The organism is Candidatus Desulfosporosinus nitrosoreducens (genome assembly GCF_030954495.1).
Classification (GTDB): domain Bacteria; phylum Bacillota; class Desulfitobacteriia; order Desulfitobacteriales; family Desulfitobacteriaceae; genus Desulfosporosinus; species Desulfosporosinus nitrosoreducens.
Map to the genome: position 1 here is coordinate 1 of NZ_JAVHUW010000072.1, position 111,581 is coordinate 111,581.

At 45.1% G+C, this 111,581-nt stretch carries 109 protein-coding genes, 1 tRNA gene, 2 rRNA genes and 1 pseudogene; 17 read left to right on the forward strand and 96 right to left on the reverse strand.

Annotated elements, in window-relative coordinates:
* Positions 1 to 916: 916 nt before the first annotated feature.
* From REC12_RS20370 to REC12_RS20390, 5 genes are all read right to left on the reverse strand, one after another.
* On the reverse strand, positions 917 to 2,284 hold the full coding sequence (locus tag REC12_RS20370; protein WP_308897628.1) for a PFL family protein: 1,368 nt from the start codon (positions 2,282 to 2,284) through the stop codon (positions 917 to 919).
* A 175-nt stretch (positions 2,285 to 2,459) separates the two neighbouring features.
* On the reverse strand, positions 2,460 to 2,753 hold the full coding sequence (locus REC12_RS20375; protein ID WP_308897629.1) for an ACT domain-containing protein: 294 nt from the start codon (positions 2,751 to 2,753) through the stop codon (positions 2,460 to 2,462).
* 165 nt (positions 2,754 to 2,918) lie between these two features.
* Entirely contained in the window at positions 2,919 to 3,242 is a 324-nt protein-coding gene (locus REC12_RS20380; RefSeq protein WP_308897630.1) for a HesB/IscA family protein, read from the reverse strand.
* Between the two features lie 104 nt (positions 3,243 to 3,346).
* Positions 3,347 to 3,586, reverse strand: coding sequence for a hypothetical protein (locus REC12_RS20385; RefSeq protein ID WP_308897631.1), 240 nt, complete (start codon positions 3,584 to 3,586; stop codon positions 3,347 to 3,349).
* Positions 3,587 to 3,643: 57 nt separating this feature from the next.
* Positions 3,644 to 4,240, reverse strand: a complete 597-nt coding sequence (locus tag REC12_RS20390) for an HD domain-containing protein (RefSeq protein ID WP_308897632.1) — start codon at positions 4,238 to 4,240, stop codon at positions 3,644 to 3,646.
* Positions 4,241 to 4,458: 218 nt separating this feature from the next.
* On the opposite strand from REC12_RS20390, the gene REC12_RS20395 reads away from it, so the two are divergent.
* Positions 4,459 to 5,202: a tetratricopeptide repeat protein gene (locus tag REC12_RS20395; RefSeq protein ID WP_308897633.1), complete on the forward strand. Its 744-nt coding sequence runs from the start codon at positions 4,459 to 4,461 to the stop codon at positions 5,200 to 5,202.
* Position 5,203: 1 nt separating this feature from the next.
* On the opposite strand, the gene pepF is transcribed toward REC12_RS20395, so the two are convergent.
* The 7 genes from pepF to REC12_RS20430 all read right to left on the reverse strand — a co-directional run bounded on the left by pepF (position 5,204) and on the right by REC12_RS20430 (position 13,376).
* Entirely contained in the window at positions 5,204 to 7,006 is a 1,803-nt protein-coding gene (gene pepF / locus REC12_RS20400) for an oligoendopeptidase F (RefSeq protein WP_308897634.1), read from the reverse strand.
* Positions 7,007 to 7,241: 235 nt separating this feature from the next.
* Entirely contained in the window at positions 7,242 to 7,973 is a 732-nt protein-coding gene (locus REC12_RS20405; RefSeq protein ID WP_308897635.1) for a GntR family transcriptional regulator, read from the reverse strand.
* Positions 7,974 to 7,999: 26 nt separating this feature from the next.
* Positions 8,000 to 8,926 (reverse strand): ABC transporter permease, encoded by a 927-nt coding sequence (locus tag REC12_RS20410; RefSeq protein WP_308897636.1) that lies wholly within the window; start codon positions 8,924 to 8,926, stop codon positions 8,000 to 8,002.
* Between the two features lie 2 nt (positions 8,927 to 8,928).
* On the reverse strand, positions 8,929 to 9,990 hold the full coding sequence (locus tag REC12_RS20415) for an ABC transporter permease (RefSeq protein WP_308897637.1): 1,062 nt from the start codon (positions 9,988 to 9,990) through the stop codon (positions 8,929 to 8,931).
* A gap of 2 nt (positions 9,991 to 9,992) precedes the next feature.
* On the reverse strand, positions 9,993 to 11,507 hold the full coding sequence (locus tag REC12_RS20420; RefSeq protein WP_308897638.1) for an ABC transporter ATP-binding protein: 1,515 nt from the start codon (positions 11,505 to 11,507) through the stop codon (positions 9,993 to 9,995).
* Positions 11,508 to 11,694: 187 nt separating this feature from the next.
* Complete coding sequence (locus tag REC12_RS20425) at positions 11,695 to 12,735, reverse strand: BMP family lipoprotein (RefSeq protein WP_308897639.1); 1,041 nt, start codon at positions 12,733 to 12,735, stop codon at positions 11,695 to 11,697.
* A 170-nt stretch (positions 12,736 to 12,905) separates the two neighbouring features.
* Positions 12,906 to 13,376 (reverse strand): CYTH domain-containing protein, encoded by a 471-nt coding sequence (locus tag REC12_RS20430; protein ID WP_308897640.1) that lies wholly within the window; start codon positions 13,374 to 13,376, stop codon positions 12,906 to 12,908.
* A gap of 367 nt (positions 13,377 to 13,743) precedes the next feature.
* On the opposite strand from REC12_RS20430, the gene pheA reads away from it, so the two are divergent.
* A complete protein-coding gene (gene pheA / locus REC12_RS20435) occupies positions 13,744 to 14,607 on the forward strand; it encodes a prephenate dehydratase (protein WP_308897641.1) in 864 nt (287 codons plus the stop codon).
* Positions 14,608 to 14,675: 68 nt separating this feature from the next.
* Here the strand turns inward: pheA and REC12_RS20440 are convergent, their stop codons facing one another.
* Both REC12_RS20440 and thrC read right to left on the reverse strand, forming a co-directional pair.
* Complete coding sequence (locus tag REC12_RS20440; RefSeq protein ID WP_308897642.1) at positions 14,676 to 15,320, reverse strand: alanyl-tRNA editing protein; 645 nt, start codon at positions 15,318 to 15,320, stop codon at positions 14,676 to 14,678.
* A gap of 92 nt (positions 15,321 to 15,412) precedes the next feature.
* Positions 15,413 to 16,885 carry a threonine synthase gene (thrC, locus tag REC12_RS20445; RefSeq protein ID WP_308897643.1) on the reverse strand — a complete coding sequence of 491 codons (1,473 nt, stop codon included), beginning with the start codon at positions 16,883 to 16,885 and terminating at the stop codon, positions 15,413 to 15,415.
* Between the two features lie 209 nt (positions 16,886 to 17,094).
* On the opposite strand from thrC, the gene REC12_RS20450 reads away from it, so the two are divergent.
* Positions 17,095 to 18,483 (forward strand): uridine kinase family protein, encoded by a 1,389-nt coding sequence (locus tag REC12_RS20450; protein ID WP_308897644.1) that lies wholly within the window; start codon positions 17,095 to 17,097, stop codon positions 18,481 to 18,483.
* Between the two features lie 196 nt (positions 18,484 to 18,679).
* Here the strand turns inward: REC12_RS20450 and REC12_RS20455 are convergent, their stop codons facing one another.
* The 6 genes from REC12_RS20455 to REC12_RS20480 all read right to left on the reverse strand — a co-directional run bounded on the left by REC12_RS20455 (position 18,680) and on the right by REC12_RS20480 (position 22,981).
* Positions 18,680 to 19,084, reverse strand: coding sequence for a methylglyoxal synthase (locus REC12_RS20455; protein WP_308897732.1), 405 nt, complete (start codon positions 19,082 to 19,084; stop codon positions 18,680 to 18,682).
* Between the two features lie 79 nt (positions 19,085 to 19,163).
* Positions 19,164 to 19,505 (reverse strand): GIY-YIG nuclease family protein, encoded by a 342-nt coding sequence (locus REC12_RS20460; protein WP_308897645.1) that lies wholly within the window; start codon positions 19,503 to 19,505, stop codon positions 19,164 to 19,166.
* 3 nt (positions 19,506 to 19,508) lie between these two features.
* On the reverse strand, positions 19,509 to 20,327 hold the full coding sequence (locus tag REC12_RS20465) for a menaquinone biosynthetic enzyme MqnA/MqnD family protein (RefSeq protein WP_308897646.1): 819 nt from the start codon (positions 20,325 to 20,327) through the stop codon (positions 19,509 to 19,511).
* Between the two features lie 61 nt (positions 20,328 to 20,388).
* Entirely contained in the window at positions 20,389 to 21,150 is a 762-nt protein-coding gene (locus REC12_RS20470) for a fumarylacetoacetate hydrolase family protein (protein ID WP_308897647.1), read from the reverse strand.
* Positions 21,151 to 21,250: 100 nt separating this feature from the next.
* A complete protein-coding gene (gene nth / locus REC12_RS20475; RefSeq protein WP_308897648.1) occupies positions 21,251 to 21,895 on the reverse strand; it encodes an endonuclease III in 645 nt (214 codons plus the stop codon).
* Between the two features lie 27 nt (positions 21,896 to 21,922).
* Positions 21,923 to 22,981 carry an HD-GYP domain-containing protein gene (locus REC12_RS20480; RefSeq protein ID WP_308897649.1) on the reverse strand — a complete coding sequence of 353 codons (1,059 nt, stop codon included), beginning with the start codon at positions 22,979 to 22,981 and terminating at the stop codon, positions 21,923 to 21,925.
* 128 nt (positions 22,982 to 23,109) lie between these two features.
* On the opposite strand from REC12_RS20480, the gene REC12_RS20485 reads away from it, so the two are divergent.
* The gene (locus tag REC12_RS20485; protein WP_308897650.1) at positions 23,110 to 23,862 is read left to right on the forward strand and encodes a TSUP family transporter; all 753 of its coding nucleotides are present in this window, start codon (positions 23,110 to 23,112) and stop codon (positions 23,860 to 23,862) included.
* Positions 23,863 to 24,021: 159 nt separating this feature from the next.
* On the opposite strand, the gene REC12_RS20490 is transcribed toward REC12_RS20485, so the two are convergent.
* Genes REC12_RS20490 through REC12_RS20500 form a run of 3 tightly spaced genes read right to left on the reverse strand, consistent with a single transcriptional unit; the run spans position 24,022 to position 26,616 of the window.
* Positions 24,022 to 25,140, reverse strand: coding sequence for a VanW family protein (locus REC12_RS20490; protein WP_308897651.1), 1,119 nt, complete (start codon positions 25,138 to 25,140; stop codon positions 24,022 to 24,024).
* A 15-nt stretch (positions 25,141 to 25,155) separates the two neighbouring features.
* Complete coding sequence (locus REC12_RS20495) at positions 25,156 to 25,950, reverse strand: PRC-barrel domain-containing protein (RefSeq protein ID WP_308897652.1); 795 nt, start codon at positions 25,948 to 25,950, stop codon at positions 25,156 to 25,158.
* Positions 25,951 to 25,965: 15 nt separating this feature from the next.
* The gene (locus REC12_RS20500; protein ID WP_308897653.1) at positions 25,966 to 26,616 is read right to left on the reverse strand and encodes a hypothetical protein; all 651 of its coding nucleotides are present in this window, start codon (positions 26,614 to 26,616) and stop codon (positions 25,966 to 25,968) included.
* A gap of 415 nt (positions 26,617 to 27,031) precedes the next feature.
* Here REC12_RS20500 and REC12_RS20505 point away from each other — a divergent pair, with 415 nt between their 5' ends.
* A complete protein-coding gene (locus REC12_RS20505) occupies positions 27,032 to 28,081 on the forward strand; it encodes a sensor domain-containing diguanylate cyclase (RefSeq protein WP_308897654.1) in 1,050 nt (349 codons plus the stop codon).
* Positions 28,082 to 28,312: 231 nt separating this feature from the next.
* Here REC12_RS20505 and REC12_RS20510 read toward each other — a convergent pair whose 3' ends face one another.
* The 11 genes from REC12_RS20510 to REC12_RS20560 all read right to left on the reverse strand — a co-directional run bounded on the left by REC12_RS20510 (position 28,313) and on the right by REC12_RS20560 (position 36,151).
* On the reverse strand, positions 28,313 to 28,927 hold the full coding sequence (locus tag REC12_RS20510) for an IMPACT family protein (protein WP_308897655.1): 615 nt from the start codon (positions 28,925 to 28,927) through the stop codon (positions 28,313 to 28,315).
* Positions 28,928 to 28,929: 2 nt separating this feature from the next.
* Positions 28,930 to 29,319: a thioesterase family protein gene (locus REC12_RS20515; protein ID WP_308897656.1), complete on the reverse strand. Its 390-nt coding sequence runs from the start codon at positions 29,317 to 29,319 to the stop codon at positions 28,930 to 28,932.
* A gap of 112 nt (positions 29,320 to 29,431) precedes the next feature.
* Positions 29,432 to 29,557, reverse strand: coding sequence for a hypothetical protein (locus REC12_RS20520; protein ID WP_308897657.1), 126 nt, complete (start codon positions 29,555 to 29,557; stop codon positions 29,432 to 29,434).
* 18 nt (positions 29,558 to 29,575) lie between these two features.
* Positions 29,576 to 30,007, reverse strand: coding sequence for a CBS domain-containing protein (locus tag REC12_RS20525; protein WP_308897658.1), 432 nt, complete (start codon positions 30,005 to 30,007; stop codon positions 29,576 to 29,578).
* Between the two features lie 161 nt (positions 30,008 to 30,168).
* Entirely contained in the window at positions 30,169 to 30,894 is a 726-nt protein-coding gene (locus tag REC12_RS20530) for a demethylmenaquinone methyltransferase (protein ID WP_308897659.1), read from the reverse strand.
* A gap of 163 nt (positions 30,895 to 31,057) precedes the next feature.
* Positions 31,058 to 31,681 carry a fatty acid metabolism transcriptional regulator FadR gene (fadR, locus tag REC12_RS20535; RefSeq protein ID WP_308897660.1) on the reverse strand — a complete coding sequence of 208 codons (624 nt, stop codon included), beginning with the start codon at positions 31,679 to 31,681 and terminating at the stop codon, positions 31,058 to 31,060.
* 89 nt (positions 31,682 to 31,770) lie between these two features.
* A complete protein-coding gene (locus REC12_RS20540) occupies positions 31,771 to 32,058 on the reverse strand; it encodes a FeoC-like transcriptional regulator (RefSeq protein WP_308897661.1) in 288 nt (95 codons plus the stop codon).
* A 29-nt stretch (positions 32,059 to 32,087) separates the two neighbouring features.
* Positions 32,088 to 34,178 carry a ferrous iron transport protein B gene (gene feoB / locus REC12_RS20545; RefSeq protein ID WP_308897662.1) on the reverse strand — a complete coding sequence of 697 codons (2,091 nt, stop codon included), beginning with the start codon at positions 34,176 to 34,178 and terminating at the stop codon, positions 32,088 to 32,090.
* Positions 34,179 to 34,256: 78 nt separating this feature from the next.
* The gene (locus tag REC12_RS20550) at positions 34,257 to 34,523 is read right to left on the reverse strand and encodes a FeoA family protein (protein ID WP_308897663.1); all 267 of its coding nucleotides are present in this window, start codon (positions 34,521 to 34,523) and stop codon (positions 34,257 to 34,259) included.
* A gap of 141 nt (positions 34,524 to 34,664) precedes the next feature.
* Positions 34,665 to 35,657 carry an asparaginase gene (locus REC12_RS20555; RefSeq protein WP_308897664.1) on the reverse strand — a complete coding sequence of 331 codons (993 nt, stop codon included), beginning with the start codon at positions 35,655 to 35,657 and terminating at the stop codon, positions 34,665 to 34,667.
* Between the two features lie 2 nt (positions 35,658 to 35,659).
* A complete protein-coding gene (locus REC12_RS20560; protein WP_308897665.1) occupies positions 35,660 to 36,151 on the reverse strand; it encodes an HD domain-containing protein in 492 nt (163 codons plus the stop codon).
* Between the two features lie 107 nt (positions 36,152 to 36,258).
* Between REC12_RS20560 and REC12_RS20565 the strand changes: the two genes are divergently transcribed.
* The 3 genes from REC12_RS20565 to REC12_RS20575 all read left to right on the forward strand — a co-directional run bounded on the left by REC12_RS20565 (position 36,259) and on the right by REC12_RS20575 (position 38,637).
* Positions 36,259 to 37,239: a glycosyl hydrolase family 18 protein gene (locus REC12_RS20565; RefSeq protein WP_308897666.1), complete on the forward strand. Its 981-nt coding sequence runs from the start codon at positions 36,259 to 36,261 to the stop codon at positions 37,237 to 37,239.
* A 126-nt stretch (positions 37,240 to 37,365) separates the two neighbouring features.
* A complete protein-coding gene (locus REC12_RS20570; protein WP_308897667.1) occupies positions 37,366 to 37,644 on the forward strand; it encodes a late competence development ComFB family protein in 279 nt (92 codons plus the stop codon).
* A 318-nt stretch (positions 37,645 to 37,962) separates the two neighbouring features.
* Positions 37,963 to 38,637: a Crp/Fnr family transcriptional regulator gene (locus REC12_RS20575; RefSeq protein ID WP_308897668.1), complete on the forward strand. Its 675-nt coding sequence runs from the start codon at positions 37,963 to 37,965 to the stop codon at positions 38,635 to 38,637.
* On the opposite strand, the gene REC12_RS20580 is transcribed toward REC12_RS20575, so the two are convergent.
* Positions 38,634 to 39,488 carry a hypothetical protein gene (locus tag REC12_RS20580; RefSeq protein ID WP_308897670.1) on the reverse strand — a complete coding sequence of 285 codons (855 nt, stop codon included), beginning with the start codon at positions 39,486 to 39,488 and terminating at the stop codon, positions 38,634 to 38,636. The genes REC12_RS20575 and REC12_RS20580 overlap by 4 nt on opposite strands.
* A gap of 138 nt (positions 39,489 to 39,626) precedes the next feature.
* Here REC12_RS20580 and REC12_RS20585 point away from each other — a divergent pair, with 138 nt between their 5' ends.
* Positions 39,627 to 41,876: a DEAD/DEAH box helicase gene (locus tag REC12_RS20585; RefSeq protein ID WP_308897671.1), complete on the forward strand. Its 2,250-nt coding sequence runs from the start codon at positions 39,627 to 39,629 to the stop codon at positions 41,874 to 41,876.
* Positions 41,877 to 42,023: 147 nt separating this feature from the next.
* Here REC12_RS20585 and rd read toward each other — a convergent pair whose 3' ends face one another.
* From rd to REC12_RS20605, 4 genes are all read right to left on the reverse strand, one after another.
* Positions 42,024 to 42,185 carry a rubredoxin gene (gene rd, locus REC12_RS20590; protein ID WP_308897672.1) on the reverse strand — a complete coding sequence of 54 codons (162 nt, stop codon included), beginning with the start codon at positions 42,183 to 42,185 and terminating at the stop codon, positions 42,024 to 42,026.
* Between the two features lie 88 nt (positions 42,186 to 42,273).
* Positions 42,274 to 42,723 (reverse strand): hypothetical protein, encoded by a 450-nt coding sequence (locus tag REC12_RS20595; RefSeq protein WP_308897673.1) that lies wholly within the window; start codon positions 42,721 to 42,723, stop codon positions 42,274 to 42,276.
* Positions 42,724 to 43,197: 474 nt separating this feature from the next.
* Positions 43,198 to 45,366 carry an L-lactate dehydrogenase (quinone) large subunit LdhH gene (gene ldhH / locus REC12_RS20600; protein ID WP_308897674.1) on the reverse strand — a complete coding sequence of 723 codons (2,169 nt, stop codon included), beginning with the start codon at positions 45,364 to 45,366 and terminating at the stop codon, positions 43,198 to 43,200.
* On the reverse strand, positions 45,367 to 45,945 hold the full coding sequence (locus REC12_RS20605; protein WP_308897675.1) for a LutC/YkgG family protein: 579 nt from the start codon (positions 45,943 to 45,945) through the stop codon (positions 45,367 to 45,369).
* A gap of 489 nt (positions 45,946 to 46,434) precedes the next feature.
* On the opposite strand from REC12_RS20605, the gene REC12_RS20610 reads away from it, so the two are divergent.
* Positions 46,435 to 46,510 (forward strand) — tRNA-Ala (locus tag REC12_RS20610).
* Positions 46,511 to 46,673: 163 nt separating this feature from the next.
* Complete coding sequence (locus REC12_RS20615) at positions 46,674 to 47,213, forward strand: hypothetical protein (protein ID WP_308897676.1); 540 nt, start codon at positions 46,674 to 46,676, stop codon at positions 47,211 to 47,213.
* A gap of 203 nt (positions 47,214 to 47,416) precedes the next feature.
* Here the strand turns inward: REC12_RS20615 and REC12_RS20620 are convergent, their stop codons facing one another.
* From REC12_RS20620 to REC12_RS20630, 3 genes are all read right to left on the reverse strand, one after another.
* Complete coding sequence (locus REC12_RS20620) at positions 47,417 to 47,599, reverse strand: hypothetical protein (protein ID WP_308897677.1); 183 nt, start codon at positions 47,597 to 47,599, stop codon at positions 47,417 to 47,419.
* Between the two features lie 201 nt (positions 47,600 to 47,800).
* Complete coding sequence (locus REC12_RS20625; protein ID WP_308897678.1) at positions 47,801 to 48,064, reverse strand: hypothetical protein; 264 nt, start codon at positions 48,062 to 48,064, stop codon at positions 47,801 to 47,803.
* A 139-nt stretch (positions 48,065 to 48,203) separates the two neighbouring features.
* Entirely contained in the window at positions 48,204 to 48,380 is a 177-nt protein-coding gene (locus tag REC12_RS20630; protein ID WP_308897733.1) for an aspartyl-phosphate phosphatase Spo0E family protein, read from the reverse strand.
* 339 nt (positions 48,381 to 48,719) lie between these two features.
* On the opposite strand from REC12_RS20630, the gene REC12_RS20635 reads away from it, so the two are divergent.
* The 3 genes from REC12_RS20635 (at position 48,720) to REC12_RS20645 (ending at position 50,448) form a co-directional block, all read left to right on the forward strand.
* Complete coding sequence (locus tag REC12_RS20635) at positions 48,720 to 49,241, forward strand: helix-turn-helix domain-containing protein (RefSeq protein WP_308897679.1); 522 nt, start codon at positions 48,720 to 48,722, stop codon at positions 49,239 to 49,241.
* 119 nt (positions 49,242 to 49,360) lie between these two features.
* Complete coding sequence (locus REC12_RS20640; protein WP_308897680.1) at positions 49,361 to 50,140, forward strand: tetratricopeptide repeat protein; 780 nt, start codon at positions 49,361 to 49,363, stop codon at positions 50,138 to 50,140.
* Between the two features lie 143 nt (positions 50,141 to 50,283).
* The gene (locus REC12_RS20645) at positions 50,284 to 50,448 is read left to right on the forward strand and encodes a hypothetical protein (RefSeq protein ID WP_308897681.1); all 165 of its coding nucleotides are present in this window, start codon (positions 50,284 to 50,286) and stop codon (positions 50,446 to 50,448) included.
* Positions 50,449 to 50,679: 231 nt separating this feature from the next.
* Here REC12_RS20645 and REC12_RS20650 read toward each other — a convergent pair whose 3' ends face one another.
* Positions 50,680 to 51,132 carry an N-acetyltransferase gene (locus tag REC12_RS20650; protein ID WP_308897682.1) on the reverse strand — a complete coding sequence of 151 codons (453 nt, stop codon included), beginning with the start codon at positions 51,130 to 51,132 and terminating at the stop codon, positions 50,680 to 50,682.
* Between the two features lie 277 nt (positions 51,133 to 51,409).
* Here REC12_RS20650 and REC12_RS20655 point away from each other — a divergent pair, with 277 nt between their 5' ends.
* Positions 51,410 to 52,819, forward strand: a complete 1,410-nt coding sequence (locus tag REC12_RS20655) for a two-component system sensor histidine kinase NtrB (RefSeq protein ID WP_308897683.1) — start codon at positions 51,410 to 51,412, stop codon at positions 52,817 to 52,819.
* Here REC12_RS20655 and REC12_RS20660 read toward each other — a convergent pair.
* The 7 genes from REC12_RS20660 to guaB form a co-directional block, all read right to left on the reverse strand.
* Positions 52,797 to 54,041 (reverse strand): hypothetical protein, encoded by a 1,245-nt coding sequence (locus tag REC12_RS20660; RefSeq protein ID WP_308897684.1) that lies wholly within the window; start codon positions 54,039 to 54,041, stop codon positions 52,797 to 52,799. The two genes, REC12_RS20655 and REC12_RS20660, sit on opposite strands and share 23 nt — an antisense overlap.
* 101 nt (positions 54,042 to 54,142) lie before the next feature.
* A complete protein-coding gene (locus tag REC12_RS20665; protein WP_308897685.1) occupies positions 54,143 to 55,222 on the reverse strand; it encodes a DmpA family aminopeptidase in 1,080 nt (359 codons plus the stop codon).
* A gap of 85 nt (positions 55,223 to 55,307) precedes the next feature.
* Entirely contained in the window at positions 55,308 to 56,090 is a 783-nt protein-coding gene (gene uppP, locus REC12_RS20670) for an undecaprenyl-diphosphatase UppP (RefSeq protein WP_308897686.1), read from the reverse strand.
* Between the two features lie 70 nt (positions 56,091 to 56,160).
* A complete protein-coding gene (locus tag REC12_RS20675; protein WP_308897687.1) occupies positions 56,161 to 56,742 on the reverse strand; it encodes a TetR/AcrR family transcriptional regulator in 582 nt (193 codons plus the stop codon).
* 119 nt (positions 56,743 to 56,861) lie between these two features.
* On the reverse strand, positions 56,862 to 58,013 hold the full coding sequence (locus REC12_RS20680; RefSeq protein WP_308897688.1) for a glycerate kinase family protein: 1,152 nt from the start codon (positions 58,011 to 58,013) through the stop codon (positions 56,862 to 56,864).
* An 11-nt stretch (positions 58,014 to 58,024) separates the two neighbouring features.
* On the reverse strand, positions 58,025 to 58,360 hold the full coding sequence (locus tag REC12_RS20685; protein ID WP_308897689.1) for a hypothetical protein: 336 nt from the start codon (positions 58,358 to 58,360) through the stop codon (positions 58,025 to 58,027).
* 143 nt (positions 58,361 to 58,503) lie between these two features.
* Complete coding sequence (gene guaB, locus REC12_RS20690; RefSeq protein WP_308897734.1) at positions 58,504 to 59,955, reverse strand: IMP dehydrogenase; 1,452 nt, start codon at positions 59,953 to 59,955, stop codon at positions 58,504 to 58,506.
* 250 nt (positions 59,956 to 60,205) lie between these two features.
* On the opposite strand from guaB, the gene REC12_RS20695 reads away from it, so the two are divergent.
* Positions 60,206 to 60,706 (forward strand): HD domain-containing protein, encoded by a 501-nt coding sequence (locus REC12_RS20695; RefSeq protein WP_308897690.1) that lies wholly within the window; start codon positions 60,206 to 60,208, stop codon positions 60,704 to 60,706.
* Positions 60,707 to 60,730: 24 nt separating this feature from the next.
* Here the strand turns inward: REC12_RS20695 and REC12_RS20700 are convergent, their stop codons facing one another.
* From REC12_RS20700 to pstS, 20 genes are all read right to left on the reverse strand, one after another.
* Positions 60,731 to 60,997: a translation initiation factor 2 gene (locus REC12_RS20700; RefSeq protein ID WP_308897691.1), complete on the reverse strand. Its 267-nt coding sequence runs from the start codon at positions 60,995 to 60,997 to the stop codon at positions 60,731 to 60,733.
* 81 nt (positions 60,998 to 61,078) lie between these two features.
* The gene (locus tag REC12_RS20705) at positions 61,079 to 61,921 is read right to left on the reverse strand and encodes a PHP domain-containing protein (protein WP_308897692.1); all 843 of its coding nucleotides are present in this window, start codon (positions 61,919 to 61,921) and stop codon (positions 61,079 to 61,081) included.
* A 34-nt stretch (positions 61,922 to 61,955) separates the two neighbouring features.
* Positions 61,956 to 62,906, reverse strand: coding sequence for a dipeptidase (locus REC12_RS20710; protein WP_308897693.1), 951 nt, complete (start codon positions 62,904 to 62,906; stop codon positions 61,956 to 61,958).
* A gap of 133 nt (positions 62,907 to 63,039) precedes the next feature.
* Positions 63,040 to 63,300, reverse strand: coding sequence for a stage V sporulation protein S (locus tag REC12_RS20715; RefSeq protein WP_047808313.1), 261 nt, complete (start codon positions 63,298 to 63,300; stop codon positions 63,040 to 63,042).
* A gap of 124 nt (positions 63,301 to 63,424) precedes the next feature.
* On the reverse strand, positions 63,425 to 64,207 hold the full coding sequence (locus REC12_RS20720) for a TIGR00282 family metallophosphoesterase (protein WP_308897694.1): 783 nt from the start codon (positions 64,205 to 64,207) through the stop codon (positions 63,425 to 63,427).
* 85 nt (positions 64,208 to 64,292) lie between these two features.
* Positions 64,293 to 64,802: a hypothetical protein gene (locus REC12_RS20725; RefSeq protein WP_308897695.1), complete on the reverse strand. Its 510-nt coding sequence runs from the start codon at positions 64,800 to 64,802 to the stop codon at positions 64,293 to 64,295.
* A gap of 246 nt (positions 64,803 to 65,048) precedes the next feature.
* The gene (gene rny / locus REC12_RS20730) at positions 65,049 to 66,596 is read right to left on the reverse strand and encodes a ribonuclease Y (RefSeq protein WP_308897696.1); all 1,548 of its coding nucleotides are present in this window, start codon (positions 66,594 to 66,596) and stop codon (positions 65,049 to 65,051) included.
* Between the two features lie 319 nt (positions 66,597 to 66,915).
* Positions 66,916 to 67,461, reverse strand: coding sequence for a regulatory protein RecX (locus REC12_RS20735; protein WP_308897735.1), 546 nt, complete (start codon positions 67,459 to 67,461; stop codon positions 66,916 to 66,918).
* Entirely contained in the window at positions 67,439 to 68,479 is a 1,041-nt protein-coding gene (recA, locus tag REC12_RS20740) for a recombinase RecA (RefSeq protein WP_308897697.1), read from the reverse strand. Before recA ends, REC12_RS20735 begins: the two co-directional genes overlap by 23 nt.
* 214 nt (positions 68,480 to 68,693) lie before the next feature.
* Positions 68,694 to 70,313 carry a DEAD/DEAH box helicase gene (locus REC12_RS20745; RefSeq protein ID WP_308897698.1) on the reverse strand — a complete coding sequence of 540 codons (1,620 nt, stop codon included), beginning with the start codon at positions 70,311 to 70,313 and terminating at the stop codon, positions 68,694 to 68,696.
* 7 nt (positions 70,314 to 70,320) lie between these two features.
* Positions 70,321 to 71,577 (reverse strand): competence/damage-inducible protein A, encoded by a 1,257-nt coding sequence (locus tag REC12_RS20750; protein ID WP_308897699.1) that lies wholly within the window; start codon positions 71,575 to 71,577, stop codon positions 70,321 to 70,323.
* 131 nt (positions 71,578 to 71,708) lie between these two features.
* Entirely contained in the window at positions 71,709 to 73,178 is a 1,470-nt protein-coding gene (locus tag REC12_RS20755; RefSeq protein WP_308897700.1) for an AAA family ATPase, read from the reverse strand.
* 65 nt (positions 73,179 to 73,243) lie between these two features.
* Entirely contained in the window at positions 73,244 to 73,762 is a 519-nt protein-coding gene (locus REC12_RS20760) for a hypothetical protein (RefSeq protein WP_308897701.1), read from the reverse strand.
* Positions 73,763 to 73,965: 203 nt separating this feature from the next.
* Positions 73,966 to 74,523 carry a CDP-diacylglycerol--glycerol-3-phosphate 3-phosphatidyltransferase gene (pgsA, locus tag REC12_RS20765; RefSeq protein ID WP_308897702.1) on the reverse strand — a complete coding sequence of 186 codons (558 nt, stop codon included), beginning with the start codon at positions 74,521 to 74,523 and terminating at the stop codon, positions 73,966 to 73,968.
* A complete protein-coding gene (gene rimO / locus REC12_RS20770) occupies positions 74,520 to 75,857 on the reverse strand; it encodes a 30S ribosomal protein S12 methylthiotransferase RimO (protein WP_308897703.1) in 1,338 nt (445 codons plus the stop codon). The genes pgsA and rimO overlap by 4 nt, the downstream gene beginning before the upstream one ends.
* 188 nt (positions 75,858 to 76,045) lie before the next feature.
* Positions 76,046 to 76,696 (reverse strand): phosphate signaling complex protein PhoU, encoded by a 651-nt coding sequence (gene phoU / locus REC12_RS20775; RefSeq protein WP_308897704.1) that lies wholly within the window; start codon positions 76,694 to 76,696, stop codon positions 76,046 to 76,048.
* Positions 76,697 to 76,713: 17 nt separating this feature from the next.
* Positions 76,714 to 77,466, reverse strand: coding sequence for a phosphate ABC transporter ATP-binding protein PstB (gene pstB, locus REC12_RS20780; protein ID WP_308897705.1), 753 nt, complete (start codon positions 77,464 to 77,466; stop codon positions 76,714 to 76,716).
* Positions 77,467 to 77,485: 19 nt separating this feature from the next.
* Positions 77,486 to 78,322 (reverse strand): phosphate ABC transporter permease PstA, encoded by an 837-nt coding sequence (gene pstA, locus REC12_RS20785; protein ID WP_308897706.1) that lies wholly within the window; start codon positions 78,320 to 78,322, stop codon positions 77,486 to 77,488.
* A complete protein-coding gene (pstC, locus tag REC12_RS20790) occupies positions 78,319 to 79,263 on the reverse strand; it encodes a phosphate ABC transporter permease subunit PstC (protein WP_308897707.1) in 945 nt (314 codons plus the stop codon). Before pstC ends, pstA begins: the two co-directional genes overlap by 4 nt.
* Positions 79,264 to 79,372: 109 nt before the next feature.
* Positions 79,373 to 80,479: a phosphate ABC transporter substrate-binding protein PstS gene (gene pstS, locus REC12_RS20795; protein WP_308897708.1), complete on the reverse strand. Its 1,107-nt coding sequence runs from the start codon at positions 80,477 to 80,479 to the stop codon at positions 79,373 to 79,375.
* 200 nt (positions 80,480 to 80,679) lie between these two features.
* Between pstS and REC12_RS20800 the strand changes: the two genes are divergently transcribed.
* The gene (locus REC12_RS20800; RefSeq protein WP_308897709.1) at positions 80,680 to 81,294 is read left to right on the forward strand and encodes a hypothetical protein; all 615 of its coding nucleotides are present in this window, start codon (positions 80,680 to 80,682) and stop codon (positions 81,292 to 81,294) included.
* Between the two features lie 125 nt (positions 81,295 to 81,419).
* Here REC12_RS20800 and REC12_RS20805 read toward each other — a convergent pair whose 3' ends face one another.
* The 26 genes and pseudogenes from REC12_RS20805 to REC12_RS20930 form a co-directional block, all read right to left on the reverse strand.
* A complete protein-coding gene (locus REC12_RS20805; protein ID WP_308897710.1) occupies positions 81,420 to 83,372 on the reverse strand; it encodes a YgiQ family radical SAM protein in 1,953 nt (650 codons plus the stop codon).
* Positions 83,373 to 83,450: 78 nt separating this feature from the next.
* Positions 83,451 to 83,942 carry a YajQ family cyclic di-GMP-binding protein gene (locus REC12_RS20810; protein WP_308897711.1) on the reverse strand — a complete coding sequence of 164 codons (492 nt, stop codon included), beginning with the start codon at positions 83,940 to 83,942 and terminating at the stop codon, positions 83,451 to 83,453.
* Between the two features lie 21 nt (positions 83,943 to 83,963).
* A complete protein-coding gene (locus REC12_RS20815) occupies positions 83,964 to 84,743 on the reverse strand; it encodes a helix-turn-helix domain-containing protein (RefSeq protein ID WP_308897712.1) in 780 nt (259 codons plus the stop codon).
* 19 nt (positions 84,744 to 84,762) lie between these two features.
* Positions 84,763 to 85,548 carry a DUF3388 domain-containing protein gene (locus REC12_RS20820; protein ID WP_308897737.1) on the reverse strand — a complete coding sequence of 262 codons (786 nt, stop codon included), beginning with the start codon at positions 85,546 to 85,548 and terminating at the stop codon, positions 84,763 to 84,765.
* Positions 85,484 to 86,566: a tRNA 2-selenouridine(34) synthase MnmH gene (mnmH, locus tag REC12_RS20825; protein WP_308897713.1), complete on the reverse strand. Its 1,083-nt coding sequence runs from the start codon at positions 86,564 to 86,566 to the stop codon at positions 85,484 to 85,486. The genes REC12_RS20820 and mnmH overlap by 65 nt, the downstream gene beginning before the upstream one ends.
* A gap of 65 nt (positions 86,567 to 86,631) precedes the next feature.
* A complete protein-coding gene (locus REC12_RS20830; RefSeq protein ID WP_374214235.1) occupies positions 86,632 to 88,995 on the reverse strand; it encodes an FtsK/SpoIIIE family DNA translocase in 2,364 nt (787 codons plus the stop codon).
* Positions 88,996 to 89,151: 156 nt separating this feature from the next.
* The gene (locus REC12_RS20835) at positions 89,152 to 89,838 is read right to left on the reverse strand and encodes a ClpP family protease (protein WP_308897714.1); all 687 of its coding nucleotides are present in this window, start codon (positions 89,836 to 89,838) and stop codon (positions 89,152 to 89,154) included.
* 369 nt (positions 89,839 to 90,207) lie between these two features.
* On the reverse strand, positions 90,208 to 90,876 hold the full coding sequence (locus REC12_RS20840) for a hypothetical protein (RefSeq protein ID WP_308897715.1): 669 nt from the start codon (positions 90,874 to 90,876) through the stop codon (positions 90,208 to 90,210).
* Positions 90,877 to 90,956: 80 nt separating this feature from the next.
* Positions 90,957 to 91,388, reverse strand: a complete 432-nt coding sequence (locus tag REC12_RS20845; RefSeq protein WP_308897716.1) for a GNAT family N-acetyltransferase — start codon at positions 91,386 to 91,388, stop codon at positions 90,957 to 90,959.
* A gap of 174 nt (positions 91,389 to 91,562) precedes the next feature.
* Positions 91,563 to 92,876: an MFS transporter gene (locus REC12_RS20850; RefSeq protein ID WP_308897717.1), complete on the reverse strand. Its 1,314-nt coding sequence runs from the start codon at positions 92,874 to 92,876 to the stop codon at positions 91,563 to 91,565.
* Between the two features lie 265 nt (positions 92,877 to 93,141).
* On the reverse strand, positions 93,142 to 93,939 hold the full coding sequence (locus tag REC12_RS20855; protein ID WP_308897718.1) for a methyltetrahydrofolate cobalamin methyltransferase: 798 nt from the start codon (positions 93,937 to 93,939) through the stop codon (positions 93,142 to 93,144).
* 29 nt (positions 93,940 to 93,968) lie between these two features.
* Complete coding sequence (locus tag REC12_RS20860) at positions 93,969 to 94,619, reverse strand: cobalamin B12-binding domain-containing protein (protein ID WP_308897719.1); 651 nt, start codon at positions 94,617 to 94,619, stop codon at positions 93,969 to 93,971.
* 100 nt (positions 94,620 to 94,719) lie between these two features.
* Positions 94,720 to 96,138 (reverse strand): trimethylamine methyltransferase family protein, encoded by a 1,419-nt coding sequence (locus REC12_RS20865; protein ID WP_308897720.1) that lies wholly within the window; start codon positions 96,136 to 96,138, stop codon positions 94,720 to 94,722.
* Positions 96,139 to 96,171: 33 nt separating this feature from the next.
* A complete protein-coding gene (locus REC12_RS20870) occupies positions 96,172 to 96,825 on the reverse strand; it encodes a cobalamin B12-binding domain-containing protein (protein WP_308897721.1) in 654 nt (217 codons plus the stop codon).
* Between the two features lie 34 nt (positions 96,826 to 96,859).
* Positions 96,860 to 98,359 (reverse strand): annotated as a pseudogene (gene mttB / locus REC12_RS20875) ([trimethylamine--corrinoid protein] Co-methyltransferase).
* A 275-nt stretch (positions 98,360 to 98,634) separates the two neighbouring features.
* Positions 98,635 to 100,374, reverse strand: a complete 1,740-nt coding sequence (locus REC12_RS20880; RefSeq protein WP_308897722.1) for a sigma-54 interaction domain-containing protein — start codon at positions 100,372 to 100,374, stop codon at positions 98,635 to 98,637.
* Positions 100,375 to 101,080: 706 nt separating this feature from the next.
* Positions 101,081 to 102,556 carry a [trimethylamine--corrinoid protein] Co-methyltransferase gene (gene mttB / locus REC12_RS20885; protein ID WP_308897723.1) on the reverse strand — a complete coding sequence of 492 codons (1,476 nt, stop codon included), beginning with the start codon at positions 102,554 to 102,556 and terminating at the stop codon, positions 101,081 to 101,083.
* An 18-nt stretch (positions 102,557 to 102,574) separates the two neighbouring features.
* Positions 102,575 to 104,191: an L-carnitine/gamma-butyrobetaine antiporter gene (gene caiT, locus REC12_RS20890; protein ID WP_308897724.1), complete on the reverse strand. Its 1,617-nt coding sequence runs from the start codon at positions 104,189 to 104,191 to the stop codon at positions 102,575 to 102,577.
* Between the two features lie 386 nt (positions 104,192 to 104,577).
* The gene (locus REC12_RS20895) at positions 104,578 to 106,506 is read right to left on the reverse strand and encodes a hydantoinase/oxoprolinase family protein (protein ID WP_308897725.1); all 1,929 of its coding nucleotides are present in this window, start codon (positions 106,504 to 106,506) and stop codon (positions 104,578 to 104,580) included.
* A gap of 68 nt (positions 106,507 to 106,574) precedes the next feature.
* Positions 106,575 to 107,264 (reverse strand): DUF1638 domain-containing protein, encoded by a 690-nt coding sequence (locus REC12_RS20900; protein WP_308897726.1) that lies wholly within the window; start codon positions 107,262 to 107,264, stop codon positions 106,575 to 106,577.
* Positions 107,265 to 107,822: 558 nt separating this feature from the next.
* On the reverse strand, positions 107,823 to 108,467 hold the full coding sequence (locus REC12_RS20905; RefSeq protein WP_308897727.1) for a flavodoxin family protein: 645 nt from the start codon (positions 108,465 to 108,467) through the stop codon (positions 107,823 to 107,825).
* Between the two features lie 184 nt (positions 108,468 to 108,651).
* Positions 108,652 to 109,134, reverse strand: coding sequence for a MarR family transcriptional regulator (locus tag REC12_RS20910; protein ID WP_308897728.1), 483 nt, complete (start codon positions 109,132 to 109,134; stop codon positions 108,652 to 108,654).
* A gap of 567 nt (positions 109,135 to 109,701) precedes the next feature.
* A complete protein-coding gene (locus REC12_RS20915) occupies positions 109,702 to 110,028 on the reverse strand; it encodes a hypothetical protein (protein WP_308897729.1) in 327 nt (108 codons plus the stop codon).
* A gap of 74 nt (positions 110,029 to 110,102) precedes the next feature.
* A complete protein-coding gene (locus tag REC12_RS20920) occupies positions 110,103 to 110,363 on the reverse strand; it encodes a hypothetical protein (protein WP_308897730.1) in 261 nt (86 codons plus the stop codon).
* A gap of 737 nt (positions 110,364 to 111,100) precedes the next feature.
* Positions 111,101 to 111,217: ribosomal RNA gene (rrf, locus tag REC12_RS20925) — 5S ribosomal RNA — on the reverse strand.
* Positions 111,218 to 111,332: 115 nt separating this feature from the next.
* A 23S ribosomal RNA gene (locus REC12_RS20930) occupies positions 111,333 to 111,581 on the reverse strand; the annotation flags it as partial.

Sequence of the window (111,581 nt, forward strand, 5' to 3'; positions counted from 1 at the left end):
CCTCGGGCCAGAGATTTGCCGCCGGTTTCTTTCGGATTTCACCTCACGGTGAACACCCTTACCTTAAACTATAGCTACTGCTACCTTCACTATTCGGGACTTTCACCCTAGAGATAACGCCCATGCCGGGCACACAAAACAAACGCCTCTCAAATTTGAGAGGCGTGCTTTCCATTAGACATTAGGAGCTAATAAGTCAATATTGAGGCTTAGGTCAAGTAGGTTTTCCCACTGAGCTCCCTCGGTTTCCCGTCGGGCGATTTCTCCTTTCCCCCAGCCTGGGACGTCGCCGCCACCAGAACTTGATCACCACTTAGTCCCCACTTCAATCCCTATTAGTTAACGTTCTAGAAGTTTCCTTAACACTCCTAGACAATCTAGCCTCTTTTGCAGAAAAGCATTTCCGGCAGTCTGAAAAGCATCGGCCAACACAATCCAGACCTTTTTTAGCCTTCCCAACTTTTCCACCTCAAGGCAGGCTACACTGCACTAAGTTCCTTCCTAATGCAGGTTCAACCCTAAGCCGTAGCCATTACAGCCACGCACTTAGGCCTCCACGGAAAAGGGTAACGCCCGCATGCCATTGCGGATCCCCCTCATCCTTAACTCCCAGCAGCAGCCCTCGACTGGGCGTCGAAAGCCACCACCAGGAACTTCATCGGTATGCCCTCGGCGGATTCTTAGGCCCGCCTTCGATTGCCAATTGTGCACTAGAATAACGCTCCATAGCCTAAAGGAAAATTTTCAATGAAATTTACAATGCTTATTGTACCTGATTACGCTGATTTTGTAAAAATTCCTTTGGCTATTTATACGTTAGAGTTATCGAGTATAATCATTTATAACAATTTTTTTGATCGCAAAACCTAACATTTTACATGAAAATCAAGAAATTAACATTTAAATCGAGTTTTATTTAATTGGATAAACTTGTAATCGGAGCGGGAATTCGTCCGCCACGCCGGATAAACATTTGGGAGGAAAAGGGGTGAACATCCATGACCGGAGCTCCGCCCAGCAACCCTCCAAATTCTACGCGTTCTCCCGCCTTTTTGCCAATAGCCGGGATAATTCGCACCGCAGTCGTCTTTTTATTGATCATGCCGATAGCGGCCTCATCTGCAATGATCGCCGCAATAGTTTCTGCGCTCACGTCCCCCGGTAAAGCAATCATATCCAAGCCTACGGAACACACGCAAGTCATCGCCTCAAGTTTGTCTAAAGTCAAGGCTCCGACTTCAACCGCATTAACCATCCCAGCGTCCTCTGACACCGGGATAAAAGCGCCGCTAAGCCCTCCAACGTGAGAAGAAGCCATAGCGCCACCCTTTTTAACGGCGTCATTCAGCAACGCTAAGGCGGCTGTCGTGCCATGAGTTCCACAGCGTTCCAAGCCCATATTTTCCAGGATTTCGGCCACACTGTCACCTATAGCCGGAGTTGGGGCCAAAGATAAATCAACAATCCCGAAGGGAACATTCAAAGCTTTGGAAGCCGCTCTGCCGATTAATTCCCCCATCCGAGTGATTTTAAAGGCTGTTTGTTTGATTAGATTTGACAGTTCGCCGAAATCTGCGTTTGGATATTCTTTTACAACTTTAGCCACGACGCCCGGTCCGCTTACACCAACATTAATAACACATTCAGGCTCTCCGACACCGTGAAAAGCGCCCGCCATGAAGGGATTGTCTTCCGGAGCGTTGCAAAAAACCACAAGTTTAGCCGCAGCAATGCCATCCTGGTCAGAAGTTTTAAGGGCGCTGCTAAGAATAACTTCCCCCATTTTCAGAACCGCATCCATATTGATTCCGGCTTTCGTCGTTCCAATATTAACCGATGAACAGACGAACCTTGTTTCACTTAAAGCCTGAGGAATCGCCTCAATGAGGGCCGCATCACCCGCCGTAAAGCCCTTTTGCACCAAAGCCGAAAAACCGCCTATAAAATTAATTCCCAACTCGCCGGCGGCCCGATCTAAAGCTCTGGCAACCCGGACCATGCCCTCTGACGTTAGATGAGCTGCCGCAATGGCCACCGGAGTGACGGAAACCCGTTTGTTAATGATTGGGATTCCAAATCTTGAAGACATTTGTTCTCCCACGGTGACAAGACGGCTGGCCTTCCGGACAATCTTATCATAGATTTTCTGTTCCAAACGATTAACATCTTCAGCCAGACAGTCCAGCAGGCTAATTCCCATGGTAATAGTTCGTATATCAAGATTCTCCTCATGAATCATCTTGATCGTTTGTTGAATTTCCTCACGCGCAAAAGTAATCGTCATACCGTGATTTCCCTCCACAATCGCCTTTCAGTTTTAATCCGCTGACTAATTTGCTTTAAGACTCCCGCTTCGGCAAGCGGTGAGTTAAAAGCGGCTAAGTCCCTGGCTAAGTGCGACTAAGATTCAGATGGAGTTAAAACTATACCTGAATCAAGTCTTCTTTATCTGGTATTGCCTAAATACGATGCATAAACGTAAAAATATCTTCGTGCTGAACTTTTACCTGCAAACCCCTCTTCAGGCCCTCTTGTTCAAGGGTGTTCGCCAATACGACGAGTTCCAAAGCCGCCGGCTTCATGTCCACTACCATGATCATCGTAAAAAATTCATCGAGAATCGTTTGACTAATATCCAAAATGTTGACGTTATACTCAGCAAGGCGTGTGGAAACCCAAGCAATTATTCCAATCTGATCGCGGCCTATCACTGTAATAATGGCCCGATTAGACTCTTCCCGAGGCAAAGTCATCGTTTTTCCTCCCTTAACAGACGTTTGTATTTTGGTTATGGACCTTAGACTAACATATTTGCTTTGTATACTCAAGTCTTTTCTCAGACCGCAAGAATCCAGGGAAATTACTTTTGGCGCACACATAAAAGAGAGCTCAAAAGGAGCTCTCTTAGAAATTTAGTATTAACAACTTCCTCCGCAACTTCCGCCGCAGCCACTGCCTGGATTCACAGTCCGGATTTCAAATCCTCCGCCATGCTTAGATTCGGTGAAATCAATCGTTGCGCCTTCCAAGTATGTGGAAAGTTTTTTGTCAGTGATTAAAGATACACCATAGCCCTCGTCCAAAATATCGTCTTCTGTCTTTGACTCATCCAGAGTCATGCCGAAATTCGGCCCACCTCAACCAACGCCTACTAAGTAAAGGCGAAGAAATGCATTTTCCCGGTTTTGACTTTTCAGCACTTCTTTAACTTTTTGGGCCGCGAGTTCAGTTATTTCTACCAAAAATCTCACTCCTTTTCATCTCGCTGTCTTAAATATACCATACTTTTTCTCTTTCGCAAGGGAATTTCAGCTAAATTAGTGAACACTTTCCAAAATTCTGAGAATCAGACTTCTTCACCATTGCCATTGGAGTGAAAATCCTTAAATAATTGACGAACTTCAACTTCTAAGCTAGCGGGAAGATCCTGCGACATTCTTTGCCAATGCTTTACCTCAAAGTTAATTTTCTCAACCCAGCTCTGTCCCTCCGGCCAAGCAATAAAGGTTTTCGGTTCCGGCAGAGCAAGAGTTTTTATTATATACAGAAACATACCTAACAATAAAACACGCCAAAGCCAACGCATCTTTAGTCATCCTTCCCGAATAAGCTTATATAGCTAGCTTATCCAGAAAGTGACCATTTAAATCGTTTCAGTATGCAACTCGCGCCAAAATTCTTCCATAAATTTAAACAGCGGCTCAAAAAAAGTTGAAGCTGTTTTCGTAAACAAATGCTCGTGATAACCTCGAATTTTATCCTGGTAAAAGGATTCACAGGAAGTTTCTCCAATAAGAGGCCAGCCCTGCACCCCGCCCAGCGTGAATAAGCGGCCTAAGCCAATGGCACCCACAAAGTCCAATTTATCAGCGTCATAAAGTATTTTCGCCTCGAGAGTTTCCGGTTCGTACCCAGCTTCACGGGAATGAGCGATAATCGCTTCTTTTACTTTTATAATTATTTCCTCGGAATACCCGGTTTTGCGTAAAATATTGACGGCAAGTCCTGCGCTGCTTTCAGCATGAGTTTTCTCAACAGCGCCCGAACGTCCGATATCATGCAGCAAGGCGGCCAATTCAACCACTGTAACGTCCGCACCTTCGGCTCCAGCCAGTTTGATGCACCATTCTCTTACTCTTAAAGCATGTTCCAAATCATGTGCCCGGTCTTTGCGCGCATAAAAGCCCTTGGCTATTTGTATAACCTGCTCTAAGTGGTCTTGTGTTGTTTCAGTAACCATAGGCCCACCTCCATTCAATCCGGTTCAATAAATTGACATATATTGAATTTATCTTACTCCCCAAATTCTCGCCTTGTCAAGCTCGTCCTTTTCTGGGGATTATATCAACCTCAAGGCTAGGGAATTCCTGCTGATTTTTTCTCAAAATGCTATAATGAAACATAGTCAGGGATTTTTTCGCCAAGCCTTACCGGAAGTGGTCGGAAAGGGGAGCCTTTATGCCTAAGAAACGTCAATTAAAGATCGCAGTTATAGCAAGCGCTTTTCTAATGTTCACCATAGCAGCTGCTTTATACTTCCTGACAGGAAATGCCGCACCCTTAACGACAACACTCTTAATGACGGAAACAGCCCGCAATTCAGTTCCGAAGCCCCCCTCCCTTTCCGAAAGCGCCACCTCTGCCGGCCAGGCCCAGACGGCTCCTCCGACGAATACAGTCCCAAGGCCTCTCCCGATTCATACTTCGGATTCCCGCGCTCTCGAACTCTATAAGCAGGGGCTTGAACTTTACTATCAACGCCGCTTCCCACAGGCACTTGCGCTATTTAATCAAGCCTTGACCATTGATCCCCAATGCTATGAAGCACTTAACGGCAAAGGGGCTACCCTTGCCTTTCAAGGCAGCTATGATCAAGGGCTTGCTCTTATTCAGCAAGCCCTTGAGATCAATCCTGACTATGTTTACGGGAATTTCAACCGAGGATTAGCCTATGAACTTGCCGGGCGCTGGGACGACGCCATAGCAGCTTATCAAAAAGCTTTACAATTAGACAAGCGCGACACCTGGAGTTATTACGGTATTGCCAGCATCTACGGCCGGCTTGGGAACATCGACAAAGTCCTGGAATATTTGCAGCCGGCAATAACTCTGGACCCCGATGTCAAGGAAGTTGCCCGCGAGGAAAAAGATTTTGCTCCCGTCCGGGAGAATCCCCGTTTCCAAGCTCTCATTAAGCCATGAGTCAGCTCAGGAGATTTTCCAAGCGCTCAACAAGCCCGCTGAAAACTTGCAGGGCCTCTCTGACGGGTTCAGGGGTCTCCATATCAACACCCGCCTTGCGCAACAACTCAATAGGATAATCCGAACTGCCTCCGCTCAAGAATTGCAGGTAGCGATCTACGGCCGGTTGGCCTTCTTTGAGAATTGCCCGGGCAAAGGCTATGGCCGCCGAAAAACCGGTGGCATATTTATAAACATAAAAAGAATTGTAGAAATGGGGGATACGCGCCCATTCCAAGGCTATTTCCGGATCTAAAACAATATCCTCCCCGTAATATTGGGAGTTTAAGCCGCGATAAATATCCGAAAACTGATCTGCCGTTAAAGCCCCGCCTTCTTCCACGATAGCGTGAGTTTTCTTCTCAAATTCGGCGAACATTGTTTGCCTGAAAATTGTTCCTCTGAATTGTTCCAGATAATGATTTACTAAATAGGCAAGTAATTTTGCGTCTTTGGTTTGGGCCAAGAGATGCTCCATTACGAGCGCTTCATTTAAAGTGGACGCCACTTCGGCAACGAATATTTTATAACCCGCATAAAGATGCGGCTGAGCCCGGTTGGAAAAATAGGTGTGCAGAGAATGGCCCATTTCGTGAGCGAGGGTAAACATGGAATCCAGCGTATCTTGATGATTGAGCAGAACGTAAGGATGGGACCGGTATGTCCCCCAGGAATATGCCCCGCTGGTCTTACCTTCATTTTCGTAAACATCAATCCAGTGCTTGCTGAATCCCTCCTGAAGAATTTTGAGATAATCCGACCCCAGAGGTTTTAAGCCTTCGAGGACCATTGCTTTGGCTTCGTCATAAGAGATCGCCATGGTTGTTTCCGGAACTATAGGGACATATATATCGTACATATGTAATTCGGGAAGATTCAGAGCCTTCTTGCGCAAGCGGACATAACGATACATCTGAGGAAGGAATTCATGAACTGTATCAATTAAAGAATCGTAAACTTTCAGAGGAACCCGATCGTCATCTAAAGAAGCCTCGATAGCTGAAGGATATTTGCGTGCCTGAGCAAAGAAGACATCAGATTTAATACTCGAATTAAGAGTCGCCGCCCAGGTATTGCGTTGCTTTCCATAAGTGTCATAAAGCGTCATAAAAGCGGCTTTGCGCACACTCTGTTTAGGACTTTCCATAAACTGTATGAAGTTGCCTTTAGTCAGCTCGACTAATTGCCCCGTTTCAGCTTCAATGGCCGGAAATTTCAAATCAGCATTGTTAGCCATTGTAAATATGGCACTGGGAGCCTCCGCCAACTCACCGACTCCTGCCAGCAGTTTCTCTTCGTCGGAACTGAGAATGTGTTCTTTTTTGCGCAGAATATCTTCCAGGGCTTGGTGATAAAGCTTCAAGGCTGGCGAAGAAGAACGAAACTCCGCCAGCTTTCCTTCAGGCATGGACAATAATTCCGGAACGACAAAGGCAGTGGCACTGCCTACTTTGACCGCAAGGGCACCGGCACGGTCTGTTAAGGCCTGGTAATTAGCTTTTCGGTTGTCCTCATCCCGGCGCATGCGAGCGTAAGAATAGACCTCCCCAATCCGCATACCGAGATCATCCATCCACTCTAAACAAGCAATGAGAGCGTCTGCTGAATCCCCGAGATGCCCTTCAAATTTTTTACCCTCACCCAAAAGTGTCTCTATTTGAGCGAACTCCCTTTCCCAGTGCTCATTGTCGGCGAAAATATCTTCCAAGCGCCATTTTGTTGCCTCAGGAAGTTCTTCCCTTGACTTAAGTCGTTGATGTTCCACGATCGTACCCTCCTTGTAATTCATCCATCTTTATTATATACACGCATATAAAAAATTACCATTTTTCAGCAGGTTTTAGCGTTTGGCAAAGAAGCCTGCTTGAAACTTATTTATGGTATCTTTATGCTCCCGCTTCGATAAAAGATAAAATACAAGCATCCTCACTTCACATTAATAGTGGAGGAGGATGCCTTTTTAGGGAGCGCAGAGTCACACCACAGATTTACACCAAGGCTTAACGGGAGCGCAAGAGGTGGAAAACAAAATAATCGGAACGGAAAAATAAGCGCGAATAAAAAATCGCCCGATCTGACTTGTCAAAATGAACTTCATCAAGCAAAAGCAAAGGACTTGCCGCAGATACCGATAATTTATCGGCTAATTCTTTACCGGCAACAATAGGGCGAATATCAGTAGAAGCATAGGATATTCGAATGCCCTTGGCCTCTTCCAGATAATTAAACACGGAGGATTTCATCCCTTCGGCTTCAAGATCACCGATGATCGGCGAAAACATATCCATGCAATAAACTACAGGGATGCCGTCTGCTGTGCGCACCCTGCACATACGGTGCAGATGTGTCCCTACCTCTACTCCCAACTTTTCCGCAACCCGGGCATCGGCAGAAGCCGTTTCAAACGTTACCTCACTGGTTCCCGGGGTTGAACCCAGCTCTAAAATGGCATCCGTCACCCGAAATAAAACCTCTAAGCCTGGTTTGGCTTTAGGTGAGGGTTCCCCGCGGACAAATGTCCCCAGCCCTTGCTTTTTTTCCACGACTCCATTTGACTCTAAGACGCGCAGGGCTTCACGCAGGGTATTACGGCTAACACCAAGTTCTTTCGCTAATTGTTCTTCGTTCGGCAGTCTGCTGTTAACCGAGTACTTTCCTCGTCGGATTTCATCCAAAAGTTCTAAGCGGACAAGATCGGAGAGGGATTTGCCACTCTGTTGTATACGTCCCATCGACGATAACCCCTCCTCAAGTTAATTTATTTGTTTGGATTATAGGGAATGCCATCTGCCGCTGGAGCAGTGCTTCGCCCGACTAACCCGGTCAGAGCCAGAATAGTCAGAGCATAGGGGAGCATCTGGATAATATTAGCGGAAATCCCTCCACCTTGCAGGATCATGCTCAAAGCCATAGCGAAGCCAAACAATAAAGCCGCTCCCAGAGACCCCAAGGGTGTCCATTTGCCAAAAATCATGGCTGCCAGGGCAATATACCCCCGTCCGCCGCTCATATTCACCTCAAAACTATTCAAAAGGCCAAGAGACAGATAGACCCCGCCTAAACTGGAAAGCATCCCTCCGATAATCACTCCCAAATAGCGTAAGTTTCGCACATTTAACCCCGCCGTATCCGCGGCTTGGGGATTTTCCCCTACCGCTCTGAGCCGCAGGCCCAAATTCGTATGAAAGAGAAAATAATGAGAGATTAAGACTAAGACCAGCATTAGATACACGACCACATTTTGCGCTCCAAAGACAGGTCCAAGAATAGGAATCCGGTTTATTCCGGGCAAGGTTAGATTGGGGAGGGCAGGAGTATCACGGGGAGTACCGCCGTAGCCAAAAATCGTGTTTAACAGAAAGGCAGTTAAGCCGGCGGCAAAAATGTTAATCCCCATGCCAACGATAACTTGGTCGGCACCCAAATTCACGGTAACATAGGCAAAAAGCACAGAGATCAAAGCACCCATCATTAAAGCCCCCACCAACCCTATCCAGGCACTGTTGGTATAATGGGCAAACAGCACTCCAAAAAATGCTCCTATCAGCATGATGCCTTCCATGGCAATATTGACAACCCCACTGCGCTCTGAAAAGGTTCCTCCCAGCGCGGGAAGAGCTATTGGCGTGGCCATCGCTAACGTCGCCGCCCAGAGGTCAGGTCTCATTAATGCAGCCCAAAGCATAGCTAAGCCTCCTTACCTGGCGCAAGTATTTGATCCTTACGCGAACGTTTTTGCACCATTTGCACAATATCTTTCGTGGCAACAAGAAAAATGATAATCCCGGAAATGACATCGGTTAAGTTGGCCGGCACTCCGGAAACTAATTGCATGGATTGTCCCCCGGAAGACAGGGCCGCGAAGAAAATCGAGGCCAGAATAACTCCAAAAGGATTATTGTTAGCCAAAAGGGCAACCACAATCGCCGTAAAGCCATAGCCCGAGGAGAAGCTGTCATAGAGCCGGTGCTGTACGCCCAGCATCTGTACGGCACCGGCCAAACCGGCCAGCATCCCGCTGATAAATAAGGCTAAGATAAGATATACAGGAACATTGATCCCGGCATATTTAGCAGCGCGGGGATTTGAGCCCACCGTCCGCAGACGATAGCCCAAGGTTGTTTTGTAGAGCATCCAGTAGACAACAACACAGGCAAGTAAGGCAATAAGGAGTCCCCAGGACAATTGGGTACGCTCAACAATGAGCCCTATGGTGGCTGAAGGTAAAATCACCGGAGACTGAGGCGTATAGCCTTGCTGCATCATGGGGCCGTTTTCCAGCATATAGTGGCTTAAAAAAATAGCAATATAGCTCATCATCATGGTCGTGATGACCTCATGAGCGCCGACGAAAGCCTTAGCAAGGCCGGGAATCACTCCGGCCCAAAGTCCGGCAGCCAACATAGCCATCAGAATTGAAAGCGAGATATGCACTATGAAGGGAAGCCCCTTGACAGAGTACCCTATCCAGACAGCCACCATACTGCCGATCCAGTATTGTCCCTCGGCGCCAATGTTAAACAAGCCGGACTTAAAGGCAACGGCAACCCCTAAGCCGGAAAGAATAAGGGGAATGGCGTTGGCTAAGGTATTGGAAAAATCCACCGTAGAACCAAAGGCACCGGAAAAAAGGGCTCCATAAGCCGTTATGGGGTTATGACCAGTTATGAGCATAACTCCCGCGCCAATGATCACAGCAATAAGTATCGCCGCCAAAGGGGTAATCAGACCTTCTAATGTTTTGCGCATATTCACCCCTCCTTTTCCAAATCCACACCTGTCATCAGCAGGCCCAGTTGTTCACGGGTTGCCTGCCCGCCCGGCAAAATCGCCATTAGGCGCCCATCATGAATAACCCCAATACGGTCTGACAAAGACATAATCTCATCTAATTCCAGAGAAACCAAAAGAATGCCCTTGCCGCTCGCCCGCAACTCTAAAAGTTTATTGTGTATAAACTGAATTGCCCCCACATCCAGTCCTCGCGTTGGCTGTGCCGCTATTAACAATTCAGGATTGCGCGAAACTTCACGGGCCAAAATAACTTTTTGTTGATTTCCGCCGGAAAGATTTTTGGCCAAAGCGTGAATTCCCCGCGGCCGTACGTCAAAAGCCTCGGCTAATTGCGAGGAATGTTCGGCGATAGATCTTTTTTGCAATTGACCCCATCTGGCATAAGGGGCTCTATAGAAGTCACGAAGTACAAAATTCTCCGTAAGCTCAAAATCCATCACCAGCCCATCCAACTGACGATCTTGAGGAATGTAGGCTATTCCTGCCCTAGTCCGCTGACCTACCGTTGAAGAAGTAATATCCTTGCCAAGAAACTGGATTCGTCCTCGTTTACAGGGCAGCAGGCCGGTGATCGCTTCGATTAATTCCGCTTGACCATTTCCGTCAATCCCCGCCAAACCAAAAATCTCACCGCGCTGAATTTGGAAATTAACTCCTTTAACTTTCTCATTCCGGCCGACCACAACGGAGACATCTTCGACGTTTAAAATAGACTCTCCCGGCTCTTGAGGCGGTTTGGAAACGTGGAGAACAACTTCCCGGCCTACCATCAGATTAGCGAGTTCCTGGGCAGTACTTGTCTTGGTTTGAAGAGTGTTTACTGTTTTCCCGGCTCTCATAACGGTAACCTGATCGGAAACCCGCTTTACTTCATCAAGCTTATGACTAATAAAGATGATAGGGATTCCCTGGGAGCGAAGACGTTCCATCACTAAAATCAATTCTTCAACTTCTTGAGGGGTAAGCATAGCTGTTGGCTCATCTAAAATAAGCAGTTTCGCTTGGCGATAAAAGACTTTGAGAATTTCCACACGTTGTTGAAGTCCAACCGAAAGATCCCCAACCTTGGCACTGGGATCAATATCCAGGTGATATTGTTTAGCAAGTTGGCGTACCATCTCAATGTTTTCGCGCCGGCGATAATGAATTTTGCCAGGTTCTCCGCCCAGGACGACGTTTTCAGCTACCGTCAAAGCAGGGATCAGCATAAAATGCTGATGAACCATGCCAATACCCGCTTGTATGGCTTGACGAGGGCTTGTGAAGTTGAGCTCTTGATCATAAAGCTTTATGCTGCCCGAATCCGGTTTGTAAAGTCCGTAAATAATTTTCATCAGCGTGGATTTTCCCGCCCCGTTTTCCCCTAAAATAGCATGGATCTCTCCCTCACGGACAGTAAAATTCACGTGATCATTAGCGACTACCCCCGGAAATGTTTTGGTTATATCTCTAACTTCCAAACAAGTACGCATAATCCCCTCCAGATAAAAAACCAGGCTGGCGGCAGGCCGCAGGCGCGGGCGGCAACCTGGTTTGCACTTATGCTTCAGAAAGTCTGTAACAAAGTTATACTTTCCGAGCGCTATTAGAAAGGGATTGCCTCATTAAGCTCATGAAGCAATCCACTCGTCGTAACACTCTCAAGAAACAGAATCTTGTTTAGAAACCGGCCGGCATCTTGTTCGTTACGGTTATTTTGCCAGCTTTTATTTGCGTTGCAACATCATTCACTTTGTCAACGACATCTTTAGGAACGACCTTGATCGGCGAGGCAAAACCGACACCGTTATTACTTAAATCAAAGAGCACATCTCCACTCTTGAAGCTGCCATCCATGGCGTTTTTAATAATATCATAAGTAGCGACATCCATACCTTTAAGAGCACTGGTAATCACGGTGTCCGGAGCCATGTAATTTTGATCGGCATCTACACCAATAGCGTAGATATTCTTTTCTTTGGCCGCATCGATAACTCCCGTACCGGTTCCACCCGCTACGGGGAAAACGATATCGGCGCCGCCGGCGATTTGCGAAAGGGCCGTTTGTTTGCCCAAGGCAGGATCATCAAACTTGTTAGTGTAATTTAAATTAACATGTATGTCAGGGTTCACGCTTTTTGCACCTTGGATAAATCCGGCAATGTAATCGTCAACAGGAGGAATCTTCATACCTCCAACCAATCCGACTGTGTTTTTGCCGAGAGCGTTGGGAATTCCGGGTTCTTTTTCCATTAGCCCTGCCAGCACACCTACCAGATAACCGCATTGTTCCGTTTTAAACATAGCTGAGGCCACATTAGGCCGATCGGTAACCGAGGAGTCAATAATCATAAATTTAGTATCCGGATAATCTTTAGAAACTTTTTCAACGGCATCTTGCATCAGGAAGCCGACAGCTATGACCAAATTATACTTATCTTGAGCAAAACGTGTTAAATTCGTTTCATAATCCGTCATTTGTTTGGATTCTACGACACCTTTAGTCACGCCCAGCTCGGACACAGCCTTTTCCAGCCCCTTGTTGGCCAGATAGTTGAAGCTGTGATCATTAAGTCCTCCCACATCCGTCACTAAGCCAACTTTGAATTCCTTTTTCGCGGACTCGGCTGGTTTCGGCGTTGTCGTGTTAGCGCAGCCAACAAGGGCAACCGCCAGCGTAAGTACAACAACCAGACTACTTAGGAACCTTGATTTTTTCATTCTTCATTTCCCCTCCATCTCATTACCTGGTGACACTCCGGCTCTGCAAGGTTCTGCTCTCTTTTCAGTTGTAGGACCTCGAACAGCTTACGCTCCTAAGTTTAGCAAGTATTCAGAAATGGGTCAAGAATTTATTTTTTATGTCAATAACCTTGACAGCCTGCCATTCCCTACCATTGGGAATAGGGGTTTCTGCCCAGACTGAGATTAAAAAATCGCGAATCCGAGGTAATTTCCCGTTCAGAATCAACCCAATCGGGGAAAGTCAGAGGATACCCTATCTCCGGTATTTCAACATCTACGGTTATTAAGCCTGAATTTTTCTTTTGATACTTATCAATTTCCCAGATTAACCCTCCGTAAGGGATGCGGTACCTCACTTTTTCAACCGGGGGCACGAGGGATAACCGTTCTAAAGCCGCTCGTTCCTCCGGGGTTGATTGATGATTTACCGTTTCAATTTCCATGCGGCTTCCATCACTGCGTATTTCCTTAACCGTTATCTTAATAGAATCTCCGAGAAGGCGATAGCGCACCGCTGGTTTTTCGGATAAATACCCCTGAATTATGTATTCCCCTCCCCGGAGCTCAGGCAAATCCTTTTGCCTAACCAGAAACTTGCGTTCAATTTCCAAGCCCAAGACATCATCCCCCTATGTTCCAGTAAAAAGAACTTAAGAATAGTGAAGCAGGCAGCGTACGTTCCACTGCCTGCTTCTTCACCTTGTCCACTGATCCCCTAGAAGGTTCCCCAACCTTCTAGTTTAATTTTACTAAATTCTTAGCACCGGCGCAAGTATCTTATGATAATCAGCAAGATTTTTTAGTCAAGTTTTAAAGCATGACTTGCTGGTATTAAATATCTGTATTATCATAGGAAATAATCAATTTTTAAAACCGTAAAAAAATCTTAATTCCAATACCTCTGAAACATTCCCTTGAGGTTCTGTGTCGCCCCAAGCTGAAGGCGGGACAGATCATTTTATTATAAAGGCAGGAGACAAGTTCATGACAACGATGGGATATTTAGGCCCCAAAGGAAGTTTTTCTGAAGAGGCAATCCATCTCTTTTTAGCTAGCCACCCCGAATTTAATCTTTCCCCGCCGGAGTTAATTCCTTTCCCCACACTCTCTCGTTTGCTTATCGCTTGTGAGGAAAAAGAAACAGACTGGGCATTCGTCCCTTTAGAAAATTCAGCGGAAGGACAAGTTGGCGTAACCATGGACCTGCTTGGACAAACCGAGCATCTTCTTATCAGCTCTGAGTTTATCCAGCCGATTGATCAATGCCTTTTGACCCACGAACCCATGCCCTTAGAACAGATCGAGCGGGTTTATTCGCATGAACAGGCCATTGGACAATGTCGGGATTTTCTGGAGAAATACCTGCCGCACGTTGAACAAATCCCTTGCTTAAGTACAGCGGACGCGGCCTTAAAAATCTCTTCCATTCGTGAAAACTGGGCCGCTATCGGACCTCGGCGAGCCGCCGGCCTCTATAACCTTCATCTCCTCAAAGAAGGCATTCAGGATGTAGTCCTTAACCCTACCAGATTTATTCTTGTCGGTCATCGCCTGGCCGATATGTCCGACGGAGAAGATAAAACTTCGCTGCTCATCGTTGCCAAAAACACGCCCGGATCTCTCTATTCAATACTGGGTGAATTTTCCAAACGCCACATAAACCTCAGCCGGATTGAATCTCGTCCTTCGAAGCGAAAGCTGGGGGAATATGTCTTCTTTGTTGATGTAGATGGTTACGTTTTCGCTCCTCCCATCCAGGAGGTTCTCTGGGCACTCCAACAGGAAAACATCAATGTCAAACTCTTAGGTTCGTATCCCAAAGCTTTTCCCGCTGAAAGCATATTTTAGAGAGATTTTAATGCCAAAAGCCTTCCTGCCCATAATTTTGGAGTAGGAAGGCTCCTTTAGTTTAAAGACTACACCAGCACAATCTCAATGCGCTCTCTGTTTTTTCCGATATTCTCTCTCTTTAATTTAATCTCCCCAACCTCGCCCGTAGTCCTAAGATGGGTTCCCCCGCAAGAAACCTTGCCCAAATCTTTGACTTCCCAAAATCGTCTTTCTGATTCTTTGTCACTGAATTCACTCGTGATCTTCAAATCCAAGGCAATAAGACGATTGGCTTCCTCCAGCAGGCGCGGAAAAATCCCGGAAATATTCCCCTGCCAGACGAAATCGATTCGGGCTTTGGCGTCTGTAATATTAGCTCCAATCTTTTCCGGCTTATCGAAAAGCTGATTCACAAGTTCCAGTATAATTTCCGCGGCAAAATGAAGTCTCATAATCCTATAGCGGATCTTCCAATCAATTTCTATCCTTACTTCATCATCAACGTTTAGATCAAGGGGACCTGCTAGAGAATAATAAATTTCCTTTCCTACTTTTTGAGCCGCCAATATCTTATGTCCATTGATCGTACCTTGATCTGAAGCCTGCCCGCCGGAAAAAGCATAAGCAATCGTCTTATCAAGCGTAATTATATTGCCGGAAATACTTGTAACATTTGCTGCTAATTGCGTTTGATAGGGATCTGCCCAAAAAACTTTTTCGACGCTCATCATTCCACCTCAACTTTAAGCAAGAGTATAAAAACGATGCCGCCAACTACGGCGACATCATGGTCCTAAATTGTTTTTCCCAAAGATCATAATGTTTAAGCGAATAATTTCAGTAAAGCTTCCTCAATTCCAGCCGCTGAATACAACTCTACTCTTCTGGCTTTCTTTTTGTCCAAGGATTGCAGTCCCGAAGGGATTGGCCAACCTGTTAGGCGACTTAAATCCTCCAAGGCTTGCCATTCGTCTCTGGGCTTCTCCGGAATACCCTCCAGGCCAATTAAAACACTCGGAGCAAATTTAAAGGGGCTGGCAGTAGAAGCAATTATCGTAAACCTTTGATCCCGGCTTTCGGCATAATAGTCCTCATAGACTTTCACCCCCACCGCCGTGTGGGGATCAAAAACATAGCGGTACATTTTAAAGCTACGTGCAATCGTTGCCAAAGTCTCCTCTTCATCAGCCCATCCCGCATAGACCACGTCCTGACAGTTTTGGAGAGTCAGGGGATCAACTTTAAAGCTTCCTTGATTTTTCGGATTATACCACTCTTTTATGGAGTCGGCGTTTCGTCCGCTCATTTCATACAAGAAGCGCTCAAAATTACTGGAAACAAGAATATCCATCGAAGGAGAAATCGTCTGAAAAAAGTCACGTTGGCTCTGATATTCTCCTGTGGCAAAGAAATTGGCCAAAACATTGTTTTTATTGGAAGCACAGACTATCTTAGCAATGGGTAAACCCATTCGTTTGGCATAATAGGCCGCTAGTAAATTCCCAAAATTCCCGGTGGGAACAACCACATTAACGGCGGCACCCGGATTGACCTTTCCCTGTTCCACAGCTTGTAAATAGGCCCAAAAATAATAAACAATTTGCGGCAAAAGCCGCCCCCAGTTAATAGAATTCGCCGAAGAAAAGACCAGCCTCTTTTCCCACAAGCGAGCTTTTAAGGATTCCGAAGCGAACATTTTCTTAACAGCTGCCTGACATTGATCAAAGTTGCCTTTTACCGCCATGACATGGGTATTAGCCCCTTCCGTCGTTGTCATCTGGCGCTCTTGTACATGACTGACGCCGCCGTCGGGATAAAAGACGACGATATGCATACCTTCCCTGTTTTTGAATCCCTCCAAAGCCGCTTTTCCCGTATCCCCGGAGGTTGCCACTAAGATCAGAACTTCCGCGTCAAGATCAATTTGCTTTAGGCTGACTTTCAATAAGTCGGGCAATACTTGTAAGGCCATGTCCTTAAAAGCGGAAGTCGGACCATGCCAAAGTTCAAGCACCCCAAAATTGCCGACAGAAACTAAAGGTGCCGGATTGGGGCCATCAAACGTTTTTTCGGAATAAATACTTATGATTTCATCAAGCGTGGACTCGGAAAAATCCGTCAAATAGGGCATCATTACGCGTTTGGCTACCTCACGATAGGCTAATCCTCGCAGTTCCTGCCAATCCAAGGTGGGAAACGTTGCAGGAACAAAAAGTCCTCCGCTTGGCACCATGCCTAAGGCTATCGCTTGAGAAGCGCTCTGACCAGATAAATTACCGCGTGTGCTTTCGTACATCTCATTCCCCTCCTTGACCTTAATTTTTTTATTTATTTACAATCTATTCGCAGTATATTCGCTGTAAGCGAGTAAATTCCTTCTTAATTGACAACCCTATTCCCGTGATTTATAAATTCAGAGCAATTTCCTCATTTTGGCGAAGGAAAGTTGTGCTATCGTGTTGAATATCATAATTACAATCTATCTCATGGAAAGGCGGTGCCTAGATGTCTGATTACTCAATACGCAGATATCGTCAGAGTCTAATTCTTGGTCTCATTGGTGTGGTCAAAAAACTATTTCCAAGCGAACAGCTTAAAATTACTCACTCCATACTTGACGGAGTTTATTGTGAGCTCGACGACTCCATACTTTCCTCAAGAGAAGTCGCCAAGATAGAGGAGGATTTAAAGCGTTGGGTAGACGCCGATCAAGCCATTTCTTACGAAAAAGGGCCGGATCGCTTATATCATTGCAGTTTTGACAGTCTTGAAATAAAAACGATTTATCCCCCTCTCGAACGGGCAGGCTCCTTAAAGTACTTTCAATTGATCCATTTTCCTCCCGGTTTTATCCTGCTATTTCCTAACGCCAACCATCCCGAAACACTGGCTCCCTTTGTGCCTCCGGAAAAGCTTTCCGCAACCTTTTCCGAAACCCAGCGCTGGCTGGAGAATTTGCATCTGGCCAAGGTGCAGGATGTAAATTCGATCATCTCCGCTGACGGCTCGCAAGACCTTATCTGCCTGGCCGAAGCCTTGCACGAGAAGAAAATATCCTCCATTGCCGACCGGATCTTTGAGCAGCGGTGCAATATCCGCCTTATCCTGATATCCGGCCCCTCTTCTTCGGGAAAAACGACCTTCGCCCAACGATTGTCAACCCAGCTTCGGGTCAATGGCCTGCGTCCCCTGGCCCTTTCCCTCGACAATTACTTCCTTTCCCGTGACGAAACTCCTCTTGACGCCAATGGTCAATATGATTTCGAGTCCTTAAACGCCTTAGATCTGCCCTTACTGGCAGCTCATTTGAATGCTCTCATTCGAGGGGAAAATGTCGAAACCCCAATTTATGATTTTGTCAACGGCCGGCGGTCCCCCGTTGGCAAGTCAATGCACCTGAGTTCCGACGAGATTCTGGTTATTGAAGGAATTCATGCTCTCAATCCTTGTTTAGTCCCTTCCCTTGATCGCAACCAAATGTTTAAGATCTATGTCAGCGCCTTATTTGAACTCAACATTGATAACTATAACCGAGTCCCTACCACAGAAGTGCGGCTTATCCGCCGTATCGTCAGAGACAACCAGTTTCGCGGCATTAATCCTGAACGGACACTCGGTCAATGGGAGAGTGTGCGGCGCGGAGAAAACAACAATATCTTCCCCTATCAGGAAGAAGCAGACGTCATGTTCAACTCCAGCCTTTTATACGAACTAAATGCTTTACGCCCCTATGCCGAACAGTTGCTTGGTTCCATAACTCCAGACTGTGCGTACTATAAAACGGCAACCCATCTCCTGACCTTACTTTCTTTTTTCAGTCCCTTGGACGTCTCTACGATTCCCTTTACTTCTATTCTCCGGGAATTTCTGGGGGGCAGCACCTATAATGTATAGCTTAAAGCTTAAAGTTTTAAGCTATACATACGCAATGTCAAAAAGATTTAAACTCACAGCAAGTCATCTCAACATAAAATCCGGTAAAGAAAACTCCGCCTGTACCAAGCGGAGTTTTTTAATTCAACTCTAAAATTAAGGGAACTGCCTAGGTTTAACAGTTCCGACCTTTAAGCATTTCTTTATTTCTTACAACTTAATGAGTATGCTCAACCTGGTGCCCGGCCGCTTCTAAACAAAGTTTTACATAAGCCATTAATATTTCCGCACTTTGACGGTTTGTCGCCAGGGGGACATTGTGAACATCACAAACCCGCAATAAAGCGGCAATGTCCGGTTCATGAGCTTGAGCCGTTAAAGGGTCCCGCAGGAAAATAATCATATCTAAATTCTGTGTGGCGACAAGACTGCCAATTTGCTGATCTCCTCCGATAGGGCCTGATAAAAGGGCCGTCACCGCCAATCCCACGTGCTGCCGAATCAGTTTGCCGGTTGTTCCCGTCGCCGTTAACTGGCACTGCGCCAAAAGTTCTTTATGAGTTTTGGCAAACTCTATCATTTCAGCCTTTTTTTCATCATGGGCAATTAAGGCTATTCTCAAAGTCATCAACTCCCCCTTCATAACGCGTATAGAGCACTCATTTTGCCGCTCCAAAATCCTAGCATTGATCATCCTGAAATCATTTAACTTGCTGGGTAATTTCTTGAGTTACTATTGAAATTCTAAACGTAAGCTTTCGTTTCTCGGCAATTTGCTTAATTTCCCAAGGTTCTTCAATCAAACGGATCTTTTCCCCACGCCTGCATCTCTTGATGGCATACTCTAAGCGCAAAGCATCACTCCAGGTATCCACCGCCCAGGCCTGAGCTAAGAATACGGGAAGGTGGGACGCCGTATATTTGGCTCCTTGCTTTCGAGTGCTTTCTCCGTTATGTTCCCGCATTCTCCGTTTGAGGTCTGTAGTTGCTCCTGTGTAGAGCGTATTATCACCACAACAGGCAAGATACACCCAATATTCCATAGGTCACTCCTGAGGCCAAAACTCGATAACCGGACGGCTTGGCAACAGATGCTGCTCGTAACACAAATCCAAATATTTTTGCAGTCCCGCCATTATCGTGGTATCTAAATCGTAGTGAAACTGAGCAAAATAATCCTGCCAAAACTCTAAAGATCCCCCTAGCATCCTTTGGCAGGCCATAACAATATCTCCTATGTTATTAAGTGCCTCTGATTTAGCCTCTAATAACAAATGATAAACCGTCTTAAGTTCCGCCGACTGGCGGGCAAGCAGCTTTTTAGGAAAAGCCCAAACTGCATAAGTCATAGAATGACCTGTCTGTTTTAACCATTCGGCACCAAGATCATAAATAAAGCAATCGGGCTGTTTTTGCGCCGCCTGGATGGCGGAATCAGCAATTAGGAGTGCCGCATCCGCTTTAGCGAACATAGCCTGTAAATTGGAAGTCATTGTAATATATTCCGGAACAACTCTATAAAACCGGTGAAGTAATATCTTCGTCAGGTTGACAGATGTCGCCGACATATCGGTCAAAGCCACAGTCAATCCTCCTAAATTCTCTAACGGGACTTTAGAAAACAAAAGGATAGATCCGACGCGTCCTTTGGTAGAAACGGATAAGTTCGGCAGGATCATATAATCCTGCCAATGCTCACCGTAGGAAAAAGCGCTGATTGGCGCCATATCGATCCGGCCATCGGCCAACATGGCATTATGCCCGGTGGGTTCCGCCGTGACTGACTCCAGAAGCGGATGATCTTTAGGTAAAAAGTAAAACATCGGCAGCATATTTGTATTAGGGTTATGTCCAATGCGAATCATGCGAATACCCCCATAAGATTATATCCATTCCGGATATGAATGTCTTAATTACTGACCGGGCCTACAAGGCAATAGGGTTGTGCAGCTCTCCAATAGCCGGAATTTTTACAACGACTTCATCTCCAGGCTGCATCGGTCCAACTCCTTCCGGGGTACCTGTTAACACCACATCTCCCGGATAGAGCGTCATGACCTGAGATATAAAGCTGATCAATTTAGGTATTGGCGTAATAAAGTATTTCGTATTCGAGGACTGCTTAACATCGCCATTCAGTAAAAGTTGAATGTCCAAGGCACTCGGATCAATATCTGAAACAATCCAAGGACCTATTGGGCAAAAGGTATCAAACGATTTAGCCCGGGTCCATTGACCGTCTTTTTTTTGCAAATCTCTTGCAGTGACATCATTAGCACAAGTATAGCCAAAAATAGCCTTTGTTGCTTCCTCCTCTGTCACATCTTTAACCCTTTTACCAATAACCACTGCTAATTCAGCTTCAAAATCCATACGCTGACTGATTTTAGGATGAATAATTTTCACTCCGGGTCCAATCACACTGGTTGGGGGTTTGATAAATATAACAGGGTCATCAGGTAAGGAATGACCCAATTCTTCGATGTGCAATGCATAATTTAAACCGACACAGACTACTTTGCTTGGCTCAACCGGAGCTAATAAACGAACTTCTTTAAGGTCTAAAAGGTTATCAGTCAGTTGACGGTTAGGGTCTAAAAAAGTTCTATCCAGCAGTTGAATTTTTTCTCCAGTTACTACGCCAAAACCAACTTCGTCTTTGCGATTCATAAAACGTACAAATTTCATGCATATCGACCCTTTCTATTTTCTGATGGACTTGCCTATCCTATTCTCCTCTGACGTAAATTTCCTTCTCGCGGGAATCAGGCACTGCCCGTAATAACGGTTATGGTTCGGCAATATCCTCCTGAAACATCTTGCAAACGGCTGCGACAGGACACTCTGCACAATTTGGCTTTCGGGCGGCACAGATTCTCCTGCCCAAAAAGATCAAAAGGTGATGAAGCGTCGACCAACGCTCGCGCGGAAAAGCCTCCATTAACTCTTGTTCAACCTTTTCCGGAGTGTTCCCTGCGGCTAATCCCAAACGGTGAGCCACTCGAAAAACATGGGTATCAACCGCTAAAGCCGGAATGCCAAAGGCATTGCTCACGACCACATTCGCTGTTTTACGCCCTACACCGGGAAGTCTCCTTAGCAATTCTATATCTTCCGGAACCTTTCCCCCATATTCGTCACTAAGAATTTGAGAAGCGGCCAGGATATTTTTTGCTTTATTATGATAAAGTCCCAGCGAATGGATTTTGTTTTCCAGTTCTTTTAACCCCAGGGCTATAATGCCCTCAGGCGTATTCGCCTCGGAAAATAAGACGGCGGTGACCTGGTTTACCCTCTCATCAGTGCATTGGGCAGATAACATGGTTGCAATTAAAAGTTCAAAAGGAGTTTGAAACTCCAGCTCACAGTGAGCTCCCGGGAACTCTTTCTGCAAAGCTTCAAAGATAAACTCTGAATTCGAAATATTGGTCATTCTCTCCTCGATTCCTCCATCGTCGTATTAAGAGATAACTTCCTCAATAAATATGGTTCGTTTTTCCACCATATCATATTCTTTAGCGGTGTTCAAACCGAATTCCGATTCATCAAAGACTCGAACAACCGGCCGGACAGGCATGCTCAAATTCTGATCGACAACAACCCCGATTTCACCCGTGTTTAATTTCACCGTAACTCCGGTTGGATAAGCGGCAATGTTCCTGAGAAAAAGGCGCACCATTTCCAAAGGATAGAGGCTCCCGGCCAGTCCCATGAGAATCTCACAGGCCTCATGCGGCATTACACGTTTCACACCACTATGGTCTGAAGTGAACTTGTCATAGAGATCGACTATCCCCACGATTTGGGCCAAAGGATGAATCTCTCCTTCTTTGAGACGCCTTGGATACCCTGTGCCGTTCATGTGCTCATGATGCTGAAAAGCAATATGGGCGATAACTAAATTAAGGTCCTTGCGTTTCCTGAGGTCGTCAAAGCCGAGAGTGGTATGCGTTTTAAGCAATTCTACTTCTTCGGGAGTTAAATTATCCACCTCATTGATGAGCTTCGGATCTAGCTGGACTTTGCCGATATCATGCAATAGCGCTCCAATTGCCAAGGATTCAAGTTTCTCCTGCTCTAAAAACATGGCCTTGCCCAGAACCGTAGCAAGCACACATACATTCACGGAATGGGCAAACATTTGGTTGTCCAAACTGCGCATATCCATCATATTCACAAGAATATCTTTTTTGAATAGTATCTCTTGAACAATATTGTTGATTACCCTTTTTAATTCGAAGCCATTAAGATCCTTGCCTAAACGAACGGCCCGAGTGCTTTTTTCCAAGATCTCCATCGCTTCACGCCGATGTTCTTCAGAAATAACATCTTCAACCACGACATCATTAAAGCGCTCATCTTCGATATAGACAATGGAAATTCCCATGTCCCTTAATTTGGCAATATACAAAGAAGTCAGCTTAACCCCTTTACCTAAGAGAACTCTTCCTGAGCTTGAATAAATGGTCTTTCCCAAAATATCACCAATTGTTAATGTCTTGACACTTATTTGCCGCACTTAGATATTGGCTCCTTTCTCTAAACCTGCTGAATTACTTTGAGTTACGGAAATATGATGACGAATTTGAGCCCTGGGGGTATACTTGAAGAGGCGTACGTTTAAATTGGCATAAGCGAGGTATCGGTATGTGGCTTAATCTTTTCATTATCTGTATTCTGGGCTTTTTAGCTGCGGCTATCGACGCAATTGCCGGAGGCGGCGGTCTCATAAGTCTTCCCGCCCTGCTAATGATTGGGGTTCCTCCTCATCTGGCCCTGGGAACCAACAAATTTGCGGCTTCCATGGCTTCCTTAAACAGTTCCATTACCTTTGCGCGTTCCGGTAAAGTCCATACCTCCTTAGTTAAGTGGCAAATACCGTTTACTTTTATTGGGGCAGCACTTGGAGTTTGGGCTGTACTCAGTGTCAGTTCCGAGTTCCTGAATAAAGCGGTTTTAGTTTTGATTTTAATCGTTGGAATTTATACTTTGCTTCACAAAAATCTAGGCATGGAAAATAAATTTCAAGGATTACATCCCTTTAATCTAGGCGTGGGTTGTTTTTTCGCTTTGGCCTTGGGATTCTACGACGGCTTCTTCGGGCCGGGGACAGGCTCTTTCTTAATATTCTCTTTTATTGCCTTTTTCGGTTTCGATTTCGTCACTGCTTCGGCAAATTCCAAAGTGTTAAACTTCGGCAGTAATTTTGTTTCACTTTTATTATTTGCCTGGAACGGCAAAATTCTTTTTTCATACGGAATTCCCATGGCTCTTTTCATGATTTTCGGTTCTCTGGTCGGTACAAGACTCGCCATACGCCGGGGTGCCGTCCTTGTAAAGCCTATTTTTATCACAATGTCTCTCTTGGTGGCTGTTAAACTAATTTATCAGTATGTGTAAGAAGCAAATTAAAGTAATCTAGTGCTTTTAGTATATACTATATTCTCTGACCGGAAAATAGAGCGCTCCCTAGTCTAAGGCCTTGGTACCTTTTTGACTAGGGAGCCTCGCTAAGATCCCAAAATATTTGTTCCGCCTATCAATCTTAACCTAGGAAAGCTACTTTAGATCTGTGTCTGAATCGCTGGGGCGTATTGGATAACCATCCGGTTCCGCAAGGACAGGGTGGGAAGCATCAGCCACCCCGAACAGACGGATTCTCAACGAATTATCAACTGCGCGCGCACTGATTAGCAGATAACCGCCTGTATCGTTTTGGAAACGAAAATCCAGCAGCCCATAAGCGACGGTGGCATCTTGCCCCTTTAATACATAAGATACAGGCAAAGAGTGACTATGCTTCTCCTCCACTTTCAATTTTGCCTGGCGTACAGCTTGAAATAATGTGCTGGAATCCTGACAGACACCTCCGCCATCTCCTTTAACCACTTCTTGATCCACAAAAATATAGGCAGGCAGGTATCCTACGGCTTCCGTCCGTTCTCCCACAACATTGTTAAATGAAAAAATCTCACCGGGTGCAATCAGATGATTATCCAAGGCATTGGCCGCTAAACGCACATTTTTAGTTCGGGGAGCATCTTCTGGGTTAAAATAAGTGGTATAATCCCCCAAGACATCCTTAACCTCAGCAATCTTTATTGGATCAGGCTGAACCGGGATTGCCCGAACCACCGCTTCAACTTGTTTGTGTAAATGTTCGCCAGCAATTTTCTGCCAAGTTGCTTCAATATCTAAATTCAGGCCTCTTTCTCCGGCTGTCTTGTCCAAGTGACGATTGGCATAGGAAATAGTGGCCGGAAGCATTGGTTTATTAATCTGTGTACTTATTGTCTTTAATTGACTAACTATGTCTTCTTGATCTAAATCCAGGTTCGGCTTCAAAACCGGTTTACGAGTTAAACTTTGCAAAACATCCACAAGCCAAACCCCTGAAGTGTGAGGGAAGATTGAGTCTAGCCAGCTGTCGATTTTAGTATAAGATCGATCTAATTTCAGGGGAAAAACCTTCCCTTGATAGATGACAGCATCCGGTATCTCCTCTTTTAATTTAGAGGCAACTTCGGCTCGACTTAAACCGGAAAAGTCCTGACCCCAAATTGTTAAACCTGACGGCGCCCGATCATGTGTGCTTCCATAGGCCACAACGCTTCCCAGGCTTAAGGTTACACAGAATTGAACCAGTAGCGCAGTCAGAATGAACCCAGCCTTTTTCATCTGTTTTTTAGTTCCTTAATTTTTCTGTAAGTGGGAGGTAATTTCCATCAAAGTGCTTCTCGTCTTAATAAAGGCTATCATTCCCGGTGTTATTTGTTCACCTGCCCTCAAAACATCTCCATTGTCCAGGATGATATCTTTCTCAACCCCTTTGCCGATAAAATATTGCAATTGACGTTGTTCAAAAAGATTAAATCCTGCTTCTACCTCAGTTTCTTGGGAAACAGGCTCTTCTTCAGGCTCTGAATCGGGTTCAGGTTCGGATTCAAGTTCAGATTCAAAGGCTGCGGTTTGAGAAAGGTCCGAGTCCACACTTTCCGGCTGCCTGGTCTCCTCCCTGACCAGTGCAGGAGAGCCTTCCACAATCAGCAATTCTTTGCCTAAAGTAATTACTTGCTCAGCTTCAATTTCTTGCCCCGCCCCATCAGCTTCAAAAATACACTTGGCAATTCGGCCTGTTTCTTCATCAATCAGAATTTCCGTAACTTCTCCAATCAGCTGTCCCTTTTTAGTCAATACTTTAGTCCCTATAACACGGGTGCTTAAATTCAACAGCTTCTGGGCTTCAACATTTTGGGCAACATCTTGAATCACTCCGGGATGAGGAATAGTAATGGCAAATTCGCCCAAACCTAAAATATCCGCAAAAGCAATGATCTTGGCGCCAAAATAATCCGTGGGCTGATCAACAATCACAAAGTCTAACGTTTTCCCTTGTGGGTTAAGAACAAAATCCTTCACGACACCTATTTGTGTACCATCTGAGATACTAATAATTCTTAACCCAATAATTTCTTTTGATGGTTTCATTTATAAACCAGCCCCCTATTTAAAATATTTATCGAGATCTTCTTTACTTAACCAGACCTCAAATTGACGTTGTAAATCGGCGCTAAACTGTGAAAAATAGTTATGGGCATAAACCATAATTTGAGGAAGTAAACGATCAGATTCACCAATATTTTTGCCCAGCCAATGACAATCTAAAATTAAATAAAAGGCCGTATCGGGTTCAGGCTCCAAAGCTAAAGCCTGCAGGAAATAAGCGGCGGCCTGGGCAAAATTCTCGGCATACTTTTCTTTAAAGCCTAACTCCAAAAGTTCATCTATGGATAACAATTCGCGAGAACCCTCCAAAATACACGGTTCCTCTTCCTCATTGTCAACCGCCACGTCCTCTGCATCAATCCCATCTAATATTTTAACAGTCTCTAAAACTTCCGTAGACTCTAAATCGACAATTTCCTTTGCGACGGCGCCATCTTTGTCCTCCGGATTTATTGGGTTCACCTTAATTTGTTCAATTATTTCCTGGTTATTCCTTGTTTCCGCATTGTTGTTTGTTTGGGAATACTTTTTAGGTCGCAGCTTAACTTTTATGATACTCGGCCAGAAAGCACCCACGAAGATCAGAACAGCCGTGGAAACAAACCACCAGCTTATCCGCCCGGATTGAAGGGCTCGAGGAAACACCATCACATCCCCACACAGAATAATGCCTATAAAAAAGGCACTCCGCTTGCTTAGGCCCCAAATGTTAGCTCGCCGGATCATAAACGAAATAAATGGAATACTTCCCAAAAAAACGACAAGTTCATATGTCAGAATATGGGACCTCCCTTCATCTCATCCAGTACATTCTCCATTTTAAGATTCGACAGAAGTTTACTTTCTCCTTCTTCTAAGGCTATAGTTTGCTAGGCAAACCTCAAGATGAAGACAAGCGGCGCGAAGGATTTTTAAAAGTTAAAGAGAATACTATAATACTATCTAGAAATTTGTGTATTTGCTTTGGGAGAGCCTTTTGGCACTATAAACTTTATCTTAATTTTACGATCGATCAGTCTGAGCAAGCAGCTTCTCATAGACCATTGAATTTGGGGGCATCTTTATGTTAGAATCTCAGCCATCTATTCAAGAAGACGAAACTAGACTAAGGCAGAAAATAGAAAGTTTGGAGAACCAACTAGAAGAGATTCGTCTGCAAACACACGTCTTATTGGATATTGCCCGTGCTTTGAACGCTTCCTTAGATACAGGCATTATCGCAGCAAATATCATCAGCGCGATTGTCTCACTTATAAGTATCGATCGAGCCAGCGTTTGCCTTTATAAAGAAAAAAGTCAGGACTTCGAGGTTATCGGCGTTTTTGATTCCGGTACCCTTTCGCCGCTAATACCTTCCTATCTTGATTTTTCCTTTCTTAACCAAGTGTTAGCAGAAGGCGGAACATTTTATCGCATACCGCAAAAACCGCTCGATTGGGATTGGATATGCTGCCTTCCGCTCCAGAATGCCCAGCATAAAATTGGGAGCATCAACATACACGCTATTCGTCAATCTGAAATTACTTCGGAGCAAATGGAGTTCTTGGAAACTGTAGCCGGCCATGCTTCATCTGCTCTCGGAAATGCCCTCCTTTACGCTATTGTTGAACGCGAATCAATTACGGATGGCTTAACTCATATTTATAACCACCGTTATTTTCAGAAACGCCTGCGCGAACACATCTCACTTTGTCAACGGCGAAAACGCTCGGTCACCTTTGGTTTGCTGATCATTGACGTCGATAATTTCAAGCAATTTAATGACCGTTATGGTCACCAATTCGGTGACACCGTACTTGTCACCATTGTTCGCGAACTTCGCAAGAATTTGCGCGAGGAAGACTTGATCGCCCGTTACGGAGGAGAAGAATTCGTCGTCCTGATACCGGAAGCAACGGAAAAAATCATGCTCCACATCAGCGAAAAGATTAGAGAAGTTGTTGAAAAGACACGAGTGCTTAATGTTCAAACAAATCAAGAAGTATCAGTTACCGTGAGCATCGGCGTAACTTTATGGCGCCCTTCCGACTCACCAACCAGCTTAATCGCCCGCGCAGACCGCGCTCTTTATAAAGCCAAAAAGACAGGACGGAATCAAAGTGTTTATGAATAATTAAGCAGACTTATCACCTTTTCAAGATTAGTTTAATACCTTTGAGGCCTGTTGTGTTGTATTTCCCGTTACAAAAAACTCCGCCCAAAGGCGAAGTTTTCAAACGACTTGCTGATTTAAATTTCATTTTATCCATGTCGATGATTAAGCTTCCTGAATTTGCCCAGCCTTTAGTTAGTGATTAAACTCACTTTCCCAAAGTCTAACTTTTCTCAATCTTCAAGCCAAACCTCACCCCCAGACAGTGCCCTGGTCTTGAAATTTTACTTGTTTGCGCGTAAAGTCTTCCACCCATTGTCTAAATAATTCAGTTTGGGTCTCAGGAACAGAAACCGTAAGCTCTACAGCAGCACCAAATTCCTCATTTTGGATAGGCCAATGGCGTTGATGGAATTGATATTTCAGCGGTTCATACCAATCATAGGGTATACACAAACGATAGCGATGAAAAAGAGTCAATTTAACTAATTCCACATCGGTAAAAACTTGCCGGGCTGTACTGCCATAAGCCCTGGTTAACCCGCCTGTGCCTAAAAGTATCCCGCCAAAATATCTTACCACGACCACTAAAACATTCCAGACATTTTGGTGTTGAAGAAAATCTAAAACCGGACGGCCGCCGGTTCCCTGCGGTTCGCCGTCATCAGAGGCTTTTTCAACAGCACCTTTATGCAAACGATAAGCATAAACATAATGACGGGCATTGGGGTACTCTTCTCGAATTCTTACCATTGCGGAATTTATTCCGTCCATAGTTTGAACTGGCACTCCAACCCCAATAAAGCGGGATTTTTCAATGGTTTGTTCAACTGTTATTGCCCGCGGAAGTGAAAAAAAACCTTCCACGGTTAAGACCTCTGATTCCGGTTCCGGGCTTTGATTAAAAAGGGTTCGCTATCAATAATGAAGCGTTCGTGCTTGCCCGCTCCGATCTGCCCGGCTTCGTCACTGGCTTCCACTGCAAAGACTAAACGCCTGCGGTCTATTTCTAGGAGTTCTGCCGCCGCAGTTACTTTAACTCCCACAGGACTTGCCGCAGTGTGAGTGATAGTCAACGACGTCCCTACGCTCGACTGGCCTTCAGCCAATTCGAGTGCGTTTACAGCTGCCTGTTCCATGAGCGCAACCATAGCAGGCGTTGCAAATACTTCCAAGCTGCCGCTTCCCATAGCCTTAGCAGTATTCGCCGCAGTCACTACTGTTTGAGCATAACCTTTTGCTCCGATATGTATGGTCAAACTAAACACATCCTTAACTAAATTTAAGTTTATTCTATCACAAACAAAGTAGTGTGTGAATTTATCACAACACTACTTTGATCTGAATTTGCTGATCCTTTAACTGTAAAAATTACATTTTGGCTAACCAAAAACCAATATAGCCAACTACTATGATACCTACAACATGCAAGACCCACCAACCGGTTCGAAATGCTCCCCAGGTTCCTAACTCAATGCGATCACGCAATTCGGCCATTAGGCATCACCCTTTCCCTTAGTTCCAATTTTGATGAGCGCCTTGCGAAATATCGCTCAGGGCATCCCCGGCCTCATTAACATGAATCCTTTCGACAGCCATATCCCCAATAGCCAAAATCCCTGCTAATCTGCCTTGATCCACAACAGGCAGCCGTCTAACCTGATATCTGGACATTAAATCTGCCGCTTCATGAACATCCTGATCAGAAGAAACACTTACCACTTTTCTGCTCATGATGTCTTGGGCCAAAGTATTTTTACAATCTTGCCCCTGGGCAATAACATTCAACACAATATCTCTATCTGTAATGATGCCCACCACTTTATTGTCATCACAAATGGGAATTGAGCCAACATCCTCTTTTTTCATCAATTGCGCCACCTCAACTACCGAGGCCTTCGGTCCCACCCAATCAACAGAGCTGGTCATGACATCACGAACTTTCATGCTAGTCCCTCCTAAACTTATTTTTAGAACAAATTTATTATGTACATTCTTAACAAAACCATGCTTGGTAATTAAGGGTTATTTGGTCAAAAATACTTTCCGACAATAAAAAAGAGCTGAATAACAGCTCAGGAACAATGGGAAACGATTTGAAATTGCCTCTAACTATGACCAGGCTTTGTCCCTGAAACGACAGCGACAACACCGCCCGCTAAATTCAAAAACTTTGTTTCTAAAAGGCCACATTCGGAAAAGATCCGAGCAAGTTCCTGCTGGGAGGGAAATTCCACAGCGGAATCATGCAAATATTGATAAGCACTCGCTTTCTTGGCCCAAATTTGGCCCATTAAAGGAACCAGCTTTTCAAAATATAACCAGTATACCTGTTTAAAAACCGGAAGCGATGGCTTGGCCATATCCAAAGAAACGACTTTCCCTCCCGGCTTTACGACTCTCGTCATTTCCTGAATACCTCTCCGCAAATCCGGCAGGTTTCGCAGTCCCCAGCCCACAGTTACACCATCAAAAGAATGATCAGGAAAGGGAAGTTCCATGGCATTCCCCTGGATAAATTGAATCTGCTTTTTTTCTGAAGATTGCTCCAGCGTGTGGCGGGCCACATCAAGCATTTTCCGGGAGAAGTCCAAGCCAGTCACGCTGCCTTCATTTCCTACTGCTTTGCCAAGTTCTTGGGAAAGCTGACCGGTCCCACAGCAAACATCCAGGATATTCATCCCTCTTCGAGCGCCGACTCGCTGAACCGCTATGCGCCGCCAACGTTTGTCCATTCCCAGACTCATCAAGCTATTCATCAAATCGTAATGGCCGGCAATCGTGTTAAAAGTCTCTTGAACATAGGCAGCTTTATCTTTTCCTGAAAAATCCATATACTTTCTCCCTATCTTTTGCTCATGTTCTCCATAGTATTAGACATTCCTATCAATAATACGCGATCATTTACCCATTGTCCAGGCTGCTTGAGATTGTGCAAACCGAAAAATGAAAGAGAAGGAAAGATTTGCCCAAGCAGTTCCTTCCTTCTCGCCTGTTTCAGTTCAATGTATCCTTTGTAAGGAGCTCGGTTTTACGGTCTTGGATTTTAAAGGCACCACACATCAGATCAAAAACAACTTCTTCCATTCCCTGTAACGACCGTGGTTTTTTAGAAATAACCCAATCACTGATCATCGCATCAAGGGTTCCGAAAAACATTTGCCGTCCCACTTTCACTTCGCTTAAAACCATAACTCCTTTGCTGACACCTTCCGTTAAAACCTGTTCAATGATCTGAAAATACTCCCGCAAAGGTCCGGAGATAGCTTCACGAATGTCCGGGTTGGATTGTCGGAGCTCAATTTGCGTAAACATAGCCAGAGACCGGTTCTCTTGCATATATCTCAAGTGAGTTCTAATAATACACATTAATTGTTCCTGAGTAGTTTGACATTTAGCTGTTTCCTGACGGATCTCATTAATAAATTGCCCCATCCGTTCTTGAAAAAGACTAATCAGGATATCTTCCTTATTCTTAAAATATAAATAAATAGTGCCATCGGCAACGCCGGCTAATTTAGCAATTTTGGAGATTTGACTGTTAAAAAACCCGTATTCCGCGAAAGCCTCTGTTGCCGCGTCCAAAATCGCCTGATATTTTTCCTCACGGGGTCTACTCATTTAGAACCGGGCTCCCTTCACCTTCACTAAAAAATCTTACGCCAATACCAGACTAAATCATATCATATTTCTAAGCTTTCTCAAATACTTCACTTCTGGCTGGTATCGGCAAGAGCTGCCCCGCGTTCGGTAAGTGCCCAAAAAGAGTACACTTCGGAAGAAGCAAATCCGCACCCTTCACAGGATCTGCCGGATTTGTCCGACTCACAGCTGCCGCTGCAAGTCTGCCCATACATTTCTCTGCGCACATAACCCATGTGCTCCATTTGTTTTAAAGCGCTTTCTAGTTCTTTGGGCGAGGAATTTAGTTCATGAGCCAATTGCGTCATGGATACTGATTCTTTACGAGCTAAAGCATTCAAGATGCGGGTAAGCAAGGAACTCACCTCCAATGGTTCGCAATTTATTATTGAAACCCTAAGGCAAGGCCGGCATGAAAAACAATCCAGCCCACAACAAAACTTAAAACCAGATTATAAGCAACTCCGAAGCCGGTCCAACGCAGGCTTGCCGACTCCTTATGCGTAGTTACCACCGATGCCAGACAGGGAATGTACAACATGTATACGACCAAAAAGGTATAGGCCCGCAAGGGAGACATAGCCCCCGTCATTGCCTGAGCAATAGACTGGGAAGCATCGGCGGCGACACCATACAAGATCCCGAGCGTTGACAATGTTGTTTCCTTCGCCGTAAAACCAAAAACAACGGCAACCATAATTCTCCAGTCAAAGCCCAAAGGCCGCCCGATAAATGACAGCAAGCCTCCCATTTTACCGGCCCAGGTTGACTCCATAGGAACCCCTTGGGGAAAAGAGCTTAACACCCAGACCACAATCGAAGCGGCCAGGATAAATGTCCACGCTCTTTTGAGAAAGGTATAAGTTTTATGCCAGGTCGGCCACAAAACATTGCGCAATGTCGGCAGATGGTAGAGAGGCAGCTCCATAACAAAGGCCGACCGTTCCTTCTGATTGACAACTTTTCTCATCAGCAGAGCGGAAAACATGACGAGCAGCATACTTATAAACATAAGACTCAACATAGCAATGGCCCCGCGAGTCCCAGGAAAAAATGCCGCCACAACGGCGCTCATGACACCTAAGCGCGGGACACAGGGAATTAAAGGATTTAACAAAATGGTAACTAAGCGATCTTTCGGATCTTCAAGAGTTCTTGTCGCCATAATCCCAGGAACATTACAGCCAAAGCTCGACACCAAGGAAAAAAAGGATTTCCCATGCAGACCCATTAATTGCATCATGCGATCTCCTAAAAAAGCCGCCCGAGCTAAATATCCGCTGTCCTGCAAAAAAGAAAAGAAAGCAAAAAAAATAGCAATTTGAGGGACAAACGCTAAAACCGCACCAACTCCCGCGAAAATTCCATCTCGTATTAAGCTCGTCAGAAAATCAGGAGCGTGAATCAATTGTAAGGCATTCACTAAAAGGTCGGCGACCCAAGCCATACCTTGGGAAACAGCATCACCTAAAGGAGCGCTGGCAATAAAAGACGCCCAAAAAACAAGCGCCAGAATAAGTATCATGATTGGATAACCCCAGACCGGTGAAAGAATCCAGCGGTCCAAGGAATCCGTACGGCTGGGCCTCTTCAGGGCTTCCTGAGTCATAAACTTCGGCAGAATCCTGGATATGTAGCTATATTTGGCGTCTGCAAAAGCCATCTCGAAATGATCCTTAGTCCATCCTTCTTTTTCGTAAGCCAGAAGCAAATCCTCGCCGGGAAGTTCTGAAGCCTCCCGCAGTTCATACTTTAAAGCATCACCGGAATCACAGCAGGATTCACGGCTTGTGGGCAGCAAAGGTTTAGAAGGGGCAACCGCTTTCCATTCCTGTCCAACCTCAGGATCTCTCTCTAAACGTTTAAGAGCCAGCCAACGCAAGGGATAGCGCGAGGCCCAGGATGTTTTCTTCAGCAAGTCTTCCATCGCTCGGATCTTCTGTTCAAGTTCATCAGGATAGGGCACTTCACTTGTTAAAGGATCATTCGGCAACGAGCCAATTTTGATCGCTTCTGTTAAAAAATCTTCAATGCCTATCCCTTTAGCCGCCACTATTTCTACCGCTGTCACATTTAAAGCTTTAGCTAATTCAGCGGTATCGATGGTTATTCCTCCGGACCTGGCCAGGTCCATCATATTAAGCCCGATAACTACGCGAGGCGCCAGCTCAAGAATCTGGAGCACCAGGTAGAGATTGCGTTCAATATTGGAAGCGTCGACCAAAGCCATGACTACGTCCGGCTTTTCACGCAGAATATATTCCCGGGTCACAATCTCTTCTTGCGTATAAGCTGTTAAACTATAGGTTCCCGGAAGGTCTATCAATTCAATTTCACGATTGTCTCTACGAATAATCCCTGATTTACGTTCAACAGTTTTTCCCGCCCAGTTTCCAACCTGTTGATTAGATCCGGTCAGAGCATTAAAAACTGTACTCTTTCCAACATTCGGATTGCCCACAAGAGCAATTTTCATGGCAAGCCGCCTCCCTTTATAAAGCATTGATCACTTATGTCTAAGCGGCAACGAGAATCAATTACCTATTTTAATCCGTCAACGGCTGGCTAAGGAATGTTCGATCCGCTCCTGTTTAGGGCCTGAAACAATTATTTTAGCACATTCTCCCCGACGCATCGCTAAATAGTAGCCTTTAAGACGAATCTGAAGCGGACCTCCCATCGGAGCGCAACGGACAACTTCCAGTTCGACACCTGGCACAATTCCCATATCCATCATCCGGCGGCGCAGTGCTCCTCCACCGTTGATACGCTCTACACATGCTCGTTCTCCGGGTTTTAGATCCCCAAGATAGCGTTCCATTGTTAATCACCCCCGGTTAAACTGATAATCATTCTCATTATGAATCAGCACTTAATTGAGAATTTATCTCATTTATTAGAATACTCTTCTTTCTTTTCCTTGTCAATAATCAATTATCTCCCTAGTCGTTTTATGTCGGCTTTAATCAAGTTTTATAGCTCCATTGGCCAGCATTTCTTTGAGTGTTTTAAACTCCAGCCTCTGACCCAAAGCAATGCTTATGAATAAACGCACTTTTTCCGTCGATAAATCGGCGGAAAACCAGGCACCCACACGTTCAAGATCTGCGCCGCCGCCAGGATACCCATAGACGGGAGACGTCCGTCCAAATAAACAGCGTGAAGTTATCACAACGGGAATACCCCTTTTTATCATTTCAGAGATCTCCGGCACAAGCTGAGGCGGTAAATTTCCCCGGCCAAAGGCTTCAATAACTAAAGCTTCCGAGGCGTCCTGAGCTATAGCACGTAAGGCGCTTCCCGTCATGCCTGTATAAACTTTGCAGATTCCGACTTTCGCCAACTTTTCAGGAACTCCCAGTTTAATCGTTTGCTCCGGCTTGCGATGCCATATTACCTCCCCGGTATCGATGGTACCCAAAGCTCCTTTTTCGCCGGAATTAAAAGCATCTACATGATTGGTATGCAGTTTTCTGACATCACGAGCCGCGTGAATTTCTTCATTAAGAGCAATAACGACTCCACGACCTATAGCGCGAGGATCAAGGGCAATACGCACAGCGTTCCCTAAATTGCGGGGTCCGTCCGAATCGGCTTCCGAGGCATCCCGTTGTGAGGCCGTCAAAATCACTGGTCGGGGGTCTTTTATGGCGATATCCAAAAAATAAGCGGTCTCTTCGAGGGTATCCGTACCGTGAGTAATGACAATTCCCCGTAACGAGGAATCTTGAGCAAAACGCTGTTCAATGATTTTAGCCAAGTCTCTCATCCGGTCAGGGCTCATATTACAACTTGCGACGTTGCTAAAGTCACAAACATCCCACTCAGCTTGTTTAGTAAGCTCCGGCAGACTTTCCAGCAATTCATGCCCACTTACGGCCGGAACTACCTTCCCCTTTTCATCTTTGCGCATGGCAATAGTTCCACCCGTGGCTATTAAAAGAACCTTATCCAACTCTACCCCTCCATTAACGGCACTATTTTTAAGTCACAGAGAACCTTCTGAAGCCTGGCGACATGAAATTCCTTGCTGATCACGTCGCCATACCAATAGCAATCCAGAATATCAGCATCTTTTACCAGTTCTTCAAGAGGTGTTCCTATTTTATCCTTCTGGGAATGATTAACAACTGCCTGAACAATCTGTTCCTGTACATCCAGGGGAAAGTTTCGCGTTTTCAGGAAGCGGCGGGTCAATTCTTCGCCTTTAGGTGCGTGATTTTCTTGTCTTCCTGATACCCATCGTCCACTGTCATGTAAAGCACAAGCCAAGGCAGCCTGTTCACCGTCAACCTGTCTTTTTTGCGCCAACATCCTGCCAATCTGAGCACAGCTCGTAGCATGCACTTTTTCCCAGATGATTGGATAATCTCTTTCCCTTGTCTGCAGTTCCATTTGCTCTAAAACTTCATAAACGTCCTGCAGCCTTTGGATAAATTCCCAGTTCAACCTGTCCATCTCCGTTTCCTTATTTTTCTAAGCAAAAAAAGTAAGATTAATTTTCTTTTTCCTCATATCTTATCCTAGGAGTATTGCATCAAGAGGAGGAGGTCTATTTGAATCCAACTTGGACACTCGCAGCGCGGCGGCTCATCGACAAGCGCTTGTGGATTCTCGGCTATATTTCCGACGATTTCCCGGATGATTTACGAGCCGTTGACACACTTCGCCTACAAGGGGCTCACATCGACGTTTATGCTGACTTTGCCTTTCAATTGCAGGCAGAGGGGATGTTCTCCGGTCAAATCAACAACCTCGCAATACAGGAGAGCTTAGCACAAGACATTGCTCCCCTGATACTTTTCCATAATTTTAATGGACAGATTTTCGATCCCGCACCTTTACGTACAGTCCTCTCTTCGCCGACTTCCCAAAAAAATTGCATTCATCATATGCTGAACTTACTTCCTCCCTCAGCGGCCGGTGTACACGTGGATTTTGAAGGAGTTGAAGCCTCTTACCGAATTCCTTTCTTATCATTTCTGGAATCCCTCAAAGCAGCTTTACATGATAAAGGCTTACTGTTAACTATTGCCATACCTGCCAAACGTTCCGAATGGGAAGCCCCTGGATATGATTTTGCGGAAATAGGCAGGTTATGTGACGCAATCACTTTAATGACATATGATGAGCATTTCTCAGGCGGGTCTCCCGGCGCAATTGCCAGCTTGCCGTGGATGACTCAGGCCCTTGATTACGCTATACGTTATCTGCCTCAAGAGAAAATTTTACTGGGCATACCTGCTTACGGTTACGACTGGTCTAATGAACCAACGCGTCTTGTTCCAATGCGCGATGCTCCTAATTTAGCAGCGAAAACGAATGCCCGTATCCTTTGGTCAGATACGGCCGTTGAACCATATTTTTATTACTGGCATGGCCGAGCAAGACACAGTGTGTGGTTTGAAAATGAGCTTTCCGCCAAAATCCGTCTCGGTTTTGTCAAAAGTTATCGTTTACGGGGCATTGCGATCTGGCGTCTCGGGTATGAAACAAGCCGGTTCTGGCAGGGAGTGACAAGCAAATTGAAAAAATAGAGTGAGACAGAGAACCTGAGCACAAGTAAAGAAAGCATCCTTTTGAGGATGCTTCTTTTCCTCTTGTTCTTTTAACAAATTACCTTTATTATTAAAACAATTACCAAAAAATAAGGAGATGAGAGCATGTATGAGCTGAAAAATCATATGGAAATTGCCGTTCGACAGACACTCCAAGATTATTTACGCTTTAATACGATAGCCTGTTCCTGCGAGCATTGTCAGGCCGATATTATGGCTTTAACTTTAAATCGACTGCCGGCACGCTATTTCGTTTCTTTGCGCGGGGAAATTTTGACCCAAGTAGAATCTCAGACACTTCCTGACCAGGCGCGCATTCTGTCCGAAATAGTCCGGGCCGTTCAACAGGTAGGTGCTACTCCTTCGCACCTAAGTAACGAATAAAGTCAGGAATAATTTATTAAACTTTTTAGAAAATGCACAATCTTGAGTTATACTGAATTGAGGATAATGATTACGACTAAGAGTAAAATAACAAATAAGGTCACTACCCGAAAGGGAGAATTGACAACAAACTGAATACGAACTAAGCTAAATTCATTTCCGAGCATACTCATTCCCCCCATAGCAGTGTATGCCCCTAGCTTATTTTCAGTGCTTCACATTACATATTTGCCTGAATCTCTCTTCTATCTATTATAGCATGTTTGCTTCCATATCCGCTAAACAACTTGGAGAGAACTATTGAAATGAGGTCTTAATATGCTAACATCTGAAGAACTTCTGCGTTTTTCTCTGTTCTCATCCTTAAGCGCAAACGATATCACTCCCCTCCTCCCTCATTTCCAAGAACGGCGTTATCGCAAGGGACAGCTCTTGTTTGTTGAAGGTGAGATAGGGTCATGTGTCTATTTTGTGCACTCCGGTCAGGTTAAACTCAGCAAATCGACACCGGAAGGAGATGAGCAAATATTAGATTGGTATGGACCTTATGACAGCTTTGCTGAAATTTTACTTTTGGAAGACGGTCCTTACCCGGCAACTGCTGAAGTTCTTCAGGACAGTACCCTTTTTGTTTTACATAACAAGATCATGCCGCAAATCCTGGAGATGAGCCCTTCGCTTTCTTTAGCCCTTATTCGAACTTTAAGCCGCCGCTTAAGACTTGCTCAGGAATTCATACGTATATTAACCAACCGTTCTACCACAGGAATCCTTGCCGCGCTCTTTCTGAGACTGGCTCAGCCGGCAGCCAGCCCCGGAGATCCTATTTACATTGATGCTTCTCTCACTCATCGTGACCTGGCCAATATGATCGGTACAAGCCGGGAGTGCGTCAACCGGGCCATTAACGGCTGGAAAAAGGCGGGCATCATTAAACTGACAGACAACCGGTTGGAAATCCTTAAACCTTATGAATTGGCAGACTGGCCTTAATCGATTCCCAAGCCTTGGGAGCTCTCCGCTTCAAATTGGTTAATAATCTGCCAGCACTCGGCCCAGCTAAGATTCAACTGGCGCCGCCAAAAGACCATAGCGGCCCGCGTTTTTTCATTTACTTTATCGTGATACATACTTTGATTGGGAATTTTACCCCCCCAAGCCTTCACCCACTCCAGGTAACATTGAATCAGTTCCCCGGATTGCCGCTTTAAATAGCGGAGGGTATATACGCTGGCAAGCCAATGGATAACTTCCTCGTCAACCCCACGCGTATAGACTTGTCCATCGAGGTCCACACCGGCGATAATTAAAAGCAGGCAAAGGAAATGCACGCGAACTGCCTGACGCAATGATTCAGGGTTTAACTGCAAGATTTCCGCTAACCTTCCTAAGGGTTTAAGGAAAAGCTTTACGTTCGGATCACGATAAGTACATATCCCGAAAGCTGATAGAGAAATGGGGAAAATATCGTCTAAACTGCTTTCTTGCAGTTGGTCCATTAATTCTTGCTGAACCTGAACTAGGCTCTGTTCCCGGACCATCAACTGATCTTTTGTTTCTTTTAAGAAAGCTTCGGCATCCTTAGGGCGTTCCGGAAGAGAGTCCGACCATTCCCGCAAACGTGAACGTCTCGGCATCAAAAGATCAATTATAGATCCGGCCTCCTGATGTAAGCGCTTGAATTTCTGACGGAGGCCCTCAGGATCTCGGTATAATCCCCGCATCAAGGTTTCAGCTGCACGGGGAATTTCTAAAGATTCCTCAAACTTAACAATCGCCGCTCCGTTCCGCTCAGGAAACTTGAGTCCCATGGCCTGCTCTAGCTCTAATCTCAACGAAGACACACCAATTCCTCCTTGCCTCGTCTCTTGTTTCATCATATGGATGCAAAGGCTGATTCAGACCATACCTTGCCGAAAGTTGACCATCAATATCCCTTTTGTTAAAATAAGTAAAATCACATCAGAAACGAGCTGACAGATATGTCTGAGCGCACTTATCACGAATATACCCTCGACCCCTTTCAGGAAGAGGCCTTGGAAGCTATCGATGCCGGCAAATCAGTCATTGTTGCGGCACCCACCGGTACCGGTAAAACATTAGTAGCCGATTATCTCATTGAAAAAGCGATGAAAGAGCACCTAAGAGTGATCTATACGGCTCCGATAAAAGCCTTGAGCAATCAAAAATATCGCGATTTTAAAGCCCAGTTCGGGGAAAACTCCGTGGGCATCATGACCGGAGATGTCGTATTAAACCCTACGGCCCCTCTGCTCATCATGACAACTGAAGTTTTCCGCAACCAGGTTATAACTGAAGACCCTAATCTCGAATATGTCTCCCACATCGTCTTTGATGAAATCCATTGGCTCAATGACGAGGAACGGGGAACTGTCTGGGAAGAATCTATTATACTTGCTCCCTCAAAAATGAAGATTCTTGGTCTAAGCGCCACCATCGCCAATGCCCGGCATTTAACAGATTGGATTAAATCCATCCGCCATGAAGATGTCGCCTTAATTGAAGAGGCTAAGCGGATTGTACCTTTAGAGTATTTTTACTATACAAAGGATACCGGACTCGTCGACTACGATCAGTTATGGCGTTATTACCGCCAACAGCTAAAGAATAAAAAAAATGAGGAAAACCCTTTCAGTCCTACATCTCATTTAGACCTTATCCGGGCAATCCAGCGCAATAATCTCCCGGCTCTTTTCTTTGTTTTCAGCCGCAAACAGTGTGCTTTAAAAGCGATGGAATTAGCCGCCATAGCCAATTATCTGAAAACTCCGGAACGGCAGATCGTTGACAATAAATTCTTGCACTACTTTGGCCCGGAATCCGATTGGTTTCCATCGACCCGACAACTAAAACGCTTATGTTCCAAAGGAATTGCTTATCATCACGCCGGGTTGCTCCCATCACAAAAAATGGTTGTCGAGGAATTATTTTTGGAACGGCTTATTAAAGTGCTCTATTGCACCGAAACCTTTAGTGTAGGCATTAATTATCCTGTTAAAGCAGTCTGCTTCGATTCTTTAAATAAGTATGACGGCCGCAATTTTCGGCCGTTAGCTAATCATGAATTTTTCCAGATGTCCGGACGAGCCGGTCGGCGCGGCATTGATAAAAAAGGGTATTCCTTTGCTATCGTGGATCTGGCCTACATGGAAAAGAGCCCTCCTCCCAAATTCCAGCTTAACAAACTTGAGCCTTTAACCAGTCAGTTCCGGCTGACTTACAACACTGTTTTAAATCTTACTTCGACCCTCACTCGCGAACAGATTGAAACCTATTTTCAAAAGAGTTTTGCCGCTTACAGTTACCGCTTGAACTCCGATCAACTTCACGCTGATTTGGCCCGCATTGAGCAAGAGCTTGACGGATACAAAAACGACTTGTGTGAGGAAGTTGAATCATTTAAGTGTCCCATCAAACATCAGCCCAAACAAAAAGAGTTAGAGCGGCTTCGCCGGGCATACAGAGCCTTAGGCCCCCGCAAGCAAACCCGCTCCTATGGACGGGAAATGGCTCGAAAGATTCGCTCGTGGGAAAAGTTATTGGCTAACCCCCCCAAAAATTGTCACTCCCAACAGCTAAATAATTGCCGGAAACAAAGCAAAACCTTTTTTGCTTTAAAGCAGCAGCATAAAGATCTTTTAACTGCCCTTGAAGCCCTGCCTGAAGAGAATGCCTTTCTGCATGAGTATGAATACAAAAAAAACCACCTGCGGCAAATCGGCTATCTGCGCGCCGATGAATTATTGCCCCGGGGAACCTGTGCCAGCCGTATCTATGTCCAAGAAATCCTAGTGACTGAACTAATCTATTCCGACGTTTTTCCTCAGCTTGATGATGACCAGCTTAACGCTTTGCTGTCCAGCATCGATTTTGAAGCTCGGAAAAATGATTATTTTCAACGAACCACGGTCTTCGATTCAACCCCTGTCCTGGAAATCATCGCTTACATCCAAAGTATCTGCGGGGAAGATTCCGTAAGATATGATGCCCGTGTCTCAGGAGTCACCCATGCCTGGAGTCAGGGCAGGCCTTTTGCGGAGGTTCAAGCCATGTGTAATCTCGACGAAGGAGACATTATCAGCGTTTTCCGTCGGACAATCGATCTCCTCCGCCAAATGCGCGACGCCGTCAGTGATTCTGCCTTAAGATCCCGCCTTAAATCTTGCATGGATAAATTAGATCGGGATGAAGCCGCAATTATGGAACTATAATTAATGATTGTCTTAAAACAGCTAGCTGTCGATCAAACACTTTGAACTAAAAGGCAATTATAAAATAACAAGGGGATGAAATAAACCGTTTTATTTCATCCCCTTGTTTGTATTGTCCCTTTGGCCAAATTCCACGAAACCGGTACCTTAATCGGCAGCTTCGAACTCACTTTTACTTACCCCGCAAATCGGGCATACCCAATCATCCGGAATATCCTCAAAAGCAGTTCCGGGTTCTATTCCTGAATCCGGATCTCCAACTTCGGGATCGTAAACATAACCACAGACACTGCAAACATATTTTTTCATTAAAATACCTCCAAGTTTTAATTTGAAAATAAACATTACCATTTTACCATTATTATTTAAAATTCGCTACTAGGATAGAGTTTCTAATCTAAGTCAGGAAGCTTTTATTCAAGTCTATCTTATAATTTTTAGAAACATAGTATAAAAACTCCTCGACGCAATGACAGGGCTCACGGTGATCACAAAATCCCACCTCAAGCTTGCCAATTAAATGATGGTGTAAAATATGGACATTGACATATAAGTGACATGCCCTTTCATTTACCCTTAAATAATGTTTTGCGGCAAAATAGAACAAAGCAAGCAGACCCAGACTTAGCACCATTCCGATGTTGGGGATGACCCAGGGAATGCTTACAATACCTGCTCCGATTGCCAACAATATGAACATTCCGATCATTTCTTGTATCTTAGCACTTTTCCATTCATAATAACGTCTGAGAAATTCATAGAATAGTTGAGCAATGCGTGCCGAGGGTACAGGAAGATTCAGAGGCACTGATGTTTTTGGGAATATGAATTGATAATGTATTCCCAAATTTATCCTCCCTTTCATGTATAATTCCCAGCAATTTGCAGCTTATACTAGTAACTAATATTAATTCTAAACACTATATTCTACTTTTACCTGCAAATTCCTTCCGGCTTAGAAGTTCCCCAAGATCAAATATCTATTCCTCAATAAAGATAAAAACACCCCCTGAGAAATTTCTCCTCAGGGGGCTTCAACTTAACTCCCAGCAATTGCCATACGACCCACTCTGCTTGCAGAGGTGCAATGCTGAGATCTCCTCTCTCAAGTGCTGCAGCATTTGAGAAAAGAATGATTTCCTTTAAAAGATTGATCTGGGAACTGAGGTTTCTTTGTCCCTGCGATTGCGCTCGCTTTCGAGGCCGATACTTAGCCTGTCTTTTCTGGACAATTATCCCTTCCCGGAAAATTATTTCGCGATACAGGCTATAAAATCCTTTGTAAAATAATATGACCTTTTAACAGATTCTGTTGAAGAAACTACTTCTTGCTCTTTTTAGGGGTTTTCTTTCGTTTTTCCCAAAGAAGTTCAGCTGTATGAACCACCTTAATATTAGGATTTCGCTTATCTAAACCACCTGCGATCTGCATTAAGCATCCCGGACAATCAACCGCAACAACGTCAGCACCGGTTGCCTCAATGTTGGCGAGTTTTCGTTCCAGAATGGGTTCCGAAAGCTCTGGAAACTTAATGGAATATGAACCCGCAAAACCGCAGCAACGATCCGCTTCTTTCATTTCTATCAGCTGAATTCCAGCCGTGTCCTTTAATAGTTTTCTCTGTTCAGCGTAAACTCCCATTTTTCGTTTTAAATGACAGGAGTCATGGTACGTTATTTTAAGAGGAATGCCATCTCCCCCGGGGGTTAAGCCACCCAGATCCGAAATCAATTTTGAGAAATCGCTTGATTTCTTGCTCAATTCTGCAGCACGTGCCGCTAAGGCCGGGTCATCATGAACAAGCTCCGGGAAGCTCTCTTTCAAAGCATGGGTACACGTGGGACAAGCACTGACCACATAGTCCGCATTCTCCGCATCAAGTGCTTCAATGTTCATAATTGCCAATTTACGCGCATTCTTACGATCACCCATATAGGTTGCCGGCGCGCCACAGCAAGATTGCCCTTCCGGAAATACAACTTCATAGCCCTTTTCATTAAGAGCGTTTATAACACCTTCACCGATCTTAGGATATACAAAGTCAATTAAACAACCGCCAAAGAAAGCAACCTTTCCTTTTGGCTTTTTAATATCCTGTTTAATGGTTTTAAAGACGTCGCGGAAGGGTACATCCGCAACCGCCGGTAAGCTTTTCTTCTCAGTCATTCCAGATAAAAATAACGGCAAATGACGAATAACGGGTTGACCTTTAGTCAATGGTTTCTGGGCCTTGGAAGCAACGCGCAGTAAAGAATGGAACAAGCGCCGATTTGAGACAACATCCAGAGCGAATTTTTGAGTGAAGGGGAGCCCTTGTTTTTCCCCCATCCGGTTGCGTAATTCCAAAATCATTTCGGGGATATCCAAATTTCCCGGACAAACTTCGGCACACTTTCCACATTGGAGACAAAGGTTTTGCGGGTTTTTAGCATCGTTTTCCGAGTTAAAAAAATTAGTTAAAATAGTGCCAATTCCTCCGGTATAAATATGACCGTAAACATGTCCGCCTACAAGTTGAAATGCCGGACAGACATTAAGGCAGGAGGCACAACGTATACATTGAAACGTCTTTTTAAACTTAGGGTCGTCATACATCTTGCGGCGCCCATTATCCATAAGAATAATATGGAACTCCTTGTCTTTAACCGTTCCATCCGCATAGTAGGCAGGAGTTGGGCCGGTAACCATAGACACATAACTGGTAATCTGCTGTGCTGTCGCACTTCTGGGCAAAGCCTGCAGTATATGAGTCGCATCTTCGAACTTAGGGACAAGTTTTTCTATACCTACAAGGAAAACATGAACCGGAGGCAAAGTGGATGTAAGCCGCGCATTGCCCTCATTTGTCACCATCATTAGAGTACCCGTCTCGGCAATGGCCATATTGGCCCCGGAAATCCCCATATCTGCTTCAAGAAACTTTTTGCGCAGTTCGTTGCGCGCTGTTTTTACAAGCTCAGTAATAACGGGCTGACTTAGCCTATTTAAATGCCCCGAAAAAATATCGGCAACTTCTTCCTTAGTCATATGGATAGCGGGCATAACCATGTGCGATGGGTGTTGACCGGCGAGCTGAAGTATCCACTCTCCCAGATCAGTTTCCTGAACGTCTATTCCTTCAGCCATCAGCGCTTTATTAAGCAAAATTTCTTCAGAAGCCATGGATTTTGATTTAACAATATGTTTAACACCCTGCCGTTTGGCCAATTCCTTAATATAGTTCTTAGCATCTTCTCCCGTAGCGGCCCGATAGACTTTGGCCCCTCTGGCAGTGGCCGCTTTTTCAAATTGCTCAATCATCTCATCGAGATGACTGGCAGCATAGGACTTGACCTTAACGATATTTTCTCGAATCGACGGGAAATCATATCCCTCATAGGCTTTCTCACGAGCTGAACTATAAGCGTCTCCAAAACGCCCTAAAGCCCCTCGGAGAACGTCATTACCGAGAGCCTCGGAAATTTTCTTTTTGAATTCTTTATCTGCCATTTAGGCCACTCCCTCTCCCTGTGTGTCAACGAAAACAACGATAAGCTGTTTGGGGCCATGAACGCCGATCGTTAAAACTCGTTCAATATCAGACGTTCTGCTAGGTCCTGTGATAAAACCCACAAACCCAGGAATTTTAGGCAGCTGATGAATTGTTGACATTGTTTCGGCTAAACTTGGCAGGAGTGCCGAAGTCCTAACTACTGCAACATGAATGGGGACAAGGGTAGAACACAAACGCTGATCGACATTAGCGTCTTCATCCGCCTGTACCAAAGTGCCCAATTCAGCTATCGCATAGGAAACCTGGGTGATCCCGGCATGAGCATCCGGCGTAACTTCTCGAAAACGGTCACACAGGACATCTATCCCGCTAGACTTTAATTGTTGTGTAAAATTCCCTTTCCTGGAGATTTCCCCTTCCAAAAGGGCGACATTCTGAACACCTTTTTCTTTTAAAACCTCTCCAATAAGTTTTCCCGCTTCGTCTTCCGTTTTAACGCGGTAACATTCTCCCGACACAGCTTCCAATTTCACCTTAAATCTTTCATATAGCTCAGCAAAACGAGCATTTGCCATAGAGGCATCCTCCTCAAAAATAGTATCAATTCTCTCTCTTAACTCTCTTTGGGCAAAAGAAGGAATCTTTGTGGTCAGACCATCATACCATTATTGTAGATTATCTTTTGGCAAAATACAATATGTTTTGGTCAAAAATTGCAAATATTATGATTAAGGTTACTTTTAACTATTTCCCTTAATCTGCCCTACAAAACCTTACAAAGATACAGCAATTTCCCGCTGAAAATCCAAATCCATTTGAGTATACATAATTTTAATGTCCCAAACTTAAATCTTCTCTAAATTACAGATTGATTTTCGACAAAGTTTACGTTATGTTTAAAGCAGTAAGCCCTGTAGACTTCACTCTCTGGACTTGCGCAGGTGAGGATTTCCGGACGCGGAAATCCTCTGAACCATTTTAGGGGAAATACAAAATAATTTTTAATAATATCTCACATAAAGTGCTTGCAATTTTTGCCCTTTGGATTATAATAAATAATTATTGGGGGTATAGCTCAGCTGGGAGAGCGCTAGATTCGCATTTTAGAGGCCAGCGGTTCGATCCCGCTTACCTCCACCATAATGGAAGTACAAGAATCCTTGTTAGACAAGGATTCTTTTCTTTTCTTAAAAGGGTTGCTGCGCCTATAATTCTTCCTCCCATTAAACCAATGGAATTAATTGTATTGGTTATATTTTAATTCTAGCGATTATACTATAAAAAATCGTGAGGAGGAATTAACATGCTTGAAACCATAAAATTTTTTATTAGCTTAGCGAAAAAAATGCCTCGAATCAAAGATTCCGTAGTCTTAGGATTATTCTGCGGTTTATTAGGCACTCTTCCCATGGACATCATTGATTTTCTCTTTTGGAAATCGGGTAAACATGAAATGCTCTATGGGCATTTGGCAGGCTCAATGATTTTCCAGCCAATAAGAATGCGCCGAAGAGAAAATTTTCTTATCGGTCATGTTATGCACCTCCTCACAGGATCTGCTTTTGGCTTTCTAATTACAGAATTTTTAAAGAAAACCGGAAAAGACCACCATCTTATTAAAGGTTCATTTATCGGCATGTTAGGTTGGATGACACTTTATGAGTTTGGCCAGCGTGTTAAATGGTTTACTCTTAAAGCCCATAGATCAGCTACATTTTATACGGCTTTTTTAATGAATATCATTTACGGAATGACGACAGCTCAGGCTATTGTCTCTTTAGCCCACCCCTCGGTTTTCGCCAATAACGTCAAAGCGGAGAGTACCCAACCAGAAGTATCATAGCCTTCAAAATTAAACCCCTAATTGAGAACAAGACCTTAGCCTTAAGGACGAATTACAAATAAAAAGCCATATTCCCCATCATTTCGCCTTTTGGGCTTTTTTAATGAGTGAAAATACGGCTTTTCGTTCTTTTATGGACCATGCTATGAGGACACAATATCTATTTAATCTTTTCAGAGGTTTGCTTAATAGCCTTCGTCAAGTTAATATAATAATTCTAAGTCGACCATACGCTTTATGCATTCATAAAATTTCTTATTTTTCTCGTCTATATCCAACTCGATACGTTTATTATTCTTTGCTATTACCTCTGCTATACTTTCTGCATCCACTACTTTTCCAGACAATAACTTTTCAATTTCTTCCATAGATAAACCAAAGCTCATATTATCCCCCCTTTGAATTGTTCTATTCTTCAATGATGATAATATTCCCTTTGGGACAAACATTAGTGTTTTTGATTATTACCTTATTTCCTTGATTCATTACGACCTTGGTAACACCAAGATAACTATATGGATATTTTCGAACGAAACCATTAGTGCGGAAAACCTGACTCCGGGATAATCGCCGGTTTTTTAGGCGCATTATAATAAAAATACAAACATATTATTATCATCGCCATTGCTTATAAGAAATTCCTGCCCTTGTAAAAAATCCCTGAGTTTTGCATTAAGAATATCAAACCAATTCGATTTGCTGACATCTTCAAACGTAATTTCAATGACGGGAAAGCGTTTATCTACATCGTCTATCCTAGTAATTCCGTTTCTTAACTCCACAGTCTGCATATTGAGATCATTAATGAGCAACATTGTCACAAAATCTCGGATCAATGATGGGGTCCTCATTTTATCCACTTCACCTTTCTAATCAATCTTAAACATGCCGGCCAAAACCTGCATGCAGATATCTTTTGGACTTAACCTAAAGTGATATACGAAAATCATTTGCTATAACTTTGCTATAATTATGTTAGCAATGAAATCCTCATCTTTCAAGCCGGAACTTTTCCGATTGTTTCATGAGCATTTCTTGGTACTGATCTAAAACCAGATCCAGCTCCTGGCTGGCAGCTATAACTTCCGGGTCCGTATAAGATCTCCCCTCTTTTATCTTAATCATGTTTAAGCGTAATTCTTCTATCCGCTTGATTAGCTTCATCATCTCTGATTCAGACAAACTACTCCTCCGTTCACAGGGAAACAATGGCTTACCGCCATGCGGCAAGCCATTGTTTCTTTTAGCTCTGATATCCGTATAATTAATAAGTTATCAACCAAAATAATTGACATGCTCTCGAAAATATTCTAATGTAGGTACAGAAAACAAGACAAGCAAAGTCGTTGGGGAACGATTTCTTAAGCTAGTCTATACTATTCCTGTTCTTTTGGTCGCATTTGTGAATACCAGAGCTGTTAGAGTAATAATAACCGAAAATTTTCTAACAGTCAATATTTAAATTTGAAATTTTTCGGATGCTATTACCCGTTTAAGGAGAAATAAATGATGTCTATCTTAGAAAATATTCAGGAGCTCTGTAAGAAACACAAGCTTTCTATTCCAAAGCTCGAAAAAGAAATCGGCTTAGGAAACAGTTCCATTTATAAATGGAGTACATGTTCACCAACCGTTGATAAACTACAAAAGGTTGCATTATTTTTCAACGTATCGATAGACGATCTAATGAGGCAAACCAATACCCAGCAAAACCTTTACCTAAAAGAAGACAATCATACCAAAAGATATGTTATAAAAAGCCGAACCAGCAAAAGTGGGAACAACCAGACAGGAAAAAAGACCGACATAAACACTAACCCCAAGAATTTTGATCCCAATAGCGAACAAGACATAGCCAAGGTTTTAGAAAGAATGCTCATTAATCTTGAAAGTAGTAAGACAGTTACTTTTCTGGGTGTTCCTTTAGACAATGATACCAGAGAACTTGTGCGCATTTCCCTTGAGCACTCAATGAGGCTTGCTGTGCAGTTGACCAAAAGAAAGTTCATTGAACAAAACCAGGAATAAGAAATTTATAGCAGCAGGGTTTGGAGGTAAATTCCTCCCAACCCTGCTATCTTCTTTTTTACAGAGGGCATGGTCTATTTGCCTGAAAGCTGTCGTACTATATAAGAAGGGGGTGGGAAATGCAGAGTGTACAAGTTGACTTAGAAATACTTTACGTTCAAAAACTCTACTTTTTTATGTTCCTCTTGACCTTAACGCTTTGGGCCTCTGTTTTCACCTTCTGGAAGTTTGGATTACAAGTTGGGCTGCTCGCACTGGCAAGCGGCTTAATCATATCGTATATCGCCATGACTAAGAAGAAAACCTTCGCTCCCCCTGAAAAAAAAATCACAGCCCGCCGCATGGCCCATACTATTTCACAAGGCATCAGCCCATTGTCTCTTTCCCGTTTCGCCAGTCAGCTCTACTACTATTTTCACGAACCAAGTCAGGCAATCTCACTTCTGGAAAAATTTCTTCCTTGTCACGACCCGCTGCTTTGCATTACTCTTTGTGACATTCTCCTCAAAGAAGGAAACACCAAGCGAGCGTTATACACGATTCGCGAAAATCCTCATTCCCTGATAAACCCGCTTATGCTTGCCACACAAGGAATTGTCCTCCAGAAAATAGGCCAAATCCCTGAAGCAATTAAAATGTTGGAACGCAGTTTAAACTCAGCAAAACAAAATAAATTTCCAGATAACGGTGAAAATTGGCTTACAAGAAAACTCCTAATTTGGGGATATACTGCCAGTATACACCATGCTTTGGCTGATTGTTACATGATCATGAAAAAACCTACGGAAGCAAAACGGCATTATTGGGCAGGAAACTTATTGTTATTTGATGTGTCCCTCTGGCGTTATTCCCAATCTAAAGTTATTCATTCCGCAGAAAACTACAACAATTCTCTTTAATTCTTCATTCTTTCTATTTAAAATCAGTATTAAGCTCCCTATTGCAACACAATTTTCAATTATATTTTTTTATAATAAAAAGAGACTAGCGATTATGGCAAATTGAGACAATACTAATCAAGTTTTCGAATGGAGGGTGAAAAATGCTGTCAACTCATGAGGATGATATTCTAGGATTTATACGCGAATTCGAGGTTTCCTCACGTGAATATCTTCAATCCAAAGGATTAAGTGAATCTGAGATGACCAACGCCTATCTGGACTTTCAATGGAATTTTTTGCGAACGATCCTTCAGCAACACTCATAGCCGAAGGAACAACCTTTAATAATAGTTCCTTTAGAACCATTCATCCAAATTCTACTTAGAGTAGAAAAGCCTTAATCACCTATAATCTAAAAACTGAAACCCCAGCGCCCGCTCTGAGCGATGGGGTTTCAGTTTTTAGTTCAGAAAGCATAACTTTGTTAATACCTGCTCACTGCATAAAAGCGGCTTACAGCTTCTGCTCCCGCAAGCTCGGCATAGGCCAAGTTTTCTTTATAAGACATGACTAACGGCTATTTCGTCGCAATTAGGAAATTTAATGCAATTGATGCATTCCGTCCAGACTTTTTGAGGCATTTGATCTTTACTGATCTCTTCATAGCCGCAAAATCTAAAAAATTCCCGCTGATACGTCAAAGCAAACACTCTGGAACAGCCTAATTCTCTGGCCTCTTCTTCCAAAGCTTTTACGATCTTAGTGCCTATCCCCTTTCTTTTCTGCTCATTAGAAACCGCCAAGGCGCGTATTTCAGCTAAATCACTCCATAAAATATGAAGTGAGGCGACTCCAACTATTTGTTCATCCTCTTCTGCCAACATAAACTCACGAATATTCTCATAGAGCATATTCCTCGATCGCGGAAGCATCAGCCCTAATTCGGCATTACTATTAATTAACGACATCATTTCTTCCACATCGGCTATCTTTGCCTTACGCAGTATCATGGCTGTGTCCCCTTTCTTCCTTCGTATAATTATACAATATATATTATATTTTTTCATCCTAAAATTCAAAGCAAACCAAGCCGGATTTAATCCGGGCTGAATTTGTCGAATATTTCTTTCTATGCTTCCATGTAACTATGTTTATATTTAGGGGGTTTTTTGCCACTTACCAACAAATCTTACCAGCGAAAGGATCTCCTTATTCTTACAATTTTCTACGCCGGGTTATGATACACTATTCCAGGGTCGATTGTTAATTCTGGAAGGAGATTTTATTGTGTTTTTCCTTCAATTTCGCACACTTCATCGCTATACTGCCTTATTAATCCTATCATTCCTTCTTATACTAAACATCTTAATTATTTCAACAGTTTCGCTGAACATTGTTATCGATTCTGTTCTTGTTCTTCTGCCCTTTGCCGGAATTATTTTATGGTTTAATCTTTGGCGGATGTCCTGGGGTAAACTGTGGATTCTGGCCGCAACCCTGCTTCTGGTTTTTGCCCTGGTTTATTATAAGATTCCTTCCCTTCAACTGTATCTAGCCCATGTCTTTTTTTTGATTTTTATGCTCGGCATCATGTTTCTCTATGATCGGGACCAGCTTCAGCAAAAAAGGCTCCATCAACGCCATCTCAAGGCAATACAAGTTCTGCTCCACCAGAAAACTTCAATAATGCCAATTGTCGACTATACCCGAGAAGCGATAATGATCCTTGATAATTCAGGAACTATTTTAGAATCGAATCATCTTATTAATCTGCTTTTAATGCTGCCCGAGTCTTCCTTAGTCGGTCATTCAATTTCTGAAATTCTGGGCATTCTGCCCAACCCAACCACTATTCGAGAGTGCGGTGAGTTCGCCTGGAAAACCCCTACGGAAGAGACAAAGCATTTGCGCTTTCAAACGCAGCCCCTGCTTGATCAGGACAGGCCATACGGAATACTTTTAACACTCTTTGACATTAGCGAAGAAAAAAAACGCTCGGAAGCGTCTGTCCAATATGCCAAACTCTCTATTATTAATCAAGTATCCGCAGGCTTGGCCCACGAAATCCGCAACCCTCTGACGACAATCAAAGGATTCATGCAATTAATTACACCCGACCAATGGCCTGAATCATTTCGTCCATATCAACAACTATTGCTTGATGAGATTCAAACCATTGATCAAATCCTTAATAAATTCATTTTGCTGACAAGCCCCTCGGCTCCCCAGCTAAAACTTATAAACATTACGGAAGTTCTCCGGAGCATAGCTCAAACAATTGAACCCTGCGGCCAACCTGAAGGAGTTACAGTTGTTCTCGATCTCAAGTTAGAGCCGGTATATGTTTTGGGAGATCAGGAACAACTTGCTGAAGCCTTACTTTCTTTATTAAACAATGCTATCGAAGCTTCTCCCCAGGGCGGAACAGTGATCCTTCGTCTCACTGTTGACGAGCAAAACGTCAGAATCAGCGTCATCGACAATGGGCACGGGATTCCGGAAAACCTTCGCCAGCGCGTACTTGACCCATTCTTCACACAAAAGGAAGGTACTGGGCTGGGACTTACTATTGCCCAGAGAATCGTACTCGCTCATCACGGCAAATTGCATTTTAAAGATTCTTCTCAACTCCGCGGGACAGAGGTAATGATTGATTTGCCCCGTTTGGAAAATTTCACAAGTAGTCTCTCGGCATAAGCGACTGGTTAAAGGGAGCACGACTGTTGAGTTCGTATATCCCTTTTTCTTTCCAGTTTTCCGGGAGAGTCCAAATCGGGAAATTATCCATATTGTTAATCCAACAGTACCATCGTCTAAGTTCATCCTCCAGGCCAAGTGTTGTCAGCCAATGTATCCGCCCATCCCAAACTAAGGAATTTCCTGATTCGTCCTTAGCATAAGCTAAGAGAAGACTTCGCTCCAAAACACTCGATAAAATGATACTTCGCGCCGCTTTCATAAGTGGTTTTTCAAAAATCGGGCAAATAACACTCAATTGTCCATTCCCCTGAAAATAATACCATTGTTCTAACTCCAGCAAAGAATTTTCACTGCGGTCTTTAGGCTGCCAAGGCCAAGGCCAAGGGCTTCCCCAAAGGGATTTTAACACACCCTCCCCTTGATGAAGCCATAAGGCAAGCAGGTCCTGGGAACGAAGATTTCCTTGATTCTCAAGTGCTTCCAGGTAATCTATAACGCTGTGGACAGTCATGCAAAATTCTTGATTTAAGGACCCGGAAGCGTCCACCCACCCCTGCTTTTGCCATTTGGCAAGCAGATCCTGATCTTTCAGCCACTTTAGTTTGGTACCCAACTCAAATTTCTTGCCGTTGCGGCGAACTTCCGCGATCTCGAAGTTTCCCCACAGAAAGGCAATATGCTGTTGTCTAAATTCCACATGGATTCTTCGCTTGCTTAATTCGCTAAAAAATTTATTGACAATCATTAATTGCTGGCGGGTAACCGGATTTAAGCCTTGACCCCACCGTATCCAGTCCGGGCGCTCTTCTCCTATGGAATATCGCGGCTGGATATTATGACGTTCCTCCGGTACCAGGTAGAGGCTGGGAGTGAGCTTTTCACGCCAGTAAACCGCCCTGGCCGAAATACTGCCGCCAATTTTAGAAATGCTTTTCAAGAATGCCATAGAAAAATCAGGGGCAACATAATAAATAATTGTCTTGGCTCCATTACTGAGCCTATTTCCCCACAATACCCCTGCCAGTAAAAATTCTTCCTCACGCAAAATTGAAGAACTGGCAATAAGGCCAACTCTTAACGTCGTTTCTCCGCCCATAAAGTAAGCGTATTGGGTTGGGAGACGATTTGCTTTCTTCTTGTCTTCAGGGCATTCCACCCAATTCTGCGCAATAAACACCTCTGGATGAGCTTCCCAGATCGTATGCCAGGTGATACTCACGATGAACCTCCCTTAGCTTTTCTCCTTTAGCATGTTTACGCACTGAAAACGAAATTCATGACAAATTTTTCGAAAACTTAGTTCAAGAGAAAATTATTTTTTTAAGATTGCCTTAGACCACCTTTCCAGTTTCTAATAAGCTGCAATGTTTTCTCAAGCGGAAGGGCCCGGCGAATATTTCCTTCTCTGCCTTCCATAGTTTCCGCCCAAAAAAGCGCATTCCAAATACTTTCTGCCGTTGCCTCGACAATTGCCCGAAAAAACTCATCGAGCTGCCAATCGGATAAATAATGACAGTTTTCCATAGGAGCGGTGGAAACCATTAAACAAAAATCCCCACTGCCGGTCATCGAGATAGACCCCGTTCGGGCCATCCCTAAGCTTGCTCGACGTGCCAGCTGCGTAAGCTGCCATCTCGACAGGGGAGCATCGGTAATGCCGATGAGAATTAAAGAACCGGGTATATAACTTGTTGCCTGTTTAGCAAGAAATTCCCCCACCGGAACCCCGGAGATAATCAGGTCTCTCAATTGCCCGAAATTTGCCAGCGCTAACATACCAAGAGTATAAATCCCCCGTCCGCTTTGCACAAGACGAGAAGAACTTCCAATACCACCTTTCAGCTGAAAGCAGGACATCCCCACTCCGGCACCGACATTTCCCTGGGAGATGGGACCTCTTCCCGCACGCTGGAGGGCAAACAAGGCATCCCACGGCTTGACATGCCGTCCTCTTATATCATTTAAGAATGAATCGTCACATTCCATAACGACAATATTGGAGGTACGCGCATCATCACCGATTTCCGGATTTTGCTGCAACATAAAGGTAACCACCCCGTGGGCAACATCGCTTACACTTAATGTATTCGTCAGTAAGATCGGACAATTTAATAGTCCCATTTCTTGAATAAATGGAACGCCTATCGATTTTCCGTAACCATTAATGACCTCAATCCCGGCCCAACAAGGTTGTCGGTATAGATTTCCCGGACGAGGGATAATCGCCGTTACACCTGTTCTCACCGGGCCTTTGCCAGGAGGGGCTAAAGGATCCGAACCCTTAATAAGGGATACATGGCCTACTTTTACTCCCGGAACATCTGTAATATCGTTAAACATGCCCACCGGCAGTTGTCCCAGCCAAAGCCCTAAACTCCTCGGTGCAGATCTATTAACCATTAAAAATCCCTCCGCTGTTACACTATGTGAAACGGCGGAGGGATATGAGCAATTCACTAATTTCTCCGGTCTAAATTCTACAACTTCAATGCCCCGCCAGTACTAATCCGATCACAACCAGACCAACTAAAAAGCGATAACCTACAAAAAGCCCGAAGTTACTTGTCTTTAGATACTGCAGTAAAAATGAGATACTTATAATTCCGACAATAAACGAAGAAAGAACTCCTACGGAAAAGGGTAAATTGATAGCCGCCAGCGTTAAATGTCTCAATTTAAATACTCCGGCACCCAAGATAATCGGAGTTGACATCAGGAAAGAGAACCGTGCGGCATCTTCCCTTTTAATGTCTAAAAAGCGCGCGGTTGTCATCGTGCTTCCCGAGCGGGACACACCTGGTATAATCGCCAGGGCTTGGGAAAGACCGATCCAAAGAGCGTCAGCCATCGTCATTGTATCCATTTTGCGAATCTGACGTCGTTTATCTGCCAAATAAAGAAGAATTCCCATCACAATCATCATGATGCCGATAAGCAAATGTGAGCGGAACGTTGTTTCCGCTTTATTTTCAAAGGCCAGCCCGAACAGACCTCCTGGGATTGTTGCCACCACTAAATACCAGAAAATTCGTTTCTCATCAGAAGGTCCCCGTTGAAATACCGCCCGAATTAAACGCAGCCAATCCTTCCAAAAATAAAGCACTACGGCTAAAAGAGTGCCCATGTGAAGTGCCACATCAAACGTTAAACCAGGATCTTCCCAGCCAAACAGCCAGGGGATAAGCACGAGATGGGCCGAGCTTGAGATGGGAAGAAATTCACCTAAGCCTTGAACAATACCTAAAACTAATGCCTGAAAAACTGTCACTGTTTACCCTCCATGTTTAAATATTGACTTTGCCGTCTCACATCATGTTACAAATTCAAAGGGAATTCTCTCACGCTTCTTTTCGCCCTTCTGAAAGACCGGCCCAAAAGACGCTCAGGGCATTATTGACCTCTTCGTGTAAGTTTCCGGTACCGGAAACAAACCAGCGAATGACATGATGAACCACCATTCCTTCAAGACTTTCCGCCAAAAAGGCGGGATCAAAATCATGATTGATCTCACCCTTTTTTTGTCCGATCGACAATATGGCGAGAAGAGCATAGTGCAAACTCATATCATAATCCGCTCCATCACGGCTGCGTATCGTTACCCAGGCAATTTCCCGGTCCCGAACCATAAAGTCCGTCCAATCGTGAAGGAGACTTTCTAAACGCGCCCTTGTATTCAAGCCAGGATTATGACGACCTATGTCGATAAGTTCTTGACAAGTTCGCTTGGAGAATTCCAGCACAACAGCTTCTTTGGTGGAAAAGTAGTTATAAAAGGTCCCTTTTCCAACGTCAGCATGTTGAGTAATCTGTTCGATAGACGTTGCTACAAACCCTTGCGAACGAAAGAGTTTCATGGCATTAGAATAAATTTTTTCACGAGTTTCCTTTTTCTTTCGCTCTCTCCGAGACAATTCAGCCATCCTTATTCCCCCTTTATATTTGATAGCGGCAAAGTAAAACCATTGATAGTATTCATTCGCCGCGTACCAAATATTTCCTTCCTAAAGAGGGCGTTATTTAGGTTAAATCTTTGTCAAGTTTAACTTTTTCCAGCGGCGGCAGCTCCCAGTTTCCAAACTGTTAAAATCCGCCAAACTGCCCGTTCCAGTTGTTCCTCTCCTTTGGAAAACGCTTCTTCCAAAGTCCCAGGCCCTTCTGAAACGCTAAAAGAACAATTGACTCCGTGATCCGAGAGGAGGTCTGGATGACCCTCTACCGCACCGGAGACCACAAAGACAGGAACCTTATACTTTTGAGCCAAGGCGGCGACCCCCACCGGTACTTTACCATAGGCAGTCTGAAAGTCAGTCTTGCCTTCACCGGTTAAAACCAAATCAGCGTTGCGAATTTTTTCTTCCGCATTTGCCACATCGAGAATCATTTGTGACCCTGGTCGTAATTTTGCCCGCAGAAAACCGACAAGCCCCGCACCTAACCCGCCGGCCGCTCCGCCACCCGCCAAATTTAAGAGATCAGCTCCGGAGACGGCGCTTAATTTCTGACCATAATTAAAGAGCGCCGCATCCAAAACCTGAACATCTTCCGGGGTAGCGCCTTTTTGAGGGCCGTAGACCGCGCTTGCACCCTCAGGACCACAGAGCGGGTTCTGGACATCGCAGGCAACTTCAAACTGAACCTCTGAGAGACGTGGATCAAGTCCGGAGATATTTATTTCAGCAAGATCTGCCAGAGCCGCTCCTCCCGGGGGCAGCTCCTCTCCCCTGACATTCAATAATTTAGCCCCCAAAGCGACGGCCAGTCCTGCCCCGCCATCGTTTGTGGCACTGCCTCCAATACCCAGAAGAACCTTCTTCACTCCCTGATCCAAGGCATCCCGGATGAGTTCTCCCGTTCCAAATGTCGATGTGATACGCGGATTTCTTTCCTCCGCCCTCAGCAGAGGCAGGCCTGAAGCTGCCGCCATTTCAATGATCGCGGTTTTGCCTTGGTCAATAAGCCCATAAGCTGCCGAGATTTGACGTCCCAGAGGATCTTTTACCGCTACATCTACCTTTCTCCCTTCCACTGCGCTGAGAATTGCTTCCACAGTGCCCTCTCCCCCATCTGCCATGGGGATAAGGTCCACGAGAGACTCCGGGTAAACTTTCCGGACTCCCTTTTGCATCGCTAAGGCGACATTAAAAGCATTTAAACAGCCTTTAAATGAGTCAGGGGCAATTACGATTCGCATGCTTCTCACTCCTAATCCTTAGATTGAGCACGTTTTCCAATAATGGCTCCAAGTTTAACAAAAATAAGGAAACTGCCGTAATCCAGCACCACCATCGTCCAATCTCCGATCGGAACTTTATAAATATAAGCGACATAATAGGATAATGAATTAAAAAGAAAACCGGCTAAATAAGCGATATACAGATTTTCTTTCCGGGGACGGTAGCCAACTAAAAAGCCGAGAGGATAAAAAAGAGCAAAATTAAAGGCTAATTGACTCAGTACACCACTGGAAACAAAAAACTCGCTCCAAAAAAAGAAGAGCAAGCCTAAGAGAAGTAAGTATCGCCAGAAAGCAGAATTCATATATACCTCCCGCAAAATAAGGAGAGAGTCAAAAGTAACCCTCTCCCGCTATTTTCCTTCCATTTCACAATTCTCAAAGAAAATCATACTTTTTCGCGAGAATATCCCTTAGCTGTCTTGCAGTTTCAATACTTAAAGAATGTCTAACTATAATTGGGCGCTTCTTTGGTGATAGTAATATCGTGCGGATGACTCTCGCGCAGTCCTGCGGCCGTCATGCGAATGAATTGAGTTTGCGTTCTCAGGGCTTCAATTGTTGCAGTTCCACAATATCCCATTCCCGCGCGCAAGCCCCCAATCATCTGATAAATCGTTTCGGAAACAGGACCTTTGTAAGGAACCCGGCCTTCGATGCCTTCCGGAACTAGTTTTTGGTCTTTTTCCTGGAAATAGCGGTCACGGCTGCCCTCTTTCATGGCACCAATTGATCCCATCCCGCGATAGACTTTGAAACTCCGCCCTTGGAAGATTTCCATGTCGCCAGGGCTCTCTTCCGTCCCGGCAAAAAGACTGCCTATCATAACAATGCGCGCTCCGGCCGCTAAAGCCTTGACAATATCACCTGAGAACTTGATTCCGCCGTCGGCAATGACCGGTATCCCGTACTTATCCGCTTCCTCGGCGCAATTCATAACCGCCGTGACCTGAGGAACTCCAATGCCCGCGACCACTCTCGTTGTGCAAATAGACCCCGGACCAATGCCAACTTTTATGGCATCCGCTCCAGCTTCAATCAATTCACGTGTGGCTTCAGCCGTAGCAACATTTCCCGCGATTAATTGGGTTTCCGGGAAGCGTTCCCGTAAAGCCCGCACCATTTCAATAACTCCTTTAGAGTGCCCATGAGCCGTATCCAGGACGACAACATCGACACCCGCTTTAACTAAGGCCTCAGTACGTTCCAAAGTGTCCGCGGTAACTCCAACGGCGGCTCCGACACGCAAGCGGCCCCGTTCATCTTTCGCTGAATTGGGATATTGCCTTGACTTTTCAATGTCCTTAATCGTAATCAGGCCTTTAAGCATCCCTTTAGAGTCAACAATCGGCAATTTTTCAATCTTATGCTGAGCTAAGATTTCTTTAGCATGCTCCAGGGTAGTACCTGCAGGAGCCGTTACCAAATTTGTTTTCGTCATAACCTCTGAAATCAGGCGGTCATAATTCTTTTCAAAACGCAAATCCCGGTTCGTTAAGATGCCAACCAATTTTCCTTCGACCGTAATCGGCACTCCGGAGATCCGATATCGTTCCATGAGTTTTAAGGCATCGACAACTTTATCATTGGGATTTAAATAGATAGGATCAGTGATAACTCCATGTTCTGAGCGTTTAACTTTGTCAACCTCCAAGGCTTGTTGTTCAATGCTCATATTTTTATGAATAATCCCAATGCCGCCCTCTCTGGCCACCGAAATTGCCATACGGGAATCGGTAACCGTGTCCATTCCCGCACTCATAAGCGGTATATTGAGCTTGATCTTTTTGGTAAGATAAGTACTGACATCAGCATCCCGGGGGAGAATTTCTGATTTTGCGGGAACGACAAGAACATCATCAAAAGTAAGGGCTTCCTGGATAATACGGTTGGCCTGCATGACTAGCTCCCTTTCCAAATAGTTTTCTCATTAGTATATCAGATATTCAATGATTAAAACAGCGTTTCCCCTCATATTTGCCCTTTTCCCATAAATACGCGGCATTCCTTTCCAAAACGGAATACTATCCATAAATTGTCCCTAAATTACAGTGTTACTCCTCGCTATAGTACCCTAAAGCGGAGAAAATACTCCCGGACGCTTGCCAACGGCAATCTAGTTTCTTATCATGGAGAAAGGAGGAATTATCATGTTCTATCGCATCCATCAATTTGCCCAGGCCTTCTTTCCTCGTCTTCATCCTTCAGAAACTCTCAGGGCAACAAAAATTCTGTCTCCTGGAGCCCGAGCGCTTTTTTTCCGGCAATCTCCCGCCGAACAGCGGCATGCGCTCTCCGTCGCTCAAAGTCTGATGATCTACCAAGAAATCCTTTCTTCTTCTGAGTATCTGGATTTAATAACTGCCGCCCTTTTGCATGATTGCGGCAAATCTCTCGTCACCATCCGGTTATGGCAGCGCGTATTTATTGTTTTGATGCAGCAAATGCCCGATCCTTTATGGATTCGTGCCGAAAAAGGTCCGGCATTGTGGTCCGCTCCTTTAAAAGTAGCCAAACGTCACCCTCTTTGGGGCGCTAATTTAGCTCGTAAAGCTGGGCTGAACCCCAGAATCTGCCTGCTCATTCGTGAGCACCATACTCCAGGCACCCGGCTTGGCTGCCTGCTCCATAAAGCCGATAATGAACATTAAAAAGCATGAGAAGCCTTCCGCCGCTCATGCTTTTTGCCTTGTTGACTCCACTTGTTCCTTGAGTTCAACAATTTCTTTATTTTTGGAGAATATCCATTTGGCAAATCGTTTATTATCCCGTTGCAAGCGCACGTTCTCTTTCTCCAACTGATGAACGAGAGCGACCTTTTCACGCTCGACTTTTTCTAATAAGTTCATCAATACCCGCCGGCTTACTCTTAAATGCTCAACACGCTGTTCCAATTCGCCAACGCGCGCCCGCAATAATCGTATTTCGTCCGCAGAATCCACTAAGCCACGCCCCCCGACTTCTTCTTCGCTAATAGTCTATGCCGGGAGATCGTATTTTAACCCTAATGAGTGCTGCGGAACTTAATTAGGCCGCGCCAGATCAAAGATTTGTTGAATTACTTCTTGCTTAACTCCCCAATATCCAATGTTTACTCCCGGCTTACGATCTTCGCCGTGGAAATCAGAACCGCCCGTCATGAGCAGGTTATACTTTTGGGCCAGAGCACGGTATTTCTGTTCATCCTCATGATTGTGTTCGGAATGGGAAACTTCGATTCCCTGAAGCCCGGCGTCAATCCAGGCAGGGATTCCTTCTTCCAGGTGATGTGCTCCCGGATGAGCCAGAACAGCAACCCCACCTGATTCTCTAATTAAGGCTATCCCTTCTTCAGATGTCAGTTTATAGCGGGGAACATAGGCCGGAGCCCCTCTTTTAAGATAACGGTCAAAAGCTTCTTTTACGCTGCCGACATAGCCTCGTTCAACAAGAACCAGTGCGACATGCGGACGGCCGATTGACTCACCCTGAGCATATCGTTGGACTTCCTGAAAGGTTATCCTGATTCCTAAACGGTTAAAGCGCTCAAGAATTTCCAGCATTCTTTGTTCCCGGGCATTGCGCAGGCTTTTGAGCCGGCTGTTTAAATAAGCCGATGAACCATCAAGCTCATATCCCAGTATATGAACCTCTCGGCTGTGCCAATCGGTGTTTAATTCGATCCCTTTAACCACTACAATTCGGGAGGTTCTTCCGGCCTCTTCAGCTTCCTGCCACCCCTGAATCGTGTCATGGTCAGTAATGCCAATCCCTTTTAGCCCTAGAGCTGCGGCCGAACAAACAAGCTCAGTCGGCGAAAGCGTTCCGTCGGATGCTGTCGTATGACAGTGTAAATCAACTTCATAAAGATCAACTCTGGAATTCAATGCTTTTACCTCGTTTCCCCAACAATACTTGTCTTCATTTTAACACATCCGTTAATACTCTCATAAAATTGCCGCCTAAAATCTGTCTGATTTCTTTGGTTGAAAATCCCACCTTTGTAAGATCTTCAAGGAGATAAGCATAATCTCTAACGTCTTCCAGTCCCTCAGGCGTCTCATCAATGCCGTCAAAATCCGAGCCAAAACCCACGGTCTCCGCCCCGGCCACCTCAGCTATATGACAGATATGGCGCACAACCTCCTGACGCGTCACCAGGCCACTCTCTTTTAAGAACCTCGGGTAAAAGTTCACTCCCACAATGCCCTTTTGCCTCGCTAAGGCGCGCAGCTGACGGTCAGTTAAATTACGGGGATGAGGGCAAAGGGCATAGGCGCAAGAATGAGTGGCGGCTATGGGATATTCGCTAAGGTTTAAGACATGCCAAAACCCCTCTTCGTTCAAGTGAGAAACATCAATCAGCATACCCAATTGATTCATACGCTTAACGACTTCCTGACCCAGCTTTGTCAGCCTGCTGTGAGTATCTTCTCCCACTCCATCGGCTAAAGCATTGCGTTGATTCCAGGTTAGCCCCAAAGCTCTGACACCCAGTCTAAAAATCACATCGACCATGAACAAGTTTTCTCCCAGTATCTCTCCACCTTCAACGCTGAGCAAAACTCCAATTTTTAATGGGTCTGGTATGCGCTCTAAATCTGATTTTCCTTGAACAAGAAAAGCTTGCGCGGAATTTGCCTCGACAAAACGATGCACCCCTTCGATAAGTTCTAAGCCCCGCCAAGTAGCCATTGCCGGTTTAGACTGTGATTCAATAAAAGCCGCCAAAAACTGAAGTGCCACATCAACGCTTCTGGCCCTGGGAAGATCCCACTGACCGCCTTCTGAGGATAGTGAGAGTGTCCTCTCCTGATTGACATAATGCGTGATACTATCGCAATGTCCATCAACGATAAAATAGTCTTCCAAAGCAAACACCCCTTTTCTTTTAAGATTAGGGCTTTAAATTTATTTTAATAAAGGCAGGTTTTATGTCTTCTGACCAGTGCAAAAATAAGCACCTGTTTGCGAACAAGCATGCAAACAGGTGCCTTTAAACAACTTAGCGCGGCTGAACAATCAATTTAATCGCAGTTCGCTCTTCTCCGTCAATAACAACATCTGTAAAAGCCGGAATGCATACAAGATCAACTCCACCCGGTGCAACAAAACCGCGTGCGATAGCCACAGCCTTGACGGCTTGATTCAAAGCTCCGGCCCCAATAGCCTGCAACTCGGCTCCACCGCTTTCACGCAGAACCCCCGCGAGCGCTCCGGCAACAGCATTGGGACTTGATTTTGCTGAAACTTTTAATACATCCATAATTCATCCTCCTGCTCGATTTCATTTACAGGTATTACCACAACTATGAATATATGTATTCGCGAGAGAGCGAAAGAAATCCTCTTTTTTTAACTAAGTTTTCTGATTTTTATGGAAAAATTGCTTACTCCTCTATAAAACGTTGAATCGTTTCAATCCCTGAAGCTTTACCTGACTTCTCATCAATATGAAGTACTACGGCATTTAATTGAATTGATCCGTTGGCCAATTCAAATTTGGCGGGAAGCTGAGTCAAAAATCGATTAATAATAATTTCTTTTTTAATCCCTAAAACCGAATCTCTTGGACCTGTCATTCCCACATCTGTAACGTAAGCGGTTCCTTGAGGAAGAACTCTGGCATCGGCTGTCTGGATGTGTGTGTGGGTCCCAAGCACTGCGCTGACTTTCCCATCGAGAAACCATCCTAAGGCGACTTTTTCAGAAGTTGCCTCGGCATGAAAATCAACGAGTACAATGGGAGTCTCCTGTTTAAGGAGATTAATCCAGCGAATGGCACCACTGAAGGGATCATCTAAAGGATTCATGAATATTCGCCCTGAGAGGTTTAAAACTCCGATCTTATAACCCTTAGTTCGAATAAAGCCGTATCCTTGCCCAGGCGCCCCTACAGGATAGTTGGCCGGGCGAATTATCCTCGTCTCACGATCAATAAAATTCATAATATCGCGATTATCCCAAACATGATTTCCCATCGTTAAAAATTGGATTCCATAATCAAACAGCTCATTAGCTATTTCTTTAGTCAGCCCTTTTCCTGCAGCGGCATTCTCAGCATTGGCAATCGTCACGTCTATGTCATAATCTTGCTGAAGCGGTTTTAAAAAATGTTTAATTCCTTCTCTTCCTGGTTTACCGACAATATCTCCGACAAAAAGTACGCGCAACGTACAAACCCTCCTTCTACGAGTTCACCAGACCTTGCTGTTTATCGATATTTTGATACTGTTCCCTCTTTCTGACTCTCTTAAACTAATTATTAAAGACTAAAACACGGCCTTCATCTCTCAAGGCCAAGACATTCCTGGGAATGTCCATAAGCTTAATAGAAGTCAGCATTTGACTGATTATTTCTTCTTGATACGTCAAATCTTCATGGTCTAAATTCATTTCATCATAAACCAGCTCTTTTTCAAACTTACGTCTCAGCAATTCGACCATTAACCCTACTTCACGTTGCCTGACACTTTCCAAATCGCGCACTACCGTCAGAACAGTGACATTTTCTTCAGTTCGGCAGGTAATTTCAAAAACACGTACTGTCTGTCCCTCAAGGTGATGGTAAAGCTCCAAAGCGGGCCGCAAGATGTCTTCAAAAGGAGCAAGGTTTTTCTGCTGCCTGATCATAAAAGCAAATTTAAGGACGTGTTGTTCACACTCATAATGAACCGATCCCAATTCGGAATATCTTATCAAAATTGAAGTCAATAAATCAGCCCCATCGGAAACAAGCCTTAAATCTTTTGATAGCTTATTAAGCACCGTTGTCAATCCTCTCTTTAGCTCTGTCCTAACATGAGAACTATTCGGCAAAAGGCCACAATCTCCTGCAAGCTCTTTTGGCGTCACTTTGCCGCTCAATTGCCGTTGAAGATAATTCGCTCAAAAATCTCAAACCATAGAAAATTAAACGTATCATAACAAAAAAAGCTTAGCCGGTGCCAGTCCTATCTAAAACAAAAGTCAGGCGATCCTTCCAATCGCCTGACTAAAGAGTCCATCACTAGATTATTTGGCAAAGTCAACCGCTCTAGTTTCACGTATAACAACGACTTTAATCTGTCCCGGATATTCAAGTTCTTCTTCAATGCGTTTACTAATCTCACGGGCTACGCGCGGAGCAAGAACATCGTCAATCTTGTCCGGCTTAACAATAATCCGCACTTCCCGTCCGGCCTGAATAGCAAAACATTTTTCAACGCCTTCGAAACTTTCAGCGATATCTTCAAGTTTTTGCAGCCGTTTAATATATGTTTCCAGTGTTTCCCGACGCGCACCCGGGCGGGCCGCGGAAACTGCGTCAGCTGCGGCAACTAAAACAGCTACGATACTTTTGGGTTCCACATCATTATGATGGGCTTCGATAGCATGGGTAACATCGGTAGATTCCTTATATTTTCTAGCCAGGTCTACTCCAATTTGTACATGAGTACCTTCTAAATCGTGATCAACAGCTTTTCCAATATCATGCAGCAGTCCTGCTCGTTTTGCCAACTGAACGTCCACTCCCAGCTCGGCTGCCATTAATCCGGCCAGGTGGGAAACCTCCGTCGAATGTTTCAAGACATTTTGACCATAACTTGTGCGGAATTTTAGTCGTCCGAGCAAACGGATCAATTCAGGATGTAAGCCATGAACTCCAGTTTCAAAGGTAGCCTGTTCTCCTTCTTCGCGGATCTTTTGATCGACTTCTTTCTGAGCTTTTTCCACCATTTCTTCAATACGGGCCGGGTGGATTCGGCCATCGGCAATCAATTTTTCCAAGGCTATGCGCGCCACTTCACGACGGATGGGATCAAAACCGGATAAAATTACAGCTTCAGGCGTATCATCAATAATAAGATCGATTCCGGTCAATGTTTCCAACGTTCGGATATTGCGTCCCTCGCGGCCAATAATCCGCCCTTTCATTTCATCACTGGGCAGAGCTACGACAGAGACCGTCGTCTCAGCGACATGGTCAGCAGCACAGCGCTGGATCGCTAAAGATATAACATTTTTAGCCCGTTTTTCAGCTTCTTCTTTAGCGCGAGTCTCAATTTCTTTAATCATGATCGCCGACTCGTAGCGAACTTCTTCCTCAACTCTTTTCAGAAGAAGCTGTTTGGCTTCTTCCGAGGTCATGCCGGACAAGCGCTCAAGTTCGGCTTGTTCTTTGTCTACAAGCTGGTTCAACTCTTCTTTGAGAGAATCCACTTCGGCTTCCTTACGATGCAAAGTCTCTTCTTTTCGTTCAAGCGACTCGATTTTACGGTCTAAACTTTCTTCTTTTTGCAATAAACGCCGTTCCAACCGTTGCAGTTCATTACGACGTTCACGAGTTTCTTTTTCCACTTCATTGTGGATATGCATGACTTCTTCTTTGGCAGCAATAATTGATTCCCGTTTTTTGCTTTCCGCGGCAGACAGCGCATTTTCAACGATCCGTTTGGCTTCTTCTTCAGCGGTTCCGATAACTTTTTCCGCAGTATTTCTACGAATATGCCAGCCAACTAAGGCCCCCAGACCTAATCCCACTAATATGGCAATTAACCCTGTAATAAATATTGCGATCATACGTGCACACACCTCCTTGTTTGTCAAAATTCAAAATTTTATTCTTAAATAAAAAAAACTGGTTTCCCCAAACCAGTCTCTTAAGCAAACCTTTAAAGACGGAAATCCCCTTCCGCTTCCTACAACTCTCGTTAGTCAAAAAACAATATTAAAAACTGACTATTCACGAAATCTATAAGAAAACCATTAAAGGCTAAATCTTAACAGAGACAGGTCTCTGTTAAGATTTTAATATTATTTGCAATTAATGTCAAGCTTGTCCTAAATGGGCCGATTTTATTCAAGTTTTCAGAAAAAATCCGGAGTTCCGCCGCAAGACTTAGAAATCAATTGTCTCATCATTGCGCGGAGATTGTATCTCTGAAACGACACCTCTTACCATATCCGAGGGATATCCTCGTTGAATAAGCTTGCGGACAACTTTTTGCTGTACCAGCAACTCGGCCGGTATCAATTGTCCCTTTAGATCTTTAGAGGCTTTTTCCTGCCGGTGCTGTTCCTCTTGGGCCCACCATTTCCGGGCTAGAAATAAACACTGTTGAAATTCCTCAGCCTGGGAATACGCCTCCTCCAGCACTTCTTCAATCAAGCGGGAAGCGATTCCCCGGTTCTGCATATCCAAGATAACCCTGCGGCGCGAATACCGTTTAAGGCGGCTTTTGACATAACTCAAAGCAAGCTCCCGGTCATTGAGGTAACCATAATCCACCAGTTTAGCGACCGCCTCGCCGATCTCTTCGCCGGCAAACCCTTTATCGCTGAGACGAGCTTCCAGTTCATGAGTTGTCAGCGCCCTCCTTGACAAACAATCCAAAGCTGTTTCCCAAGCACTTTTCCGGGGCTTATGACTCGTCAAGCGAATCATCTTCATCTGCGGCAGCCGTGGATGTGACTGGGGAGTTCATATTGGAACGAATTAAGTTTTCTAAAGTAAGGGCAACATCCGGATGTTGTTTGAGATATTCTTTGACATTCTCCCGGCCTTGCCCTAAACGTTCTCCATTATAGGAATACCAGGCACCTGATTTGGATATTATCTCCATTTCCGTGCCGATATCTACAATACTTCCTTCTCTAGAAATTCCTTCTCCGTACATTATATCAAAATCCGCGGATTTAAAAGGAGGAGCGACTTTATTCTTAACGACTTTAACCCGAGTCTTATTTCCGACAATTTCCTGCCCTTGTTTCAAAGCCTCTTGCCGGCGAATATCGACACGGATCGTGGCATAAAATTTTAAGGCTCGCCCTCCCGTGGTCGTTTCCGGACTGCCAAACATTACGCCAATTTTTTCACGAATTTGATTGATAAACACTACGCAGGTATTGCTCTTGCTGATTGATCCGGTCAGCTTGCGCAAGGCCTGAGACATTAGACGGGCGTGCAGACCGACGTGATTATCGCCCATCTCTCCCTCAATTTCCGCTCTAGGTACTAAAGCGGCAACAGAATCGAGAACGACAACATCCACAGCAGCGCTGCGCACCAGAGCTTCACAAATTTCTAAGCCCTGCTCGCCGGTATCCGGTTGGGAAACCAACAGTTCCTCGATATTGACTCCCAGAGCTTTGGCGTAGACAGGATCGAGGGCATGCTCCGCGTCAATAAAGGCAGCTACGCCACCCAGTTTTTGGGCCTCGGCAATAATATGTAAAGCGACCGTCGTTTTACCGGAAGACTCAGGTCCAAATATTTCTATGATCCGGCCACGCGGCACTCCGCCAACCCCCAAGGCCAAATCTAAAGCCAGAGAACCCGTAGGTATAACGTCTATCACAGATCCAGCTGAAGACCCTAGTTTCATAATGGAACCTTTGCCAAACTGCTTTTCAATCTGTGCCAACGCAACATCCAGTGCCTTTAGCTTATTTGTCTCAGCCATTTGCCGTCCTCCTCACTCAGTTAAAACGCATTTTCGCGTTCGCAAAACATCTGTTCGATTACCATTATAGGGGCTAGTCTCAATACTTGTCAATTTGTTTATAGTGCAATTCGACAGTAAAGCCGGCATTTCACCTAAAACTCCATAACTCAGACAATAAGAGAAAAAGCTAAGTCCTGAACAGACCAGCTTTTTCGTCCGGAGTTTTTAAAGTCTAATAATCTGTGTTTTCACGAGCTTTAGCCGGCTCAACACTGACTCTTCGCCCTTTAATCATAGCTTGATGCATACAACTTAAAACCCTTGAAGCATATTCTTCGGGAACCTCTACGAATGTAAACTTGTCATAGATATTGATCATACCAATAATCTTTCCCGGAACTCCACTTTCTTCAGCAATCCAGCGGATAATGTCCTGCGGGCGGATTTGCTGAACCCGGCCAATGTTCATAAAGAAGCGGACCATTCCCGGCGCGGCTCCGGTATTTCCGAAATGATTCATATCCTGGTCATTCTCTTCAGGCCGTTCTTCGGCATTGGCCCCCTCAACCGCAAATTTTAAAGCGGCGGCGGCGACATCGGTCGAATCGTATTCCTCAAGCAAATCTCCAATAATGGCGCGATAATTTCCCAGGCGATTGCCTTGAATCAACCTCACGAGCTGATTCTTGAGATTATCTGCCTGACGCTCACTAATATCCGCTAAGGATGGGAGCTCCTGGCGCCGTATTCGCGTCTTGATTAAGTTTTCAATCAAACGAAGCTGGCGGTATTCTTTGGGAGAAATCAAGGTTATGGCTTGTCCCCGGCGGCCGACACGTCCCGTACGCCCAATTCTATGCACATAGGACACCGGGTCCTGAGGTATGTCAAAATTTATAACGTGTGTCAAATTATTAATGTCTAAGCCCCGAGCCGCAACATCTGTGGCGACAAGCAACTCCGTCTTTCCATCCCGGAAACGTTTCATAACCCGGTCCCGCTGCTGCTGGCTTAAGTCTCCATGCAAAGCATCAGCGACATATCCCCGGGCTTCAAGGGCCACAACCAGCTCGTCCACGCCTCGCTTTGTGCGGCAAAAGGTGATCCCCTGTCCGATATCCTCCATGTCAATGATGCGACAGAGCGCATCAACCTTAATACTCTCTCTGGTCTCATAAAACACTTGGTCAATGAGCGGTACGGTCAATTCATCCCTGCTGACAGTCACAGAGCGGGGACTCTTCATGTAAGTCTGGGCTAACTTGCGAATCGCCTGGGGCATTGTCGCCGAAAAAAGCATGACCTGACGGCCTTCTTCAGGAACCGCCTTGAGAAGCCCCTCGATATCTTCAACAAAACCCATATCCAGCATTTCATCGGCTTCATCTAATACAACCATTTTAACATGCTGCAAACGCAGTGTACCTCTATTTAAATGGTCCAACAGCCTTCCCGGCGTTCCAACGACAACTTGGTACCCCATGCGCAAGGCACGTATCTGCCGGTCAATCGGCTGTCCACCATAGATTGGCAATGGTTTTACATGCTTGTATTTTCCGATCTTAGCGATTTCCTCCGCGACCTGAATAGCCAGTTCCCGAGTAGGCGTAACGATAAGCGCTTGCACGGCTTGAAACTTCGAGTTTACCTTCTCAGTTATTGGAATTCCAAAAGCGGCCGTCTTCCCGGTTCCGGTCTGAGCTTGGCCAATAACATCCACATTTTCCAGCGCAACAGGAATCGCCTGCTGCTGAATTGGAGAAGGCTCCTCAAATCCCATTTCCGACAAAGCCTGTACGATATGCTTACTCAACTGAATATCCCCAAAGGATTGTAAACGTTCAACCATCACCTAATTATTATCCCCTTTCCTTGTTCAACATGTGCAGCCTTATCCCATTAAGGGCGGCTTGAACGGTCAATTGGCGCACAGACTCCCGTTCTCCGTAAAACTGAAACTTTCGCGCGTAAACCCCCTCGGGTGAAGCGATCCCAATATAAACCAAACCTACTGGTTTCGAGGAACTGCCTCCACCCGGACCGGCAATGCCTGTTGTTGAGATGGCCAGATCCGATCCCGATTTAGAGCGGATGCCTTCAGCCATCTCGCGAGCCACTTCTTCGCTTACAGCCCCAAACTGATTAAGGGTCTTTTCCTTGACCCCTAGAAGTTGTTGTTTCAGAGAATTCGAATAACTTACAACCCCTCCAAGATAAAACTCCGAACTTCCCGGTTCTTGAGTTAAGGTCGCACCAAGTAAGCCTCCAGTACAAGACTCGGCCGTTGCAAGCGTTAACTGATTCTTTTTGAGAGTCTGCCCTACAATGCCCAGCATTGTCTCCTCGTCGCGACCAAACACTTTGTCTCCAAGGCGCCGTCGAATCTCATCTTCCGCGTGCTTTAACGAATCCACGGCGATTCCCGACGTCGCTTCCGTTCCTCTCGCCACTAAACGAATATGCATTTCCGCTCGTTTAGCCAACAAAGCGATTGAGACATCCGCAAGATGCATGAGGCCACCCAGTACTTCCTCGATGGCAGATTCACCGATACCAAAAACCTTTAAGACTCGTTCATTCATCCGCTCCGAATCCGGCCCGACAATTCGTTGCAATTCAGGCCAGACATAGTCATCGAACATCGGTTTCATTTCAAACGGGGGGCCTGGCAATATGATAACTGTCTTCCCACTCTTTTCAATGATAGCGCCAGGTGCCGTACCGATAGGATTAGGCAATATCTTAGAGCCTTTTGGAAAATAGGCCTGTTTCTCATTACTAGAAGGCATTGGAGCTTTCCGGCGGCCAAAAAACTGAACGATCTGCTGTAAACTGGTTTGGTCCAGCTCCATTGGCAAATTCAAGACTTTAGCAACAAGTTCTTTGGTCAGGTCATCCGCTGTGGGGCCCAGCCCTCCGGTTGTCACTAAAAGGTCTGAGCGGTCAATCGCCTGGCGCAGCACTTGCTCTAAGCGTTCTGAATTGTCTCCAACCGTAGTATGATAGTCTACCTCGATGCCTAAAGAGGAAAGTTTTCCGGTCAAGTAGTGAGCACTCGTGTTAAGTGTCTCTCCAAGTAACAACTCCGTTCCAGTAGCCACAATTTCAGCTTTCATTTATTCTATCACTCTCCCAGTACCAACGCAAATATATCCGCGTTAGTTATGCTTGCTTAGTTATTTCTCACCTTACCTTAAGTTATCCTTCTAAAGGCAAAAAAATGAACCTCGCAATGAGGTTCCGGCAACTAGGCAGCATTTTGTAAATATCTGCGCAAAGTGTCCCCGTTCAGACTTTCCTCTTCTTGTAAAAGATCGCTGATGCGCAGCAAAATATTTTTATTTTGCTGAACAATAAACATGGTGCGTTTCTCCAGTTGAGCTAAGATATCCTTCGTCACGGGCTGGCGTTGTTCGGCACTCAGCAAAGAAACATCCGTCACTCCCAAAGAGGACATACCCGCTGAAAGCATTTTTTCCACCAAATCTAAAGCTTGCTCATAATCTCCTGCCGCACCCGTACTCCGGGTTCCCAGCACCTCCTCTTCCGCCAAGGCTCCTGCTAAGGCAACCATAATCTGCTCTTCCAACATCGCTTGCGTGTAAAGATAGAGGTCATCTTTCGGATAATGCCGGACATACCCCAAGGCATTGCCCCGCGAACGTATGGAAACTTGAGAAACTGAGTTTGGCCGCACGGTTTCCGCAAGCATGGCATGGCCGCTTTCGTGAATGGCAATCCGGCGCAATTCCTCGGCCGTCGGTTTGCGGTCAAGCTTCTCTCCGAGCATGACCTTTTCCACAGCTTCATGTAAATGACGCCCCGTGATTTCAGTAGCTTGATCCCTCAAAGCGAAAATGGCCGCTTCATTCGTAACGCTCTCCAAATGCGCTCCGGAAAAGCCAAAGGTTTCATGAGCAATCGCTTCCAAATCCACATCATGAGCTAAGGGTTTGTTTTTAGTATGGATTTTCAAGATAGCAATCCTGCCCTCTTTATCGGGAAGATCAACTTTCACTTGACGATCGAAACGCCCCGGACGAAGGATAGCGGGATCTAAGGCTTCCGGACGGTTTGTTGCGGCCATGACCAAAATATGCGGACCTTGATCAGTCTTAAGGCCATCCATTTCGATCAGCAACTGATTAAGGGTCTGATCGTATTCGTGATGGGAAACATTACTGCCCCGCTTGGCCCCCAAAATATCCATTTCATCAATGAAGATGATAGCGCTGGACTTTTTTTCTTTCTTAACTATTTCCCGCGCTCGGCGAAATAAGCTCCGCACACGCTCCGCTCCAACGCCTGCGTACATTTCCACAAACTCGCTGCCGGAAACCGCCAAAAAGGAAGAATCCGTATATTTAGCGGCCGCTTTGGCCAACAATGTTTTCCCTGTTCCCGTAGGTCCCGATAAGAGGATTCCTTTTAAAGGACGAATTCCCAAAGCTTTCATGCGTTCGGAATAACGTAAAAAATCCAAAGCTTCCTGAAGCTCTTTTTTGGCAATCGTTTGGCCGCCAATATCCTCAAAATTAACCATTGTCGATGTAATCGCTACGCCTTGACCGTTCTTGATGACTTGACGTGAAATTCCAAAGGTCCAGAGAAAATACCCGCCTAACCCCAAGAGCACGATCGGAAAAATATTATAACCCATGACAAGCAAAAAGGCTAGAATACCCACACCCAAACCGATAAGGACATCCCGTTTCACATAGTCTCCCCCTCACAATATGAAAATTTGGCTTAGTCTACTTTTAAGCCACCGAAGAATCGGTTCTATTCTTTTTTGCTCTCAAGGAATTGGCCCTGGTCATGTCGCTCAACGACTTCGATCAATTGGGCGTTTCCTTGATTCAGTAAAATATAAATGGCGTCACTGTCCATGGCCAGCTCAAGTTGAACCCCTGATTTTTCCGCCATGGTTTGGAGGCTTTGGGCCATCTCGGTGAAATTTCCCCGGGAAATTGCCTCTTGGATAGGAAACTGCATTTGCTCAAATAAAGCTGTGAGTGAATCATTTCTATGATCTAAATAGCGAATAGGTTCTTTACCGGCGATAGCCTCTAAGTCCAGACTCACTTGACGAAGATTGCTGATATGCTGGATAGCCACATCCATCTCAGCTTGTCCATTGACTTGAACCGTTTTGGCCGAAATCACTCCGGTTATTTTTTGGCTTTGGCTTAAGATGGAGGAATCAATCCATTGTTTTTGATAAAGAACCTTTCCGCCTAATAGCAAGCCAAATATGATTATTCCAGCAAGACCAATGACTAATATTCGTCGTTTCGTCATACGCATCTTCCTCCGTTTGCAACACTTTATGCTATATCAACATTATAGCATGCAGTATATCTTATAGAAATTTAAGATTTATCCTTGAAAGGTAATTTGTGTTAAATTTATCAAATTGCTAAGGGAGAGCTTTCTGTTAGCCAGAAAGCTCTCCCTAATTTTCAAAGTTTAAATGCTGAGAAAAAATTTAAAACAGATTAAATCTATTTATGTAATAACTTCCGAGATTTCAACAAGTAATCCAGGCCGGAAATCACCGTGAAAAATACCGCCAAATATAATAAGGGCTGTCCGATGTGTAAACCGATCAGGGAAAAAGGCCAGTCATGGAGCAAAATGGCCGATATAGCCACAACCTGGGTAATTGTTTTAATTTTACCAAGTTTGCTGGCGCTAATTACAACCCGGTCCACTGCGGCTATGGCCCGCAGACCCGTCACGGCAAACTCTCTGGCCAAAACAATCCAGGCCACCCAGGCATTCACTTCCCCCAGCTCGACAAGAGAAATCAAGGCGGCGGAAACCAAAAGTTTGTCTGCCAAGGGGTCCATAAATTTACCGAGATTAGTGACCTGATGACGCTTACGGGCGATATAGCCGTCTAAACCATCCGTCGCAGAGGCCAAAATAAAAATAATCGCTGCGACCACTTCTTGATGAGGGAATAGTGTTTGGCCTTTGGGCACTTGGAGAAGTAAAAAGGCCATAAACACCGGTATTAAAATAATGCGCGCTAGAGTTAAACGATTGGGTAAATTCACGAGACAACCTCTCCTATTAAATCGTAACTATCCGCTTCAAGAATGCGAACCTTGATCATATCCCCTGCCTGAAGAGGGGGGTGCCCACCTGTCTTGGCGATGTAGACTTGCCCATCAATCTCCGGAGCATCTCCTTCCGTACGACCCATCCATTGCCCATCCGGAAGTTTCTGTTCCAGCAACACCGTAACACTTTGACCAATCCAGCGTTGTTGCCTCTGCCAGGATATATCCTGTTGCACCTGCATCATCTGATCCCTTCGCCGCTCCCGTACCTCAAGGGGAACCTGATCCTCCCGTTTGCCGGCAGGAGTATTCTCTTCCTGAGAATAAGCAAAGACTCCAAGGCGGTCAAATTGAACACGTTGAATAAACTTGACCATGGTTTCAAATTCCTGTTCTGTTTCTCCGGGAAACCCGGTGATCATGGTCGTACGCAGAGTCAAGTCCGGCATGGCCGCGCGTAATTTTCTAATTAACTCCTCAGCCTGTTCAATGGTACCCTGACGGTTCATTTCTTTAAGGATTTTATTGTCAGCGTGCTGCAGCGGGAGGTCAATATACTTACATACTTTAGGTTCTTGCCGCATCGTTTCTATAAGTTCGTCCGTGAAACGCTCAGGATAACAATACATCAAGCGAATCCATTCGATTCCCTCAATTCGAGCAAGCTTGCGAATCAGCCGCGGCAGGAGCAATTCACCTTCCAAATCCTGTCCGAAACGTGTCGTATCCTGGGCCATGACCATAATTTCTTTAACTCCCTGAGCCGCCATCTCCTGGACTTCACGAATCACAGATTCTTCCGGACGGCTGCGGAAATGCCCGCGGACATAGGGAATAACACAATAGGTGCAGCAGTTGTCGCAACCTTCGGCAACCTTAACATAGGCTAAATAGTCGGGCGTAGATCGCTTCCTGGGCATCAGCTCATGATGCAAAAAATTCGGAGCTCCTGCTTTAATCAGATTCGTTCGTTTCTTTTCTGCCGCTTGAACAATCGCTGCAATTTCATCTATGTTTCCCGTCCCTAAGACACCATCAAGCTCGGGAATTTCTTGCATTAATTCCGACCCATAGCGTTGAGCTAAGCACCCGGTCGCAATTAGAGTATGACATTTTCCTGATTCCTTATAACCGGCCATCTCAAAAATTGTTTCTATGGACTCCTCCTTAGCAGGTTGAATAAATGTACATGTATTCACAACGATAATATCCGCCTGTTCAGGAGAATCCGTCAAAGAGTAATTTTGGGCTAAAAACCCTGCCATGACTTCACTATCGACTTGATTTTTTGGACATCCTAAAGTGACTACTGCTACTCTTCTTGTCAAGGTTACACCTCAAATCACTGTTTTACCTATCTTAGTATAAACCAACACTTCAACAAGGTCAAAATTATTCCTACAAAAAGGATAGCTTTCCTATCCTTAAATTCCCGAGGTTTACTTTTCCGGCGGCAAAATTGTATCACAATCGTATAACAAATGGGTATTAACCTCATGCGGTTAATACCCACTTGTTATTTATTAAGATCTCTGCGTTCGGCTGTGGCGATATAAATTACATTTTCGCCAATATTCGTAGCATGATCAGCAATTCTTTCCAGATAACGAGCAACAAAGGTCAAGTGCAGCCCTTGATCTAAAAATTCAGGCCGCCGAGTCATAATTCCCAACAAATCGCGAACTACCCGATTGTATTGATGATCAATCGCATCATCTAAATTGGCTAACTCTTGAGCGAGCCCCATGTCTTCACGTTCATAGGCATCCAAGCCTTGGCGCATCATCTCCAAGGCACCTTGAGTCATCAAGGGGATATCCACAAGGGGTTTGCAGAGAGGGCCGTCGATTCTCCGCACAACTTTTGCTATATCAATCCCCAAATCCGCCATGCGTTCCAAGTCTGTGGAGATCTTCATGGCCGAAATGATTTTTCGCAAATCCTTGGCTACAGGCTGTTGAGTAGCAATCAGCAGGACGCCTGTAGCGTCAATTTGCCTCTCATAATCGTTGACCTTCTGGTCTTCTCCTATCCAGAATTCCGCTTGTGTCCGGTCCAGAGAGATTAAGGCTTGCATGCTCCCTTGGATGATTTTCTCAACCTCTTCGGCCATATCTTTCAATAATTTGATTAACTCCTGCTGCCCCTCATTTAATGATTGCCGCATAGCTGTACCCTCCTTAATCATCCAAACCGCCCTGTAATGTAATCTTCAGTACGTTTATCCGTCGGATTGGTGAAAATCTCCGAAGTCGGACCATGTTCCACGAGTTCTCCACTCAGGAAGAACGCGGTAGAGTCGGCGATTCTGGCGGCTTGTTGCATATTATGCGTCACAATGACGATAGTGTAATCTTTTTTCAGCTGTCTTACTAATTCTTCAATATGCATCGTAGCAATAGGGTCTAACGCAGAAGCAGGTTCATCCATCAAAAGCACAGCGGGTTCCACCGCTAAAGCACGGGCAATACAGAGACGTTGTTGTTGGCCGCCCGATAAACTCATGCCCGAATAATTTAAACGATCCTTGACCTCATCCCATAACGCCGCCATGCGCAAGCTTTTTTCGGCAATATCCTGGAGATTTTGTTTTCTTCTCAAGCCGTTAAGCTTAACACCTGCCACGACATTTTCAAAAATACTCATCGAGGGGAAAGGATTTGCCTTTTGAAAAACCATCCCTACCATTTTGCGCAAAGAAACGGGGTCCTGATCATAGATGCTTTTGCCATTTAAAATGATGTCTCCTTTTACTTTAGAACCCGGAAGAGTCTCATGCATGCGGTTTATACAGCGAACAAAGGTTGATTTGCCGCAGCCTGACGGCCCAATGATTGCCGTAACTTGATTAGAGGTTATCTCGATATTTATACCTTTAAGAGTTCTATTTGATCCATACCACGCTTCCAGCTCGCGAACACTTAAATTTTGTTCCATTATTAAAAGCCCCCTTATCCTAGTTATTCTTAGATCTGAATGCCAGGCGTGCTATCAAGTTTAAAATCAGCACCATGGCAATCAAGACTAATGACCCTGCCCAAGCTTGTTGATGCCATTCTTTGTAAGGAGATGTGGCATACTGATAGATTTGAACAGGCAAGGCAGCTATGGGCTCGTTTAAGGAATGGGCCCAATATTGATTCCCCAAGGCGGTAAACAAGAGCGGTGCAGTTTCTCCCGAGACACGGGCAACGGCCAACATCGCTCCCGTGATAATGCCTTTAGCGGCAGTTGGCAGAACAATGCGCAGGATTGTCCTCCATTTGGGAATTCCCAAGGCGTACCCTGCTTCGCGAATGGTGTGCGGCACGAGTTTCAACATTTCCTCAGTAGAACGAATGATCAAAGGAATCATAATAATGGCCAGAGATAACCCTCCCGCGATAGCCGAAAAATGCTTCATTTTAAGCACAAGTGTCGTGTAGATAACAATTCCAATAATAATTGAAGGAATTCCTGTCAATACATCTGTCGTAAAGCGAACTCCGGTACTAAGCCAACTAGTTCGATCATACTCGGTGAGATAAATCGCGGCCAGAATACCTACCGGAACACCAATAACACTGGCTATTGCTACCATAATCAGCGTGCCGACAATGGCGTTGGCCATCCCGCCCCCTGTCATACCCATCGCTTTAGGAAGGCTTGTGAGAAATTCCAGGTTCAAGGAGCCAAAGCCATTCTTTATAACATATCCCAGCACGCCAAACAAGGGAACGAGAGCAACTATGGTCGTTAATACAAAAACTCCCAGCATCAAATAATTGCGGAGTTTCCGGAGGTTATAATTCATACCAGATGACCTCCTTTGGGACCGCGAGCTACCGACCAGACCAGCAGGCGGGCTAAAATATTAAGAACAAGCGTAATGCCAAAGAGAATAAGCCCGATTTCCACCAGAGCACTTAAATAAAGACTGTAGGTTGCTTCCGTAAATTCATTGGCGATCACTGCCGCCATGGAATAGGCCGGAGCGAAAAGTGAAGGAAGGACATCCGGGCGATTCCCAATAACCATCGTGACTGCCATCGTCTCTCCCAAGGCGCGCCCCAAACCCAGCATAACTCCGCCAAGAATACCTGACTTCGCATAAGCGAGAACGGAAATACGGATCATTTCCCACTTGGTCGCACCTAACGCTAAAGCAGCTTCCCGCTGGGCATCCGGCACCGCAGCCATGACTTCTCTGGAAATCGCGGCAATGGTCGGGAGAATCATCACGGCGAGAATCAAACCACCCGCCAGCATACCCAAGCCTACGGGAGGACCTTGAAAAAGGGGAGAGAAGCCAAACCATTTGGCTAAACCAGGTTCCACACTTTCTCTCAGCCAGGGAGCCAGCACAAAAATTCCCCACAAACCATAGACCACGCTGGGAATCGCCGCCAGCAAATCAACTAAAAAAGCGACGATTTTGCGAATCTTGGCCGGAGCCATTTCGTTTAAAAAAATGGCGACACCAACACCGACCGGAGCGGCAATTAACAAAGCCAAAAGTGAGGTAACCAGAGTTCCATAGATAAAAGGAAAGGCCCCAAACTCTTGTTTCACCGGGTCCCAGACACGATTGGTAATAAATGAAAAGCCAAAGGTTTGGATGCTTGGACGGGCAGACTCGAACATCTGCCAGCCAATCCAAACCATGAGTACGAGAACACCAAGGGCCATTAACAAGGTAATCAGACGCATGGCCTGATCCCCAATTGAAGCTGTGAGTTTATTTTTCTGACTCATACTTCAAATCCTTCCGCCTTCCTCATTTATATTTCTGTTTAACAGCGGAAAGAGCCCAGCCGCTGCTGAGCTTTTCCACCCTATGAGACATTTATTCTCTAAGCAATGTCTATTTCAGTAAAGGCTGACCTTGATAGGTGACGGATTTAAGCATCGCTTCTTCACGACTAACCAGGCTGTCCGGCAGCTTAGCATATTGCAGTCCTTCGGAAAGATTCTGACCGTCATGAATCTGCCAGTTCAAGAAATTAACTAAAGCGGTTCCTTTGGCTTTATCTGTTTGATCCTGATAAATCAAGCCCCAGCTAAACCCTGAGATCGGATAAGCATCGGCACCTGAGGCGTTAACGATGGAAACGCGCATATCATCCGGAATTGTCGCAGCCGCTGCAGCCGCTGAAGCTCCTTGCAGCGAGGGAGACAACCATTTCCCGTCCTTATTCTGCATCATGGCATAAGGCAAATTATTTTGGACAGCATAAGCAAGTTCCACGTAACCAATGGAACCTGGGGTTTGTTGAATAACACCGGCGACACCGGCGCTTCCTTTACCGCCAACCCCAACAGGCCAGTTGACCGATGTTCCTTTACCCACTTTCGCAGACCAATCCGAACTCACATTGCTCAGATAATCCGTGAAAATATAGGTCGTTCCGCTTCCATCCGAACGGTGGGCAACTGTAATTTTCAAATCCGGCAAGGTAACACCGGGATTATCGGCCACAATTCGAGGATCATTCCAATTTGTTATTTTCCCCAGGAAAATATCCGCCAGTACGCTAGGGGAAATCTTGAGATTTTTAGGCGCATTGGGGAAGCTGTAAGTAACCGCTGTTGCGCCAAGGGTCAAGGGGATGTGCAGAATCTTTCCGCCTTTGGCAGCTTTAAGCTGATCATCTGTCATCGGACCATCGGTAGCGCCAAAGTCAATGGTTTGTCCGGAAATCTGCTGGATTCCTGCGCCGCTCCCGACTCCTTGATAGTTAATGGTTACATTTGGATTATTTTTGCGATACTCTTCTATTTGTTGATTTAACAATGGATAGACAAAGGTGCTTCCCGCTCCGGTAAGCGTTACTGGCTCAGCCTTCTCTTGAGCTGATTGCGTTCCACTATTGGAACTGGAACTTGGGCTCTGGGTTCCGCACCCTACGAGAGAAAGAGCTAAGACACCTGCAAGGATACCTGTTAGAAGTTTACCTCTTTTACCAACCATTTAACATTTTCCTCCTGTCGGATAATTTCTTGTTCTGCAAGTAATGTAACATACCATGATTAAGCCTAAATTATCGTTGTGTAAAGTTTGTGTTAAATGGCTATATTATGTGTAAAAAATTTTAAAAAGGAATTTTAGGCCTCTTTGTCGAATCAGCAATGGAATAATAATATGGATAATAAATAATAGAGGTGGTCTGTGTGTGTGACCCGATGGACCCTATTGACGTCTGCGGCTGCGGGGATATAGGATACTTGACAACCCGAAAAATCCCCATTGATCTTGCTCATGGTGTGGGGTACATTGATAATGTGCCGGTTTATCATTGTCAGGCCACATCCTGCCAAGAGTATACTCTCCCTCCCGAAGTTTCACGCCGTTTGGAAGATATCGCCGAAGAAATGGAAAGAACTCAGACTTTAAAAGCTACCTATACTGGAACATCTCCTCGAGAAAGCTCCTCCGGTCTCCAAAATCATCAACAAACTCTTTTAGAGGCATTTACTTTGAAATTCAGGAACCGCGTTTATGAAGATGCTCAAGTTATTTTTGTCGTCCCGGGTGAAGCAGTCTTTTTACAAAGTACTCTGGAAAACTCGGAATTTTATGTCTTGCGCTATGAAGACGATAACTCAGGAGCTAGCGGTTTATGGTTCTCTCTTTCAAAATTTTACTATGAAGAACCAAACCTTACTTACGAGGATTTTTTAGACTGGTCGGAAAGCGGCTATATTAAGGAAATCGGCCGTGTCGTAATTGATGACGTTGAGGATACTTTGATTGATGAATTTGGAGACTGGGCAGTAAATAGTTAGCAAACAGATAGGGATGGTTCGCTTTTCGAACCATCCCTAAATAAATCGCCAAAACTATGGGGCTCCACAATAATACTGCCCAAATTTTGCACTTCATTTTTCTTTAAACAGATAATCGAGGTTCCTTAATTTCTTGCTTTGCTCCGCCCTTTTCGTCCCACCCTTTCCGGGGTGTTTTTATTTTTAGGTTCCGCTTGTTTACTTTTCATGCCCGATCTCCGCACAGGCCCTTTCTTGGACTTGATACCCTGCTTATCTTTATCTTTATCGGCAAGTATTTTGGCGGCAGGACGAATGAGACATTTAGGGCCGTAGCCGATTAAATCCTCCCGGTGCGCTGTCAGCAGTGCTTCCTTAACCAACTCGTAGTTTTTGGGATTTCTATACTGGATTAAAGCCCTCTGCATGGCTTTCTCATGCAGGCTGCGCGGTACATATACTTTTTCCATAGTCTGGGGATTCAGGCCGGTATAATACATACAGGTGGAGAGTGTTCCGGGCGTGGGAATAAAATCCTGGACTTGTTCCGGATTTACACCCATATCGCGAACATATTCGGCTAATTCTATAGCTTCCTTTAAAGTACTGCCCGGATGGGAGGACATCAGATAGGGTACAAGGTATTGTTTTTTCCCAAGCCGTTCATTTTCCTCTTTAAAACGCTGCACAAACTTCTCGTAGACTTTTTTGCCGGGTTTCCCCATATAGCGCAGAACTTCGTCACTGACGTGCTCCGGGGCGACTTTTAATTGACCGGAAACATGATGCTCACAAAGTTCCCGGATAAATTCCGACTTTGTATCCGCCAAAACAGCATCATAGCGAATACCGGAACGAACAAAAACCTTTTTGACTCTGGGTAAGCTGCGCAAACGCCGCAGCAAACTTAAATATTCCTCATGGTCATTTTCAAGTTTTTCACAAGGCTTGGGGAACAGACATTGCCGATGGGCACAGGTTCCGCTTCTCAGTTGTTTTTGGCATGAAGGGCGACGGAAATTAGCCGTAGGCCCTCCCACGTCATGAATATACCCCTTGAACCGATTATTCCAGGTCATTTGCTCAGCCTCTTGAATAATTGATTCAGGGCTGCGGCTTTGAACAATTCGTCCCTGATGAAAGGTTAAAGCACAAAAGGAACAAGCCCCGTAGCAACCGCGGGCACTGGTCAGACTGAATTCTACTTCTTCAATCGCCGGCACTCCGCCTTTTTCCTCATAAGACGGGTGATATGTGCCCATAAAAGGTAACGCATAGACAGAGTCCATCTCTGCCTGGCTTAAAGGGAGGGAGGGGGGATTTTGCAATACGGCTTTGCGGTTGTGCGCCTGCAGCATTGCTTTGCCCCGGAATGGATCTTGCTGATTATACTGAACCCAGAAGGCCTCCGCATACTTTTTCTTATCCGCCGCAACCTCTTCATAGCCGGGAAGAACTAAAGCATCCGGGCGGCCGGTCTCTATATTACAAGGCACCATAGTACCTCTGACATCCGTGATCTGCGTCATTGCTTCCCCACGCCGGAGCCGCTCCGCTATCTCAACGATGGCTTTTTCGCCCATTCCAAAAACCAGCAAATCCGCCTGGCTGTCTATGAGAATAGACCGTCGCACTTCGTTGCTCCAATAATCGTAATGAGCAAAACGTCTTAAAGAAGCCTCAATGCCGCCAATAATAACCGGCACTCCGGGCAGAGCTTCCCTCACCCTGTTGGAATAGACAATAGTCGCCCGATCGGGACGAAGCCCTGCCTCCCCGCCGGGAGAGTAAACATCCTGCCGGCGTTTCTTTTTAGCGGCGGTATAGTGGTTAACCATGGAATCGAGATTTCCCCCCGTAACCAGACAGGCCAAACGGGGTTTCCTCATTATTTTAAAAGCTTGGAGATCCTTCCAATCAGGCTGCGCCAGAATACCTACGCGAAAATTCTGGTTCTCCAGAACACGGGCAATGACGGAAATCCCAAAACTCGGATGATCCACATAAGCATCTCCGGTGATGAGGAGAAAATCAAGCTCAGACCAACCGCGAGCTTTCATTTCTGATTGATTCATAGGCAAAAAGCTTCGTATACGCATAGTCTCACCTTTCTCTACGGATGGCCAAATATCTCTGAAGCCAAGGATGGCAAGAAAAGAAAAGAGGGGCCAACCCCTCTATCTATAATTGATAAATTGTAAGTCGATACCGAAGTCCTCTTTTTTCAAAAGAGTAATCGCCGCTTGTAAATCATCTTTATTTTTGCCGGATACCCTCAACTCATCCCCTTGGATAGAGCTAACCACTTTTATTTTACTGTCTTTAAGCACTTTGTTGATCTGCTTGGCCTTATCCTGCGCAATCCCCTGAACCATTTTCACTTCTTGCCGAAGGGTGTCGCCGGCGGCCGCTTGCGGCTTGCCGTATTCCAAGGCCCGCAGAGAAATCCCCCGCTTGACAAGCTTACTTTCCAGAATATCGACCACATTGCGCAATTTAAAATCATCATCCGAAATTAAGACGATCTTTTCCTCTTCCAAAGTGATCGAGGACTTGCTGTTCTTGAAATCAAACCTCTGAGTAAGCTCTTTCTGGGCCTGCTGAACCGCATTGGATACTTCAGGCAAATTGATTTTGGAAACAATATCAAATGAAGAATCTTTAGCCAACCTAACGTCTCCTCTCAAAATTTAAAGTGTTTTTAAAGTATCCGGCGTAAAGATGACATTACGAAGAACTTGCCCGGAATTCCCTAAACTCGGCAACGCTTTGCCATTTAAGGTGACTGAAACTCCACCCGCGTTGCCGACGGTGACGAGCTCGATTTTGCTTGTTCCCTTAACTTCCCTGCTCGTACCTGCGTCAAAGGTTCCTTGAAACAACGGCTGTCCATCAGCTTTTACAACAATCCAGCACGGCTGGGTGAACACTAATTGAGCGGTCAAGCCATCCTGTGTTGCCGCCGCAACCGGGGGGGGAGTGCTGGGAGTCGTTTCTGGAGTACTAGTATTCGTCTTGGGTGTAACCGTTTCTGCCTGGGATGGCGCGCTCGGCAGTACCGTAGGCGAATAAGCCGAATTGGCAAGCTTTTCAGGGGTGCGATGGCTCCATTCAGCAATTCCAACGATCAAACCAATGGCCACAACAGCCGTAATTCCCACTACCAAGGGTCTAACCCAAAAAGGACGCTTTTTTAAGGGAATAGGGTCAGGAGTTTCCAGAACTTTTATGGTTTCCGGTACTTCAGAGTCATTATAGCGTTGAATGATCTCGTCCGGGTTTAACCCTAAGTGTTTGGCATAAGTACGCAAATATCCTTTGACATAAGTCGCCCCTGGAAGTATCCCATATTCCTCATCTTCAAGTGCCTGGATATAACGAATGCGAATCTTAGTCGTGTCTTCGGTAAATGCTAGGCTCCATTGTTTCTCCTCACGTGCGGCCCGGAGCATTTGTCCTTCTCCTGCCATTGATACCCCCCCTATCATCTTAGCTTAAGTCGAAGGCAGAAAAACTCATTGCAATATCCTCGCATCGAATTTCGTCATCCTCATGATGCCGAATTTCGATGATAAAGTCAAAGTCAATATGCAAACGCCCATCTCGCAGAAGAACGTCCGGATGTTCGACGATCTTCAAAACGGGCATTTCAATAACTTGTTTGAGCAACGACCAATGGGCATCGTTTCCCCGTGTAGTACTGGTTATTCCGTCAATGAGAAAGATACTGTCCTTGGACTCGTCGCGCAATAACTCAGTGCGTATGGTTTGCCGAATAATCGTTGAGGATAATAATATCCAACGCTTATTGGCATAAACACAGGCGGCAATGGCCGCTTCCGTTTTTCCCACCCGGGGCATTCCCCGAATTCCAATGATTCGATTTCCACCCTCAAGTAAAGTATCTCCTAAAAAGTCAACCAGCACTCCTAATTCTTCACGAACAAAGCGATAAGTCGGCGGATTAATTTCGGCCATGTCCAACCGCTTCCCATGACGCAGAGCTATCCGGTCCAACAGCGTGGGCATACGGAAAGCCGTTACTTTTATAGCTTCAACTTCAAGCAAAGCTTCATGCAGCGCTCTTACTTTAGCATCCGCATGAACTTCCAAAAGAAGCCCCCGCCGCGTCGGCCCAATACCGGCAACGGTTAAAATATTTAGATCCAGCATGCCAATCAAGGTCGTCACGGCCCCGAACAGTCCCGGCTTATTTTGCTGAATATCGTATTCCAAATACAACAGACTCTCTACCTGTGCAGGCCATCTTCTCATCAAGATAGCGTTCCAACTCCCTCAAGGCTTTAGTAGGCTCCTGATAATCTAAGAAATAATCATAATCCGCACTCGGTACATTGGGGTAAGCATAAAGCTTATCGTAATATTCCACCAGAAGTTGTTCCGTGAAATCTTCTAAGCGATTAGCCCCTAAAAGGTTGTGCAGCTCTTGAACTTTAACCCGGCCTAAAGTCTTTATTAATTTTTCCAGAGCAAGCCTGATTTCTTCATGAGCATTAGATACTGCCGTATACTCTCGTATTAAACGTTGTACCCGATTGGGCAAGGAATCACAATGCAGTATTTGAACTCCATGCTGCATGGCGGTATAAAATGTGGCCGGTAAGGTCACTCTGCCAATACGTCTGCTTTCACACTCCACAATGACATAGGGGAATTCTTTTAAAAGATCCAATTCTTCATATAACAAGCCCTCAAACTTTTTTTGGGAAGGCGGGTCCCCCAAACCCATGGCACCAAAAACAGACCCCCGATTATTGGCCAGTTTTTCAAGATCTATTGCCGGATATCCCTCTTCACGCAGTTTTCCGAGCAGCTCAGTTTTTCCCACCCCGGTATTGCCGCGGAGGACAACAAACCGAAACGGCAACTCTTGTTGAAAGTATTCAATAACTTGGCTGCGGTAAGCCTTATATCCTCCCTGCAGCCGATAAATGGGAATACCCATTAATTCCGCCACCGTAGCGAGGGCCTTGCTGCGCATACCCCCGCGCCAGCAAAATAATACCAAGGGGCCTTTGCGAGAAAGTTCTCCAACCTTTTTAAGAAGCTCGGGAAGTTTGGGACTAACAATACTTAAACCAAGTTCGCGGGCCAGGCTCGGCGATGCTTGCGTATACATCGTCCCAACTTCAGCACGTTCCTGGTTATTAAAAAGAGGAAGATTAACAGAACCTGGGATTGTCGCTTCCGCAAATTCTCCCTCAGAGCGCACATCAACTAATACTGGATTATCTAGAGCTTTAAGGTCACTAACCTGAATTTCCTTAATCATTAATAATTCCCTCAGTTCGGATATTCTCTATATCTTATCATAAATCCTAACAAAATTTTATGCAACTAATATACTATTTCATCTGTCCAAGGTCCATATTTTAATTCAAATTGTCCTCTTGTCATCAAAACCTCACGCGGTTTAGAACCCTCATACCCGCCGACAACCCCTTTTCCCTCCAAAAAATCCATTAAACGTGCCGCACGGGTATAACCGATCCTGAGACGACGCTGCAGCAAGGATACTGAAGCGGTTCCGCTTTCAATAAAAAGTTGAGCAGCCTGATAAAATAATTCGTCTTCCAATTCATCCTTAGGCGCATTGCCAAGGTCAACATTGGGAATGTCCTGATATTCCGGCTTGGCCTGATTTTGGAGAAATTCCACGACATTTTCCACTTCTTTATCCCCCAGATAACATCCTTGTACACGCATGGGTTTACTGGCACCCATTGGATAGTACAGCATGTCTCCGCGCCCCATCAGTTTCTCTGCGCCATTCATGTCCAATATTGTTCTTGAATCCGTTTGTGAAGAAACAGAAAAAGCAATACGCGAAGGAATATTTGCTTTAATAAGTCCGGTGATAACATCCACAGAAGGTCTTTGAGTCGCTACAATTAAATGAATCCCGGCCGCGCGCGCCATTTGGGCCAGGCGGCAAATGGCATCTTCCACATCACCCGGCGCGACCATCATCAAATCTGCCAGTTCGTCGATAATGACTACAACATAGGGCAGGGGAGGATGCTCCTCTTTCTTTTCTTGCAGACGCAAAAAATTGTACCGCACAATATCTCTCACCCCTGAGCTTGCAAAAAGTTCATAACGGGTCTCCATTTCCGTCACAATCCATTTTAAAGCTCCCGCCGCTTTACGGGGGTCCGTAACAACGGGCGCGATCAGATGAGGGATGCCATTGTAGTTGGCCAATTCCACCATCTTAGGGTCGACCAAGAGAAATTTAACTTCGTCCGGCCGCGCCTTGAAAAGAATACTGTGAATCAGCGTATTAATACACACGGATTTACCGGAACCGGTAGCTCCCGCAATCAACAGGTGGGGCATTCTTGTCAAATCTGCTATCACCGGTGCTCCTGTTATGTCCTTACCCAAACATAAAATCAACTTATTTGCCAGCCCCTGAAATTCAGGGGTTTCTAAGACCTCTCGAAAATGGACCATGGCAATCTCTTTATTGGGCACCTCAATCCCTACCACAGATTTTCCGGGAATAGGGGCCTCGATACGCACATCGGCGGAGGCTAAACTCAAAGCAATATCATCCGCTAAGTTCGTTATCTTACTTACTTTGACGCCTGGAGCCGGTTGGGCTTCATAGCGTGTAATTGCCGGCCCTTGAGTCACTTGGGTCACTTTAACTTTTACGCCGAAACTAGCCAGAGTTTCCTCCAGGATGCGCACGTTATCGGCTAAATCTTTATTGAGCCGGGGGTTTTTGACTTTTAGGGATTTATGAAGCAGGGAAACTTGAGGAAGCTGATAATTTCCGTCCTCGCGGGTTTGACGGGAAATTGGAGTACTCGTCACTTTTCCCGGTATCACCGGATTAGGAGAAGGTACGTTTGCGGTTTTCGCAAAGTCTAATTGTCCCTTTGGCAGGGGTTCGGGGGGATTTATTTCAATAATTATTTCATTTGGGCTTTCATTTTGATCTTCAAGAGTTTTAATGACTAAAGGACGTTCCACGATATCCGGATCAAGGACAGGTCTTAGAGAAGATTTCTTAGAAATTTTAACGTCCTTGGCTGCCTTAACGTTTTCCTCGTTCCCATTTGTTTTCTCATCCTCAGAACTTTTCAGCGCTTCCTTAAAATCTTCCAGGTGGTGTTTCATCCAGATCCCCGACTCTTTTCCCATTTGTCTTGCCTCTTGGAATCCTGCCACCAGGGAGCGGTTTGTGATTAGCAAAGCGCCAATAAGCGCACACATTATCAAAATAACGTAACTGCCTGGAATACCGAGCATTGACTTTAATAAGAAAACAATGGCCGCACCAATAAGGCCGCCTCCGTGACCAAGTTGCCCCTCATGGAACATATCCGCTTGCGAATAAGCCTCAATACCCGGTAACTGAAGGTGAAGCATGCCGACGAAAACGAGCCAAAGAAGAACGATCCCTATGGCTTTGGAGCCAACGCGGGAAGTTTGCTTATTCATGAAAGCAATACCCCAAATACCCAACATAATAGGTATCCCAATTCTACCCCCGCCGGCTAACATGGTTAAAAAGCGGTTAATCTCTTGTCCGACGACACCGCTCCTCTCTGAGTACAAAGCGACAAGCCCCAAACAGGCCATACCAACCACGAAGACCCCGATGACCTCGTTGCGTATTGTCTCTCCCAGGGTATTCGCTCTCATATCAACCTTTTTATTTAACTTGCGGCGTTTGGCTTTTTTCGCCACACTCTAATCCCCCAAACGTTTATAGTCTTTTGTATTTTAATCTTATCCCATTAAATTCCACATTGGCCGGCGTTTTCCTTTGTCATAAATTGCAAAAGACACCTGGCCTGATATAAAAAAGCGACTTTCGCCGCTTATAATTTTAAGAACTCGCCCTTATGTAGGAGTAATTAAACTATTCAGCTCTTTAAAGGCTTCCCGAACTCCTCCCACCACTTGAATCAACCCTGCGTCGACAGCTTCCTGCCCAATAAGGATGGTTCCGATATCCTGCGCCAATTCTCCGGTCTGGAACATAAGTTTTTCTAATCTCTCTTTGCTAATTTGCGAATGGGAATAGATAAATTGATCGATTCGCTCCTGCATTTTCCGCAAATAATCAAATTGCTGGTGGCCGTTAATCACTAACCCCGTGTAGCGGATCGGATGAACCGTCATGGTACCCGTCGGAGCAATCAGGCTTTTCGAACAGCTAACGGCAATAGGAATCCCAATACTATGTCCGCCGCCAAGAACCAGAGAGACCGAGGGTTTGCTCAAACTACTCAACATCTCGGCAATTGCCAATCCAGCCTCTACATCACCACCGGCAGTATTTAAAATGACCAATACTCCTTCGACTTTAGGGTTCTGTTCAACCGCCAGCAATTGGGGAATAAGATGCTCATATTTTGTTGTCTTAGTTTGAGCAGGCAACATTTGATGCCCTTCAATTTGTCCGATAATCGGCAAGCAAAAAATTCTTTCGGTAACTTCAGGAACTTGAATTTGCCCTAATTCTTTAATTGCCTCTGTTGATTCATTCGTCTCTTCCTCTGCTAAGCAAGTTTTATTTGAAAACACGGATTGTTTTACCCCCTTCACATTTGAGAACATCACTCGCTGATATTCCATTCGAATTATCAGCGATTTAAAAGATTTCTCGTTTAGTATGGAGGATTCAATCGTAAATAATACTTCCTTACTCTACTATAAACGATGAATGCAAACCCGTCCAGTAAAGTATCTTAACAAGCAACATTTTAGAACTGCCGCTAGACACTATATTCCAAGAAAGCCAAAAACTTATCATTATAATGATACCTTCAGACATTTCCCGCAATATACGAATAAGGTCCCACCAAGAAATCTATGCCTGGCGGCCCAAGCACATTCAAATGGACTTTGCCTAACTCCCGTAAATTTCTCGAAACCTGATTATTGCCTTCCGCTTCAGTTTGCGATTATGTTTATTTTGAACCAATAAGTTATTTCATTATCACCTTTACCCCAGTTAACATCGCATAAAAACAAATATTTTCCTGCTTCCTTTGGTGCCATAAGCTGACTTTGAGTTGACGGGTATAAAACTAACTGATCACTTTTCTTTGTCTTATCAAATATAGAGACTTTGTATTCAGGCTTATCCAAACCTGATACTTCCTCTGCGTCTAAGCGTACAATAGAACCTGGCTTGAGATCAGTGGCTTTCAGAGCCTGGTCAGCAATATACTCATCTGCTCCGAATGCTGTATTTCCAACTCTTCCCCCCGGTTTTCCAGTATAATTAGCATCACTTCGTATCCAGGGAATATTAATATTATTACTTGTTACCGAAAATTTAGGATATGTTGCAGGATAATTTTCGGCATCTTTTATCATCGTTAGCATACTAGGCTCTTCTGTAGGGTTATCTGGTGCTGTTAAAATATTTCCGGTTGTACCTTCCGCCTCATTCAGTTTTAAAGGCCCATCAGGTTGAGAGGGCAACGTTTTTGACGCAGTCTTGCTCAAATTTACTTTTTGTGCCGTACAAGAGATTGAGCTTAAGACAATTAGAAACAGGATTATGAATGTTAATAATCTTTTCAAACTATATTTTCCTTTCTCCTCAGCATCCATGGAAGGCCTTACCTTTACACAATATGCTGCAGACCGCCCCGTGTCTTCTCGAAGCCTGGTCAACCTAAGGCGGGAATTAGCTAGACATTCATATCATTAATACTGAGATTCCTATACATCAAATCGCTGCGTTTAATAAAACCAATCGATTCCCAAAATTTATTTCCTAAATCATTAGCAGCAAAGACAACCAAAGCAACCTTATTTATTCCTTCCAGCCTCAAGGCGCTTGCTGCGGCTTTAACCAGAGCCTTTCCTATACCCTTGCCACGAAAATCAGGCCTAACCGCCGTATGATAAATATACCCTCTTCTTCCATCGTGCCCGCAGAGTATGACACCTATGATCCGGTTTTCAATTTGAGCAACATAATTTGTGGTAGGATTTCTTCGGAGAAATTTTTCTATACCTGCGGGGGAGTCATCCAAACTACGCATGCCCATACCTTCCGTACTCGTCCATAATTGATACACTTCATCATAGTCTTCAATTGACATTACCCTTATTCTCATAGTTTTTACTCCTCCGCAACAAGTTTAGTCAAATCTCTCCGGTAAATATTATTGTGGAAATTCTCTGCTCTTTAAAGTGCTGTTAGATAATTCTCCAAATTTGTCTCTATATCCTTTTTATTGCAAACATTTTATCAAATCGGCAGTAACTTTCTGCCGGCGAGGGAAAGCCGTCTATTGGGAAATGAGCTTCGAGGACTGGCTCAAGGTCATGCCCTTCGTTTCCGGAGCCCAGGCTATCGAGGCAGCCAAACCGGCAATTGTTATTGCGGCGCCAATAAGCATGGTCGTTCCGATTCCGTACTCCTTTAAACTATAGGGCAGAACGAACATAGCGATAAAGGTGCAAATTTTACTGAAAGCTACCGCGATGCCTATGGCCGTGGCCCGAACCTCCGTCGGGAAAAGCTCATTGGGATAAAGCCATTCCAAAATGCCTGGGCCGCCCGAGCAGAAGGCATAAAGCGCAAAGGAGCCAATAATGATAACCAGAGGAGCGGCTGGGAACAAGCCCAGGGCCAGCATTGCTAAGGACATGAGGACAAAGCTGGCAATGCACAAGGAGCGTCGGCCGATTGATTCCAGCCAAAACATGGCCGGAATACAGCCAAGCAAAAAAACGGCGCTGATTACCACATCGCCTAAAACGGCCATCTTGCCCGTCCCCAAACCAAAAGCATTCAATATTTGCGGACCAAAGGTATAAATGGCATACATCGGCAGAACCTGAGCGGTATACAAAATAACAATAAAAAGTAGTTTTTTAAAATAACCTGCCGCAAATAGTTTGCTAAGTTGTGTCCTGGCGCTCTGTTCATCCAGGATCGGCTCCGCGTCAGGACCGAATACCCTTTTCACAATGACACGCGCTTCGTCGTGACGGCCTTTGCTCACTAGCCAACGGGGGGATTCCGGTGTGCCTAAACGGCCGATTACAAGTATTAAAGCGGGAATAGCCGCACTTCCCAACATCCAGCGCCAGCCGCCGTTCACATCAAGTAAGAAACACCCTACGATATCCGCCACCGTCGCCCCCACATACCAGACCGCCGCGATAAATCCCATAGACATGGCCCGATACTTGCGGGGGGTAAATTCCACGATTAAGGCGGTTGCGATCGGATAATCGGCCCCGACAACAATCCCCACCGCAAACCTTAATATGAACAACTCCAGGGGAGTCGTAATAAATATCTGCAGAATTGAAAGGATTATGATAGCGATGAGATCAATCGTGAACATAAGCTGACGGCCTACCAAATCAGTGACATATCCAAATACTAACCCGCCAACAAACAAGCCCGCAAGGGCAGATGCCCCAATTAAACCCGTCCAAAAAACATCCAAATTAAGCCGGGGCCCCAATTGAGTGAGCGCCAGTCCGATAATAACCATGATATAGCCATCCAAAAAAGGACCGCCGCTCGACATGATGATCAGTTTCTTCAGAAAAGGATTAAATTCCAGATCCTCCAACGTCCTTGCCATAGTTCCATCACCTTTCCCTTAATCTAGATAACGATCTACCCTTATAAGGTTCGGCTAAACACTAAATTTGATGTTGGTGGAAAAAGGCTCTGTAAATCATTGCAAATCAAAGTAAATCCAGGCAGATCCAGGTAAACTTAAGCAACCTCAGGTAAACGTTGAAAATGGTGGACCAACATGCACAGTGGTACACCATTTTCAAGCATTCCTCAAAGGGGCTGTGAGTGGGGTTTGACCGCCGCTGCACACTCCCCCGGGTCTGTTTCTAGAGCTCTAATTGTTTGTTGCGATAAGCCTTGAGATATTTGCTGCAATAATCGTCACGTCCGGCCAGTGTCTCCGCCGTGATCAAACTTGCCATCATCATCTTGTCCAAGGGGTTAATAATCAGACCATCCAAGCCTTTGGCAATGGCCATAATCGCAAAGGCGTGATTCATGAATTTTCTTCCCGGAAGACCGTAGGATATATTCGACAAACCGCACATCGTATGAACTCCTGTAAAGCTCGTCATAATGGCTTCTACGGAATTCATGAATTCTAGAGCGAAAGTGCTGTTGACGGAAATCGGTTGTACCAGCGGATCTACATAAATATGATCAAGGGGCAAATTGTTTTGGACGAGTCCGTTTATGAGCTTGTCGGCAATTCTTAGCCGGTCATCCATCGTCTCAGGCATTCCTTCATCACTCATGCATAAAGCCACAACCTTTAAATCTGTGCCGGCAATAACAGGAAGCAAGGCATTATAACGATCTTTTTCCAAGGATATGGAATTAATCATCGCGACGCCTTTATGAACGGACAGAGCGGCTTCAATCGCCTTGGGGTCGGGGCTGTCTATACAACAAGGCGCGCCAACAACCTCTTGGACCTTTTTCACAAGCCATTCTAAATATTCCGCTTCCTTACCGACAAAGATACCTGCGTTCACATCAATGTACTGGGCCCCGGCGGCAAATTCATCCAGCGCCACTTTTTGGATGTAGTCGGCATCTTGTGCTTTGATGGCCTCTCCCATGGCTTTACGACTGGCATTAATCAATTCGCCTACAATGATCATTTCGTTTCCTCCCCGTATTGGCTCAATCCCTAATTCGCTCTCGAACTTGAGGCCAAAAGCCGCTTGCACAGCTCGACCGCTGAACCGGCGTCCGGAGCATACCCGTCCGCTCCGATCGTATCGGCGTACTCCTGGGAAACCGGCGCTCCCCCGATAATCACCTTGACTTTATCTCTCAGGCCCTCTTCCTGTAACAACTCAATAACCTCTCGCATCGCCGGCATCGTTGTCGTTAACAGCGCCGACAAGGCCACAATATCCGGTTCATGCTCAAGAATAGCGTCAAGGAAATCTTCAGCGGAGACATCTACCCCCATATTTATCACCGCAAAGCCTCCACTTTCGATCAGCATGCCGACAAGGTTTTTACCGATATCGTGGAGATCGCCTTTTACCGTCCCAATCAGAATCTTCCCATTGTTTTTCTGGTCGGCCGCAGCAATTAACGGTTTAACAATCTCCAGCCCGCCGCTCATACTTTTCGCGGACATGAGCACCTCCGGCACATACATATCCCCAGCTTTAAAGCGAACTCCCACCACGTCCATTCCGGCAATCAAACCTTCACTCACAATCTCCAAAGGATTATTTCCTGCCGCGATAAGGCTCTCAACCTGCTCTCTGACCTGATCTCTCTGGCCGGCAATAACACTTTGGGCCAGCTGCGCATAGGTTGCCATGATAAAATTCCTCCCTCGTAAGAATACTAAAATCTGCTTTGCCAACTATCCTTCCTTACCTGGGGTAAGGCTTAGGTCTTTACGGAAATCCCAGTCATTTTTACATCAAGGCCTTTTGGGCAGCGGCTATTATCCGGGTGAATTCTTTTTCAACCTGGTCGCCCAAGGGCGCCGGTTGATGGCTAGCCACCAGATCCTTGGCTTTTTCTTTGGCTACATCCTCAATTTTCTGACTCTTAACCGCCCATTGTTCGAATGTCTGTCTCTGGCTGATGGTCGGTACCCACAGTTCCCCGGAGCGCAGATACTTTCTGGTATGTTTATGACCGAGAAAATTATCGTGGTTTTCGATTATTTCCGCCACAACCTCCACTGCCAGGTTATCTTCGTTAACTTCAAATTCCCTTATGGTTCTTTGCACCACTGAAGAAATCTCGTTATCCATGACCAGCATGGTGAAACACTCCACTAAAGCATTATCCAGCGAACCGGCCGAACCAATGATGTCACTGCCGGCCAGCGCCTCCATTAAGGCATTGTAAAGGTGTTCATATCCGCTCTGCATATCCGCAATCTTGGAGCTTCCGCAATATCCGCCGGGAGCAACGGGGATATGATAGTAACGTCCCAATTGATTCAGCCCGGCGGACATCATACCCATTTCCGGCATCGCCCATAATCCCAGACCCGTCCTCATATCCATGAAGGTCGCCCGGGAGGACATTGTCAAAGGACAGCCGGGTTTGAAAAGCTGGGCCGCGATCACGCCGGCAAGGATTTCCGCATTGTGCATAGCCACCAGACCATTCATGCTCATCGGACCCGTAGCGCCCATTTGGGGACAAGGTTCCACACCTAATGGCAAACCGGCCTCCACCACATCCAACAGTGCTTCCGCCGGACCAAAGCCATACTCCAAAGGACTGACCGGCGAAACAGGCAAGGTAGCCAAAGGTTTTTCCCGGAGAGCCTTTTCACTGCCTGCCGCCGCCACCAACAATTCTTTAATAAATTTTAATTCCCGGGAGGACTCCACACAGATACTCAGGGGTTTGGAAGTACTGCGCAAACAGGTGGCCGTCTCAATGGTCAGAATGATTTCCTGGGGCACATCCCTGGGAAAGAGAGGCGAGATAATATGAACATGGTCCAGAGCATCCGCCAGGCGGGTTATATCCTCCAAATCTTTGAGCAGAGCATCCCTGCGCTTCCCGCTCTCTATATCAATCACGGAGGGAGCACCGACCAAGGTCTGACAGTAAGCTTTTTTAGCGCCGATTTCCAATTGATGCAGCCCGTTCCGGCCATGGAGATTGAAAACAGCCGGTACAGTCTTCATCCCTTTGTCAATAACATCCTGGGTGAAAAGAATCCTTTTCCCCTTTTCCAGACAGCCATGCTCTAACAGCAGGGTCCGAAATCTTTCCGAACTGGTACTAATCCCCACTTTTTTCAGGAGATCGAGGCTTGCCTCATGAACCTGCAAAAGTTGTTCTTCAGAATAATAATCAAATCTCATCGTTCTACCTCCATTTCTCTGACTGTCCGCCAATTACCCGACAGACATTCCCAAAAGACGTTTCGCAACCTCGACAGCTACCGTAGCATCCTCGGCATAGCCGTCGGCTCCGATAGTATCGGCCCAGTTCTGGTTGATCGGCGCGCCGCCAATCATCACCTTGACCTTTCCTCTGAGCCCTTCTTCTTGCAGCAGTTCAACAATTTCCTTCTGCCGTCCGACAGTCGTTGTCAAAAGCGCGGAAATGCCAATGATATCCGGCTTAAATTCCAGAGTTTGTTCAATAAATCGTTGGGCCGGTACGTCGACCCCTAAATCCAAGACCTCAAACCCCGCCGTCTTAAGCATCATAATTACAATGTTTTTGCCGATCTCATGCAGATCGCCCTGAACGGTTCCCATCAGCACCCGGCCTAAAAATTCTCTTTTCTTACCGGCCATCAGCGGCTCGATGACTTTGATTCCGGCATCCATGGCTTTAGCCCCTAACAACAGATCCGGCAAGAAATAGGTTCCGTTGCCAAACAAAGTCCCTACAGCCTGTATTCCTTTAGTAAGGCCGTCATTGATCACAACAAGGGGTTCGATCCCCGCCGCAATTGCTTTTCCGGTCCATTCCGTTACCAGGGTCTCGTCGCCTTCCCGAACACCTTCCAGGATTCTTTGCAAAATCTCTCCGTCAGCCATGATAATTCCTCCCCTTATTCTTTTTTAGAGCGCGTCAGCCATCGCTTTTTTCCACCGCATATTCTTTTTCCGCTTCCTCCACGATACTTCTAATGGTTTGCAGGATACTATCGGCCAAGGGCAAGGGAGTGTGATTGTTCAGGATAAAATTGGCCTCGGCGTAGGCCCGTTCGGTCAAATTCGTCTCCCCGTCAAGCACCCAGGTTTCCCGCATAGACCTGTCAAACAGTTTGGTATGGGACTGTTCCGCCTTAAAATGATCGAAGGTATGCTGATGACTGACAAATTCACCGCCGGGACCAATCTCCTTGATTATGTCCACAGCCATGTTCCGGTCAGATACCTCAATACCGCCAATAACCTTCCTGATCATCTTGAATATTTCATTGTCCATGACAAACTGGGCGAAGTCGAAGGTCATCCCCATGTCGAGCATACCCGCTCCGTAGATCAGATTCGCGCCACCCTGGGCAGCGAGGAGACCTGTCAGAGTTTTTTCATGGGCAGCTTGCGCATCGGGTATTTTACTGTCTGCCTACCCGCCGGCAACAAAACTGGGCAGATTATAGTATTGGGCCATTCTGGCTACCGAGGCGCTGATCATCCCCAACTCAGGGGACCCCACCGGCGCCGTGGTGTGCCGCATATCCATGATCGTCGTTGAACAGCCGTAAATGCAGGGCGCTCCTTTGCAGGCCAATTGACTGAGAACAATGGCGCTCAACACTTCCGCGTTGTGCGTGATCAACGTCCCCGCTAAGGTCACAGGTGACGTCGCTCCCGCCAAAGCCATCGAGATAATATTAACCGGGATTCCCGCCCGGGCAGCTTCAATCACCACGTCCGTGCATTCCGGAATCAGCTTGAGCAGACTGGTCGGGCAAACGTTAAAACTAATTAAAGGTCTTTCTTTTAATTGTTCGCGGCCACCAGCTACCGCCGCCGCCATCTCAATCAATTTCCGCGCGTTTCTCACCCCGTCGGCGCCGATGAAAAAGTGCTTGCTGGTATTGGAAAAAATTGCTTCCGCGTTATGCAGGGCCTGAACCGGTCCCGGGTACTCCTGGGCCACCACCGCCCGGTAGCTGATATCCATTTCCGAAAGGTAATCGCTCATTTTGGCCGCATTGGCGACATCCTGCTTATTGCTGCGGCGATATTTCCTGGTAACGGGATCGATGACATTAACGCCTTCACCGAAATTGACAAATCCCACTCGGTTGCTTTCCAAAATATAATCCTTCCTGGGGTCCCTGGCGGCAAGCAAAATAGTACTCGGTGCTGAGCGGACCGCCTCCTCAACAATATGGGGAGGAATTTTCACGATCTTTGACTTGGGGTCCACCTTGGCTCCCGCAGAGCTGAATATCTCCTGAGCCTCCCGGCTGTCCACCCGCACTCCCACATGCTGCAACACATCGAGAGTCGCACAATGAATAGCATAAAGCTCGTCCTCAGAAAAGACATCAACCCCAAAATCGCCCATCCGGGTAAAGCTGGCATGTGCATTTCTGGACATTTTCTCACCCTCCATTCGAATTTCTTTTCAATCAGCAGCAACTGCCATCTGTCTCTAAGGCTATTGCAAGACTTATACCAGCCCCAAACCTTTGCCCACCTCTCGGGCTTAACTTCTTGCTCCAGCTCTTAAGCGGCGGATTTGCTCATCTTTTTCCCTTAAGTTGTTCTCTGCACCTGATCTCATCTTGTCTTATCCGCCTTTTAACCGGCAAAAATCAAAAGCAGTGTAGAATTTCGTAGCATTTTTTTGCTACAGATTTCTACACTGCTTTCATTAAAAATAGTTTTCTATTTAATGCCCAGTTTGCGTATCCGGTAATAGAGGACTTGCCGGCTGATATTCAATTCGTTGGCCGCCCTGGTGATATTGCCGCCATGCCGTTTCAAAGCGTTGATCAGCCTGGCACATTCCTGTTCCCTAATCTCTGTAAACACTTCGCCTTGCTTTATTTTTTCATTGCTGATAGACATAGTACCCATAAAGGACTTAAAATTCCGGGGGATATACTTCAGACTAAAAACCGGTTCGTCCTCCGGAATCATATTCATCGCCGCTTCAATCCAGTGTTTTAACTGTCTGACATTGCCCGGCCAGTCGTGGCTTTCCACTAACCTAAAAATATCGGGAGAAATTTCGCAAATATTTTTTTTCATTTTGACGTTAAAACCTTTCACAAAAAAACGGACCAGGAGATTGATGTCCTCCTTCCGCGCGCGCAAAGGCGGGATTTCCAAATTAATTACCGCCAGCCGGTAATATAAATCGCTGCGCAAAAGGTTCTGCCGGATGACTTCCATGGGCTCAATATTGCAGGTACTAATGATGCGTACATCAACGGAAATCTCGTTCTTTCCCCCCAACCGCCTGATTTTTCTTTCTTCCAAAGCGCGGAGCAGTTTGCTCTGCAGGCCGAGGGGCAGGGAATTGATCTCGTCTAAAAAGAGGGTGCCGCCGTCCGCTTCCTCAAATAAACCTTTCCGGTCAATTGCACCGGTAAACACACCTTTGACTGTACCGAAAATAATGCCCTCCAGCAAGGTTTCAGGGATGGCGGCGCAGTTAATGGACACCAGAGGTTTTTGGCGGCGACTGCTGCTGCTGTGAATGCTCTGGGCGAACATTTCTTTGCCGGTCCCCGTTTCCCCGTAAATAAAAACCGGTGAATCCGACTTTGCCGCGCCTTTGGCCCAGGTGATACTGTCACGAATCCGAGCGCTGTCCCCCAGAATATGCTCAAAGGTAAAATTACGTTCTTTGGCTGACGAGCCACTGACCAGAACACTTAGCAAATCCTGCTGCTCAAGTCTCAAGCTCTTTTGCAAGTCAACGACTTTGCCAACCGTTTCTTCGCTCTCCCGCAGATTTCTGTAGACGGCCACGGCTCCCGTAGTTTTTTCACCTTGTTTGACCAGAAAATTATTCCCGGTGACCCGAACATGCTGGCCGTAATTTGAGCAATAATATTGAACATAATTACCTAAGGACTCTTCCTTTTTTAAGCATTTCCCCAGCGTACTGATTTCCGGATCGAAGTTATATACTTCGGCGGCACACCGGCCCATAATATTCTCAAGTTTTAGGCCGTCAAATTCCAACTGGACCTTATTGCAGTAAACGATCCTATTGTCGGAATCAACGACCATCACCCCTTCGTCGATATTATCCAGAATAGTTCGGAAGGCCTCATCCAGGAATAGCGTCCTTTCCACATCCCGGTTCTCAGACAGGATAAGCAAATAATAAGTACCGATGACCTCATTGCCGATAGGCAGTGTTTTGAGGCCAATGTTTTTATGGGGGTGAAGATTGACAAAGGTCTCAGTTCCATAACAATGCTCCTGAAACCCGGGGATAATTTCCGAAATTTTTCTATTCGTTAAAAGCGACCGGTCCTTCTGCAATATTTCAGCAAAACGCAGATTGCAAATTTCCACTATCCCTCTTGAATCAATGACAGCTAATCCCTGATGTATGTCTGAAATGAATGCTCCAAACAAATCTTTAAGCATAGAGCAATTCTTTACCATTAGACCACCTGCTTTACATCAATTTTCGCTCGCATCAATACATGATTGTTTTGTTACCTATTTTCAGATTTCCCTACATTTCCTGCCTAAACCGGGGAACAGGGCCGCTGCTTAAAAGCGGCAAACAACCTTTATAGGCTTCAATCTTTATTGGCTTTAAACCCACATTTATACAGGATTATTATATAACAAAAAATAGCAACTGTAGATAATTTTTAGAATTATCTAATTAGATTTCTCTGCCGCTTGTACAGCAGCATCAAGGAATCAAAGGGAGTCGCTGGAGCCGGATTTCTTGATTTTTGAGGATGTTTTTCAGGATATATTTTGAACTGTGCTTCTCACAAGGGATTCGTCAAAGCGATAACCTTGACTTTTTACTGAACCTGATCAAAAGTGCCTTATGAAAAACTTAGCTTATAGCGGGCTTGCGAGAATAGAAGCCGTTAGGTGTCCTTATACAGGAGGGGAGAGTATTAAAAAAGTTACACTTTCGGACTGTATAAAGAAGACTTGATTCAGGTGGAGTTTTAAGTCCATCTGAATCTTAGTCGCACTTAGCCAGGGACTTAGCCGCTCTTGACTCACCGCTTGCAAAAGCGGGAGTCTTAGAGCGGATTAGTCAGCGGATAAAAACAGACGGTTTTTAACATAAGCATGTTAGAAACCGTCTGTCTTACTGTTAAAGTCCTGAGAATTTGTGTTCTTATTTTATTTGAGATTCAAACTCTTTAATGATTCCATCCATGGCCCTGAGGGCCGCCTCTGAAACCGGTACCGCCTTATGCTCTTTTATAATTCTCTCGGCTTCAGCATAGGCGCGTTCAGTGACCTCTTGACCGCCGGTCATCTCCAGCCAGACTTCACGATTGCGCCGGTCAAACAGGTTGGCGATGGACATTTCCCGCATATGTTTAAAGGTATGAGGATGGGTCATAAACTCTCCTCCCGGACCAACTTCTTTGATAATATCCAGAGCCAAGGACTCATCGCTTAAATCGATGCCGGCGATCACTTTGCCCACCCGGGTAAAGTTTTCGATATCCAGAACAAATTTGGCAAAATCAAAGGTTAGGCCGGATTCCAGACAGCCTGCGCCATAAGTTATATTCGCGCCGGACAAGGTGGTCAGCAGCGTCGTCAGTGAGGATTCGTAGCCGGCTTGAGCATCAACCAATTTGCTGTCGGTTTGCCCGCCGTTGCCCCAGAAAGGCAGCTTGTAATACTGAGCGACTCTGGCCAAGGCAGCGCTCAGGATTCCCCATTCCGGCGCCCCTACCGCAGCCATGGTAAACCGCAAGTCCATAATCGTGCTGCAGGTGCAGTACATGGTGGGAGTGCCCTTTTTAGTCAATTGAGCCAGGACCAAGGTGCTTAGAACCTCGGCATTATGCTGCACCAAGGTTCCGCCCAAGGTTGCCGGCGCGGTTGCACCGCTCAGGGCCATGGGGATGACAGCCACACCCGCGCCGCCTCTCGCCGCAGTGATCGTGCCTTCACAGCATTGCCGGACTAAAACTAAGGGACTGGTAGGACAAACGAAGGCAGTGACAAACGGGCGTTTCGCAAAAGCGTCCCTGCTTCCGGCCACCGCATAGGCCATTTCCAGGATTTTTTCGGCACTATTTCCCATACCAAAGGAAAGGAGAATATGCTTGGAGGTATTCGTAACCATAGCTTCAAAATTATGCAGGGTTTGGGCTCCGGGAATTTGATCGCCGGAACACAGCGCCCGCTCCACCATAGGCACCTGATCATAATAATCGCACAACAAGGTAGCCTGGGCCAAATCCTGCTTGACCGATCTCCGCACTTTCCTGCTTACCCGATCGATCACCTGGACATTCTCGCCAAAAGGACTAACGCCGGTTCGTTTGCCATCCACAGCATAGTCATCCTGCCGCTCACGCCCATAAAAAACGATGCTGCTCGGGGCCCAGCGCAGGCAATCTTCCACCACATAGGAAGGAATCTTCACAAGAGAATAATCACCGTGTTTTTCCACCATACAGCCGGCAGCGGCAAAGATTTGCGTCGCTTCCTCCAGCTCAACCTTAACCCCCACATCCCGTAGAATTTCCAAACTAGCGCAATGGATCAATTCCAATTGCTCTTCGCTAAACGTATTTAAACTAAATCCAGACATCATCGGAATGCCCGCTCTTAATGTTCGCACAGCCATCACAATTCTCCCTCTTTATCAACAGGATTTGGCCTCGGAGTTCTGCACAGCGTTGCCTTCGCGGGCCGGCGGTGCAGCTTTTCGGACGCTTCGTTGGAAACCTCCCCAATCATCCGCTTTAATCACCTTGAAGAAACCAACGATAATGATTATAAAGATAAACAGCATGGGCAGTGAGACCAGAACACTGGAGGTTTGCACCGCTTTCAAGCCGCCGATGGCCATAAGAACCAAGGCCAGAATTCCCAAAACCAAGACCCAGGAAATCCGGTTCCAGCCGGCCGGCTCCTGCTCACCGGTTATTTTCCTGGTGCTCAGGATGGCTAAGGTGTAGGCCGTGCCGTTTAACAAGGTAATCGTCGCTAACAGAGTCATCAAGAGCATGACGAACAGGAATAATTTAGGGAGAGGCAACGTTGCCCACACCTGAACTACCGCCGGCGCATTACCTAAGTTGTTCAAGGTATCCGCCAACTGCGGCAGCCGCTCACTGATAAACGTATGCAAGGTGTAGTTGCCGAAAACAGCGAAGAAGATCCAGACACCAAAGCCTGTGGCGGTTAAAATCGCAATGCAAAATTCCCTGACCGTACGCCCTTTGGAAATCCGGGCAAAGTAAATACCCATTTGTGAGGCATAGCTGGCCCACCAGGCCCAGTAGAAAATAGTCCACCATTGAGGGAAACCGTTAAAATCCTTGTTGGCAAAAGGTTCGGTATAAAAGCTCATTTTAAAAAAGCTTTGCATCATATTACCCAAGCCTTCGCAGAAATTATTCAGTATGAAGACTTTAGGTCCGACAAGGAATACAAAAGCCAAAACCGCAAAGATCAACCACATCCGGATATTGCTGATCCATTTAATTCCTTTATGTAGTCCGCTGTAAACGCAGAGCGAGATGGCAATGATCCAGAAAATAATTAAGCTGACATCCATGACCATCGTCCGCGGAATACCGAAAACAGAAACAATCAGTTCGCTGGCCAAGGGGGTCGCCAAACCCAGAGTTGTGGCAATTCCGCCCACAATAGAAAGAATCAGCAGCACGTCAATCACTTTGCCCACCCAGCCGCGGGTAATTTTGTCGCCTAAGAGCATGGAGGCGGCACTGCTGGCTCTATTGACATCTTTCTTTTTAACCCAGAACATATAGGCGAAGGCCGCACCCAAGGCACAATACATGGAGTTGCCGGTAAAGCCCCAGTGAAACAAGGGATAAGCGGTAGCCCATTGGAAGGCTTCATAAGAATATGGTTTGACGTTAAAGGGAGGACCTATAAGGTAATAAAACGGTTCAATGGTCGCCCACAAAACTACCGATCCGCCTAAAGCCGCAGTGAAAATCATGGAAAGCCAGCTAAAGGTGGAGAATTCAGGTTTTTCACTGCCAAATCTAAGATTTCTGTATTTGCCAAAGATCAAATATAAACAAACTAACAAACAGCCAAAGGTAAAAAACTGATATAACCAGCTAAAATTACCAGTGACAAAGGCAAAAGATTTATCGATTATTTCGCTGGCCCTTTTTAGATTCATACCTAGATAAGCGCAGACTACCATGATCAAAATAATTGGCGTAAGGTATAAAACTTTATCAATCTCTAGCTTTTCCCCGATTTTCTGGGTATCACTCATCGCCTTTCTCCTTCCCTGTTCACGAATTTTCCCCGGCATATTTCTTTTCCGCTCTTCACACTGCTGTGAATGATCTGCATTACACCTCTTGACCTGGCCTCCTTTTCCTTTAAATTCCCTATCCCTCAACAGCTCCGCCATCTGCTGTAATGTATCGCAAGATTTATGCCACGGCGGATCATCTTCAAGCAAGGATTTTAATAAAATTCCCCGCTCCGCCGGAATGCCGAATCGGGGACGTTTTTTTTCCTGGATTTTTCCTTTGCATGCTGTCAGCGCTTTTAAATCCCGGGGAAGTGTAATATAACGAAAAATAGTGTAGGATATCGTATATTTATCTACAATATCCTACACTATACATTGCTCAAGACTTTGCTCAAACAAACTTAAGGCCGGCCAATGGCCATCAATTTTATTTCACTCTCTAAAAATGTGCCTTGATATGTTTTCTTATTTTTACTGCTAATAATTTCTGATTTGAGAACTCCTGCCCGTGTAATATTGGCTCGGACTAATTCCTCTCCTTTTTCCCGGGCATATTTTTCAGCAGCTTTTAAGGTCGGAAAGATCTCTCTTCCCCAAGGAGCGTGAACAATATAGGGCTCGTCTCTGCCCGGGGTTATCAGTATTTTTATACTTTCGACTACTTGTCCGGTAGCTGCCCCTATGGCGTTAGCCACATCCGCATGGCGGGGAACCAAAACTTTGGTCTTAAACATTTCGGCCATTTTGGGAATATAGGCTTCGGCAGGAGCGCCAATCGCAATTATAGGAACCTTTAAAGCCAATTTTACACTTAAATCGCGGTCGGCTTCCCGACCTAAAATTCGATCTAAGAAAAACTTTTCTTTAGTGTCATCCAAGTTCAAGTCTAAACCCTTCTGATAGAATAAACTTTGGATAACACTCAAATTAAGCTTATCATCAACTTCCCGCAAAGCTATGGTCAAGAAATTTTCCAACGTCATTCCTAAACGACGGCTTTGGACTTTGGCAGCCTCGGTGGCCGCTTCCACGCTCCACAGGGTAAAACATCCTGAGGCATGCAGCAAATCCGTCGGTGTAAGTGAAATTCTCCCTATAACCTGATCGTCTTCCAGTTTGGCCAAGGGCAAAAGGTTAGGATTCTTGCCTAATTTTTCTGCTATCGTCATGACGTTATGAGCCCCATCCTCAAGCAGGCGTATTACCGCCCATTCCTGATCATCCCAGTGCCTATTTTCTTCCGGCCGTTTAAGAAGCATCCAGCAATCGACGGGCTGGCCGTCCAAGATGCTGCGCTGGAGGCTGACCTGCTTCAATTCCTCGACCAAATGGGGATAACGGATGGCCTGGGCTGACAAAGGCCATACCCGGCGCGGTCCAACGGCAATTTTGCCCCGCTGAGTAATCTGTATATAGCTATCCCCACCAATGGCAAAGGTACTGATATTGGCTGCCTCGACTCTGGTCTTCCAGCCTCCTACCGTTGCTCCCTCCGGATTTAACTTGGGAACCCCATCCTCAATCATAGCTATATCAGTGGTCGTCCCGCCCATATCAAGTACCAGGGCTGCTTTTTCATCTGTGATAAAGGTCGCCCCTAAGATACTGGCCGCCGGGCCGGAGAGGATAGTTTCGATGGGCTTTTCCCGAGCTGTTTCCTCACTCATCAGAGAGCCGTCGCCTTTGACTATCATCAGAGTCGCATTAATACCTCTTTCCCGTAAAACCCCTTTGACCGTCTTCAGAAGTTCATCAATCACGGGCAGCAAACGGGCGTTTAAACAGGCTGTAACAGTGCGTTCCTGAAAACCCAAAGCCGAGGACAACCAATGAGCACAGACAACCGGTACGTCCCATTCGTCTTTTAATATGCGCAGCGCCATCGTTTCGTGCTCGGGATTGCGGACACTCAGTAACCCGGAAATCGCGACAGCATCAACTTTTCCGAACATCGCGCGGACACTTTTGCGTACAGCTTCTTCATCTAAATCAGAAACCGGCCGTCCATTCAAATCGTGACCGCCTTGTACCCAGGCAATTTCTTGAGCCGGAAATTTTATCCCGGGCTCTTTGCCGATCAGCAGCAAACCAACCCGAGAGCCCCGATTTTCCACGACAGAATTTGTCGCCAAAGTCGTGGACAAGGCTACCAGATCAATCTTTTCCTTGTCTAAGCCTTGAAGATTGTCGATACATTCTCTAATTCCCACGGTTAGGTCTCCGGGGGTAGTAAACGCTTTAGCTTTGGCTTTAATCTCTTTGCTGCTTAAATTTATCAGGACTCCATCCGTAAAAGTTCCCCCGGTGTCTATTCCTAAAATATGACACATTGACAGTCACCCCATTTCACGAATGTTTTTCTTCCCAACAGTCCTTGCGGGTAATCACCGGGGAATGTTTAAGTTTCCGGAAAAAAGGCTTTCCTACTTTGATAGAACTCTTCGTTTCGGGAGCCGGGAGGTACGATAACCATCTCACACAGCCGGTTAAGAATGGCCTCCACAAATTTTAGGTCACCTTTTTCTTCCAAATACTTTTTCTCAAACTTCTCGCAAGCCTCCAGGGTATAAGCCCGATACTTTTCAAGTTCATAACAGCCGTTATCAATCAAAGAAAAGTAATGATAGTTTTTATACATCAACTTCGAAACCTTCCAGCCTTTTTTCTCCCCATAAGTCATAATATATTTTTTGCTGGAGCTTAAGGGATCTTGCCCTGAGTCTATCCAATTCTTATTCATGTAATAAGTCCCCGGTCTTTCGGCCTGAATCGATTTAAACCGTTCCTTGGACCCCAAAATCACCGGAATACAGTCGTCAACATCCGGGTAAATAAGGGTTAAGGTTTGGGAAGAGATTCCCCTCAGTGAACCCCCGCAATTTCCAAAGAATAAGAGAATAGTATCACCGGGGTTTAGTACTTTCTCCGCTTCTTTAATTTTTTCCTCAAGTTTAAGATGAAGCTTGTCCGGAACATCATGCATAGCCTGCTCTACCCATAAAATGTCAACCTTAATCAATTCTTTAAAGGCCTCTAACTCACCGCGGAACGCTTCACAGGCAATGATCATTTTAATGCTTTCATCCACCCGGTTCCCTTCCTTTCAGCAGCTTTAGGGCAATAATGCCTATCGTTCAGTAATGCGCAAGGAGATAACAAGAGAGTGAATCTTCTGATTTATATCATGTAATAATTATACTACTGTATTCTTGAATGTTTTCACTACATATATGCTCGTTTTGCTACATTATAAGCTATGCTCTAAAGTTCTGACGTTGATCTTGAATAAAGCAAGGGAAGCATCGTCTACTGCCTCAAACAAGCAGTTTGCGACACTTCTTTTCACAAAACCAGGTACCGGCTTCTCGAAAGCAGTATACTTGTCCCTGTGTTTCTTTCCTAATTCTATTAAAAGCGTTTGGGATAAAAATAATCCAAAACGAAAATAGACTACCCAATGGTAATAACGGGTTCCGACAAAGAGTTCAAAATAGAGAATCGCATTTGATTTCTCTTCGATTTTCTCATCTCAAAGAACTTGAATCCAGTCAGAAGCACGGATGTGAGGTAAAGAAAGAGATTCAAGATTTATTGGGTAGTAACTTTTCGATAAATAATATATTTCACCCCTTCTTAACAAGCCCAACTAAGATTTGATAAGTCTGACTCCCAGATCAAATGCTTTCTTCAAATCCTCAGCCGAAATTTTCTCGACGCGGCTTGATTTTTCTTCTAAATTCGGCAACTCATAAACGTACTTTGAATAGTCGTTAAACATAACGGTATCAGTCAAATTTAGTAATTCACAACTACCCAATGTATGGCCAATCATTTCTACTAAAACATTTAAAGTATCCTTAACTCCTCTCTCAATACAATCTTCATCAGTCCCATTCATTGTTGTTATCAGGGCTGTTTTAAAGTTTTTAGGTTTAGGACCTGTACCTCTAGCACCATAATCAAGATACTGGAAAAGCAACCTATCTGTAAATGAACGCATTTGACCTGATAGATTTCCATAATATATAGGCGAGCCAAGAACAATTACATCTGATTGTTCAATACGTTCCAATAAGGGCTTTAGATCATCTTTTTGTACGCAATGTGCAAAAGATTTACTGTTTTTCAATTTACAAGCATAACAACTGCTGCAGCCTTTGTAGTTAAGATCAAAAAGATTTACAAATTCAGTTTCAGCTCCTACTGATTTTGCGCCTTCAATGACTTGATGTAACATTTTTGCAGTATTGCCTTGTTTTCTTGCGCTACCACATACAGCTATAAGTTTCATAAAATAATGCTCCTCTTTCTACATTTTAAATTAAACATAGTTAATAAATTTTTGCTTCAAAATTTTTTGTTGTTTTGTCAACAAATTTATCTTAACAGGATTTTGTTGTTACGTCAACAAAAATACAACAATAAAAAATGCAACCAATTCTATTAGAACAGGCTGCATTTTTTTTGTCATTCTTCTAAAAATCATTCCGATTTGCTATATCTATACCCAACTTCTTCATTTCTGCATCCAAATGTCTACTATATTTCTCCGCAAAACTAATCATGCTGTCAAATTGTTCCTCTGTTGTCTGCTCAAATATGGATTTATCCCTCTCATAAATCTCTTTATGCATTTCCTCATGAATTTTATTGATTGCTTTCCCCTGCTCAGTAAGCCTAAAATAGATTTCCTTCTTATTATCCGGCTTCTGATAGCTTTCAATGATACCCTTTTTTATGAGCTTCTTGGTCATTCTGCTTATAGCTCCCCTAGTCACATAAAAGGATTCTGCAAGTTTTGTCACGTTGGAATCTACGTTTTTCCCAATATACTCAATGCAATGTGCTTCAAAAGCCTTGTAACTTTTAAGACTGTCTTTCATCGTAAAATTATTGAGCATATCCATCTTATTCAACAAGTCCCTAAAACTCATTATGACCTGTTCTTCTTTGTTCATGGCCGTCCTCCAGCTTTATGGTACGTTGACAATATTATAATAAATTTTTGTTGTTATATCAACAAAATAAATTTCATGCGATTTTTCTCTACTTGTTTTATGTGGACCTTTTCTCTGCGGCTCACCTTTCAGTGAGCGCCCCTTCTCCCGAAGAAGTTACGGGGCCATTTTGCCGAGTTCCTTAACGAGGGGTTTCTCGCGCGCCTTAGGTTTCTCACCCCATCTACCTGTGTCGGTTTGCGGTACGGGCACCCAGTCGCTCGCTAGAGGCTTTTCTTGACAGCCTGGAGTCGGTTACTTCACTACTTCATTTTGCTCCTCGTCACGTCTCAGAGTTACGCAAAGTGGATTTGCCTACCCTACCTCCTACTCGCTTGGGCGTGCTCGACCAACGGCACGCTTAGCCTATCCTGAAAACTCCTCAACCGAAACCATCCACGGCCTGCCGTTTTTATTGTCCGGAAAGAGTTTATCTTTATTGCCTGCTTTGTCCACGTTGAGATTGCCGGGATTATGCGGTTTAGAACAAGTGGTAGTCAATATCCGGCATAGAGCAATGAAATTCATTCACGGTTCAGGATATATGACTGAACTTTCTTTAACCCACACACTTACTCCGCCTGCTTCAGAAATCCTGCAGTAACCATTAACCTTTTCTTCAAGGCGACCGCCATCTTCAGCGACTAATTTTATAGGGGTTGTTTTCTTGATGTCGTCAAAGTTAAACGTTTTATAGACCTCTGCTCCGGCCTTGATTGCCACATCACTCTGAACCAACGTTACTTTATCTTTAGTATATGGGACAGTATCATTTTCTTTTATCCAGCCTTTGGAATTAGTAAGTGAATCATATACTGGAATTGCGATAAAAAGCCAAGTCACATCTTCAACCATGCCTTTATCTATAACTTTAGCAAGTGTATTTTTCCGAATATCTCTAAATACTATAGAATCATCGTCAGGTAATGCTAAAAGTTTGTTTTCTTTTCAATAAACCTCACTTTATCATCAGGCATAGCGCCATATTGTATTACTAATTGTTTTTGTTTAAGTTCCTTTGTTTTATAATCTTCCACATTTTTTTCTAATCTGACGACTTGATCTTTTAATGCCTGATTTTCGCGTTTTAAATTTTGATTATAAATAGTGCTTTGGATCAAACAGCAAACAATTATTAGAGATATAACAGCAATACTGATTATGCTTAGCGATTTATTGATGTGTTTCATTTGAACCCTCCTCAACTCAAAGCAGAACAATAACTAGTGGTATGACTTGACCATGGCCTTAAGATAGCTCTTCGCTTAATTGCTTCGAGTTATCCTAAGGCTTAGTCAAGCCATTTAAGGCAATCCTTAATATTAGAATAAATGATTGTTTATCAAGTCGTAAATGTTCTAAAATAATACTTTTCCTGGGTAGATAGATAATAAACTTGAATAATAAAGTTTCGGTTTTTTTATTTTTTAGAAAAAGGCAGATACTTATTATTCCGAATAGGAGTTTAGTTAGCGTAACTATTAGAATCTCTTGTATTTATTTTGGTTGAGTTTGGGACAATATGATTTAAACGTTAATAACTACCATTTTACACATGTATTCCACATCTTTCCTCTTCCACCTTCCAAGATCATGGGAATAGTCTAGGAAAATTTTTTAAAACAGACCTTCCATAAAAATATGGAACAGTCTAGCGATTCTTAGCCCCCTAGTGCTTTCTGATTTCATAACAGTCTCAATCTCAAGGGAAGTTCTGGAAAAACGAGGGGACAGGAACACTGTTTTCAACTGATGAAACAGTGTTCCTGTCCCCTCGTTTCCCTCCCCATAACGGACCTTCCCCGCCAAGTTAATCGCCATGCACAGCGTACACACAAAAGAGGCTATCTCTATAAGAGATAGCCTCTCGCTTGTTTACCCGGCGTACACAAAAGGGACTACCTGATGGTAGTCCCTCTTGCTTCTTACCTGGCGATGACCTGCTTTTCCAGGAGCTTGCGCCCCAAGTATCATCGGCCCTGGAGGTCTTAACTTCCGTGTTCGGGATGGGAACGGGTGGGACCCCTCCGGCATGAGCACCAGACCTCTGAGATCCCGTCGTCCTTCCGGCCGCTGTTCTCTCAAAACTGCACAGAGGCGTCCTGCTAGCGTCAGCTCTCCCAAACCTGTTGTGCCACTCGTCCCTCCTTGCTTCTTCTTTGGTCGAGCCCTCGACCGATTTGTACCCGTCAGCTCCACACCTCACACTCCTTCCACCCCGGGCCTCTCTCCCTGCTCGTCCTTCAGGGGTCTTACCAGCTTTCACTGTGGGAAATCTCATCTTGAGGCCGGTTTCGCGCTTAGATGCTTTCAGCGCTTATCCGCTCCGAATATAGCTATCCAGCTAGCCTCTGGCGAGACAACTGGTACACCAGGGATTCGTCCATCCCGGTCCTCTCGTACTAGGG

Bases quoted from the DNA above. Each gene is read 5' to 3' on its own strand.
- REC12_RS20415 (WP_308897637.1), bottom strand. From the start codon at position 9,990: ATGCGCAAAACATTAGAAGGTCTGATTACCCCTTTGGCGGCGATACTT.
- recA (WP_308897697.1), bottom strand. From the start codon at position 68,479: ATGGCTGAGACAAATAAGCTAAAGGCACTGGATGTTGCGTTGGCACAG.
- REC12_RS20840 (WP_308897715.1), bottom strand. From the start codon at position 90,876: ATGGATGCTGAGGAGAAAGGAAAATATAGTTTGAAAAGATTATTAACA.
- REC12_RS20645 (WP_308897681.1), top strand. From the start codon at position 50,284: ATGCTGTCAACTCATGAGGATGATATTCTAGGATTTATACGCGAATTC.
- REC12_RS20450 (WP_308897644.1), top strand. From the start codon at position 17,095: ATGTCTGATTACTCAATACGCAGATATCGTCAGAGTCTAATTCTTGGT.
- fadR (WP_308897660.1), bottom strand. From the start codon at position 31,681: ATGAGTAGACCCCGTGAGGAAAAATATCAGGCGATTTTGGACGCGGCA.
- mttB (WP_308897723.1), bottom strand. From the start codon at position 102,556: ATGGCTGTGCGAACATTAAGAGCGGGCATTCCGATGATGTCTGGATTT.
- mnmH (WP_308897713.1), bottom strand. From the start codon at position 86,566: ATGATTAAGGAAATTCAGGTTAGTGACCTTAAAGCTCTAGATAATCCA.
- pstC (WP_308897707.1), bottom strand. From the start codon at position 79,263: ATGAGTCAGAAAAATAAACTCACAGCTTCAATTGGGGATCAGGCCATG.
- REC12_RS20635 (WP_308897679.1), top strand. From the start codon at position 48,720: ATGATGTCTATCTTAGAAAATATTCAGGAGCTCTGTAAGAAACACAAG.
- pstB (WP_308897705.1), bottom strand. From the start codon at position 77,466: ATGGAACAAAATTTAAGTGTTCGCGAGCTGGAAGCGTGGTATGGATCA.
- REC12_RS20550 (WP_308897663.1), bottom strand. From the start codon at position 34,523: ATGGAACGCTATCTTGGGGATCTAAAACCCGGAGAACGAGCATGTGTA.
- REC12_RS20605 (WP_308897675.1), bottom strand. From the start codon at position 45,945: ATGGCAAATGCTCGTTTTGCTGAGCTATATGAAAGATTTAAGGTGAAA.
- REC12_RS20570 (WP_308897667.1), top strand. From the start codon at position 37,366: ATGTATGAGCTGAAAAATCATATGGAAATTGCCGTTCGACAGACACTC.
- REC12_RS20420 (WP_308897638.1), bottom strand. From the start codon at position 11,507: ATGCGTACTTGTTTGGAAGTTAGAGATATAACCAAAACATTTCCGGGG.
- REC12_RS20695 (WP_308897690.1), top strand. From the start codon at position 60,206: ATGTTCTATCGCATCCATCAATTTGCCCAGGCCTTCTTTCCTCGTCTT.
- REC12_RS20525 (WP_308897658.1), bottom strand. From the start codon at position 30,007: ATGAAAGTTCGTGATGTCATGACCAGCTCTGTTGATTGGGTGGGACCG.
- nth (WP_308897648.1), bottom strand. From the start codon at position 21,895: ATGACCAATATTTCGAATTCAGAGTTTATCTTTGAAGCTTTGCAGAAA.
- REC12_RS20665 (WP_308897685.1), bottom strand. From the start codon at position 55,222: ATGGTTAATAGATCTGCACCGAGGAGTTTAGGGCTTTGGCTGGGACAA.
- REC12_RS20860 (WP_308897719.1), bottom strand. From the start codon at position 94,619: ATGGCAACCTATGCGCAGCTGGCCCAAAGTGTTATTGCCGGCCAGAGA.
- REC12_RS20410 (WP_308897636.1), bottom strand. From the start codon at position 8,926: ATGCTTTGGGCTGCATTAATGAGACCTGACCTCTGGGCGGCGACGTTA.
- REC12_RS20585 (WP_308897671.1), top strand. From the start codon at position 39,627: ATGTCTGAGCGCACTTATCACGAATATACCCTCGACCCCTTTCAGGAA.
- REC12_RS20490 (WP_308897651.1), bottom strand. From the start codon at position 25,140: ATGAAAAAGGCTGGGTTCATTCTGACTGCGCTACTGGTTCAATTCTGT.
- REC12_RS20625 (WP_308897678.1), bottom strand. From the start codon at position 48,064: ATGAGGACCCCATCATTGATCCGAGATTTTGTGACAATGTTGCTCATT.
- caiT (WP_308897724.1), bottom strand. From the start codon at position 104,191: ATGAGTGATACCCAGAAAATCGGGGAAAAGCTAGAGATTGATAAAGTT.
- REC12_RS20520 (WP_308897657.1), bottom strand. From the start codon at position 29,557: ATGGCCGAATTGCGTGATCGCATTGAGTTAGGAACCTGGGGAGCATTT.
- REC12_RS20920 (WP_308897730.1), bottom strand. From the start codon at position 110,363: ATGAAACACATCAATAAATCGCTAAGCATAATCAGTATTGCTGTTATA.
- REC12_RS20675 (WP_308897687.1), bottom strand. From the start codon at position 56,742: ATGGCTGAATTGTCTCGGAGAGAGCGAAAGAAAAAGGAAACTCGTGAA.
- pstS (WP_308897708.1), bottom strand. From the start codon at position 80,479: ATGGTTGGTAAAAGAGGTAAACTTCTAACAGGTATCCTTGCAGGTGTC.
- REC12_RS20640 (WP_308897680.1), top strand. From the start codon at position 49,361: ATGCAGAGTGTACAAGTTGACTTAGAAATACTTTACGTTCAAAAACTC.
- REC12_RS20615 (WP_308897676.1), top strand. From the start codon at position 46,674: ATGCTTGAAACCATAAAATTTTTTATTAGCTTAGCGAAAAAAATGCCT.
- REC12_RS20440 (WP_308897642.1), bottom strand. From the start codon at position 15,320: ATGATGAGCGTCGAAAAAGTTTTTTGGGCAGATCCCTATCAAACGCAA.
- REC12_RS20470 (WP_308897647.1), bottom strand. From the start codon at position 21,150: ATGAAATTTGTACGTTTTATGAATCGCAAAGACGAAGTTGGTTTTGGC.
- ldhH (WP_308897674.1), bottom strand. From the start codon at position 45,366: ATGGCAGATAAAGAATTCAAAAAGAAAATTTCCGAGGCTCTCGGTAAT.
- REC12_RS20915 (WP_308897729.1), bottom strand. From the start codon at position 110,028: ATGGTTGAAGATGTGACTTGGCTTTTTATCGCAATTCCAGTATATGAT.
- REC12_RS20370 (WP_308897628.1), bottom strand. From the start codon at position 2,284: ATGACGATTACTTTTGCGCGTGAGGAAATTCAACAAACGATCAAGATG.
- REC12_RS20375 (WP_308897629.1), bottom strand. From the start codon at position 2,753: ATGACTTTGCCTCGGGAAGAGTCTAATCGGGCCATTATTACAGTGATA.
- REC12_RS20910 (WP_308897728.1), bottom strand. From the start codon at position 109,134: ATGAACAAAGAAGAACAGGTCATAATGAGTTTTAGGGACTTGTTGAAT.
- REC12_RS20680 (WP_308897688.1), bottom strand. From the start codon at position 58,013: ATGCGAATCGTAATTGCCCCTGACTCATTTAAAGGCTGTTTAAATGCT.
- REC12_RS20685 (WP_308897689.1), bottom strand. From the start codon at position 58,360: ATGAATTCTGCTTTCTGGCGATACTTACTTCTCTTAGGCTTGCTCTTC.
- REC12_RS20465 (WP_308897646.1), bottom strand. From the start codon at position 20,327: ATGATTCGCATTGGACATAACCCTAATACAAATATGCTGCCGATGTTT.
- REC12_RS20650 (WP_308897682.1), bottom strand. From the start codon at position 51,132: ATGATACTGCGTAAGGCAAAGATAGCCGATGTGGAAGAAATGATGTCG.
- rny (WP_308897696.1), bottom strand. From the start codon at position 66,596: ATGATCGCAATATTTATTACAGGGTTAATTGCCATATTAGTGGGATTA.
- REC12_RS20425 (WP_308897639.1), bottom strand. From the start codon at position 12,735: ATGAAAAAATCAAGGTTCCTAAGTAGTCTGGTTGTTGTACTTACGCTG.
- REC12_RS20530 (WP_308897659.1), bottom strand. From the start codon at position 30,894: ATGGATTTTTCAGGAAAAGATAAAGCTGCCTATGTTCAAGAGACTTTT.
- REC12_RS20905 (WP_308897727.1), bottom strand. From the start codon at position 108,467: ATGAAACTTATAGCTGTATGTGGTAGCGCAAGAAAACAAGGCAATACT.
- REC12_RS20630 (WP_308897733.1), bottom strand. From the start codon at position 48,380: ATGATGAAGCTAATCAAGCGGATAGAAGAATTACGCTTAAACATGATT.
- REC12_RS20390 (WP_308897632.1), bottom strand. From the start codon at position 4,240: ATGGTTACTGAAACAACACAAGACCACTTAGAGCAGGTTATACAAATA.
- REC12_RS20485 (WP_308897650.1), top strand. From the start codon at position 23,110: ATGTGGCTTAATCTTTTCATTATCTGTATTCTGGGCTTTTTAGCTGCG.
- thrC (WP_308897643.1), bottom strand. From the start codon at position 16,885: ATGTACGAAAGCACACGCGGTAATTTATCTGGTCAGAGCGCTTCTCAA.
- REC12_RS20735 (WP_308897735.1), bottom strand. From the start codon at position 67,461: ATGATTCGCTTGACGAGTCATAAGCCCCGGAAAAGTGCTTGGGAAACA.
- REC12_RS20495 (WP_308897652.1), bottom strand. From the start codon at position 25,950: ATGAAACCATCAAAAGAAATTATTGGGTTAAGAATTATTAGTATCTCA.
- phoU (WP_308897704.1), bottom strand. From the start codon at position 76,696: ATGCGGCAATCATTAAATGAGGGGCAGCAGGAGTTAATCAAATTATTG.
- REC12_RS20750 (WP_308897699.1), bottom strand. From the start codon at position 71,577: ATGAAAGCTGAAATTGTGGCTACTGGAACGGAGTTGTTACTTGGAGAG.
- REC12_RS20385 (WP_308897631.1), bottom strand. From the start codon at position 3,586: ATGCGTTGGCTTTGGCGTGTTTTATTGTTAGGTATGTTTCTGTATATA.
- REC12_RS20845 (WP_308897716.1), bottom strand. From the start codon at position 91,388: ATGAGAATAAGGGTAATGTCAATTGAAGACTATGATGAAGTGTATCAA.
- REC12_RS20855 (WP_308897718.1), bottom strand. From the start codon at position 93,939: ATGATCATTGTAGGCGAATTGATTAATGCCAGTCGTAAAGCCATGGGA.
- REC12_RS20715 (WP_047808313.1), bottom strand. From the start codon at position 63,300: ATGGATGTATTAAAAGTTTCAGCAAAATCAAGTCCCAATGCTGTTGCC.
- pheA (WP_308897641.1), top strand. From the start codon at position 13,744: ATGACAACGATGGGATATTTAGGCCCCAAAGGAAGTTTTTCTGAAGAG.
- pstA (WP_308897706.1), bottom strand. From the start codon at position 78,322: ATGAATTATAACCTCCGGAAACTCCGCAATTATTTGATGCTGGGAGTT.
- REC12_RS20870 (WP_308897721.1), bottom strand. From the start codon at position 96,825: ATGGCTGACGGAGAGATTTTGCAAAGAATCCTGGAAGGTGTTCGGGAA.
- REC12_RS20805 (WP_308897710.1), bottom strand. From the start codon at position 83,372: ATGCGTATACGAAGCTTTTTGCCTATGAATCAATCAGAAATGAAAGCT.
- REC12_RS20460 (WP_308897645.1), bottom strand. From the start codon at position 19,505: ATGGAATATTGGGTGTATCTTGCCTGTTGTGGTGATAATACGCTCTAC.
- REC12_RS20405 (WP_308897635.1), bottom strand. From the start codon at position 7,973: ATGGGACGTATACAACAGAGTGGCAAATCCCTCTCCGATCTTGTCCGC.
- REC12_RS20850 (WP_308897717.1), bottom strand. From the start codon at position 92,876: ATGGCAAGGACGTTGGAGGATCTGGAATTTAATCCTTTTCTGAAGAAA.
- REC12_RS20880 (WP_308897722.1), bottom strand. From the start codon at position 100,374: ATGGTAAAGAATTGCTCTATGCTTAAAGATTTGTTTGGAGCATTCATT.
- REC12_RS20815 (WP_308897712.1), bottom strand. From the start codon at position 84,743: ATGGCAGGAGAAGGACAAATGCTCCGGGCCGCACGTGAGGAGAAACAA.
- REC12_RS20865 (WP_308897720.1), bottom strand. From the start codon at position 96,138: ATGAGATTTGATTATTATTCTGAAGAACAACTTTTGCAGGTTCATGAG.
- REC12_RS20395 (WP_308897633.1), top strand. From the start codon at position 4,459: ATGCCTAAGAAACGTCAATTAAAGATCGCAGTTATAGCAAGCGCTTTT.
- REC12_RS20760 (WP_308897701.1), bottom strand. From the start codon at position 73,762: ATGACGAAACGACGAATATTAGTCATTGGTCTTGCTGGAATAATCATA.
- rd (WP_308897672.1), bottom strand. From the start codon at position 42,185: ATGAAAAAATATGTTTGCAGTGTCTGTGGTTATGTTTACGATCCCGAA.
- REC12_RS20820 (WP_308897737.1), bottom strand. From the start codon at position 85,548: ATGAGAAGATGGCCTGCACAGGTAGAGAGTCTGTTGTATTTGGAATAC.
- REC12_RS20500 (WP_308897653.1), bottom strand. From the start codon at position 26,616: ATGGTGTTTCCTCGAGCCCTTCAATCCGGGCGGATAAGCTGGTGGTTT.
- REC12_RS20620 (WP_308897677.1), bottom strand. From the start codon at position 47,599: ATGAGCTTTGGTTTATCTATGGAAGAAATTGAAAAGTTATTGTCTGGA.
- guaB (WP_308897734.1), bottom strand. From the start codon at position 59,955: ATGCAGGCCAACCGTATTATCCAGGAAGCCCTTACTTTTGATGATGTT.
- REC12_RS20895 (WP_308897725.1), bottom strand. From the start codon at position 106,506: ATGTGTCATATTTTAGGAATAGACACCGGGGGAACTTTTACGGATGGA.
- REC12_RS20505 (WP_308897654.1), top strand. From the start codon at position 27,032: ATGTTAGAATCTCAGCCATCTATTCAAGAAGACGAAACTAGACTAAGG.
- feoB (WP_308897662.1), bottom strand. From the start codon at position 34,178: ATGAAAATTGCTCTTGTGGGCAATCCGAATGTTGGAAAGAGTACAGTT.
- REC12_RS20575 (WP_308897668.1), top strand. From the start codon at position 37,963: ATGCTAACATCTGAAGAACTTCTGCGTTTTTCTCTGTTCTCATCCTTA.